Annotated in this window: 101 protein-coding genes, 1 tRNA gene and 1 pseudogene (1 of these 103 only partly in view); 64 read left to right on the top strand and 39 right to left on the bottom strand. The window is 64.1% G+C overall.

Annotated elements, in window-relative coordinates:
• Positions 1 to 8: 8 nt before the first annotated feature.
• Entirely contained in the window at positions 9 to 917 is a 909-nt protein-coding gene (locus D7S89_RS10815) for a transcriptional regulator GcvA (protein ID WP_121277651.1), read from the bottom strand.
• A gap of 104 nt (positions 918 to 1021) precedes the next feature.
• Between D7S89_RS10815 and D7S89_RS10810 the strand changes: the two genes are divergently transcribed.
• From D7S89_RS10810 to D7S89_RS10785, 6 genes are all read left to right on the top strand, one after another.
• On the top strand, positions 1022 to 1348 hold the full coding sequence (locus D7S89_RS10810) for a DUF2917 domain-containing protein (protein ID WP_121277926.1): 327 nt from the start codon (positions 1022 to 1024) through the stop codon (positions 1346 to 1348).
• 132 nt (positions 1349 to 1480) lie between these two features.
• Positions 1481 to 2260 carry a lipoyl(octanoyl) transferase LipB gene (gene lipB, locus D7S89_RS10805; RefSeq protein WP_121277650.1) on the top strand — a complete coding sequence of 260 codons (780 nt, stop codon included), beginning with the start codon at positions 1481 to 1483 and terminating at the stop codon, positions 2258 to 2260.
• Complete coding sequence (gene lipA / locus D7S89_RS10800; RefSeq protein WP_121277649.1) at positions 2257 to 3243, top strand: lipoyl synthase; 987 nt, start codon at positions 2257 to 2259, stop codon at positions 3241 to 3243. The genes lipB and lipA overlap by 4 nt, the downstream gene beginning before the upstream one ends.
• A 358-nt stretch (positions 3244 to 3601) precedes the next feature.
• Positions 3602 to 4891, top strand: a complete 1290-nt coding sequence (locus tag D7S89_RS10795) for a dicarboxylate/amino acid:cation symporter (RefSeq protein ID WP_121277648.1) — start codon at positions 3602 to 3604, stop codon at positions 4889 to 4891.
• Positions 4888 to 6852, top strand: a complete 1965-nt coding sequence (locus tag D7S89_RS10790; protein WP_121277647.1) for a sensor histidine kinase — start codon at positions 4888 to 4890, stop codon at positions 6850 to 6852. The genes D7S89_RS10795 and D7S89_RS10790 overlap by 4 nt, the downstream gene beginning before the upstream one ends.
• Positions 6853 to 6891: 39 nt before the next feature.
• Positions 6892 to 8301: a sigma-54-dependent transcriptional regulator gene (locus D7S89_RS10785; RefSeq protein WP_183085150.1), complete on the top strand. Its 1410-nt coding sequence runs from the start codon at positions 6892 to 6894 to the stop codon at positions 8299 to 8301.
• A gap of 15 nt (positions 8302 to 8316) precedes the next feature.
• Here D7S89_RS10785 and D7S89_RS10780 read toward each other — a convergent pair whose 3' ends face one another.
• Entirely contained in the window at positions 8317 to 8844 is a 528-nt protein-coding gene (locus tag D7S89_RS10780) for a peroxiredoxin family protein (protein ID WP_121277646.1), read from the bottom strand.
• A gap of 187 nt (positions 8845 to 9031) precedes the next feature.
• Between D7S89_RS10780 and D7S89_RS10775 the strand changes: the two genes are divergently transcribed.
• A complete protein-coding gene (locus tag D7S89_RS10775; RefSeq protein WP_245982797.1) occupies positions 9032 to 9610 on the top strand; it encodes a hypothetical protein in 579 nt (192 codons plus the stop codon).
• 334 nt (positions 9611 to 9944) lie between these two features.
• Here D7S89_RS10775 and D7S89_RS10770 read toward each other — a convergent pair whose 3' ends face one another.
• On the bottom strand, positions 9945 to 11564 hold the full coding sequence (locus D7S89_RS10770; RefSeq protein WP_121277645.1) for a YifB family Mg chelatase-like AAA ATPase: 1620 nt from the start codon (positions 11562 to 11564) through the stop codon (positions 9945 to 9947).
• 115 nt (positions 11565 to 11679) lie between these two features.
• Entirely contained in the window at positions 11680 to 11934 is a 255-nt protein-coding gene (locus D7S89_RS10765) for an accessory factor UbiK family protein (protein ID WP_121277644.1), read from the bottom strand.
• A gap of 399 nt (positions 11935 to 12333) precedes the next feature.
• Between D7S89_RS10765 and D7S89_RS10760 the strand changes: the two genes are divergently transcribed.
• The 7 genes from D7S89_RS10760 (at position 12334) to ptsP (D7S89_RS10730) (ending at position 19865) form a co-directional block, all read left to right on the top strand.
• Positions 12334 to 12672, top strand: coding sequence for a P-II family nitrogen regulator (locus D7S89_RS10760; RefSeq protein WP_115532609.1), 339 nt, complete (start codon positions 12334 to 12336; stop codon positions 12670 to 12672).
• A 56-nt stretch (positions 12673 to 12728) separates the two neighbouring features.
• Positions 12729 to 14180 (top strand): ammonium transporter, encoded by a 1452-nt coding sequence (locus D7S89_RS10755; RefSeq protein ID WP_121277643.1) that lies wholly within the window; start codon positions 12729 to 12731, stop codon positions 14178 to 14180.
• Positions 14181 to 14441: 261 nt separating this feature from the next.
• Positions 14442 to 15731 (top strand): glutamate--cysteine ligase, encoded by a 1290-nt coding sequence (gshA, locus tag D7S89_RS10750; protein ID WP_121277642.1) that lies wholly within the window; start codon positions 14442 to 14444, stop codon positions 15729 to 15731.
• A 51-nt stretch (positions 15732 to 15782) separates the two neighbouring features.
• Positions 15783 to 16736 (top strand): glutathione synthase, encoded by a 954-nt coding sequence (gshB, locus tag D7S89_RS10745; protein ID WP_121277641.1) that lies wholly within the window; start codon positions 15783 to 15785, stop codon positions 16734 to 16736.
• A 318-nt stretch (positions 16737 to 17054) separates the two neighbouring features.
• Positions 17055 to 17552: a PTS sugar transporter subunit IIA gene (locus D7S89_RS10740; protein WP_121277640.1), complete on the top strand. Its 498-nt coding sequence runs from the start codon at positions 17055 to 17057 to the stop codon at positions 17550 to 17552.
• 45 nt (positions 17553 to 17597) lie between these two features.
• On the top strand, positions 17598 to 17867 hold the full coding sequence (locus D7S89_RS10735) for an HPr family phosphocarrier protein (protein WP_121277639.1): 270 nt from the start codon (positions 17598 to 17600) through the stop codon (positions 17865 to 17867).
• 240 nt (positions 17868 to 18107) lie between these two features.
• The gene (ptsP, locus tag D7S89_RS10730) at positions 18108 to 19865 is read left to right on the top strand and encodes a phosphoenolpyruvate--protein phosphotransferase (RefSeq protein ID WP_121277923.1); all 1758 of its coding nucleotides are present in this window, start codon (positions 18108 to 18110) and stop codon (positions 19863 to 19865) included.
• Positions 19866 to 19895: 30 nt separating this feature from the next.
• Here ptsP (D7S89_RS10730) and D7S89_RS10725 read toward each other — a convergent pair whose 3' ends face one another.
• The 3 genes from D7S89_RS10725 to gpmA all read right to left on the bottom strand — a co-directional run bounded on the left by D7S89_RS10725 (position 19896) and on the right by gpmA (position 23262).
• Positions 19896 to 20648 carry a HesA/MoeB/ThiF family protein gene (locus D7S89_RS10725; protein WP_121277638.1) on the bottom strand — a complete coding sequence of 251 codons (753 nt, stop codon included), beginning with the start codon at positions 20646 to 20648 and terminating at the stop codon, positions 19896 to 19898.
• A gap of 114 nt (positions 20649 to 20762) precedes the next feature.
• Positions 20763 to 22310, bottom strand: a complete 1548-nt coding sequence (locus tag D7S89_RS10720; protein ID WP_121277637.1) for a S41 family peptidase — start codon at positions 22308 to 22310, stop codon at positions 20763 to 20765.
• 205 nt (positions 22311 to 22515) lie between these two features.
• Positions 22516 to 23262 carry a 2,3-diphosphoglycerate-dependent phosphoglycerate mutase gene (gene gpmA, locus D7S89_RS10715; protein ID WP_121277922.1) on the bottom strand — a complete coding sequence of 249 codons (747 nt, stop codon included), beginning with the start codon at positions 23260 to 23262 and terminating at the stop codon, positions 22516 to 22518.
• Positions 23263 to 23405: 143 nt separating this feature from the next.
• Between gpmA and D7S89_RS10710 the strand changes: the two genes are divergently transcribed.
• The 5 genes from D7S89_RS10710 to D7S89_RS10690 all read left to right on the top strand — a co-directional run bounded on the left by D7S89_RS10710 (position 23406) and on the right by D7S89_RS10690 (position 26445).
• A complete protein-coding gene (locus D7S89_RS10710) occupies positions 23406 to 23816 on the top strand; it encodes a rhodanese-like domain-containing protein (protein ID WP_121277921.1) in 411 nt (136 codons plus the stop codon).
• 13 nt (positions 23817 to 23829) lie between these two features.
• A complete protein-coding gene (gene grxC / locus D7S89_RS10705; protein ID WP_121277636.1) occupies positions 23830 to 24093 on the top strand; it encodes a glutaredoxin 3 in 264 nt (87 codons plus the stop codon).
• Between the two features lie 134 nt (positions 24094 to 24227).
• Positions 24228 to 24707 (top strand): protein-export chaperone SecB, encoded by a 480-nt coding sequence (gene secB / locus D7S89_RS10700; protein ID WP_121277920.1) that lies wholly within the window; start codon positions 24228 to 24230, stop codon positions 24705 to 24707.
• Between the two features lie 21 nt (positions 24708 to 24728).
• Entirely contained in the window at positions 24729 to 25730 is a 1002-nt protein-coding gene (locus D7S89_RS10695; protein ID WP_121277635.1) for an NAD(P)H-dependent glycerol-3-phosphate dehydrogenase, read from the top strand.
• 157 nt (positions 25731 to 25887) lie between these two features.
• Entirely contained in the window at positions 25888 to 26445 is a 558-nt protein-coding gene (locus tag D7S89_RS10690) for an O-acetyl-ADP-ribose deacetylase (RefSeq protein ID WP_121277919.1), read from the top strand.
• On the opposite strand, the gene trmL is transcribed toward D7S89_RS10690, so the two are convergent.
• Both trmL and D7S89_RS10680 read right to left on the bottom strand, forming a co-directional pair.
• On the bottom strand, positions 26418 to 26888 hold the full coding sequence (trmL, locus tag D7S89_RS10685) for a tRNA (uridine(34)/cytosine(34)/5-carboxymethylaminomethyluridine(34)-2'-O)-methyltransferase TrmL (protein WP_121277634.1): 471 nt from the start codon (positions 26886 to 26888) through the stop codon (positions 26418 to 26420). The two genes, D7S89_RS10690 and trmL, sit on opposite strands and share 28 nt — an antisense overlap.
• A gap of 16 nt (positions 26889 to 26904) precedes the next feature.
• Complete coding sequence (locus D7S89_RS10680; RefSeq protein ID WP_121277633.1) at positions 26905 to 27729, bottom strand: ComF family protein; 825 nt, start codon at positions 27727 to 27729, stop codon at positions 26905 to 26907.
• Positions 27730 to 27798: 69 nt separating this feature from the next.
• Between D7S89_RS10680 and D7S89_RS10675 the strand changes: the two genes are divergently transcribed.
• From D7S89_RS10675 to D7S89_RS10645, 8 genes and pseudogenes are all read left to right on the top strand, one after another.
• Entirely contained in the window at positions 27799 to 28788 is a 990-nt protein-coding gene (locus tag D7S89_RS10675; RefSeq protein ID WP_121277632.1) for a methyltransferase domain-containing protein, read from the top strand.
• Positions 28789 to 29070: 282 nt separating this feature from the next.
• Positions 29071 to 29547, top strand: coding sequence for a DUF2244 domain-containing protein (locus tag D7S89_RS10670; protein WP_121277918.1), 477 nt, complete (start codon positions 29071 to 29073; stop codon positions 29545 to 29547).
• Between the two features lie 41 nt (positions 29548 to 29588).
• Positions 29589 to 30920 (top strand): annotated as a pseudogene (gene coxB / locus D7S89_RS10665) (cytochrome c oxidase subunit II); the annotation flags it as partial.
• A gap of 76 nt (positions 30921 to 30996) precedes the next feature.
• Positions 30997 to 32610, top strand: coding sequence for a cytochrome c oxidase subunit I (gene ctaD / locus D7S89_RS10660; protein WP_121277630.1), 1614 nt, complete (start codon positions 30997 to 30999; stop codon positions 32608 to 32610).
• A gap of 114 nt (positions 32611 to 32724) precedes the next feature.
• Positions 32725 to 32859: a cytochrome oxidase small assembly protein gene (locus D7S89_RS27635; RefSeq protein ID WP_220702136.1), complete on the top strand. Its 135-nt coding sequence runs from the start codon at positions 32725 to 32727 to the stop codon at positions 32857 to 32859.
• A 30-nt stretch (positions 32860 to 32889) separates the two neighbouring features.
• Positions 32890 to 33489, top strand: coding sequence for a cytochrome c oxidase assembly protein (locus D7S89_RS10655; RefSeq protein WP_121277629.1), 600 nt, complete (start codon positions 32890 to 32892; stop codon positions 33487 to 33489).
• A 29-nt stretch (positions 33490 to 33518) separates the two neighbouring features.
• Positions 33519 to 33719 (top strand): DUF2970 domain-containing protein, encoded by a 201-nt coding sequence (locus D7S89_RS10650; RefSeq protein WP_121277917.1) that lies wholly within the window; start codon positions 33519 to 33521, stop codon positions 33717 to 33719.
• Positions 33720 to 33798: 79 nt separating this feature from the next.
• A complete protein-coding gene (locus D7S89_RS10645; protein WP_121277628.1) occupies positions 33799 to 34656 on the top strand; it encodes a cytochrome c oxidase subunit 3 in 858 nt (285 codons plus the stop codon).
• A gap of 208 nt (positions 34657 to 34864) precedes the next feature.
• Here D7S89_RS10645 and D7S89_RS10640 read toward each other — a convergent pair whose 3' ends face one another.
• Positions 34865 to 35074 carry a twin transmembrane helix small protein gene (locus tag D7S89_RS10640; RefSeq protein WP_121277627.1) on the bottom strand — a complete coding sequence of 70 codons (210 nt, stop codon included), beginning with the start codon at positions 35072 to 35074 and terminating at the stop codon, positions 34865 to 34867.
• A gap of 87 nt (positions 35075 to 35161) precedes the next feature.
• Between D7S89_RS10640 and D7S89_RS10635 the strand changes: the two genes are divergently transcribed.
• The 6 genes from D7S89_RS10635 to D7S89_RS10610 all read left to right on the top strand — a co-directional run bounded on the left by D7S89_RS10635 (position 35162) and on the right by D7S89_RS10610 (position 40185).
• Positions 35162 to 35866, top strand: a complete 705-nt coding sequence (locus D7S89_RS10635; protein ID WP_121277626.1) for an SURF1 family protein — start codon at positions 35162 to 35164, stop codon at positions 35864 to 35866.
• A gap of 14 nt (positions 35867 to 35880) precedes the next feature.
• Positions 35881 to 36528, top strand: coding sequence for an SCO family protein (locus D7S89_RS10630; protein WP_425470773.1), 648 nt, complete (start codon positions 35881 to 35883; stop codon positions 36526 to 36528).
• Between the two features lie 32 nt (positions 36529 to 36560).
• The gene (locus D7S89_RS10625) at positions 36561 to 37670 is read left to right on the top strand and encodes a COX15/CtaA family protein (protein ID WP_121277624.1); all 1110 of its coding nucleotides are present in this window, start codon (positions 36561 to 36563) and stop codon (positions 37668 to 37670) included.
• A 5-nt stretch (positions 37671 to 37675) separates the two neighbouring features.
• Positions 37676 to 38581 (top strand): heme o synthase, encoded by a 906-nt coding sequence (gene cyoE, locus D7S89_RS10620; protein ID WP_121277623.1) that lies wholly within the window; start codon positions 37676 to 37678, stop codon positions 38579 to 38581.
• A 10-nt stretch (positions 38582 to 38591) separates the two neighbouring features.
• Entirely contained in the window at positions 38592 to 39194 is a 603-nt protein-coding gene (locus D7S89_RS10615) for an SCO family protein (protein WP_121277622.1), read from the top strand.
• 163 nt (positions 39195 to 39357) lie between these two features.
• Positions 39358 to 40185, top strand: coding sequence for a MetQ/NlpA family ABC transporter substrate-binding protein (locus tag D7S89_RS10610; protein WP_121277621.1), 828 nt, complete (start codon positions 39358 to 39360; stop codon positions 40183 to 40185).
• A 101-nt stretch (positions 40186 to 40286) separates the two neighbouring features.
• On the opposite strand, the gene D7S89_RS10605 is transcribed toward D7S89_RS10610, so the two are convergent.
• Entirely contained in the window at positions 40287 to 41213 is a 927-nt protein-coding gene (locus D7S89_RS10605; protein ID WP_121277620.1) for a bifunctional helix-turn-helix transcriptional regulator/GNAT family N-acetyltransferase, read from the bottom strand.
• A 438-nt stretch (positions 41214 to 41651) separates the two neighbouring features.
• On the opposite strand from D7S89_RS10605, the gene nagA reads away from it, so the two are divergent.
• The 4 genes from nagA to nagE all read left to right on the top strand — a co-directional run bounded on the left by nagA (position 41652) and on the right by nagE (position 48209).
• A complete protein-coding gene (gene nagA / locus D7S89_RS10600; RefSeq protein ID WP_121277619.1) occupies positions 41652 to 42755 on the top strand; it encodes an N-acetylglucosamine-6-phosphate deacetylase in 1104 nt (367 codons plus the stop codon).
• On the top strand, positions 42739 to 43755 hold the full coding sequence (locus D7S89_RS10595; RefSeq protein WP_183085147.1) for an SIS domain-containing protein: 1017 nt from the start codon (positions 42739 to 42741) through the stop codon (positions 43753 to 43755). The genes nagA and D7S89_RS10595 overlap by 17 nt, the downstream gene beginning before the upstream one ends.
• Positions 43756 to 43767: 12 nt before the next feature.
• Complete coding sequence (gene ptsP / locus D7S89_RS10590; protein WP_121277617.1) at positions 43768 to 46356, top strand: phosphoenolpyruvate--protein phosphotransferase; 2589 nt, start codon at positions 43768 to 43770, stop codon at positions 46354 to 46356.
• A gap of 92 nt (positions 46357 to 46448) precedes the next feature.
• Positions 46449 to 48209 carry an N-acetylglucosamine-specific PTS transporter subunit IIBC gene (gene nagE, locus D7S89_RS10585; RefSeq protein ID WP_121277616.1) on the top strand — a complete coding sequence of 587 codons (1761 nt, stop codon included), beginning with the start codon at positions 46449 to 46451 and terminating at the stop codon, positions 48207 to 48209.
• Between the two features lie 188 nt (positions 48210 to 48397).
• On the opposite strand, the gene rpoH is transcribed toward nagE, so the two are convergent.
• Positions 48398 to 49333 (bottom strand): RNA polymerase sigma factor RpoH, encoded by a 936-nt coding sequence (rpoH, locus tag D7S89_RS10580; protein ID WP_121277615.1) that lies wholly within the window; start codon positions 49331 to 49333, stop codon positions 48398 to 48400.
• A 366-nt stretch (positions 49334 to 49699) separates the two neighbouring features.
• On the opposite strand from rpoH, the gene D7S89_RS10575 reads away from it, so the two are divergent.
• Both D7S89_RS10575 and D7S89_RS10570 read left to right on the top strand, forming a co-directional pair.
• Positions 49700 to 50266 carry an acyloxyacyl hydrolase gene (locus D7S89_RS10575; RefSeq protein ID WP_121277614.1) on the top strand — a complete coding sequence of 189 codons (567 nt, stop codon included), beginning with the start codon at positions 49700 to 49702 and terminating at the stop codon, positions 50264 to 50266.
• A gap of 42 nt (positions 50267 to 50308) precedes the next feature.
• A complete protein-coding gene (locus D7S89_RS10570) occupies positions 50309 to 50692 on the top strand; it encodes a nuclear transport factor 2 family protein (protein WP_121277613.1) in 384 nt (127 codons plus the stop codon).
• A gap of 91 nt (positions 50693 to 50783) precedes the next feature.
• On the opposite strand, the gene leuA is transcribed toward D7S89_RS10570, so the two are convergent.
• Positions 50784 to 52439 (bottom strand): 2-isopropylmalate synthase, encoded by a 1656-nt coding sequence (leuA, locus tag D7S89_RS10565; protein WP_121277612.1) that lies wholly within the window; start codon positions 52437 to 52439, stop codon positions 50784 to 50786.
• Between the two features lie 347 nt (positions 52440 to 52786).
• On the bottom strand, positions 52787 to 53767 hold the full coding sequence (gene ybiB / locus D7S89_RS10555; protein WP_121277611.1) for a DNA-binding protein YbiB: 981 nt from the start codon (positions 53765 to 53767) through the stop codon (positions 52787 to 52789).
• 277 nt (positions 53768 to 54044) lie between these two features.
• Between ybiB and D7S89_RS10550 the strand changes: the two genes are divergently transcribed.
• Complete coding sequence (locus D7S89_RS10550) at positions 54045 to 54743, top strand: fumarylacetoacetate hydrolase family protein (RefSeq protein WP_121277610.1); 699 nt, start codon at positions 54045 to 54047, stop codon at positions 54741 to 54743.
• A gap of 22 nt (positions 54744 to 54765) precedes the next feature.
• Entirely contained in the window at positions 54766 to 55410 is a 645-nt protein-coding gene (gene maiA / locus D7S89_RS10545; RefSeq protein WP_121277609.1) for a maleylacetoacetate isomerase, read from the top strand.
• Between the two features lie 56 nt (positions 55411 to 55466).
• Here maiA and ftsY read toward each other — a convergent pair whose 3' ends face one another.
• The gene (gene ftsY / locus D7S89_RS10540) at positions 55467 to 56696 is read right to left on the bottom strand and encodes a signal recognition particle-docking protein FtsY (RefSeq protein WP_121277916.1); all 1230 of its coding nucleotides are present in this window, start codon (positions 56694 to 56696) and stop codon (positions 55467 to 55469) included.
• Between the two features lie 261 nt (positions 56697 to 56957).
• Here ftsY and rsmD point away from each other — a divergent pair, with 261 nt between their 5' ends.
• The 3 genes from rsmD to D7S89_RS10525 all read left to right on the top strand — a co-directional run bounded on the left by rsmD (position 56958) and on the right by D7S89_RS10525 (position 59133).
• Positions 56958 to 57572, top strand: a complete 615-nt coding sequence (gene rsmD, locus D7S89_RS10535; RefSeq protein ID WP_121277608.1) for a 16S rRNA (guanine(966)-N(2))-methyltransferase RsmD — start codon at positions 56958 to 56960, stop codon at positions 57570 to 57572.
• A 66-nt stretch (positions 57573 to 57638) separates the two neighbouring features.
• Positions 57639 to 58145, top strand: a complete 507-nt coding sequence (coaD, locus tag D7S89_RS10530; RefSeq protein ID WP_121277915.1) for a pantetheine-phosphate adenylyltransferase — start codon at positions 57639 to 57641, stop codon at positions 58143 to 58145.
• Between the two features lie 703 nt (positions 58146 to 58848).
• Positions 58849 to 59133, top strand: a complete 285-nt coding sequence (locus tag D7S89_RS10525) for a YfhL family 4Fe-4S dicluster ferredoxin (RefSeq protein WP_121277607.1) — start codon at positions 58849 to 58851, stop codon at positions 59131 to 59133.
• A gap of 47 nt (positions 59134 to 59180) precedes the next feature.
• On the opposite strand, the gene pth is transcribed toward D7S89_RS10525, so the two are convergent.
• The 7 genes from pth to D7S89_RS10490 form a co-directional block, all read right to left on the bottom strand.
• Complete coding sequence (pth, locus tag D7S89_RS10520; protein WP_121277606.1) at positions 59181 to 59783, bottom strand: aminoacyl-tRNA hydrolase; 603 nt, start codon at positions 59781 to 59783, stop codon at positions 59181 to 59183.
• A gap of 110 nt (positions 59784 to 59893) precedes the next feature.
• Positions 59894 to 60502, bottom strand: coding sequence for a 50S ribosomal protein L25/general stress protein Ctc (locus D7S89_RS10515; RefSeq protein WP_121277605.1), 609 nt, complete (start codon positions 60500 to 60502; stop codon positions 59894 to 59896).
• 177 nt (positions 60503 to 60679) lie between these two features.
• Positions 60680 to 61636 (bottom strand): ribose-phosphate pyrophosphokinase, encoded by a 957-nt coding sequence (locus D7S89_RS10510; RefSeq protein WP_121277914.1) that lies wholly within the window; start codon positions 61634 to 61636, stop codon positions 60680 to 60682.
• A 39-nt stretch (positions 61637 to 61675) separates the two neighbouring features.
• Positions 61676 to 61752 (bottom strand) — tRNA-Gln (locus D7S89_RS10505).
• 53 nt (positions 61753 to 61805) lie between these two features.
• The gene (ispE, locus tag D7S89_RS10500) at positions 61806 to 62687 is read right to left on the bottom strand and encodes a 4-(cytidine 5'-diphospho)-2-C-methyl-D-erythritol kinase (protein ID WP_121277604.1); all 882 of its coding nucleotides are present in this window, start codon (positions 62685 to 62687) and stop codon (positions 61806 to 61808) included.
• A gap of 29 nt (positions 62688 to 62716) precedes the next feature.
• Positions 62717 to 63343, bottom strand: coding sequence for a lipoprotein insertase outer membrane protein LolB (lolB, locus tag D7S89_RS10495; RefSeq protein ID WP_121277603.1), 627 nt, complete (start codon positions 63341 to 63343; stop codon positions 62717 to 62719).
• Complete coding sequence (locus D7S89_RS10490; RefSeq protein ID WP_121277602.1) at positions 63343 to 65178, bottom strand: tetratricopeptide repeat protein; 1836 nt, start codon at positions 65176 to 65178, stop codon at positions 63343 to 63345. The genes lolB and D7S89_RS10490 overlap by 1 nt, the downstream gene beginning before the upstream one ends.
• Before the next feature lie 97 nt (positions 65179 to 65275).
• Between D7S89_RS10490 and mutM the strand changes: the two genes are divergently transcribed.
• A complete protein-coding gene (gene mutM, locus D7S89_RS10485) occupies positions 65276 to 66103 on the top strand; it encodes a bifunctional DNA-formamidopyrimidine glycosylase/DNA-(apurinic or apyrimidinic site) lyase (RefSeq protein ID WP_121277601.1) in 828 nt (275 codons plus the stop codon).
• Positions 66104 to 66124: 21 nt separating this feature from the next.
• A complete protein-coding gene (mutY, locus tag D7S89_RS10480) occupies positions 66125 to 67231 on the top strand; it encodes an A/G-specific adenine glycosylase (protein ID WP_121277600.1) in 1107 nt (368 codons plus the stop codon).
• A 15-nt stretch (positions 67232 to 67246) separates the two neighbouring features.
• On the opposite strand, the gene D7S89_RS10475 is transcribed toward mutY, so the two are convergent.
• The 11 genes from D7S89_RS10475 to kdsD form a co-directional block, all read right to left on the bottom strand.
• Positions 67247 to 67882, bottom strand: a complete 636-nt coding sequence (locus D7S89_RS10475; protein WP_121277599.1) for an LON peptidase substrate-binding domain-containing protein — start codon at positions 67880 to 67882, stop codon at positions 67247 to 67249.
• 43 nt (positions 67883 to 67925) lie between these two features.
• Complete coding sequence (gene rapZ, locus D7S89_RS10470; RefSeq protein ID WP_121277598.1) at positions 67926 to 68834, bottom strand: RNase adapter RapZ; 909 nt, start codon at positions 68832 to 68834, stop codon at positions 67926 to 67928.
• A gap of 92 nt (positions 68835 to 68926) precedes the next feature.
• On the bottom strand, positions 68927 to 69895 hold the full coding sequence (gene hprK / locus D7S89_RS10465; protein ID WP_121277597.1) for an HPr(Ser) kinase/phosphatase: 969 nt from the start codon (positions 69893 to 69895) through the stop codon (positions 68927 to 68929).
• A gap of 113 nt (positions 69896 to 70008) precedes the next feature.
• Positions 70009 to 70464 (bottom strand): PTS IIA-like nitrogen regulatory protein PtsN, encoded by a 456-nt coding sequence (ptsN, locus tag D7S89_RS10460; protein ID WP_121277596.1) that lies wholly within the window; start codon positions 70462 to 70464, stop codon positions 70009 to 70011.
• Positions 70465 to 70764: 300 nt separating this feature from the next.
• On the bottom strand, positions 70765 to 71127 hold the full coding sequence (gene hpf, locus D7S89_RS10455; RefSeq protein WP_121277595.1) for a ribosome hibernation-promoting factor, HPF/YfiA family: 363 nt from the start codon (positions 71125 to 71127) through the stop codon (positions 70765 to 70767).
• A gap of 172 nt (positions 71128 to 71299) precedes the next feature.
• On the bottom strand, positions 71300 to 72805 hold the full coding sequence (locus tag D7S89_RS10450) for an RNA polymerase factor sigma-54 (protein WP_121277594.1): 1506 nt from the start codon (positions 72803 to 72805) through the stop codon (positions 71300 to 71302).
• A 167-nt stretch (positions 72806 to 72972) separates the two neighbouring features.
• Entirely contained in the window at positions 72973 to 73722 is a 750-nt protein-coding gene (lptB, locus tag D7S89_RS10445) for an LPS export ABC transporter ATP-binding protein (RefSeq protein WP_121277913.1), read from the bottom strand.
• A gap of 53 nt (positions 73723 to 73775) precedes the next feature.
• Complete coding sequence (gene lptA, locus D7S89_RS10440; protein ID WP_121277593.1) at positions 73776 to 74429, bottom strand: lipopolysaccharide transport periplasmic protein LptA; 654 nt, start codon at positions 74427 to 74429, stop codon at positions 73776 to 73778.
• Between the two features lie 29 nt (positions 74430 to 74458).
• Entirely contained in the window at positions 74459 to 75058 is a 600-nt protein-coding gene (gene lptC, locus D7S89_RS10435; RefSeq protein ID WP_121277912.1) for an LPS export ABC transporter periplasmic protein LptC, read from the bottom strand.
• Positions 75055 to 75606: a KdsC family phosphatase gene (locus D7S89_RS10430; protein WP_121277592.1), complete on the bottom strand. Its 552-nt coding sequence runs from the start codon at positions 75604 to 75606 to the stop codon at positions 75055 to 75057. Before D7S89_RS10430 ends, lptC begins: the two co-directional genes overlap by 4 nt.
• Positions 75606 to 76589 carry an arabinose 5-phosphate isomerase KdsD gene (gene kdsD, locus D7S89_RS10425; RefSeq protein WP_121277591.1) on the bottom strand — a complete coding sequence of 328 codons (984 nt, stop codon included), beginning with the start codon at positions 76587 to 76589 and terminating at the stop codon, positions 75606 to 75608. The genes D7S89_RS10430 and kdsD overlap by 1 nt, the downstream gene beginning before the upstream one ends.
• A 138-nt stretch (positions 76590 to 76727) precedes the next feature.
• Between kdsD and D7S89_RS10420 the strand changes: the two genes are divergently transcribed.
• The 5 genes from D7S89_RS10420 (at position 76728) to purU (ending at position 81867) form a co-directional block, all read left to right on the top strand.
• A complete protein-coding gene (locus D7S89_RS10420) occupies positions 76728 to 78731 on the top strand; it encodes a monovalent cation:proton antiporter family protein (protein WP_121277911.1) in 2004 nt (667 codons plus the stop codon).
• A gap of 97 nt (positions 78732 to 78828) precedes the next feature.
• Positions 78829 to 79395, top strand: a complete 567-nt coding sequence (locus tag D7S89_RS10415) for an adenine phosphoribosyltransferase (protein WP_121277590.1) — start codon at positions 78829 to 78831, stop codon at positions 79393 to 79395.
• An 89-nt stretch (positions 79396 to 79484) separates the two neighbouring features.
• Positions 79485 to 80099 (top strand): LysE family translocator, encoded by a 615-nt coding sequence (locus D7S89_RS10410; protein WP_121277910.1) that lies wholly within the window; start codon positions 79485 to 79487, stop codon positions 80097 to 80099.
• 13 nt (positions 80100 to 80112) lie between these two features.
• Positions 80113 to 80964: an NUDIX hydrolase gene (locus D7S89_RS10405; protein WP_121277589.1), complete on the top strand. Its 852-nt coding sequence runs from the start codon at positions 80113 to 80115 to the stop codon at positions 80962 to 80964.
• A gap of 33 nt (positions 80965 to 80997) precedes the next feature.
• The gene (gene purU, locus D7S89_RS10400; protein WP_121277588.1) at positions 80998 to 81867 is read left to right on the top strand and encodes a formyltetrahydrofolate deformylase; all 870 of its coding nucleotides are present in this window, start codon (positions 80998 to 81000) and stop codon (positions 81865 to 81867) included.
• A 98-nt stretch (positions 81868 to 81965) separates the two neighbouring features.
• On the opposite strand, the gene D7S89_RS10395 is transcribed toward purU, so the two are convergent.
• Entirely contained in the window at positions 81966 to 83051 is a 1086-nt protein-coding gene (locus tag D7S89_RS10395) for an AI-2E family transporter (RefSeq protein ID WP_121277587.1), read from the bottom strand.
• 67 nt (positions 83052 to 83118) lie between these two features.
• Complete coding sequence (uvrA, locus tag D7S89_RS10390) at positions 83119 to 85980, bottom strand: excinuclease ABC subunit UvrA (protein ID WP_121277586.1); 2862 nt, start codon at positions 85978 to 85980, stop codon at positions 83119 to 83121.
• 126 nt (positions 85981 to 86106) lie between these two features.
• Here uvrA and D7S89_RS10385 point away from each other — a divergent pair, with 126 nt between their 5' ends.
• From D7S89_RS10385 to D7S89_RS28270, 8 genes are all read left to right on the top strand, one after another.
• A complete protein-coding gene (locus tag D7S89_RS10385) occupies positions 86107 to 87309 on the top strand; it encodes an MFS transporter (RefSeq protein ID WP_121277585.1) in 1203 nt (400 codons plus the stop codon).
• Positions 87310 to 87356: 47 nt separating this feature from the next.
• Positions 87357 to 87893, top strand: coding sequence for a single-stranded DNA-binding protein (locus D7S89_RS10380; protein WP_121277584.1), 537 nt, complete (start codon positions 87357 to 87359; stop codon positions 87891 to 87893).
• A gap of 765 nt (positions 87894 to 88658) precedes the next feature.
• On the top strand, positions 88659 to 89156 hold the full coding sequence (locus D7S89_RS10375) for a hypothetical protein (RefSeq protein WP_147426629.1): 498 nt from the start codon (positions 88659 to 88661) through the stop codon (positions 89154 to 89156).
• Positions 89157 to 90306: 1150 nt separating this feature from the next.
• Positions 90307 to 102174, top strand: a complete 11868-nt coding sequence (locus tag D7S89_RS10370) for a calcium-binding protein (protein WP_147426628.1) — start codon at positions 90307 to 90309, stop codon at positions 102172 to 102174.
• Positions 102175 to 102338: 164 nt separating this feature from the next.
• Entirely contained in the window at positions 102339 to 103559 is a 1221-nt protein-coding gene (locus D7S89_RS10365; protein ID WP_121277581.1) for a glycosyltransferase family 4 protein, read from the top strand.
• Between the two features lie 22 nt (positions 103560 to 103581).
• Positions 103582 to 105276, top strand: a complete 1695-nt coding sequence (locus D7S89_RS10360) for an outer membrane protein assembly factor BamB family protein (RefSeq protein WP_183085146.1) — start codon at positions 103582 to 103584, stop codon at positions 105274 to 105276.
• 179 nt (positions 105277 to 105455) lie between these two features.
• A complete protein-coding gene (locus D7S89_RS10355; protein ID WP_147426627.1) occupies positions 105456 to 106400 on the top strand; it encodes a hypothetical protein in 945 nt (314 codons plus the stop codon).
• A gap of 530 nt (positions 106401 to 106930) precedes the next feature.
• The gene (locus tag D7S89_RS28270) at positions 106931 to 107341 is read left to right on the top strand and encodes a lytic transglycosylase domain-containing protein (RefSeq protein ID WP_425470771.1); all 411 of its coding nucleotides are present in this window, start codon (positions 106931 to 106933) and stop codon (positions 107339 to 107341) included.
• A 71-nt stretch (positions 107342 to 107412) separates the two neighbouring features.
• Here D7S89_RS28270 and D7S89_RS10345 read toward each other — a convergent pair whose 3' ends face one another.
• From D7S89_RS10345 to D7S89_RS10335, 3 genes are read right to left on the bottom strand one after another with little or no spacing between them, the layout of a single operon-like run.
• Entirely contained in the window at positions 107413 to 107739 is a 327-nt protein-coding gene (locus D7S89_RS10345) for a DUF1634 domain-containing protein (RefSeq protein ID WP_183085145.1), read from the bottom strand.
• Positions 107736 to 108593: a sulfite exporter TauE/SafE family protein gene (locus D7S89_RS10340; RefSeq protein ID WP_121277576.1), complete on the bottom strand. Its 858-nt coding sequence runs from the start codon at positions 108591 to 108593 to the stop codon at positions 107736 to 107738. Before D7S89_RS10340 ends, D7S89_RS10345 begins: the two co-directional genes overlap by 4 nt.
• Positions 108594 to 108612: 19 nt before the next feature.
• Positions 108613 to 109359 carry a GntR family transcriptional regulator gene (locus tag D7S89_RS10335; RefSeq protein WP_121277575.1) on the bottom strand — a complete coding sequence of 249 codons (747 nt, stop codon included), beginning with the start codon at positions 109357 to 109359 and terminating at the stop codon, positions 108613 to 108615.
• A 291-nt stretch (positions 109360 to 109650) separates the two neighbouring features.
• Here D7S89_RS10335 and D7S89_RS10330 point away from each other — a divergent pair, with 291 nt between their 5' ends.
• The 3 genes from D7S89_RS10330 (at position 109651) to D7S89_RS10320 (ending at position 111746) form a co-directional block, all read left to right on the top strand.
• On the top strand, positions 109651 to 110043 hold the full coding sequence (locus D7S89_RS10330) for a surface-adhesin E family protein (RefSeq protein ID WP_121277574.1): 393 nt from the start codon (positions 109651 to 109653) through the stop codon (positions 110041 to 110043).
• 136 nt (positions 110044 to 110179) lie between these two features.
• On the top strand, positions 110180 to 110614 hold the full coding sequence (locus D7S89_RS10325) for a CHRD domain-containing protein (protein WP_121277573.1): 435 nt from the start codon (positions 110180 to 110182) through the stop codon (positions 110612 to 110614).
• A gap of 172 nt (positions 110615 to 110786) precedes the next feature.
• On the top strand, positions 110787 to 111746 hold the full coding sequence (locus tag D7S89_RS10320) for an alpha/beta hydrolase (protein ID WP_121277572.1): 960 nt from the start codon (positions 110787 to 110789) through the stop codon (positions 111744 to 111746).
• Here the strand turns inward: D7S89_RS10320 and D7S89_RS10315 are convergent.
• Positions 111716 to 112555, bottom strand: coding sequence for an EcsC family protein (locus tag D7S89_RS10315; RefSeq protein WP_121277571.1), 840 nt, complete (start codon positions 112553 to 112555; stop codon positions 111716 to 111718). The genes D7S89_RS10320 and D7S89_RS10315 overlap by 31 nt on opposite strands.
• Before the next feature lie 141 nt (positions 112556 to 112696).
• Here D7S89_RS10315 and D7S89_RS10310 point away from each other — a divergent pair, with 141 nt between their 5' ends.
• The gene (locus tag D7S89_RS10310; protein ID WP_121277570.1) at positions 112697 to 114292 is read left to right on the top strand and encodes an MFS transporter; all 1596 of its coding nucleotides are present in this window, start codon (positions 112697 to 112699) and stop codon (positions 114290 to 114292) included.
• Between the two features lie 12 nt (positions 114293 to 114304).
• A protein-coding gene (locus D7S89_RS10305; RefSeq protein WP_121277569.1) for a MarR family winged helix-turn-helix transcriptional regulator crosses the window boundary here: on the top strand, positions 114305 to 114316 show its beginning. It continues 459 nt past the right edge of the window; the window shows 12 of its 471 coding nt (coding positions 1-12); the start codon lies at positions 114305 to 114307; the stop codon falls past the right edge of the window.

The following is a 114316-nucleotide window of genomic DNA, read 5'->3' as shown; positions in this document are numbered from 1 at the left end:
ACCTGCGCTCAAGCGCCGGCATAACGGGCGCGAAACGCCTCCACCTCTTCCCAGAGCCAATCGCGGAACGCTTGCACGCGCGGGCTTGCCAATAGCGGCGGCGGACACACGAAGTAATAGCTCCACGGGCTGGGTCCGTCGATCGCGAACAGCCGCACGAGTCCGCCCGTTTCAATCGCCTCCATCGCAATCGAGCGGCGCACGAGCGCGACGCCCTGACCGTCGATCGCGGCCTGCAACAAATTCGACGAATCCTGATAGAGCACGCCACGTCGCGGTTCCACGACGTCGGGCACGCCTGCCGCGTCGAACCATGTGCGCCAGAGCCCGTCGTCCGAGCGCAGCAGGTTCAGGTGCGCGAGCTCGGCCGGGGTGCGCGGCAGCTGTCCGCCGTTCAGGTTCGGCGAGCACACGGGGAAGTAGACCTCTTCGAGCAGCAGCTCGCTGTGCAGATCGGCGTACCGGCCGGAACCGAAGCGGATCGCCACGTCCACGTCGTCGCGTGCGAAATCGGCTAGGGCGTTGGTCGAGACGAGCTCGAGATCGATCTCGGGATGGCGTTCGATGAAGCGGCCGATGCGCGGCGTGATCCAACGCGCCGACAGCGCCGACACCGACGACACGACCAGCCGCCGCTCGCGATGGCCCAAGCGCACTTCGCGGGTGGCGTCGGCCAGCACCATCAACGCCGCACGCACGTCCTTCGCGTAGCGTCTGCCCGCATCGGTGAGCCGCACGCGCTTGCCGTCGCGCGCGAACAGGGCGACCCCGAGTTCGCGCTCGAGCGCGCGCATCTGGTGGCTCACGGCGCCGTGCGTGACGAACAGCTCGTCTCCGGCTCGCGAAAAGCTCTCGTGACGGGCCGCGGCCTCGAAGGTCTTCAACGCATTGAGCGCCGGCAGTTGTCTCAGATCCATATTAGTGAATTTATCTCACATAGGCGTGAGAATTGATCGTTTTACGCTGATCCTTGCGGTGATTACGATTCTAGCCATCGATAGATACTTTGGTGGAGCCGATCATGCGAGAAATTTCCTCAAGCATCACGTTCGAAGTCGAACCTAACGAAACCGTGCCGATGATGATTGCGCACAGCACGCGCTTGCGCGTCAGCGGCGCTTGCGTGTGGGTCACGCGCAGCAACGACATCGAGGACTACCTGCTGGCCGATGGCGAGTCGCTGGTCCTGCGGCGCGGCGAGCGGCTGTGGCTCAGCGTTTGCAGCTCAAAGCCGGCCCAGGTCGCGTTTAGTGCTCCTTTGGCTCGCAGTGCTGTCGCGCGCGACTGGTTTGCGACGCAGATCGAGCGTCTCGCCGCGCAGTGGCGCGGAGGGTGGCGCACAGTATGAGCATGGAGGCCGGGCGCGGCGCGGTACGGCTCGCTCGGCCGCGAAAGCGCGTGGCTTATATGCCGTGAGGTGTTTTGCCGCGCGTGACCCGCTCGGGCGCGGTGCGCCCGATTCCGGTAAACTGCCGCGATCATGTGTGCTGAGCCGGTTTCCGAATCCGTTTCCTCGCCGCCCGTCCCGTCGGTCGTTGCGCAAGCCAGCACCCCGCCTCACGCGAGCGCGCCGGCCCCCCAGTGCCCGCCGCTGAACGTGATCTGGCGCGGTGTGCAGTCGTACGAAGAAAGCTTCGCCGCCATGCGCGCGTTCACCGATGCACGCACGAGCGAGACGCCTGATGAGCTGTGGCTCGTCGAACACCCCCCCGTTTTCACGCTGGGCCAGGCTGGCGATCCCGCCCATCTGCTGGCGGCCGATCCGTCCATTCCGCTCGTCAAGGTCGACCGCGGCGGGCAGATCACCTATCACGGCCCGGGCCAGATCGTCGGCTACCTGCTGCTCGACTTGCGCCGCCGCCGCCTGATGGTGCGCGAGCTCGTCACGCTGATCGAGGACGCCGTGATCGATACCCTCGCGGCGTATAATCTCGCGAGCGTGCGTCGGGCCGGCGCGCCCGGCATCTATGTGGGGCCAGGGCCGCATGCCGGCCTGCACGAGGGCGCGAAGATCGCGGCGCTGGGCCTCAGAATCCGCAACGGATGCAGCTATCACGGCGTCAGCCTGAACGTGAACATGGACCTGCGGCCGTTTCTCGCGATCAACCCGTGCGGCTATGCCGGGCTCGAAACGGTCGATATGGCGACGCTCGGCGTCGCTTGCGGCTGGGACGACGTGGCCCGTACGCTGGCGGCGCGCCTTGCCGCCAACCTCGACGACGCCTTCGCGCATCGCACATCGACTGGATCTACCGAATGACTGACGTTACCGCCCAACCGAACGACGCCTCCACCGCGCCGGCTTACGACGCCACCGCCAAGCAAAAGGCGCAAGCCAAGACGGCGCGTATTCCGATCAAGATCGTGCCGATCGAGAAGCTCAAGAAGCCCGAGTGGATTCGCGTGAAGGCGGCCACGGGCAGTTCGCGTTTCTCCGAGATCAAGCAGATCCTGCGCGAGCACAACCTGCACACGGTGTGCGAAGAGGCGAGCTGCCCCAACATCGGCGAATGTTTCGGCAAGGGCACGGCGACGTTCATGATCATGGGCGACAAGTGCACGCGGCGCTGTCCGTTCTGCGACGTGGGCCACGGCCGCCCCGATCCGCTCGATGTCGACGAGCCGCTGAACCTCGCCCGGACGATTGCCGCGCTCAAGCTCAAGTACGTCGTGATCACGAGTGTCGATCGCGACGACCTGCGCGACGGCGGCGCGAATCACTTCGTCGAGTGCATCCGCAACGTGCGCGAGCTCTCGCCCGAGACTCGCATCGAAATCCTCACGCCGGACTTCCGCGGTCGTCTCGATCGCGCGCTGTCGATCCTGAACGCCGCGCCGCCCGACGTGATGAACCACAATCTCGAGACGGTGCCGCGCCTGTACAAGGAAGCGCGCCCCGGCTCCGACTACGCGCATTCGCTGAAGCTGTTGAAGGATTTCAAGGCGCTGCACCCGGACGTGGCGACGAAGTCGGGCCTGATGGTGGGCCTGGGCGAGACGGAAGAGGAAATCCTGCAGGTCATGCGCGATCTGCGTGCGCATGACGTCGACATGCTGACGATCGGCCAGTATCTGCAGCCGTCCGATCACCACCTGCCGGTGCGTGCCTACGTCCACCCCGACACGTTCAAGATGTACGAAGAGGAAGCCTACAAGATGGGCTTCACGCATGCGGCGGTCGGCGCGATGGTGCGTTCGAGCTATCACGCCGACTTGCAGGCGCACGGCGCGGGCGTCGTCTGAGGCGGGCGGCGTTTGCCGCCGCTGCTCGATCCGCAGTCCGACCGTTTAGCGCCAGTGCCTCGTCGCTGAAGCCAAGCCATTGGGCGGCCCAGCCGGACATCCGGTTGCGCCGCCCAAGTCGTTTCTATGGCGCTCGAGTCCTCAGGCATGCTGATCGGATCCGTGCCGTGTTCCGGATCCTCGGACGCATCTGCTGGCCAGATTCCGGGAGCCTGGAATCGCATCGTTCGTTATCCGAAATTTTTCTTTAAGAATCAACGCAAAAGAAGTTTCGTTGCGTTGGCATCGACCTTGCAAGCGATGGGCCTGCGGCCGCGATGGCCAGCTCGCTCGACCTATCAAAGCAAGGAGACACCCGATGCGCCCCCCGAAGAAACCCTTCTACCGAATTCTCTACGTGCAGGTGATCGCGGCGATCGTCGCCGGCGTCGTGCTCGGCCACTACGCAAGCGCGCTCGCCATCGACATGAAGCCACTCGGCGACGCGTTCATCAAGCTCGTGAAGATGGTGATCGGACCGATCATCTTCTGTACCGTCGTCTCCGGCATCGCCGGCATGCAGGACATGAAGAAGGTGGGCCGCGTCGGTGGCAAGGCGCTGCTGTACTTCGAGGTGGTATCGACGTTCGCGCTCGTGCTCGGCCTCATCGCCACGCACGTACTCAAGCCTGGTGCAGGTTTCAACGTCGACGTAGCGACGCTCGACGGCAAGTCCGTCGCGGCCTATGCCGCGAAGGCGCACGGCCAGAGCACCGTCGATTTCCTGATGCATATCATCCCGAACACGATCGTCGATGCGTTCGGCCAGGGTGAGATTTTGCAGATCCTGCTGGTCGCGTTGCTGTTCGGCAGCGTGCTCGCGACGATCGGCGAGCGCGGCAAGCCCGTCACGGATTTCGTCGAAAGCATCTCGCACGTGCTGTTCGGCATCGTGCGCATCGTCACGAAGCTGGCACCGATCGGCGCGTTCGGCGCGATGGCCTTCACGATCGGCAAGTACGGCGTGAGTTCGCTGTTGCCTTTGATGAAGCTGATCGGCACGTTCTATCTGACCTCGATCGTGTTCGTGCTCGTCGTGCTCGGCACGGTCGCGCGCGCGGTGGGCTTCAGCATCGTGCGTTTCGTCGCCTACATCAAGGAAGAGATGCTGATCGTGCTCGGCACGAGCTCGTCCGAAGCCGCGCTGCCGCAGCTGATGGCCAAGCTCGAGAAGCTCGGCTGCTCGCGCTCGGTCGTGGGGCTCGTCGTGCCGACCGGCTACTCGTTCAATCTCGACGGCACGAACATCTACATGACGATGGCCGTGCTGTTCATTGCGCAAGCGACCAACACCGACCTCACGCTGACGCAGCAACTGACGCTGATCGCGGTGGCGATGCTCACGTCCAAGGGCGCGAGCGGCGTGACGGGCGCGGGCTTCATCACGCTGGCGGCCACGTTGGCCGTCGTGCCGACCATTCCCCTTTCGGGCATGGTGCTGATCCTCGGTATCGACCGCTTCATGAGCGAATGCCGCGCGCTGACGAACATCGTCGGCAACGGCGTGGCGACGGTGGTCGTCTCCGCCTGGGAAAAGGAACTCGATCGCACCAAGCTGGCCAGCATGCTCGGCCGTAACGTGAAGGTCACCGAGACGGCCGGCGTTTGAGCCCACTCGGCCCGGCGGAGACGGGCGCGGGCTATGCCACAATAGCCGCCTGTCATCGCCCGGAATCCGCCACTGTGACGCGCCGCCTCATCGTCGTCCTCGCGCTCGCCGCCACGCTCGCGGCGGCTTGCGCGCTGACCTGGCGCATCGCCTGGCAGCACGGCATCGGCACGCTGCGCCAGCAAGCCGCCGTGCGTGCCGATCGCACCGCGAGCGCGCTCAAGAGCACGCTCGATCGCTACGAGTCGCTGTCCTATCTGCTGGCCACGCACCCGTTCGTCACCGATGCGCTCGAGCACCCGGCGCCCGAGTCGCTCGCGCGCGCGAACCGCTATCTCGAAGATGCGAACCGCCACACGCACGCGACCGTCACGTATGTGATTCGCGCGGACGGGCTCTGCATCGCTGCCAGCAACTGGGATCGTGGCGACAGCTTCGTCGGCTCGGCCTATCGCTTCCGTCCGTATTTCATGGACGCGATGAAAGGCGAGGTCGGACGCTTCTTCGGCATCGGTACCGTGTCCCACGTGCCCGGCTATTTCATCTCCGAGCCCGTTTATCGCGACGGCAAGATCATCGGCGCCGCTGTCGTGAAGCTCAATCTCGAGTGGTTTCCTGGCATCGATGCGAGCGAGCCGCTACTCGTGGCGGACGAGCATGGCGTGGTGTTTCTCTCGTCGGTGCCGCAGTGGAAGTACCGGACAGTGCGACCGCTGTCGCAAGCGGTGGCGACCTCGATCGACGAGACATGGCAGTACGCACGCCAGCCGATTACGCTGCTGCCGATGACGACCTTGCGCTCGCTGGGCGCCGATGCGCAGATCGTGCGTCTTGGCGACGGCCGGCTCGGGCCGTATTACCTGGCGATGCGGCGTTCGCTCAGCGTGCCGGCCTGGCAGCAGATCACGATGGCGCCGATCACGTCCGTGTTCGAAGACGCGCGTAATGCCACGGCTGCGGTTGGTTTCGGCTTTGTCTCCGTCTGCCTGCTGGTGTTCTACTGGCGCACGCGACGCGCACGGTTACGTGAAATGATCAGAGGACGGGAGCTGCTGCAGCGCGCTTATGCGGAGCTCAATCTGCGCGTCGAAGAGCGCACGGCCGACTTGTCCGAGGCCAATGCGCGGCTGCAGACCGAAGTGAGCGAGCGCACGCGTGCCGAGAGCGAGTTGCGCGCGGCGCATGACGAGCTCGTTCAGACGAGCAAGCTCGCGGCGTTGGGGCAGATGGCCGCGGGCATCACGCACGAGCTCAATCAGCCGCTGGCGGCCCTGCGCGCGTTTTCGGACAATACGCGCGTGTTGCTCGAGCGCGGTGATCAATCCTCTGCCCGCGAGAATCTCGAAGCGATTGCGGCATTGACCGAGCGCATGGGCAAGATCACGAATCAGCTCAAGCTGTTCGTCGGCCGCGCTCAGCCGCGCAACGCGCGTGCGGGTGTACCGCGCGCGTTGCGCAACGTGCTGAACGTGCTCCAAAAGCGCCTGCAAACGGTCGCGGTCGAGGTGTCGCTACTCGATGCCGACGCCGGCGTTGGCGCGGTTCGCGTGCCACTCGATCTGAGCGCCGATCTTCCCGGGCTGACGGTCTATTGCGATGACTTGCGCCTCGAGCAGGTCCTCATCAACCTGATCGGCAACGCGCTCGATGCAGTCGCGATGGTGCCCGAGCCGCGCATCGCGATCGATGTGGAGGTGGCCGATGCTTCGCTCGTCGTGACCGTGCACGACAACGGTCTCGGCATCTCCGCCGAGGCGTTGCCGCGGCTTTTCGAGCCGTTCTTCACGACGAAGGAGATGGGGCAGGGGCTCGGCCTTGGCCTCGCGATCGCGTCTTCGATCACGCGCGATTGCGGTGGCTCCCTGAGCGCGCGCAATGGCCCGCAAGGCGGCGCGGCGTTCGTGCTGACGCTGCGGCGCGTGCGTGTACCGGCGATGCAGCTCGGCACGCCGTCGGCCTAGGTCCCGCGTGCCCATCCATACTCGACTTGACGACGCGCCATGACGGCGACTGCAACGATGGCAGAGACAGACAACGCGGAAGTGATTTTCATCGAAGACGACGAGCTCGTGCGACGTGCTAGCGTGCAGAGTCTGCAGCTCGCGGGCTTTCATGTGGCCGGCTACGCTTCGGTCGAAGCGGCGCGCGCGGTGCTGGTGGGCGAGGGCGCGGGCGGCGACGCCTTTGCCGGCGTCATCGTCAGCGACATCCGGCTGCCCGGCGCGAGCGGTCTCGATTTGCTGGCCGAGTGTCGCGAGCGGGCCCCCGAGACGCCCGTGATTCTCGTGACCGGGCACGGCGATATTTCGATGGCCGTCCAGGCGATGCGCGACGGCGCTTACGACTTCGTCGAAAAACCGTTCGCGGCCGAGCGGCTGATCGAAACGGTGCGCCGCGCGCTCGAACGGCGGCGCCTCGAGCGCGAGAACGTCGCGCTGCGGCGAGAACTCGCGCAACGCGATGCACTCGTGCCCGGCATCATCGGCCGCAGCATGGCGATGGATGAGGTACGGCGTCTCATCGTGAACGTCGCGCCGACCGACGCGCCGGTGCTCATCAACGGCGACACGGGCGCCGGCAAGGAGCTCATCGCGCGCAGCCTGCACGAGTTGTCGCCGCGTCGCGCGAAGCCGTTCGTCGCCGTCAATTGCGGTGCGCTGCCCGAGTCGATGTTCGAGTCCGAGATGTTCGGCTACGAGCCCGGCGCGTTTACGGGCGCGGCGAAACGTCGCATCGGCAAGCTCGAGCATGCATCGGGCGGCACGCTGTTTCTCGACGAGATCGAAAGCATGCCGCCTGCGTTGCAGGTCAAGCTGCTGCGGGTGCTGCAGGACGGTGTGCTCGAGCGGCTCGGTTCGAACCAGCCGATTCACGTCGACTGCCGCCTGGTCGCCGCCGCGAAGGGCGATATGTCCGAGCATGTGGCGGCGGGCACGTTCCGGCGCGACCTGCTCTACCGGCTCAATGTCGTGACGATTGCGTTGCCGCCGCTTGCCGAACGCCGCGAGGACATCGTGCCGCTGTTCGAGCACTTCGTCCTCGATGCGGCCGTGCGCTACGGCCGGCCCGCGCCGATGCCGACCGAGCGTCAGCGCGTAGCGCTGATGGAGCGCGACTGGCCTGGCAACGTGCGCGAGCTGCGCAACGCGGCCGACCGTTTCGTGCTCGGCATTGCCGATGCCGGCGGCGCGGCCGGCGCCAATGCGACCGCGGGCGAGGCCGGGGCGCGGTCGCTGAAAGAGCGCGTCGAGCAATTCGAGCGGGCGGCGATCGCGCAGGCGCTAGAGGCGGCTGGTGGGGCAGTGGCGACGGCGGCTGACCGGCTCCAGATCGGCAAGGCGACGCTTTACGAGAAGATCAAACGATACGGCCTCGCCGAACGTGGCGAGGCCGGTAAAGAAGTGGGGTAGTGCGCGGAGCCGGCGTTATGCGCCGAGCGCCTTTTGCAGCAGCTGGTCGAGCTCGGCGAACTGCGGCTCGCCGACATAGCGCTTGAGGATGGTGCCGTTCTTGTCGACGACGATTGTCGTCGGCGTCAGCTGGACGTTGCCGAATTGCTTGGCGGCGCTGCCGTCGTCGAGCGCGACCTTGAACGGCAGCTGGCGCGTTTGCGCGTAGTTGGTCACATACATCGGCGCGTCGTAGTTCATCGCGACGGCGACGAACTCGAGCCCGTGGCTCTTGAAGCGGTTGTACGTGTCGACCATCTGCGGCATTTCCTTCATGCAGGTCTCGCAGCTCGTCGCCCAGAAGTTGACGAGGTAGACTTTGCCCTTGAGCTCCGAGGTCGACACCTTTTGCCCCGACAGCAACGTGAACGTGGCATCGGGCACATGCTGCGCGCTGCCGAACGTGAAGTAGCCGGCGACGGCGATGGCAACCGCAGCGACGGCGATCGCCACATAACGCAGCGGGCTCGCTCGGCGGGCGGGGGAGGTAGAAGTCTGGCTCATGGGGCGGATCTCGCAGGCTCATTGGCGCAAAGAGGGCGCCGCCATTTTACCGTCAATCGCCGAAGCAAGCAGGCGATCGTCGTGCGCTCGCTGACGGATAATCGCGCATTAGCCGCCACGCGGCCCGGCTGCAGCAAGGTTGTATATCGGCGCGGCTTCGGGCCCTATTTTGTTCAACTATCTCATTATGTTCGGAATCGCTTTTCGCCGACGCTCCTCGCCGGTCTCGCTGCGCGGGGTCGGCCGCTTCGCGCGTGTCGTTTCGCTTGCGGCGGCGCTTGCTGCTTGTTCGCCGGCTTACAACTGGCGCACGGTCACCAATGCGGCCGATGGCTACTCGATCGATCTGCCGGCCAAGCCGACCGTCGACGAGCGGCCCGTCGACATCGCAGGCAGGCCGATGACGATGAAGGTGCAGGCGGCACACGCGCAAGGCGCGGTATTCGCTGTCGGCGTGATCGTGCTGCCGGGCGACGATGCGCAGTTGCGCCGCACGGTGGCCGATTACGTGCGCACGAGCCTCGCGCGCAATCTCGGCGTGGCAGCCGAGGGACGCGCCGTGCAGGTGCCGCTGGCTGCCGGCGGAAATGTCGAGGGTGTGGCGCTGGAGCTCAGCGGGGCAGCCGGTGCGGGCCACGAGCACAAGACGCTGCGAGCCTGGATCGTCGCGCGCGGCAATCACGTCTACGAGGCGACCCTCGTTGCCGGAGAGCAGCCTGCCCAGGAGCAGGTCGACCAATTTTTTCAGTCTTTCAAACTTTTTTAAGGGGCGATGGAGCAGCTGAAAACGGGCCTATGACCCCGTTTTGTACTGAAGGTTCCATCGCAACAAATCGAGCTAATCCCCGGATTTCTTGTAGGTTTTTAGTCTATCCACAGCTGCTGTGGATAACTTTGTTGAAAAGTGGCCGTCGTTTCCTCCAGAGGCCCGCGCGACGGGCATTTCGTTACGTTGCCGCGAAACTTGGCAAGGGAAAAAATCGTTAAAAATCAATGGGCTGAAAGTCGATGCTACGGCAGTGCCTTTAAACACCTGTCCAATGGCATAGATCTCGTCAGTGTGCATAAGTCAAGTCTTGACAGGTGTTTTCGTCTTAGGGTTACGTAAAAACCCTTCTGTACTGAATCGCTTCGGCCACATGGGCGGCATCGGGCACGTCGGGGCCGGCAAGGTCGGCGATCGTCCGGGCTACCTTGAGCACGCGGTAGTAAGCACGCGCCGACCAGCCGAAGCGGTCGCTCGCTTCGCGTAGCAGCAGCTCAGCTTCCGGTCCTAGCGGACACATGTCGTCGATTTCGCGGCCGGTCAGTTCCCTATTCATCTTCCGCTGACGCACGAGTTGGCGCTCGCGTGCCCTCGCGACGCGCAACGCGATCGCCGCACTGGGCTCGGCGGGCTCCGACGCGCGTGCCGATAGCTCCGCTGGCGTGAGCGCCGGCAACTCGATCTGGATATCGATGCGATCGAGTAGCGGCCCCGACAGCTTGCGCAGGTAACGCGCCGCGACTTCGGGCGTGCAGCGGCAGCGGCCGGCAGGATCGCCGCGCCAGCCGCACGGGCACGGGTTCATCGCGGCCACGAGTTGGCAGGCGGCCGGGAAGTCCGCTTGCAGTGCCGCGCGCGAGATGGTGATGCGGCCCGCCTCGAGCGGCTCGCGCAAGGTTTCGAGCACGTGGCGGTCGAATTCGGGCAGTTCGTCGAGAAACAGCACGCCCAGATGCGCAAGCGTGATTTCGCCGGGTTGTGGTGGATTGCGGCCTCCCACGAGCGCGGCCGCGCTCGACGAGTGGTGCGGCGCACGAAACGGGCGCCGCCGCCACTGACCGGGCGAAAAGCCGACCCGGCTGGCCGACAGCAGGGCCGCCGAAGTCAGCGCATCTTCGTCGCTCATCGGCGGCAGCAGGCCCGGCAGGCGCGCGGCCAACATGGACTTGCCTGCGCCGGGCGGGCCCACCATCAGCATGTGATGTCCGCCAGCGGCGGCCACTTCGAGCGCTCGCCGTGCGCCACGCTGGCCGATGACGTCCGCCATGTCGGGATGCTCGGCCGGGACGACCTGCTCGAGGCTCGGTGCGGTAATGGGCCGCAGCCGACATTCGGGCGTACCGGCCAGGTGCGCGCATAGGGACGGCAGATCGGCGGCGCCATAGACGCACACACCCGGCACGAGTGCGGCTTCGCCGGCACTTGCGAGCGGCAGATACAACTCCGGTGTGCGAGTTCGCATGAGTTCAGTGGTCGACTCTCGCACCTCGGCGCTCGCATCGCGCTTGAACTCGGTGTCGTCGGCCGAGTCAGCCGCTCTGGCCGGCACGCGCAAACGGCCACGGGCCATGCCGCAAGCCATCGCGAATGCGCCGCGCATGGGCCGCAGCGCACCCGTCAGCGAGAGTTCGCCGGCAAATTCGCGCTCGCCGAGCGAGGCAGCCGGAAGCTGTCCACTCGCGGCGAGGATGCCGAGCGCAATGGGCAAATCGAAGCGCCCCGATTCCTTCGGCAGATCGGCGGGGGCGAGGTTGACGGTGATGCGGCGGACGGGAAAGTCGAAACCGCAGTTCTGGAGGGCGGCGCGCACGCGTTCGCGGCTTTCGCGGACTTCGAGATCGGGCAGTCCGACGATCGAAAACGACGGCAGCCCGTTGGCGAGGTGGACTTCGACTGTGACTTCGGGCGCGCGGCCAGCAGCCGGCGCGCGCGAGCGCACCACGGCAAGCGACATGTGTTCTCCTGAGCGGGGCGGCGCTCGATGCGCTGCCGATTTCTGCTTCGGTAGGGACGGCTCGCTTGCCGGGTGGCGGATTAGCTGGCTTATCCAGGCGGCACTCAGGCAGCGCTCACGGCTCCTGCGATTGCGCGAGCTTCTGCTCGAGTTCGGCCACGCGTCGCTCGAGCTCCTCCAGGCGCGTGCGCGTGCGCATCAGCACCTGCGTCTGCGTGTCGAACTCTTCGCGCGTGACGAGATCGAGTTTCGAAAAACCTTGAGAGAGCATCGCCTTGACGTTGCGCTCGACATCCTTCGCGGGCGAGTGCTTGAGCAGGTCGCTCATGCGCGCCTGAAAGTCCTGAAAGAGATCGTTTGGTTGCTTCATGGTGGTTCCCTGGCGCTGCACAAAAAATGTGCAGCCGTTCGTATGAGTAGCGTCTATAACGCACCGATGAGCGAACTTGGTGCGCCCGCTGGACGGGGCGCGGGCATCCGAACGCCATTGGTGCGTGCCGGCATGAGCCGGGCGTGCGAACACTCTAGCAACGATCGAGGTGCCACGCCAGCGCGGCAGGCTCATGTCGACCGTTCGGACAAGGCGCAGGCACGGCCCGGCCATGGCATCGGACCCGCTTGAAACGGACTGATGGCACGCTAGTTGCTAGTTCCAACCGCACGCGTCGGCGGCGACCACGGGGGCGTCGGCGGACCGGCACATGGCGCGGTGAATCACCCGCGCCCGGCGCATGGCAACAAGGTATTCGCAACGAACAAGAGGATTTTCATGAAGCTCATTACCGCAATCATCAAGCCGTTCAAGCTCGATGAGGCGCGCGAAGCCTTGTCGGCGATCGGCGTCTCGGGGATCACCGTGACGGAAGTGAAAGGGTTCGGACGTCAGAAGGGGCATACCGAGCTGTACCGGGGCGCCGAGTACGTCGTCGACTTCCTGCCGAAGGTGAAGATCGAGGCCGCCGTGTCGGACGACATCGTCGAACAGGCGATCGAAGCGATCGAGCGGGCTGCGCGCACGGGCAAGATCGGCGACGGCAAGATCTTCGTCACGCCGATCGAACAAGTGATTCGGATCCGCACTGGGGAGACGGGCGCGGAAGCGCTGTAACGCCGTAACGCCGTAACGCTGTAAATCGAATAGATAGCGACAAGAGGAAACCGAACATGCGCAAAATCTTGATGTCCCTGGCGATGGCCGCCTCGCTGCTGGCGGGCGGTATCGGCGCCGCCCTCGCGGACGACGCGTCCGCGCCCGCCGCGGCCTCCGCTCCCGCCGCCGCCTCGGCCCAGGCATCGGCGACAGCGCCCGCTTCTGCGCCCGAAGCTTCTGCCGCGGCAGCTGCTTCCGCCGCCGCTGCGCCCGCCGCGCCGACCGCCCCGTATTCGGTCGACTCATCGAAGATCAATGCCGGCGACACAGCCTGGATGCTGACCTCGACGGCGCTCGTGCTGTTCATGACGATCCCGGGCCTCGCGCTGTTCTACGGCGGCATGGTGCGCAAGAAGAACGTGCTGGCCACCGTGATGCAGAGCTTCGCGATCACCTGCGTCGTGACGGTGCTGTGGACCGTCATCGGCTACAGCCTCGCATTCACGCCCGGCAACAGCTTCATCGGCGGCTTCTCGCGCGTGCTGCTGGCCGGCATGAACTACATCAAGGGCGACAAGGCGACGACACTGACCGTCAGCCATCTCGCGCCGACGATCCCGGAGACCGTCTATTTCGTCTATCAGATGACGTTCGCGATCATTACGCCGGCCCTGATCACGGGCGCATTCGCCGACCGCATGAAGTTCTCGGCGATGCTCGTCTTCATGACGCTGTGGTCGATCATCGTCTACGCGCCGATCGCGCACATGGTGTGGGAGCCGACGGGTTGGCTCAGCAGCGCCGGCATTCTCGACTTCGCGGGCGGCACGGTCGTGCACATCAACGCCGGTGTCGCGGGTCTCGTGTGCTGTCTCGTGCTCGGCAAGCGCGTCGGTTATGGCCGCGAAGCGATGGCGCCGCACAATCTCGTGCTGACGCTGATGGGCGCGGCGATGCTGTGGGTGGGCTGGTTCGGCTTCAATGCAGGGTCGGCGGTGGCCGCGGACGGCCGTGCCGGCTTCGCGATGCTGACGACGCAAGTGGCAACCGCCTGCGCCGCGCTCGGCTGGATGTTCGTGGAATGGCTGACGAAGGGCAAGCCTTCGGCGCTCGGCATCGCGTCGGGAGCCGTGGCTGGCCTGGTGGCGATTACGCCGGCTTCGGGCTTCGTCGGTGTGGGCGGATCGCTCGCGATCGGCTTCATTGCCGGCGTCGTCTGCTTCTGGTCGGCGACCTGGCTCAAGACCAAGCTCGGCTACGACGACTCGCTCGACTGCTTCGGCGTGCACGGCGTGGGCGGCATCGTGGGCGCGCTGCTGACCGGTATCTTCGCGGTCAAGGACATCGGTGGCGCCGACGGCAGCCTGATCCTGCAAGCGAAGGGCGTCCTGACGACGCTCGTCTACAGCGGCGTGATCAGCTTCGTGCTGCTCAAGGCAATCGATCTCGTGATGGGCCTGCGCGTGCCCGAAGAAGCCGAACGCGAAGGTCTGGACGTCGTGCTGCACGGCGAGCACGTGGAATGAGGCGAGGCGGCCTGGCGCCGCTTCGCGACCTCTTTATCGAGTGCAGGGACTTTGGCCCGCCACCTAGTGGCGGGTTTTTTCTTTTGGGGGAGACCCTGCGCGCGGTCTCACCTCACCTATATGCCGTTCGACCCTGCCATCAATCGGGTCAATAGAGAAAGTCGATGCGGGGCCTTCTTGCGAATGGCAAAACCATCCCCAAATCGGCAAAGCAATTAATTGCTCTACAATCTTTTTCTCTCCTGTTCTCGCGAGTGATCAATGGTTCCGCACCTAGTTACGGCATTAAATGGTCCGCTGCTCGACCTCGAGCGGAAGATCCTCGATGCCACGCCCGCGATCGAACGCTGGTTCCGGCTCGAATGGCAGGAGCACACGCCGCCGTTCTACTGTTCGGTCGACTTGCGCAATGCGGGCTTCAAGCTCGCGCCCGTCGACACGAATCTGTTTCCCGGGGCGTTCAACATCCTGCCCAACGAAGTGCTGCCGCTTGCCGTGCAGGCCGCCATGGCGGCGATCGAAAAGATCTGCCCCGACGCCAAGAATCTGCTCGTGATCCCCGAGCGGCATACGCGCAATGCGTTCTATCTCGAGAACGTCGCGCGCCTGTCGACGATCATGCGCCAGGCGGGCCTGAACGTGCGCTTCGGCACGCTCGACGAAAACATCGCGGGCCCCGTCACGATCGCCCTCGCGGACGGCCAGAAGATCGTGCTCGAGCCGCTCGAGCGCACGCCGCGCCGGCTCGGTCTGAAGAATTTCGACCCGTGCTCGATCCTGCTGAACAACGATCTGTCGGCCGGCATCCCGCCCGTGCTCGAGAATCTGCACGAACAATATCTGCTGCCGCCGCTGCACGCGGGCTGGGCGGTGCGCCGCAAGTCGACGCACTTTGCCTGCTATGACGACATCGCCAAGAAGTTCGCGAAGATGGTCGAGATCGACCCGTGGATGGTCAATCCGTATTTCGCGCACGTCGAGGGCGTCGACTTCGAGGCACGCACCGGCGAAGAGGCGCTGGCCGATGCGATCGATGCCGTCCTCAAGAAGATCGCGCGCAAGTATCGCGAGTACGGCATCAGCGAGAAACCCTATGTCGTCATCAAGTCGGATGCGGGCACGGATGGCCGCGGCGTGATGACCGTCCACGACGCGACCGAAGTGGCCAATCTGACCAAGGGCGAGCGCGCGCTGATGGCGACGACCAAGGGCGGCTTGCAGGTGCACGACGTCATCGTGCAGGAAGGCGTCTACACGTTCGAGCGCATCGGTGAGGAAGTGGCCGAGCCCGTCGTCTACATGATCGATCGCTATGTCGTCGGCGGTTTTTATCGCGTGCACGGCAGCCGCGAGCGAGACCAGAACCTCAATGCGCCCGGCATGCACTTCGTGCCGCTCGGCTTCGAGCATACGGCGCTGCCCGACGCGCACGCGAAGCCCGGCGCGGCGCCGCCGAACCGCTTCTACATGTATGGTGTCGTCGCGCGGCTCGGCTTGCTCGCGGCATCGGTCGAGCTCGAAAAGACCGATCCGGAAGCGATCCAGGTCTGACACCCGCCCTTTGATGAACGAAACGGCCCGCTTCGGGGCAGCAGAGACTTCATGGACATTCTTTTCATCGCCGACCCGCTCTCGCACTTCAAGATCTACAAGGATTCCACCTACGCCATGATGGCCGAGGCGGCGCGGCGCGGGCACACGCTGTACGTCTGCGAGCCCAAGGATCTTGCCTGGGCGGGCGACGTCGATGCGACCGTGCGGCGTGTGACCATCATCGGCGACGAGGCCGATCTCCATCGTCATCCGTGGCACGAAAGCGGTCCGCGCGAGCATCGTTCGCTGACCTCGTTCGGCGCGGTGCTGATGCGCAAGGATCCGCCGTTCGACATGGAGTACGTCACGTCGACCTGGCTGCTCGAGCTCGCGCAACGTGCCGGCGCACGCGTGTTCAACAAGCCGCAGACGATTCGCGACCATTCGGAGAAGCTCGCGATCGGCGAGTTTGCGCAGTTCGTCGCGCCGACCCTCGTGACGCGCGACTCCGCCCGGCTGCGCGCATTCCACGCCGAGCATGGCGACGTGATCCTCAAGCCGCTCGACGGTATGGGGGGCATGGGCGTGTTCCGCGTGACGCGCGACGGCATGAACCTGGGCTCGATCATCGAGATGCTGAGCCACGACGGCGCGCGCTCGGTCATGGCGCAGAAGTTCATCCCCGAGATATCGGCTGGCGACAAGCGCATCCTGCTGATTGGCGGCGTGCCCGTGCCGTATGCGCTCGCGCGCATTCCCCAAGGCGGCGAAGTGCGCGGCAATCTGGCGGCCGGCGGCGTTGGCGTTGCGCAGCCGCTCAGCGCGCGCGATCGCGAGATCGCCGAAACACTCGCGCCTGTGCTGGCCTCGCGCGGGTTGCTGCTGGTCGGCCTCGACGTGATCGGCGACTGGCTCACCGAAGTGAACGTGACGAGCCCCACGTGCTTTCGCGAAATCATGGATCAGACCGGCTTCGACGTCGCGGCCATGTTCGTCGACGCGCTCGAGCGCGCGGCGAGCTGAGCTCAGTGCGAGCCGGACGGCGGCAGTCGCGCGCCGCGCCGGCTGGCCGCTCGCAACACGGGCGTGAAAAACGCGCGAAAATGGCCTGCTACAATTCCGATCTCACAAAAAAGGCTTCGGCGGCGCGCGGCGGCAGTGCTCATCGGCACAGCGGCGTTCACCCGAGCCAGGTGGGGCCAGTACACGGCCCCGGCCGCATCGACCGCGCCCCACGTCGATGCGGCATGCCCACAGGCTATGAGGGGCTTGCCGTGAGCCGGACGCACAGCGGCCGCCCGGTGAACCGGTCCTCGAGCCGCTTATCGTTGCAAGGCTGACATGGCAGGCATTTTGATCATCGCGCATGCGCCACTGGCCACCGCGCTTCGGGAGTGCGTCGCGCATGTCTATGGCGCACTCCCGGCACGCATCGGCGCCATCGACGTGTTGCCCGACAGCGATCCCGTCCAGGTGGTCGCGCTGGCCCATACGGAAATCGACCGCTTGCGCGAAGAGAACGGCGCGCTCGTGCTGACGGACATGTACGGCGCAACGCCGGCGAACATTGCGAGCCGGCTCGCGGCGATACCAGACGTGCGCGTCCTCGCGGGCGTCAATCTGCCGATGCTGATGCGTTCCGTCTGCTATCGGGCGACGCCGCTCGATACGCTCGTCGACAAGGCGCTGGCCGGTGCGAGCAAGGGCATCCATGCGATAGCGCCCGGCGAGTGCGTGCCGCCGGGCATGCCCGTCACGGCGGCGGGGGCGGCTGCGCCAGCCGTCGCGTCACCTGCCGCAGGGTGCGCGAGTTCAAGTCCGAGCGTCGCAAAGCCGTAATACCCTTCTTCCGTCTCTCTTTTTCCTGGCCGATCGGAACATCAGATGCTTCAACAAGAAACGACCATCGTGAACAAACTGGGGCTGCACGCACGTGCGTCGGCCAAGCTCACGCAGCTCGCGGGCAACTACCAGTCGGAAATCTGGATGACCCGCAATAGCCGGCGCATCAACGCGAAGAGCATCATGGGCGTGATGATGCTGGCGGCGGGCATCGGCAGCACGGTCATGATCGAGACCGAGGGGCCCGACGAGCAGGAAGCGATGCAGGCACTGCTGCAGCTGATCGCCGACAAGTTCGGCGAAGGGCAGTAACCCGGCCGACCGGCATCGGCGCTCATGCGCCGGCTTGGAAATCGAAGCCGCGGCATGCCGCGGCTTTTCTTTCCGGGTGTCGCTGAGCCGGGGGCCAGCGGGTTTGATGCCGCCGCGCAGCATGCGTTTGTTGCGCCGCACGCAGCCAGCTGCCACAGACGGAATTTATAATCGTCGCCTAGGGTCACACGCCCATTGCAGCGGTATTGCCCGCGGCATCACACATTCGAGGAGGTGCGCGTGTCGTTCTCGCTGCATGGAATTCCAGTGTCACGCGGCATCGCCATCGGGCGTGCCTATCTGATCGCGCCCGCCGCACTCGATGTTGACCACTACCTCGTCGAGCCGCATCAGATCGAAGGCGAGCTGGAGCGGTTCCGTGCTGCCCTGAAAGCGGTGCAGACGGAGCTCGAACGCCTCAACGAAGATCTGGCCGCCGACGCGCCAAGCGAGGTCGGTGCCTTCATCCATGTCCACACGATGATCCTGAACGACGCGATGCTCGTTCAGGAGACGATGGATCTCGTGCGCACGCGCCGCTACAACGTCGAGTGGGCGCTGACCGAGCAGCTCGAGCGGCTGTCGCGTCACTTCGACGACATCGAGGACGAATACCTGCGCGAGCGCAAGGCCGATATCCAGCAGGTCGTCGAGCGGATTCTGAAGGCGCTGGCCGGCGCGCCGTGTGCGGCCTCACTCGTCGGCGATGCCGCAACCGGGCAGGCGAGCGAAGAGATGATCGTCGTCGCGCACGACATCTCGCCTGCCGACATGCTGCAGTTCAAGACGCAAACGTTCCAAGGGTTCGTCACCGACCTCGGCGGGCGCACGTCGCATACGGCGATCGTCGCGCGCAGCCTCGGCATTCCGGCCGCGGTCGGCGTGCAGCACGCGAGCGCGCTGATTCGCCAGGACGACTTGATCATCGTCGATGGCGACCACGGCATCGTGATCGTCGATCCGGCACCGATCGTCCTCGAGGAATACACGTATCGGCAAAGCGAAAAGCTGCTCGAGCAGAAGAAGCTGCAGCGCTTGAAGTTCTCGCCGACGCAAACGCTGTGCGGCCACAAGATCGCGCTGTGCGCGAACATCGAGCTCCCCGAAGATGCACGTGCGGCGGTCGACGCCGGCGCGGTCGGCGTGGGGCTGTTCCGCACCGAGTTCCTGTTCATGAATCAGAAGGGCGGGCTGCCCGAAGAGGAAGAGCAGTTCGCCGCGTATCGGCAGGCGGTCGAGCTGATGGGTGGTTTGCCCGTGACGATCCGCACGATCGACGTCGGGGCCGACAAGCCGCTCGATGCGATGAGCGGCGACGGCTACGAAACTGCGCCGAACCCGGCGCTCGGCCTGCGCGCGATTCGCTGGAGCTTGTCCGAACCGCAGATGTTCCTGACGCAGCTGCGCGCGATCCTGCGCGCATCGGCCTATGGGCAGGTGCGCATTCTCGTGCCGATGCTGGCGCACGCGCAGGAGATCGACCAGACGCTCGACCTGATCCACGAGGCCAAGCGTCAGCTCGACGAAGCGGGCCTGACGTACGATCCGGGTGTTCGCATCGGCGCGATGATCGAGATTCCGGCGGCGGCCATTGCGTTGCCGCTGTTCCTCAAGCGGCTCGACTTCCTCTCGATCGGCACCAACGACCTGATCCAGTACACGCTGGCCATCGATCGCGCCGACAACTCGGTCGCCCATCTGTACGACCCGCTGCATCCGGCCGTGCTGCATCTGATCGCCTTCACGTTGCGCGAGGCGAAGCGGGTGGGTGTGCCGGTGTCGATTTGCGGCGAGATGGCCGGCGATCCGCAGCTCACGCGGTTGTTGCTCGGCATGGGGCTCACCGAGTTCTCGATGCACCCGAGTCAGCTGCTCGAGGTGAAGCAGGAGATTTTGCGCGCCGACCTGCGCGCGTTAGAGAAGCCGGTGGCCGATGTGCTCGCCGCGTTCGAGCCCGGCGAGCTGCAAGCGGCGCTCAAGCGCGTCGCCGAAGTTTAAGTCACGCGTCTGTCGTAACGGGGCGGGCGGTCAATGATGCTCGCCGCACACGGGGCAGTCGGGCTGCCTCGCGATGGTCATCGTGTTCCACTCCATGCGCAGCGAGTCGAGCATCATCAAGCGACCGGTCAGCGTTTCGCCGATGCCGGCGATGACGCGCAGCGCCTCGGCTGCCTGCATCGCGCCGATGATGCCGACCGTCGGTGCGAAGACGCCCATCGTCGCGCAGGCGACTTCCTCGAACGGCTGGTCCTCGGGAAACACGCACGCGTAGCACGGCGATTCGGGCCGGCGGAAATCGAAGGTGCTGATCTGACCGTCGAAGCGCAGCGCCGCACCCGACACGAGCGGCACGCCATGCGCGACGCACGCACGGTTGATCGCGTGGCGCGTGGCGAAATTGTCGGTGCAGTCGAGCACGACGGTCGCGCCCGGCACGGCTGCATCGAGCCATGCGTCGTCGACGCGGACATCGACCGCTTGCACGACGACGTCGGGATTCAGACGCGCAATCGCCTCGCGCCCCGACTCCACCTTCTTGTGCCCCACCGATGCCGTCACGTGCAGAATCTGCCGCTGCAGGTTCGTCAGGTCGACGGTGTCGGCATCGACGAGCGTGAGCGTGCCCACGCCCGCTGCGGCCAGATAGATCGCGGCCGGCGAGCCAAGGCCGCCAGCACCGACGACGATCGCATGCGCATCGAGAAAGCGCTGCTGCGCCTCGATGCCGAGCTCATCGACGAGGATATGGCGGGAATAGCGAAGGAGTTGATCGTCGTTCATGGCGCGGGAGCCGTGGTGTGGATGCCGGCCCTGGGCGCGCCACGGAGGCGGGGCCTTCGCTGCGCCCCGCGGCCGGCAGGCTGAGCGAAGCGAAGGCGTCTTGATGGGTACGGCTTACTTGCGGGGCGCGGAGGCTGCTGCCGGCGTAACGGCACCCGGCTTCACGGCGATCGGTGCCGAAGCCGAACGCGGCGGCTTGTTCTCGGCGAGCTTGCGTTCGGCGATCGACTTCGATTCCAGCACAGGCTTGCCTTGCAGCTTGTTCAGCGCCTGCTGCAGCATGAAGTCGTCAGCCGAGCCGAATTCGACGGGCTTGCGATCGCGATCCTTCGCGCGCTGCTCGGGCGTCTTCTTGTCGTTCTGCTCTTCGAGCAGTTGCAACTGCTTCAGACGATCCTGCTCGCGCTGCTCCTGTTCCTTCTTCTCGTTCGGATCCTGCGTGTTGGCCAGGTGATTCGTGTAATCGACCTCACGCGTGACGAGCGCGTCGTCGGGATCGCCGTCCGCGAATTGATCGACCGGAAGGTCGGGGCGAATGCCCTTGTTCTGGATCGAGCGGCCGGTCGGCGTGTAGTAGTAGGCCGTCGTGAGCCGCAGCGCCGTGTCGGACGTCAGCGGACGCACCGTCTGCACCGAGCCCTTGCCGAACGTCGTCTTGCCGACGATCAGCGCGCGATGCTGATCCTGCAGCGCGCCGGCCACGATTTCGGAGGCCGATGCCGAATACGCATTCGTGAGCACGACCATCGGCACCGTCTTGAAGACGGCCGGCAGCTCCTTGAGCGGATCGGTGTCGAACGACGGCAGGCGGTAGTTATCGTAGGTGTCGCGATAGACCTGCTTCGAATCGGCGATCTGGCCGTTCGTGGAGACGACGACCGAATCGGGCGGCAGGAACGCGCCGGCCACGCCGACCGCGCTTTGCAGCAGGCCGCCGCCGTTGTTGCGCAGATCGAGCACGAGGCCCTTCAGATTCGGCTGCTCGCGCGCGATGTCCTGCAGCTTTGCGGCCAGATCGGGGACGGTGCGCTCCTGGAAGCTCGTGATGCGCACGTACGCGTAGCCCGGCGTGACGACCTTCGACTTCACGCTCTGCACGCGGATGATCGCGCGCGTGACCGTGATCGGGAACGTGCGGTCGTCGCTCTTGCGGAATACCGTCAGCGTGACCTTCGTGCCCGGTTCGCCGCGCATCTGCTTGACGGCCTGGTCGAGCGTCATGCCGCGCACGGGCTTGTCGTTGATGCGCGTGATGAGGTCGCCGGGACGGATGCCAGCGTGGAACGCCGGCGTGTCCTCGATCGGCGAGATCACCTTGATGAGACCGTCTTCCTGCGAGATCTCGATCCCGAGGCCGGCAAAGCGGCCCTTGGTCTGTTCCTGCAGCTCTTGATAATCGGTCTTGTCGAGATACGACGAGTGCGGATCGAGGCTCGCCACCATGCCCTTGATCGCTTCCGTCAGCAGTTTTTTGTCGTCGACCGGCACGACGTAGTCATGCTTGATCTGGCCGAAGACTTCCGCGAAAAGCCGCAGCTGATCGAGCGGAAGCGGCGCAGTGACGGCTTGCTGCTGCGCGGCAAACGAAAATTGCAGCGTCGCGAAGACGCCGGTGGCGAGGCCAGCGGCGATCAAGCCGATGTTCTTGAGTTTCGTGCGCATAGAGTCTGGTGCGGTCGGAAGGCGGATGGAAGCGCTCGATGGCGAATGACGTTCAAGTATAACTGCTCGACTCGCGGGCTGCGGCTTGCCGCCCGCATCCACGTTCGACAGCGAACGCCCGAGCGCGGTTCGTTGCTGCCGGCGGGCATCGGGCGCCGGCGCGCGCGTGGCAAGCGCGCGCACGCCAGGGCCGCGGACAGGGGCGTCAGCCTGCCTTGCCTTGCTTGGCGACGGCCGCCTGAGCGTTGGCGATCGCCTCGGGGTCGCCCAGATAGTAGTGGCGGATCGGCTTCAGGTTTTCGTCGAGTTCGTAGACGAGCGGCACGCCGTTCGGGATGTTCAGGCCGACGATGTCGGCGTCCGAAATCCCGTCGAGGTACTTGATCAGCGCGCGCAGCGAATTGCCGTGCGCGGCGATCAGCACCTGCTTGCCTGCCTTCATGGCCGGCGCGATCGATTCGTTCCAGATCGGCAGAACACGCGCGACGGTGTCCTTCAGGCATTCGGTCAGCGGCAGCGCTTCGCGCGGCACCTTCGCATAGCGCGGATCGCCGAACGGCGCGCGCGGATCGGTCTCTTCGAGCGCGGGCGGCGGCGTGTCGTAGCTGCGGCGCCAGACCAGCACCTGGTCGTCACCGTACTTGGCGGCCGTCTCGCCCTTGTTCAGGCCCGCGAGCGCGCCGTAATGGCGCTCGTTCAGGCGCCACGAGTGCACGACGGGGATGTACATGAGGTCCATCTGGTCCTGCACGTGCCACAGCGTGCGGATCGCGCGCTTGAGCACCGACGTGTAGGCGATGTCGAACGTGTAGCCGGCCTCCTTTAGCAGCAGCCCGGCCTGCTGGGCTTCACGGGCGCCTTGTTCGGTGAGGTCGACGTCGACCCAGCCGGTAAATCGGTTTTCCTTGTTCCACGTCGATTCGCCGTGGCGGATGAGGACGAGCTTGTACATGAATGAGTATCGGTCGGTAGTGAGGAAGCGCGTGATTGCGAGGCGGCGCGTGCTTTGCACCGGCGTCCGCCAACGTGTCAAAGGGATATTTTATAATGGTCGGATTGCCCTCTTCGTTTTCTTCCTTTTTCGACGGATTGTCCGTGACGTTCTTCACCGATTACACGAACCTAGTGCTCATCGTGGCCCTCCTCATCTCGGGAGGGTTGCTCCTGTGGCCGGCCATCAACGGCCGTGGCCGCGGCGGTCTGTCCGCCGCCGAAGCGACGCAGCTCATCAACCGGCGCAATGCGGTCGTCGTCGACTTGCGCCCCGCGGGCGAATACGCGAGCGGCCACCTGCCGGCGGCCCGCCAAGTCGAGTTCGCGGAGCTTCAAGCGAAAATCGGCCAGATAGCCAAGAATAAGGCTACGCCGGTACTGCTCGTCTGCCAGACGGGATTGCAGTCGAACAAAGCGTCGCGCATCGTCGCGCAAGCGGGCTATACCGAAGTCCACGTGCTGCAGGGCGGCTTGAACGCCTGGCAGCAGGCCGGCATGCCGGTCGTCAAATAAAGGAGTCGCGAGCGTGAGTTCGATCGTCATGTATAGCACGCAGGTCTGCCCGTATTGCATCAGCGCGGAGCGCCTGCTCCGATCCCGCGGTGTCGAGCACATCGAAAAGATCCTCATCGACAAGGAGCCTGCGCGCAAGCAGGAGATGATGGATCGCACCGGCCGCCGTACCGTGCCGCAGGTGTTCATCGGCGAGACGCACGTCGGCGGTTACGACGATCTGGCCAAGCTCGATCGCGAGGGCGGCCTCGTGCCTTTGCTGGCAAGCGTCGCATAACGCGTACGAACATCGTCTGTCACGCGCGCGGCCGTCGCATCGTTCGTGCCCCATTCGCGCGTCATTCGCGCCATTAACCAGCAGCGGTCGGCTCTAAAATGCCGGCCGCGACGAATTTTTCCACCGGAGCCATCATGTCGGACCAGAACAATCAGCCGTTCTTCAACATCCAGCGCGTCTACCTGAAGGACTTGTCGCTCGAGCAGCCGAATTCGCCGGCGATCTTCCTCGAGCAGGAGATGCCGTCGGTTGAAGTCGAAGTCGACGTGAAGGCCGAACGTCTTGCCGAAAACATCTTCGAGATCGTGGTTCGTGGCACGGTCACGGCCAAGGTGACGGAAAAGGTCGCCTTCCTGATCGAAGCGAAACAAGCGGGCATCTTCGACATCCGCAACATTCCGGCCGAGCAGATCGATCCGCTCGTCGGCATCGCGTGCCCGACGATCCTGTTCCCGTATCTGCGCTCGAACATCGCCGACGCGATCACGCGCGCGGGCTTCCCGCCGATCCACCTCGCCGAAATCAATTTCCAGGCGCTCTATGAGCAACGCCTCGCGCAATTGAACGCGGCGCAGCAGGAAGGCGCGCCCGGCAACGGCGCAACGCAACACTAAGCATTGCGAGCGGCGCCGGCTATGAAGGTCGCTGTTCTCGGGGCCGGTGCTTGGGGCACCGCACTCGCGGGCCATTTGGCCGCGCGTCACGATACCGTGCTGTGGGCGCGCGATCCGGCACTCGTTGCCGAGCTCGGCGCCCGCCACGAAAATACCCACTACCTGGAAGGGGTCGCGCTGCCGGCCGCGCTTCGCTATGAAGCCGATCTCGCAACTGCGCTCGCGCATTGCGCCGGTATGGATGCGCTGTGCGTCGTCGCCACGCCGGTGGCCGGCTTGCGCACGCTCTTTCGCGCGATGCGCGATGACGCGCGCTGCGTGCCCGCGCACATCGCGTGGGTCTGCAAAGGGTTCGAAGCCGACACGCAGCAGCTACCGCACCAGGTCGTCGCTGCCGAACTCGCCGGACATGCGAGCAACGGCGTGCTGTCGGGGCCGAGCTTCGCACGTGAGGTCGCGCTCGGCCTGCCTGCTGCCTTGACGATCGCGAGCCGTTCGGCCGACTGCCGCGAACGCACGCTGGCCGCGTTCCATCACGGCGCGATGCGCATCTATACGGGCGACGACGTCGTCGGTGTCGAAGTGGGCGGTGCGGTGAAGAACGTGCTGGCGATTGCCACCGGCATCGCCGACGGGCTTTCGCTCGGCATGAACGCGCGCGCTGCGCTGGTTACGCGTGGTCTCGCCGAGATGGCGCGGCTCGGCGTCGCGCTGGGCGGCCAGCCCGAAACGTTCACGGGCCTCACGGGGCTCGGGGACCTGATTCTGACCGCGACGGGCGATCTATCGCGCAATCGCACGGTGGGCTTGCAGCTTGCGCAAGGGCGCGCGCTCGACGAGATTCTCGCCGCGCTCGGTCACGTCGCAGAAGGCGTGCGTTGCGCGCGCGCTGTGCTGGCGATTGCCGAGGCGCAAGGCGTCGAGATGCCGATCACCGCCGCGGTCTGCGCGGTGTTGTTCGACGGCGTGGCGCCGCGCGATGCCGTCGACGCGCTGCTGCGCCGCGACGCGCGCGCCGAGTAACGCCTTCCTCGTTCACTCTGCCGGTGTCGGGGCTCGCCCGACCGTCTGAATCGTCTGAATTCGCTCTCATGCGGGCGAACGTACTACGCTGTTTGGCAAGGAGCGCGGCTTGGCGCCCGCTCCGCTCCCTATCCGTATGGACGAAGGAGGGCCGACGATGCTCACGGTAAGTGGATGCACGCTCGAGGCGTGTGTGGCCGATATCACCACGTTGGCTGTCGATGCGATCGTCAACGCGGCCAATTCATCATTGCTCGGCGGGGGCGGCGTCGACGGCGCGATTCATCGCGCAGCGGGGCCTGAACTGCTGCGCGAATGCGAAACGCTCGGTGGCTGTCGCACCGGCGATGCCAAACTCACGGCCGGTTATCGTTTGCCTGCCAAGCACGTGATTCACGCAGTCGGGCCGGTATGGCACGGAGGCGCGAGCGGTGAGCCTGAGCTGCTGGCGTCATGCTATCGGCGCGCGCTCGGACTCGCGCACGAAGCGCGCTGCACGAGCATCGCCTTTCCCGCGATCAGTTGTGGCGTCTACCGATTCCCGGCCGATGAGGCCGTTCGTATTGCCGTCGATACCGTCATCGATACGCTGTCGCGCCTGGGCGGGTTCGACCGCGTGGTGTTCGCGTGCTTCGACGAGCCCATGTTCGCGCGCTATCGCGCCGAGCTCGCGCGCCGGCCTTCAGTTCACGTCCCGCCTTCGAAGCCGGCCTGACGCCACGCTTCGAACACGACGACTGCCACCGTATTCGACAGATTGAGACTGCGATTGCCAGGCCGCATCGGCAGGCGCACACGCTGCTCGTTCGGAAAGCGCGCCAGCACCTCGGCCGACAGGCCGCGCGTTTCCGAGCCGAACACGAACCAGTCGCCGGGCAAAAAGCTGTGCTCGTGAAAGCGTCCCGAGCCGCGTGTCGTGAAGGCGAACATGCGGGCGGGGTCGGGTGTTTCGGACGCGATGAACGCGTCCCAGTTGCGATGCACGCGCATCTGCGCGTACTCGTGATAGTCGAGACCCGCGCGACGCATCCTCGCGTCGTCGAGCGGAAAGCCGAGCGGCTCGATCAGATGCAGATGCGCGCCGGTATTGGCGCACAGCCTGATGACGTTGCCGGTGTTCGGCGGAATTTCGGGTTCGACGAGAACGACGTTGAACATAGTAGAGGATACGGAATCAGTCTTTCGGAGTACGTAGCGCCACGAACACGGTGACGGCGCGTGCCCCGGCCGTCTTCAGTGCGTGCGCTGCTGCTTGGAGCGTCGCGCCCGAGGTCATCACGTCGTCGACGAGCGCAACGTGCATGCCGCGCACGCGCCGGGTGACCTGGAAGGCCGCTGCCACATTGTGCTGCCGTGCCTCCCGGTCGAGCCGCGATTGCGGTGCCGTCTCGGTCGTGCGCCGCATCAGCATCACGTCGGCCGGGATCGCAAGCGCGCGTGCAAGCGGCTTGGCGATCTCCCAGGCCTGGTTGAAGCCGCGCTCGGCGAGGCGCTTGCCGGCGAGCGGTACCGGCGCGACGACATCGGGCCAGTCCGTGTGCTCGAGGTGATCAAGGGCCAATCGGGCAAGCCTTTGACCGAACTCCCGCGCGACGGCCAGCCGTGCGTGAAACTTCAGACCCAGTGCGAGCCGCTCGAGCGGGGCACGATAGTCGGCAAGCGCGAGCACCCTGTCGAACGACGGTGGCGTGCTCGCGCACACGCCGCAGCGATAGCGCGTCACGCCGCGTCCGCGCGAACGCGAGGCCGACAGCGGCAGCGCGCACGACGTACAGCGCAGGCGGGGCTCGTTCCAGTATGTCGAGTCGCACGCGTGGCAAATCGGCCATTGCGACATATTGACGCATGACATGCCGCACAGCGCGCACTGCCGGGGCAGCGCGAGGGCCGTCAGGCGTGCCACGAGTTGCACGGCACGCGCTCGGCCGACCCGAGCGTTCGCGAGGAGCCCGATGCGCTCACGCACCACGGGCGCAAACGGGCGGCGTGCGTGAGTCATGCGCGTGTTCCTCGCTGGACGGATCGGAGCGAGCGAGTATACTTCGGGCTCTTCGCCAGTTCGACCACCATGCCCCCAACTCCCGCAAAATCAAGCCGTCCGGCCTACAACTCACGGCTTTTGCGGCAGATTTTCGATCGCCGCGCAGCCAAGTTCGGTGAGGTGGCCTTCCTGCCGCGCGAGATCGCGCAGCGGATGCGGGAGCGGCTCGACTATATCAAGGTGAAGCCGGCGCGCGTGCTCGACGTGGGCTGCGGCAGCGGCGAGGATCTGCCGGCGCTGCGCGAACGATTTCCCGAGGCGCCGGTATTCGGCGCCGATCTGTCGCATGCGATGCTGAGGCACGCGCTGCCGCGTGCGAGCAGCGACACGAGCTGGCGGCGTCTGCTGCCGGCAACGCTCGGGCGTGCGCTCGGCGCGCATGGCCCGCGCATCGCGCAAGCCGATTTCTCCGCGCTGCCGTTTGCGGCCGATGCCTTCGAATTGCTCTGGTCCAATCTCGCGCTGCACTGGCATCCGCGGCCCGACCTCGTGTTGCCCGAATGGCAGCGCGTGTTGAAAGTCGGCGGCTTGCTGATGTTCAGCACGCTCGGCCCCGACACGCTGAGCGAGCTGCGCGGCGCCTATGCCGAGGTGGAAGCGGCGCACGGCCTGGCGACCCGGCCGCACGTGATCGACTTCGTCGATATGCATGATCTCGGCGACATGCTCGTCGAGAGCGGCTTCGAGATCCCCGTGATGGATCAGGAGAAAATCACCATCACGTACACGTCGCCCGAGTCGCTGCTGGCCGATGTGCGTCGTTGGGGAGCGTACCCGTTCGTCCGCGATGCGGCCGGCGCCGGCGCAATGGGCGCGACGCCCGGCTCGTCCACTGCCCGACGCCTGCACCAGGCACTGCTGGCGGCGCTCGAAGCGCGCCGGCGCGCGGACGGCACGCTCGCGCTGACGTTCGAGGTGATTTACGGCCACGCATGGAAGGCGGTGCCACGTATGACGGCCGAAGGCCACGGCATCGTGCGCGTAGAGGACATCGTAAGGAAGCGGCCACCCCGTTAGCCGGCGTGCGATCTGCGGGCAAGCGGACGGGGAGTCGCGGGTTGCAAGAGGGGTAAAGATCGTATCCGTTATGGCCGAAATTAGCGTCGGAGAGCGTGCGAAAAAAGCATGCGAAAGGGGCGCAGAGGCTTGTCGTGCCTGGGTTACAGGCCGATAGCCGTTTGCTTGTGGATGCCACTGAACGCGCCTATAATGCGCCAGTTTGTCGTCCGCAGACCCCACAATGCGGCGCGACAGGCCCCGAAAAGCGTGTGCTCGAAACGGTACGCGCAGGAGGCGGCGATGGAAGCGACAACCCTGCTGACGGATGCGGAGCCGGTCCTGATGGACTGGTTGATGAAACGTAATTGCTCGGTATCGCCGCGGCAATTCGTCTGTTTCTATGCGTCGCTGGCGCTGTTTTCGTTGGCGATTGCGTTGTTGCTGGTCGTGCGGGGAGCATGGCCGGTATTGCCGTTCACCGGCATCGAGTTGCTGGTGGTCGGTATCGCGTTTGTGATTCATGCACGTCATGCGGTCGATTACGAGCGTATTCGGCTGTTTCCGAACCGGCTCGTGATCGAACGGGTGAGCGCAGAACGGTTGACGCAGTTCGAATTCAATCCGCGTTGGGTGCGGGTCGAATGGGGGACGTCGCTGCGCGACCCGGTGAAGCTCGTGTCGCGTGGAGAGACAGTCGCCGTCGGGCAGCATCTCGCACAATATCGGCGCGCGCAGTTCGCGAACGAGTTGCGCATGTGGCTGCGGCGGTGCGGTTAGCAAGCGGCGAAGCGTGCCATCGAGCGGGGGCGAGGGTTTGAATGGAAATTTTGGGTAAGGATGCTATGAAAACAATCAAGCGAGCCCTCATGGGCGTGCTGGCGTGCAGCGGGCTGCTCGGCGCCCACGCCGCCTTGGCAGTAGGCGATAGCCCGGGCGGCCCCGCCGTCAACGAGATCAATCTGCAGCCGCCCGTGACGAAAATCGCTGAGGAGCTCTATCACCTCCACACGATGATGCTGATCCTGTGTACGGTGATCTTCGTCGGCGTGTTCGGCGTGATGTTCTATTCGATGTTTGCGCACCGCAAGTCGAAGGGGCACAAGGCTGCGAATTTCCACGAAAGCACCACGGTCGAAATCATCTGGACGATCGTGCCGTTCATCATCGTCGTGCTGATGGCGCTGCCCGCCACCAAGACGGTCGTCGCGATGAAGGACACGAGCAATGCCGACCTGACGGTTAAAGTCACCGGTTACCAGTGGAAGTGGGGCTACGACTACGTGAAGGGGCCGGGCGAAGGCATCAGCTTCCTGTCCACGCTGACCACGCCGCGTAGCGAAGTGAACGGCCAGCAGCCGATCACCGATACCTATCTGCAAGAGGTCGACAACCCGCTCGTCGTGCCGGTCGGCAAGAAGGTCCGCATCATCACCACGGCTGCCGACGTCGTCCACTCGTGGTACGTGCCCGCGTTCGGCGTGAAGCAGGATGCGATTCCGGGCTTCGTGCGCGATACGTGGTTCAAGGCCGAGAAGGTCGGGACGTACCGCGGCTTCTGTACCGAGCTGTGCGGCAAGGAGCACGCGTACATGCCGGTCGTCGTGACCGTCGTGTCGGACGACGACTACGCGAAGTGGGTCGACGAACAAAAGAAGAAGATGGCCGCGGGCGCCGATGACCCGAACAAGACGTACACGCTGGCCGAGCTCACTCAGCGCGGCGAGCAAGTCTACAAGGCCAACTGCGCGGTCTGCCACCAGCCGAGCGGCAAGGGTGCGGGCGCATTCCCGGCGCTCGACGGCAGCAAGGTCGCCAACGGCCCGCTCGCTGGCCACGTGAGCATCGTGCTCAAGGGCAAGAACGCGATGCCGTCGTGGGCACCGACGCTGAACGACGTCGAGATCGCATCGGTGATCACCTATGAGCGCAATGCATGGGGCAACCACACGGGCGACATGCTGCAACCGAAGCAAGTCGCGGATGCACGCAACGGCAAGCTGCCTGAAGGCGGCGACCATCTGAGTGGCGGCGCAGCGCCGGCGAGCGGCGCGCAAGCAAGCAGCGCGCCGACGGCGTTCAACGCGTCGCCCGCCCACTCGAACAAACCGGAAGCGGTGGCGGGTGCAGCGGCGAAAGACGCCGCGCAAGCCCACGCCGCGCCGGCGGCTTGACGTGTCGCTGTGCTTGTCACAGTCGGTGCCGCACTAATTGCTCTAGGAGATTCTCATGTCTAGCATCGGACACGATGTAGCCGCGGGTCACGGCCACGCGCACGATGACCATGCGCATGCGACGCCGCACGGTTGGCGTCGGTGGCTGTTCGCCACCAACCACAAGGACATCGGAACGATGTACTTGTTGTTCTCGTTCATGATGTTCCTGTCCGGCGGGGTGATGGCGCTGATGATTCGCGCCGAGCTGTTCTCGCCCGGCCTGCAGATCATGCGTCCCGAGTTCTTCAACCAGTTGACGACCATGCACGGTCTCATCATGGTGTTCGGCGCGATCATGCCGGCGTTCGTCGGCTTCGCGAACTGGCAGATTCCGCTGCAGATCGGCGCGGCCGACATGGCCTTCGCGCGGATGAACAACTTCAGCTTCTGGCTGCTGCCGGTGGCGGCGGTGCTGCTGGTCGGCTCGTTCTTCGCGCCGGGTGGCGCGACGGCCGCGGGTTGGACGCTCTACGCGCCGCTGTCGACGCAGATGGGCCCGGGCATGGACTTCGCGATCTTCGCGGTGCACATCATGGGCGCGTCGTCGATCATGGGTTCGATCAACATCATCGTGACGATCCTGAACATGCGCGCGCCGGGCATGACGCTGATGAAGATGCCGATGTTCGTGTGGACGTGGCTCATCACGGCTTACCTGCTGATCGCGGTGATGCCGGTGCTCGCGGGCGCGATCACGATGGTGCTGTTCGATCGTCACTTCGGTACGTCGTTCTTCAACGCGGCGGGCGGCGGCGACCCGGTGATGTACCAGCACATCTTCTGGTTCTTCGGTCACCCCGAGGTCTACATCATGATCTTGCCGGCGTTCGGGATCGTCTCGCAGGTGATTCCGGCGTTCTCGCGCAAGCCGCTGTTCGGTTATAGCTCGATGGTGTACGCGACGTCGTCGATCGCGATCCTCTCGTTCATGGTCTGGGCGCACCACATGTTCGCGACGGGCATGCCGGTCACGGGCCAGCTGTTCTTCATGTACGCGACGATGCTGATCGCCGTGCCGACGGGCGTGAAGGTGTTCAACTGGCTCGCGACGATGTGGCGCGGCTCGATGACGTTCGAGACGCCGATGCTGTTCGCGATCGGCTTCCTGTTCGTGTTCACGATGGGCGGCTTCACGGGCCTCATGCTCGCGATGGCGCCGCTCGACATCCAGTATCACGGCACCTATTTCGTGGTGGCGCACTTCCACTACGTGCTCGTAGCCGGTTCGCTGTTCGCGCTGTTCTCGGGCTGGTACTACTGGTCGCCGAAGTGGACGGGCTGGATGTACAACGAGACGCGCGGCAAGATCCACTTCTGGGCGTCGATGATCTTCTTCAACGTGACGTTCTTCCCGATGCACTTCGTCGGCCTCGCAGGCATGCCGCGTCGCTACGCCGACTACCCGGCGCAGTTCACGGACTGGAACCAGGTCGCGACGATCGGCGCGTTCGGTTTCGGTCTGGCGCAGGTCTACTTCCTGTTCGCGGTCGTGCTGCCCGCTTACCGTGGCGGCGGCGAACTCGAGAAGGCGGCCGAGAAGCCGTGGGATGGCGCAACGGGTCTCGAATGGACGGTGCCGAGCCCCGCTCCGTTCCACACGTTCGAAAACCCGCCGACGGTCGAATGAACGAGCTGACCCGGGTTGTGCCGACGTCGCGCTTCACGCGCACGGCGGCCGCCCGGGCGGCATGAAGCGAGGCGAGGGCATAGGCTGCTCGCCTCGCGCACAAGAAATCTCAGCATGAACCGGAATCCACAAAAAAGACGTACGCCCGAGCAGATTCGCGCCGGCAATCTGCGCATGGCGCTGATTCTGATCGGTATCGTCGTCGTCTTTTTTATGGGTGCCGTCGTAAAGCAGTTGCTGCTGCGTTGAGCAGCATTCGGAATTGACGAGGAAAGCTCGATGTCGACGCGTTCGCCGCGCGAAGCGGATCGCTCCTTCAACCGTTCGATGCTCGTGAAGCTGGTCGTGATGGCCGTGGTGATGTTCGGCTTCGGCTTCGCGCTCGTGCCGCTTTACCGTGCGATTTGCGAGGTCACCGGGGCCAACAGCCTCACCAAGCGCGACGCGACGGTCAAACAGGCCAAGAACACGCAGGTGGACCTGACGCGCACGATCTCGATCGAATTCGACGCGAATGGGCGCGGCCCGCTGGTATTCAAGCCGGAGAGCGCGAGCCTCGACGTGCATCCGGGCGAGGTGACGGTCGTCAAATATCGGGTGACGAACGAGCAGAACCGCCAGGTGCAGGCGCAGGCGATTCCGAGCTATGCGCCGGGGCTGGCGACCGAATATTTCGAGAAGATCGAGTGCTTTTGCTTCAGGCAGCAGACGCTTGCGGCGCACGAGACGCGCGAGATGCCGGTCGTGTTCTACGTCGATCCGAAGCTGCCCAAGGACGTGAAGACGATTACGCTGTCGTACACGTTCTTCGAATTGAATGCGCCCGCGCCGAACGCGGGCACGACGAGCGCCGCGCTTGCGTCGGCGAGCGGCACGTGACAGGAGAAGTGCGCATGGACGGAGGCAGCATGGCCGCAGGCGATGGCAAGAGCAGTTTCGCAAAGACGATGAAGGCGGTGCTGTGGTCGTTCTTCGGTGTGCGCAAGCGCCGCGATCTCGAGGCCGACGCGGCGCAGCTCAATCCGCTACACGTGATTGCGGCGGCGTTGCTGGCGGTGGCGATTTTCATCGGGGTGCTGATCGCGGTCGTGCACGTCGTCACGCGCTGAGCGCGAAGAGAAAAGTGAAGCGGCGCGGTATCGACGCGTTGCTCAGGTGAACTACTGGACTGAAGTGGAGAATTCAACAATGAGCGGTCAAAACGAGAGCCCGTATTACTTCGTGCCGAATCCGTCGCGGCACCCGGTCACTGCGGCCGTTGGCCTGCTGGTCATGCTCGGATCGTTTGCGCTATGGCTGAACGATACGCCGTGGGCCCCGTTCACGATGCTCGCGGGTCTGCTGTGGCTCCTCTTCGTGCTGTACCACTGGTTCGGCGATGCGATCGGCGAGTCCGAAAGCGGCATGTACGGCAAGCGCGTCGACACGTCGTACCGCTGGAGCATGAGCTGGTTCATCTTCTCCGAAGTGATGTTCTTCGGCGCGTTCTTCGGTGCACTGTTCTATGCACGCGAAATCGCCATGCATCAGCTCGGCAGCCTCGACTACAAGCTCATTTGGCCCGACTTCTCGGCCGTGTGGCCCAACGAAGGCCCCGCCGCGCTGGCTGGCCACTTCAAGGCGATGGTGCCGTGGCCCGTGCCGACCATCAACACGGCGCTGCTGCTGAGCTCGGGCGCCACGCTGACGGTGTCGCACCACGCGCTGCGTGAAAACCACCGCACCAAGGCCATCGCCTGGCTGGCCGCGACGCTGCTGTTCGGCATTTGCTTCCTGTTCCTGCAAGCGTTCGAGTACATCCATGCCTACAACGAACTGAACCTCACGCTGTCTTCCGGCGTGTACGGCTCGACGTTCTTCCTGCTGACGGGCTTCCACGGTTTCCACGTGTTCCTCGGCGGCACGATGCTGGCTGTGGTGCTCGTGCGCCTGATCCGCGGTCACTTCACGGCCGATCACCACTTCGCATTCGAAGGCGCCGCGTGGTACTGGCACTTTGTCGACGTCGTCTGGCTCGGCCTTTACATCGTCGTCTACTGGCTGTAATGGATGGGCGGCTCGTGCCCTGTCTCAGGGGCGAGCCGAATGCGCAGGACATGAAGCCTTGCGCGCGATACCGTTAGGGCGCAGTGATGGCGTTAGGGCGCCGCCTTCGAGTCGATCGGGGCGGCGTTTGTCTTTTGTGGCGAAGAGATGCGACGTTTGGCCGCGGCCGCGTCGAACGATTCTGGCGCGGTTCGGCGAGCCAGGCCGCTCAGCGGCCGAGCGGCACGTGGCTGTAATCGATCCAGCCGAGCCAATGCGCGAGCAGGATGAACAGGAACAGCGAGATCGACAGGCCGACGCGCGTGGCCAGCGACCACACCATCCGTTTGGTCTTGCCGCGGTCGTGCATCATGAAATACAGCGCCGACACCATGCTGGCGATGATGAGGATGAAAGCGAGAGCTACGAGGATGTGCATGGAACTCACTGAAATTCGGGAGCATGAAGCGATGATTGCAATTATCGCACCCGTGTCCGCGACTCGCGCAGTCCGAGGAGCGAGCGTATGAAAATTCGCCTCGTTCCCGCGCTGCTGATCCTGTTCGTGATGGCCGTCACGATCCGGCTCGGTTTCTGGCAGCGTGATCGCGCTCATCAAAAGGAAGCGCTGCAAGCGCAGATCGAGCGCTATGAGCATGCGCCGTCGCAGACGGTGACGGCCGCACCGGTCAGCCTGGGCTCGATCGAATACCATCGCGTGCGGGCGCACGGCCGCTTCATGCCGGAGCAAGTCGTGTATCTGGACAACCGTCCGTATCAGGATCAGCCCGGCTTCTATGTCGTGATGCCGTTCAAGCTGGACGACGGCGGCTACGTGCTCGTCAATCGCGGCTGGCTGCCGCGCAACGTAGACGAGCGCACTGCGATCGCGCCGTATGCCACGCCGGCCGGCGACGTCACGATCGAAGGCATCGCCCGGGCCGATGCATCGCGGGCCTATGAAATCGGTACTGGCGGCTCGGCGCCGCATCAGCGGATCCGGCAGAACCTCGACGTCGGCGCGTACGCGACCGAACTGGGCCTGCCGCTGCAGCCGTTCGTGATCCAACAGACGAGCGACGACGGCGACAAGCTCGTGCGCGACTGGCCCGCGCCGACGATGGGTGTCGAGCGCAACTACGGCTACATGCTGCAATGGTGGGGCATGGCGGCCGCGGCGCTCGGGTTTGGTCTCTATGCGGCTCGCCGTGCCGCCAAGAAAACGGCGTAAAGAGGTTTGACACTGTGACTGTGACGAAGCCAACTTCCCCATCTCCCGAGTCCGGCGCGGCTCCTGCGACGCCTTCGCGCGGCTCCTGGCAGCGTGGCCGCTGGGTCGTGCTGCTCGTCGCGCTCCTCTGCGCGGCGCCGGTCGTCGCCTCGTATCTCGCGTATTACGTGTTCAAACCGGCAGGCGGCAAGACCAACTATGGCGCGCTGATCGATCCGCAGCGGCCGATTCCTGAAACGTTGCTCGTGACGGACGAAGCGGGGCACCCCATGCGTCTCGCGTCGCTACGCGGGCGCTGGCTCATGATCGCCGTCGATCGCAGCGCGTGCGACGAGGCTTGCGCGACCAAGCTCTACTTCATGCGTCAGGTGCGCGTGACGCAAGCGGGCGAGCGCGAGCGCCTCGTCACGGTCTGGCTGCGCACGGACTCCAACGCTGTGCCCGACGTGATCAAGCGCGCCTATCCGGACACGCGGATGCTGGCCGCCGATCCGGCTGCGCTCGCGGCATGGCTGCCGGGTGAGTCCGGCACGCAGGACACCGATCACATCTATCTCGTCGACCCGAACGGCAACCTGATGATGCGTTTTCCGAAGAACCCGAATCCGAGCAAGATCAAAGGCGACGTGACGAAGCTGCTCAAGTGGTCGAGCATCGGGTAACGGCCCAAGCGGGCACGATAAGGATTCCGAAGATGTTTCTCGTACAACTGGGTTTGACCGGGCTTTTCATCGCGTTGGTGCCGCTCAGCTATGTCTGGGTGAAGGCCAGCGACGACAAGTTCCGCAAGCTCGTCTGGGTGACGACGTTCCTCACGCTCGACCTCGTGATGTTCGGCGGCTTCACGCGGCTCACCGATTCGGGCCTTGGGTGTCCCGACTGGCCCGGATGCTACGGCACAGCGTCGCCGTTCATCGCGCATGCGCAGATTGCAGCCGCGCACGCGGCATTGCCGAGCGGGCCCGTCAGCATGCAGAAGGCGTGGATCGAGATGATTCACCGCTATTTCGCGATGGCGATCGGCGTGCTGATCATCGCGCAGACACTGATCGCATGGGTGGCGCGCGTCAAGCGTCGGCCGCTTCACGTCTCGCCGTGGTGGCCGACGGCGCTGCTGCTGCTGATCGGCGTGCAAGGCGCCTTCGGCGCGTGGACGGTGACGATGAAGCTGCAACCCGTCATCGTCACGACGCATCTGCTGCTCGGACTCGCGTTGCTCGGCACGCTCGGCTGGCTCGCGGCGCGCGTCACGCCGGTTCCCGCGTGGGAGCCGGAGGTCGCGCGCTGGCGCGTCGCCGCGCTGGTCGGCCTCGCGCTGCTGGTCTTGCAGATTGCGCTGGGTGGCTGGGTCAGCACGAACTACGCGGTGCTGGCCTGTACCGACTTCCCGACGTGCAACGGCCAATGGGTGCCGCCGATGGACTTCGCGCACGGCTTTCACCTGTGGCGTGCGCTGGGCATGACGAGCGACGGCGACGCCATCGCGCAGGATGCGCTGGTGGCCATTCATTGGACGCATCGCACGTTCGCGGTCGTCGTGATCGCTTATCTGGTTATGCTGGCCCTGAAATTGCGGCGCTTCGAGTCGTTGAAGCGGCCCGCGAACGGCGTGCTGGCCGTGGTGGCCTTGCAGTTTGCGACTGGTCTGTCGAACATCGTCCTGCAATGGCCGCTGCCGGTCGCGGTCGCGCATAACGGCGGCGCCGCCATCCTGCTGTTGCTGCTCGTTGTGCTAAACTTTCGAACCGCTTCCAGCCGTCCCGGTCGTGCCGCCATTCCGACGCACGACGCCGCTCCCGCGTGATCTACATGGACAGCACAACACTCCCCCGTCATCCCGGTTCCCGCATTTCTCAATACCTCGCGCTGACCAAGCCGCGAGTGACTCAGCTCGCCGTCTTTTGCGCGGTGATCGGCATGTTCCTGTCGACGCCTGGCATGGTGCCGTGGAAGGTGCTGATCGGCGGCACAGTCGGCATCTGGTTGCTCGCGGGCGCCGCGTTTGCGATCAACTGTCTCGTCGAGCAGAAGATCGATGCGATGATGCGCCGCACCGCATGGCGCCCATCGGCGCGCGGCGAAATCACGGCCACTCAGATCCTGCTGTTTTCCGCGGTGCTGGGCGGTCTCGGCATGTGGACGCTCTACACGTTCACCAATGCGCTGACGATGTGGCTCACGCTCGCCACGTTCGTCGGCTATGCCATCATCTATACGCTGCTGCTCAAGCCTGCCACGCCCCAGAACATCGTGATCGGCGGTGCGTCGGGCGCGATGCCGCCGGCGCTCGGCTGGGCCGCCGTGACGGGGGCCGTGCCCGGAGATGCATGGATCCTCGTATTGATCATCTTCGTGTGGACGCCGCCGCATTTTTGGGCGCTCGCGCTCTATCGCCGCAAAGACTACGAGAATGCGGGTCTGCCGATGCTGCCCAACACGCACGGCGAGCAGTTCACGCGGCTGCATATCCTGCTCTACACCGTGATCCTGTTCGTGGTCACGTTGATGCCGTTCATCTCGCGCATGAGCGGCATCGTCTATCTCGTGTCGGCCGTGCTGCTCGGTGCGGTGTTCCTCGGCTATGCGTGGAAGATCTACCGCGAATACTCCGACGAGCTGGCCCGCAAGACCTTCCGTTATTCCATCGTCTATCTGTCGCTGCTGTTCGCCGCGCTGCTCGTCGACCACTACGCGCGCGCGCTGATCGGCGCATGACCTCCTCGCCATGCTGATGAATTCCCTCGTGCGCCGGGTCCTGGCCGCGTGCGCCTTCGGCGCCGCGTTGCTGCTTGTGGGCTGCGGCAAGGATGCACCTGCATTCCAGAACCTCGATATCACCGGCAACGCGCAGTTCGGCACCGACTTCGCGCTGCCCGATACGGCCGGCAAGGTGCGCACACTTGCCGACTACAAGGGCAAGGCCGTCGTGCTGTTCTTCGGCTATACGCATTGCCCCGACGTGTGTCCGACGACGATGGCCGAGCTCACGCAGGCCCTTCAGCAGCTGGGCCCCGATGCGAAGCGCGTGCAGGTGCTGTTCGTGACGGTCGATCCCGCACGCGATACGCCCAATGTGCTCGCGCAATACGTCGCAGCCTTCAATCCGACGTTCGTCGGCTTGCACCCCAGCGACACGCAGCTTGCCAAAGTCGCCAAGGATTTCCGCGTCTACTACGCGAAGGTGCCGGGCAAGACGCCCGACAGCTACACGATGGATCACACGGCGGCGAGCTACGTGTTCGATCCTTCGGGCAAGCTGCGCCTGTTCGCACGCGACGGGCAGGGCGCTTCGCCGTGGGTACACGACTTGAAGCTGCTGCTCGATTAGTTCGCATAACGAACTTCCACGCTGCGCGCTTGCCTCGCGTAGTCGGGCTGGCCAGGTGCCGGGCCGGATCGCATATCGATATGCGATCAACGTATTTCCCATTGCGCGAACGCTGTGACACCATGAGGCCGTCACATCTCTAACCAATAAAGAGCGATTCGTCATGCACCACACCGCTTTCTCTCGCACGCTTCTCAAAGCACTCCTCGCCGCCGCCACGGGTACCGCACTGATCGCCAGCACGGGCGCACACGCTGACGACAAGGCCATCAAGGTCGGCACGATCAGCGGCCCCGACGCGCAGATCTGGTCGGTCGTGACGAAGGTCGCCAAGCGCGATCAAGGCCTGACCGTGAAGGTCGTCGAATTCAACGACTACGTGCAGCCCAACGCGGCACTCGATGCGGGCGACCTCGAGGCGAACAGCTTCCAGCACCAGCCCTATCTCGACAGCCAGATCAAGCAACGCGGCTACAAGATCGTGAACGTCGGCCTCACGTACATTTCGCCGCTCGGTGTCTATTCGAAGAAGCTCAAGTCGCTGAAGGACCTGCCGCAAGGCGCGAAGGTGGCGGTGCCGAACGATCCGTCGAATGAGAACCGCGCACTGTTGCTGCTGCAGGCCCAAGGCGTGATCAAACTGAAGGCCGGTGCCGGCGCAAGCGGCAACAACGCCACGCCGCTCGACATCGCCGAGAACACGAAGAAGATCAAGCTCGTCGAGCTCGATGCCGCGCAACTGCCGCGTTCGCTGGCCGATGTCGATGCCGCCGCGATCAACACGAACTATGCGTTGGCCGGGGGCCTGCAGCCGACGAAGGATGCGATCGCGCTCGAAGACGTGCACAGCCCGTACGCGAACCTGATCGCCGTGCGTGCACAGGACAAGGACAAGCCGTGGGTGAAGAAGCTCGTGGCGGCCTATCAGTCGGAAGACGTGCGCGCCTTCATCAAGACGCAGTTCAAGGGCGCGGTCGTGCCGTCGTTCTAAGCGTCAGCGACGAGCACGGGCAGTCCCGCTCGATCGAAAGGCAAAGCGCCGCGGGCCCCTCGAGGGCTCGCGGCGTTTGTCATTGGGGCCCGCACTTTGGTTTAGAGCCGGCGTTCCCACGTTTGCGCGACGAGGTTGCGGCCGAAGCGCCGCTCGGGCTCTGATGCCACGCACGTGAATCCCGCACGTTCGAACAACCGCCGTCCGCCGTTGAGCAAGCCGTGCGTGGCGAACGTCACGGTCTCATAGCCGGCACGCTCGGCAAAGCGCATGCCTTCTTCGATGAGGCGCGTCCCGATGCCCAGGCGCCGTACCTCGGGCTCGACGAACAACAAGCGCAACTGCGCCGCCCTTTCCGAGATCGGCGTCACGAAGGCGGCGCCGACGGCCGCGTGGTCCTGCTCGGCAACCCAGCACATCGCGCGTTCGCGATCGCGCTGGCGCGCAAAGTCGGCCATCTCCTGCACGACGAATGCCTCGAAGCCCACATCGGCGCCGTATTCGGCCGAAAAGAGCAGGACCTGGCGCTGCACGAGCCAGCCGAAATCGCCTGGCTTGGGGGCGCGCAGCGTCAACGCCAGATGACGCGGCGTGTCGTTGAGCAGCCGCTCGATCATGTGCATCGCCTGGATCAGCAGTTCCTGTCCGGCTGCGCTGAGCCGGTTCAGGACCGCACACACTTCGTCGATCGCCGCGATCTCGAGCGGCGCGTAGACCGTTCGGCCTTCTTCCGTCATCTCGAGTAACGACTGGCGCGCGTCGATGTCGGATTGACGTCGCGTGATCAGCTGGCGCCGTTCGAAGCTCGTGAGCAGACGGCTCAGATAGCCGCTGTCGAGGCCGAGCATGCGGGCGAGCTCGGTGGCGGTCGCGGCGTTGCCGAGCGCGAGCTCGCGCAGCACGCGCACCTCGGTCAGCGAGAACGGGCTCTTTTGAAGGCGCTCGTGCAGCACGCCGATGTGCTGGGTATAAAAGCGGTTGAAATGGCGGACGGCTTCCGCGCGCCGTAGCAGGATAGTGTCAGTCAACGAGAACTTTCTCCGTTTGTACTCGTGCAATGGTCTGAACTATATGGGATCGGCGTGAACAAACAAGCCGAAGTCAGCTAGACGAGTGGTCCTAAACAGGTATCTATCTCGCACATGGCATGCAAACCGATCATATGAATCGCCTGCTTGTCAGCGCGCGTCCCATGCTCAATGCGGGTAAATCCCGATCCGCTCGGAGCCCGGAGGGCAGCGCTCGGAAGGGAGCTGAAGCCTTATGCTGCAAGGCTTCCAGGCTGAATGCCGAGGCTGTCATGCTCGACGTTAACTGGTCCTATTCTGGTTATATAATGGGCTCCGCCTCTGAAGCCCATCCCTCGACAACGCAGCCATCCCGGCCGCGCGGGAATCGCGGCCGGCCTTGCTTCTTGCGTGCCCTCGCGCCAGCAAGCAGCGCGTATTACCGAGACTGAATACCCCATGCTCAACGGAAACATTTTGACGCCGGACGGGTGGATTCACGGCACCCTCGAATACGAAAACGGACGCATCACGTCGCTCGACGGCGTGCGCGCCGATCCGTTCACGAACGGCGATCCCTACGTCCTGCCGGGCTTCATCGACCTGCACGTGCACGGTGGCGGCGGCGCCGACGTGATGGAGGGCGGCGGCGCCATCGAGGCTATCGCGCGCACGCATGCGCGTCACGGCACGACGAGCTTGCTCGCGACGACGATGACGGCGCCGCGTGACGAACTGATGGCGGTCGTCGCGGGCCTCGGCGATGTGGCCCGGCGCCGCACGCCAGGGGGCTCGCGCGTGCTGGGCGTCCATCTCGAAGGACCCTACATCAACCCCGGCAAGCTCGGCGCGCAGCCCGACGCGGCCGTGTGCGCCGTGCTCGACGAGGTGCTGAAGTACCTGTCGATCGCGCCGATCCGCGTCGTCACGCTGGCGCCAGAGATCGCAGGCCATATGGAGATCATCTCGGAGATGGCGGCGCGGGGTGTGCGCGTGCAGCTCGGTCACTCGCTCGCGACCTACGATGATGCCGTGGCGGCGCTCAAGCATGGCGCATGCGGCTTCACGCATTTGTTCAATGCGATGTCGCCGATGCATCACCGCAATCCGGGGCTCGTCGGCGCGGCATTGGCGCATGCCGAATTCGCCGAGATCATTCCCGACCTGCTGCACGTCCATCCGGGCGCGATCCGCGCCGCGCTGCGCGCCATTCCGCGGCTCTACGTGGTGACCGACAGCACGTCTGCGACGGGCATGCCCGACGGCGAATACCGGCTGGGCAGCCAGCATGTCACCAAGTGTCTCGGCGGTGTGCGCCTCGCGGACGGGACGCTGGCCGGCAGCACGTTGACGATGGACGACGCGCTGCGCAACCTCGTTTCGCTGGGCCTGCCGCTCGCCGATGTGTCGAACCGCATGTCCCGTTACGCCGCCGACTACCTCGGCATCGAAGACCGCGGCCGCATCGCGCGTGGCGCATGGGCCGACCTCGTGGTCTTCGAACGCGATCTCACGCTTGCTGCGACCTACGTCGAAGGGGAACCGATTGTCGAATATGCTTGAGGAGGCGCTCGCCGCGAGTGCCGCCGTTGCCGCGCAATGCGCCGATACCTCGCGTATCGAAGCGCTGGCCGCCGTCCTTGCCGAGAAGCCCTGCCACGTCGCCCTCACCGTAGCGCGCGGCAGTTCCGATCACGCAGCCAGCTATTTCGCGAGCCTCGCGATGAGCCGCGTCGGCATCCCCGTGGCATCGCTGCCGATGTCGATCGCGACGTTGCAGGCCGCGCCGTTGCGCGTGGCTGGCGAGCTCGCTATCGCCTTCTCGCAATCAGGAAGAAGTCCTGATCTTGTCGAGACGATGAGGGCTTTGCGTGCCGCGGGCGCGCTAACCGTATCGGCCGTCAATGCGCCGGCGTCCCCGCTCGCGGACGCGTGCGAATGGCAACTGCCGCTGCTGGCGGGCCCCGAGCATTCGGTGGCCGCGACCAAGAGCTACATCGCGATGCTTTCGCTGGCCGCGCAGCTCGTCGCCTTCTGGCAGCGCGACCCGTTGCTGCTCGATGCGCTGCGCGCCTTGCCCGACACGCTGGGCCACGCCGCGCGGCTCGACTGGTCGCCGGCCGTCGACGCGCTGTGCGAAGTCGAGCGCATGATCGTCATCGGCCGCGGCATGGGCCTTGCCATTGCGCAAGAAGCCGCGCTGAAGCTGAAGGAGACCTCGGGTATCCAGGCCGAAGCGTTCTCGAGCGCCGAGGTGCGGCACGGTCCGATGGAGCTCATCGAGCGTGACTACCCGTTGCTCGTGTTTGCGCCGCGCGGCCCCGAACAGGCGGGTCTGATCCGGCTCGCCACGGATATGCGCGAGCGCGGTGCGCGCGTACTGCTGGCGGCACCGGACGACGTCGAGGGCGCGACGCTGCCGCTGGCGGCGAGCCGCCACGTGGCGCTCGATCCGATTGCGGCCATCCAGTCGTTCTACGTGATGGCGGCCCAGCTGGCCGCTGCGCGCGGACGCAATCCCGATACCCCCCGACATCTGAACAAGATCACCGAAACTCACTGAGCGAGAACGCGGATGGAACGTGCTGAGGAGTCCAGATTAATGAGTCAGTCACAAGGCAAGATCGTCTTGCTCGCCCCGCTGACCGGCCCTGTGGTGCCGCTCGCGGAGGTGCCGGACCCGGTGTTCGCGGGCGGCATGTTCGGTGACGGCATCGGTATCGATCCGCTCGAAGGGCGCTTGAGCGCGCCGTGCGCGGGCATCGTCACGCATCTGGCCCGAACGGGCCATGCGGTGACGTTGCAGACGCCGGAAGGCGTCGAGCTCCTGCTGCATATCGGTATCGATACGGTCGAGCTCGAAGGGCGTGGCTTTACTGCCAAGGTCGCCCAGGGGGCTCACGTGCGCGCGGGCGAACTCCTGATCGAGTTCGATCAGGATTACGTGGCACGCCATGCGCCGAGTCTCGTATCGGTGGTCGCGATCGCGAACGGCGATGCGTTCGAAGTCATCGAGCGTGCGCCGGGCGGGCTCGTGAAGGCAGGCGAGACGCCGTTGCTCGCGTTGCGCCGGAAAGGCGTAGCACAGGGCGGCGAACCCGCTCCTGTCGATGGGGTTGCCGTGACCGAAGCGCATCGCGACATCGTGTTGTCGCAGGCGGGCGGGCTCCATGCGCGGCCTGCCGCGCGCGCACGCGACGCAGTGCGCGGGCTCGACGCGCGCGTGTACGTGCATTACGACGGGCGTCAGGCGAACGTCGAGAGCGTCGTCGCGCTGATGGGGCTTGGCGCGGGCGAGGGTGCCGCGGTCCGCGTGCACGGGGCGGGTCCCGATGCGGCGCGAGCGGTTGACGCCGTGGCGCGCGAGCTGTTGCGCGAGGTGCATGGCGAGCTCGAGGAGACGCCGGCCCGGATGCGCTCGCCGGCACCGCGTCAGCCCGAGACAACGACCGGTATGCCGCTCGATCCGAACACGCTCGCCGGCGTGTGCGCGGCCCCCGGCATCGCCGTCGGTACGCTGACGCGTTGGGATGACGCGGAATTCGATCCGCCCGAAATCGCGACCGGCACACCTGCGGCCGAGAGTCGCCTGCTCGATCGCGCACTGGCTGCTGTCGATGCCGAACTGAACACGACGGTACGCGATGCATCACAGCGTGGCGCCGTCGGCGAGGCCGGCATCTTCGCCGTGCACCGTGTGCTGCTCGAGGATCCCACGCTGGTCGATGCGGCTCGCGACCTCATCAGCCTCGGCAAGAGCGCGGGCTTCGCATGGCGCTCGGCCATTCGCGAACAAATCGCAGTCCTGACCAACGTCGAAGACCTGCTGTTGGCCGAGCGCGCAGCCGATCTGCGCGACATCGAAAAGCGCGTGTTGCGCGCGCTCGGCTACGCGAATCACGTCGCGCGCACCTTGCCGCAGGAGGCGGTGCTTGCCGCCGTCGAGTTCACGCCGTCCGATCTGGCGTCGCTGGATCGCGAGCGTGTGGCGGCGCTCGTGATGGCCGGCGGTGGCGCCACGTCGCATGCGGCGATCATCGCACGGCAGTTCGGCATTCCCGCGCTCGTCGCCGTCGGCGATGCGCTGCTTGCAATTGCCGACGGTACGCAGGTGGTCGTCGATGCAAGCGCGGGCCGTCTCGAGTACGCGCCGACCGCACTCGAGCTCGAGCGTGCGCAGCTCGAGCGCCAACGGCTGGCGGGCGTGCGCGAGGCCAACCGCCGCACGTCGCAGCAAGCCGCGACGACGAGCGACGGCCGTCGAATCGAGGTTGCCGCCAATATCGCGACGCTCGACGACGCGCGCGCGGCGGTGGAGAACGGTGCCGATGCCGTGGGCCTGCTGCGCACCGAGCTGTTGTTCATCCATCGCGAAGCGGCGCCGAGCGTCGATGAGCATCGGGACAGCTATCAGGCCGTCGTCGACGCGTTGGGCGGCCGCACCGCCATCATTCGCACGCTCGACGTCGGCGCCGACAAGGAAGTGCCGTATCTGACGCTGCCGCCCGAGGTGAATCCGGCGTTGGGCTTGCGCGGCATCCGGCTCGCCCAGCTGCGCCCCGAGCTGCTCGACGATCAATTGCGCGGCTTGCTGGCCGTCCAGCCGCACGGCGCCGTGCGCATCCTGCTGCCGATGGTCACCGACGCGAACGAGCTCGTGCGGCTGCGCAAGCGAATCGACGATTTCGCCCATGCAGCAGGTCGCAAGGAGCCGATCGAAGTGGGGGTGATGATCGAGGTGCCGTCCGCTGCGCTGCTGGCCGATCAGCTTGCGCGACAGGCCGACTTCCTCTCGATCGGGACGAACGACCTGACGCAATACACGCTGGCGATGGACCGCTGTCAGCCCGACCTCGCCGCGCAGGCCGACGGCCTGCATCCGGCCGTGCTGCGCCTCATCGACGCCACGACGCAAGGCGCGGCAAAGCACGGCAAGTGGGTGGGCGTCTGCGGCGCACTCGCGGGCGACCCGGTCGCCGTGCCGCTATTGATCGGTCTTGGCGTGACCGAGCTTTCGGTGGACCCGGTCGCAGTACCGGGCATCAAGGCGCGTGTGCGCCGCCTCGATTACCCGTTGTGCCGGCAGCGAGCCCAGGACGTTCTGTCGCTCGATTCGGCACAGGCGGTAAGAGCAGCAAGCCGCGAAATCTGGCCGCTCGATTGAGTGGCAAAAGAGTGGCAAAACTGGCCGCTCGATTGAGCGCCTACGTGGAAAGTGCGCGGTAAAACAACGACGAGACATCACTGGAGGACTTCATGGACGCAAATCCATTCTTGAAGGTGCAGCGCCTGGGGCGGGCGCTGATGCTGCCGATTGCGGTGCTGCCGGTCGCCGGCATCCTGCTGCGGCTCGGGCAGGCCGACGTACTCAACATCAAGATGATCGCCGACGCGGGCGGCACGATCTTCGATAACCTGCCGCTGCTCTTTGCCATCGGCGTGGCGGTCGGCTTCGCGAAGGACAACAACGGCGTGGCCGCGCTGGCCGGTGCGATCGGCTACCTGATCGAGATCGCGGTCATGAAGGACATCAACGACAAGCTCAATATGGGCGTGTTGTCGGGGATCGTCGCCGGCGTGGTGGCCGGTTTGCTCTATAACCGCTACAAGGACATCAAGCTGCCCGACTATCTCGCGTTCTTCGGCGGCAAACGCTTTGTGCCGATCGCGACCGGGCTGGCGTGCGTGGTGCTCGGCATCGTGTTCGGCTACGTCTGGCAGCCGGTGCAGGCCGCGATCGATGCGGCTGGCCATTGGCTCACGACGGCCGGCGCCATCGGTGTGTTCGTCTATGGCACGCTCAATCGTCTGCTGCTCGTCACAGGCTTGCACCACATCATCAATTCGCTTGCGTGGTTCGTGTTCGGCACGTTCACGCCCGCGCACGGTGCGGCAGTCACGGGCGACCTGCATCGCTTCTTTGCCGGTGACCCCACCGCGGGGGGCTTCATGACGGGTTTCTTCCCGATCATGATGTTCGGTCTGCCGGCCGCTTGCCTGGCGATGCTGCACGAGGCGCCGAAGGAGCGCCGCGCGATGGTGGGCGGCCTGCTGTTCTCGATGGCGCTCACGTCGTTCCTGACCGGCGTGACCGAGCCCGTCGAGTTCAGCTTCATGTTTCTCGCGCCGGTGCTGTATGTGATCCACTCGCTGCTCACGGGACTCTCGCTCGCGATCTGCCAGGCGCTCGGCGTCAAGTTGGGTTTCACGTTCTCGGCCGGTGCGATCGACTACGTGCTCAACTACGGGCTGTCGACCAAGGGCTGGCTCGCGATTCCGATCGGGCTTGCCTATGCAGCGGTCTACTACGGCCTGTTCCGCTTCTTCATCCGCAAGTTCAACATGGCGACGCCGGGACGCGAGCCTATCGTCGAGGCTCAGCTCGACTCGTTCGCCGCCGGCGGCTATGTGGCGCCGACGGCTTCTGCGGCGGTGCCGCGTGCGACGCGCTATATCGCTGCGCTGGGTGGCGCGACGAACCTGACGCTCGTCGATGCCTGCACGACGCGTCTGCGTCTGTCGGTCGTCGATGCGGAGAAGGTTTCGGAAGAGGCTTTGAAAACGATCGGTGCGCGCGGTGTGCTCAAGCGTGGCGCGGGCAACGTGCAGGTCGTGATCGGGCCCGAGGCCGACCTGATCGCAGACGAAATTCGCGCGGCGCTGGGCAGTGGTGGCGCGGTGGCAGGCATGCAGGCGGTGTCGAACGCGCCGGCCGGAGCACATGCCGCGGCGTCGCAAGGACAGAGCGGTCCGCTCGATCCCGATCCGGCGCGCTGGCTCGCGGTGTTCGGCGGGGCGACGAATGTGGCGGCGCTCGATGCAGTGGCAGCCACGCGCCTGCGCGTGGTCGTGCGCGATCCGTCTGCCGTCGACCGTCAGCGTCTTGCGGTACTCGACGTGGCGTGGGTATCGGCCGATACGTTCCACATCGTCTGCGGCGCGGCGGCACAGCGTTACGCACAGCAGATGTCGGCTCGCCTGACGGCTGCCGGTGGCCCGGCTCCGCAACCGATTTGACCCTCGGACTGCGCTGCTGAGCGAGCGTCCGCTTTTCGGCGAACACGCGCGGTGCTGCGGCGCCGCTTCGTGACGACCTGCTTCTCAAAAAAAAATCCCGCCGCGGTAAGGGCGGCGGGATTTTGTGTGGCGAACTTCAGCGGTGCCCGAACGGTCTGGCCGGTCTGGCAACCTGCTGCCAGATCGCCTTACGCGTATGCAGCGAGTGCGGTGCGCATCTTCTTCATGGCGCTCGCTTCGATCTGGCGAATCCGCTCGGCCGATACGCCGAATTCGTCGGCCAGCTCATGCAGCGTCGAGCCGCCCGAGCCGTCGTCGGCCACGTTGAGCCAGCGTGCTTCGATGATGCGGCGGCTGCGTGCGTCGAGCGAGTCGAGCGCTTGGGCGATGCCGTCCGTTTGCAGTTGGTCGCGCTGGCGTGCAGCGAGCACGGCCGTCGGCTCGCTGTGCGGATCGGCCAGATAGGCGATCGGCGCATACGATTCCTCACCGTCCTCGACGTGCCCTTCGAGCGCAATGTCGCCGCCCGACAGCCGCGTCTCCATCTCCGTCACTTCTTCGCGCTTGACGTTGAGTTCCTTGGCGAGACCGTCGATTTCCTCAGGCGTGAACGACTGAAGCCCCTGCTTGTGGCTGCGCAGATTGAAGAACAGCTTGCGCTGCGCCTTCGTCGTGGCCACCTTGACCATGCGCCAGTTGCGCAGGATGTGCTCGTGGATCTCCGCCTTGATCCAGTGCATCGCGTACGACACGAGGCGCACGTTCTGCTCGGGATCGAAGCGCTTGACGGCCTTCATGAGCCCGATGTTGCCTTCCTGGATCAGGTCGGCGTGCGGCAGGCCGTAGCCGAGGTAGTTACGGGCGATCGACACGACGAGCCGCAGGTGCGACAGCACGAGACGGCGCGCCGACTCGAGGTTGTTGTGCTCGCGGTATTCGGTGGCGAATTGCCGCTCCTCGTCGGCCGTCAGCATCGGGATGCGGTTGACTGCCTGGATGTAGGCGTCGATGTTGCCCAGCTGGCCAGGCAGCATCGAGAATGACGCGAGCGTCAGAGCACCTGCCGGAGCGGCCTTGGCAGGCGCCGGGCTCAGGGTGTTCGGAAGGGTCATTGCGTTGCTCACGTAGGAAGCTCCTTGGGATCAAGTATCCACTCGGTCCTAAAACGGTTTCACGGCATATTAGCACTCCGTGCGATCGAGTGCTAAGTGTTGGAGCCGCGCATGGATACGAAGTTCCATAATGCTATCGAAAATTCTATCTGATAGAAAATTGACCCATATCGAGGGAGGGAGATAGGGGAAGCGGTTGGGGTGCTCAGTGCGAGAAAGCCAAAATTCGTCTAACTTTTCTGGACCAAAAGAAATGTTCTGCGGGAAACGGAGCCATCGCCCGTTTTTTCTTAACGTAAGATTACTCGGCCCCAGTTCGAGATGCCTGGGAAGGCAGCAGTAGGCGAAGCATTCAACGTAGACGTTGGGAGTATCGCGATGAACAAGAAAAGCTGGACTCGGCGCTCTGCTCGCATCACACAGGCCGCCCTGGTGCTAGTGCTGGGCGGTCTCACATCAACCGCTGACGCGGATACCGTCGGCGTGCAAATCGCGGGCGGCATCGGGCGGCACCACGTCCGTGCGGTCGATCTGGGGCTCGTCTGGGATCCAGGGTGCAACTTTTGGGGGATCGGCGGCTGGCACTTCTCGCTTCTTGGCGAGGCGCACGTTGCCTACTGGCACACGAACGAGGACGCCGTCCACAACGACGTCTATGCATTCGGTGCGCAGCCGATGCTGCGCTTCATCAAGGATGAGGGCGCGATTCGCCCATACGTCGAAGCCGGGGCCGGCGTGCGCGTGCTGTCGCACCCGACCATCACGGACCACTACACGTTGTCGACCGCGTTCCAGTTTACGGAGCTCGTCGGCGTCGGCGCGCAGTTCGGCAGTCATCAGCAATACCAGGCCGGCTTCCGGTTTCAACATGTCTCGAATGCCGGTATCAAAGAACCGAATCCTGGTATAAATTTCAGCCAGCTATACCTGCAATACAACTTCTGACGCGGGTGCCCGTGCGGCACCGTAACGCATGGGAGCTGAGCAATGGCGGCAAAGATGATCGAGGCGATTCGCGTGCTCGAGCGCGACCGGTTCCGCGCAATGGTCGACGGCGATGTCCCGCTACTCAACCAGTTGTTGTCGGATAACGTGAGCTTCGTTCATACCAACGGCAAGCGAGAGACGAAGCAGCAGTTCATCGACGCCATCATGGGCGGGCATCGCCGCTATCGACAGATCGAAATCCAATCGCAGGAAGTACTGCCCGTGGGCAGCGAAACGTGCGTCGTGACAGGGCGCGCGCTGATCGAAATGGAAGCGAACAGCGGCGCCCTGTTGTACCCGATCGCCTATACGGCGATCCAGGCGCAGGAAGGCGGGCAGTGGCGGCTCGTGGCCTGGCATGCGACGCGCTGCGCGCTCGAGTAAAGCACGCGGCACTTGCCTCACAAATGCGGTCTTGTGGACCGCTTTGTTTTTGGGGGAAGGGGTAATCGTTCTTTAGGTCTTCTTTAGGTCTTTACGCGGCGGCCCGGCGTTCGCCGCAATCGAGATCGAGCCGGTTCACGGCGGCAACGAGCGCATCGGCGGCGGCCGTCGCCAGATCCTCATGCAGGCCGGCGCCATAGCGCAACGGTTGTCCCGCGACACGACAGCCGATGAATGCAGCGGTGCGTCCATCGGCGGCGCGCACCGTTTCATACGCACACACCTCGAGCACTTCGCCGGTTGCCGCGGCGAAAGCCTGGGCGAGAGTATCGGTACACGCTTGCACGTCGGCCGCCGTCGCGCCGGGCACGATGCGCGCGATTTCACGATGCCGCCAATGCACACTCGTCGCGTCGACGCGTGCGGCCGGCCCGGGCACGTTCAGATATTCGCGCGCGAACAGATCGCAGATTTCGTCGCTTGTTACTTCGGACCCCGAATCGTCCGCCCTGCGTTGGATGGCATGGCTGAATTCGATCTGCACGCGGCGCGGCGGTGCGAAGCCGAGGCCGCGTTCGAGTAGGTACGTCGCCCCGCCTTTGCCCGATTGGCTGTTGACGCGGATCACGGCGTCGTAGCTGCGACCGAGATCGGCCGGATCGATCGGCAGATAGGGCACTTCCCACCGTGCGTGACGCGCCTGCTGCGCGAAGCCCTTGCGGATCGCGTCCTGATGCGAGCCCGAAAACGCGGTGAAGACCAGGTCGCCCGCATACGGGTGACGCGGATGCACGGCGATCGCGTTGCAGCGTTCGACGACACGGCGCACGCCATCGATGTCGGAGAAGTCGAGCCGCGGGTCGATGCCCTGCGTGTACAGATTCAGCGCGAGCGTGACGAGATCGACGTTGCCGGTGCGTTCGCCGTTGCCGAACAGGCACCCTTCGATGCGGTCGGCGCCGGCAAGCAGCGCAAGCTCGGCCGCGGCGACGGCGGTGCCGCGATCGTTGTGCGGATGTACGGACAGCACGATGCTGTCGCGATAGGCGAGGTTGCGGTCCATCCATTCGATCTGATCGGCGAACACGTTGGGCGTCGCGGCTTCGACGGTGGCCGGCAGATTCACGATCATCTTGTGCTCGCGGGTGGGACGCCACAGTTGCGTGACCGCGTCGCAGACTTCGCGCGCGAACGACAGCTCGGTCATGCTGAACGTCTCGGGCGAGTATTGGAACGTCCAGTGTGTCTCGGGGCGGCGCTGCGCGTGCTCCTTGATGAGCCGCGTGCCTTCGGTCGCGAGCGCCTTGACCTCGTCTTTCGATGCGTTGAACACGATGCGCCGGAACGACGGGCAGATCGCGTTGTAGAGATGCACGATCGCGCGCGGCACGCCGTCGAGCGCTTCGAAAGTGCGCGCGATCAGGTCTTCGCGCGATTGGACGAGCACTTCGATCGTCACGTCGTCGGGAATGCGCTTTTCCTCGATCAGCATGCGAACGAAATCGAAATCGGTTTGCGAGGCGGAGGGGAAGCCGACTTCGATTTCCTTGAAGCCGATCGCGACCAGCATCTCGAAGAACTCGAGCTTCTGCGCGGCACTCATCGGCTCGATAAGTGCCTGATTGCCGTCGCGCAGATCGGTGCTCATCCAGATCGGCGCTTGCGCGATCGTTCGGTTGGGCCAGTTGCGCCCGGCAATGTGCACGGGCGGGAACGGCTGGTACTTCTCAGCAGGGTTGTCGAGCATGGCGAACCTTGTTCGTCGGGTCGTCTGCGAAAGGCAACAGGGTCGAGCGGCTGGCTGAACCTGCCTGGGCGCGTGCAAGGCGCCGGCGCTTTCGCGATCCGTCCGAGCGGTACTCGGCCGAATGCTGACGACTACGGTTGGTAGAAGGAACTGCGGTTGGGATGAAACGGGAGCAGCGTGTGGCTTGCTGCGAACTGCGGGAGGAGACCGCGTAGACGGCGCGCGGCGCTACGTCTGGCTTACGCTAGTCGTAGCGATAGCGGCCGCGCTAGGCGGCCGGAGGTAATTCGGAGGGTGTTCGGAAAGGAACGCATGAGGTGCAATGTATGACAGGGCGCAAGGCGCTGTCAACCGGGCCGAGCGCGAACGATGCCGACGATCAAGTCGACCTGACGCGCCAACGTCGGCGGCACCGGTGCGTCGCCGCGCAGCGCGGCTTCGGTCCAGGCGGCCGTCGTCGCGGCATCGCGCGCTTCGGGCAGATCGACTGGCTCGGCGTCGGGCGACGAGCGCTCGGGTGCGGCGAGCGTCTCGCTGAGGCCGTCGTGCAGCCAGTCGACTTGCACTTGCCGGCGCGTATCGGCAACGGCTTCGCCCTCAGTGCCGCGCGCCAGCAGCGCACCGCCCTCGGCAGCCTCGGGATGGCCCAAAAACAGCGCGGCAAGGCTCTCGCGATACTCGGGGTGGGTGTAGTTGACGAGTCTCAGCCCGGGCGCTGCGAACGGCTGCAGGAGCTTCACGAGCGTATGCGTCGAATTGCGCACGCCCATGATGCGGCGTAGCGACAGCAGACGCGCAAGCTTCGGCGCCAGCGTATCGACCGGCGCGAACGCGAGCCGGCGCATGGCAAGGCTCGCTTCGATGTCGGCATGCGACGTGGCCGGTTCGATGCCGAGCTGCTTGAAGATCTCGGCGCTCGTCACGCGGCCCGGGTCCTCGGTGACGCCGTGCACGAGCGTCGGCACCCCAACACGCGCCAGCAGCAGCGCGAGCAGCGGCACGAGGTTCGCTTGCTTGCGCGCGCCGTTGTAGCTCGGAATCGACACGGGCCGGCAGGCTTGCGCATCGACGCGGACGCGTTGCAGCGACGCATGCGCGGCCGCCAGCATCGCGGCGAGCTCGTCGGCGCTCTCGCCTTTCAAGCGATAGGCAAGCAGCACGGCACCCAGTTCGAGGTCCGACACGCGGCCGTCGAGCATCGCTTCGTAGAGCGCATAGGTGTCTTGCGCGGATAGTGCGCGCGCGCCGTTCGGGCCGCGCCCGATCTCCTTGATGAAGCGGGCGCACGGAAAGGGCGCGGCAAGCGCGGGGGCGGCGGATTCAGTCATCGAGCACGGGAAGGCGCGTGGACTGCCGCCCTCGAAGAATCAGAAAGTCTATTCAGTACCGCATTCGTCGCGAGATGGCAAGCCGGCTGCTTCAACGCATCATCGAACCGTTACGGATGCACCGTCGGAGCGCGGTCGGAATTGCCGCGCGCATAGGTGCGGTGCAGCCACGGCGAACCGGTGCGCTATCGCGCAGCGTCGTCGCCGGCGCGTTACACTCGTCGCTCACTCGGCGTTGCTCGACGCGCGCCGTGCAATGAAGCCAGAGGAGAGCGGGATGGACTACGTGTTTGCCCCGGCACCGGTCGTCGCGGTGCCGGTTGCCGAAACCGACCAACGATATTGCGTGCACCGGATTTACTGCGTGGGTCGCAATTACGAAGCGCATGCGCGCGAGATGGGCCACGATCCCGATCGCGAGCCGCCGTTCTTCTTCACGAAGCCGGCCGACGCGGTACTGTATGTCGCACCTGGCACGACGGGCGAGTTTCCCTATCCCTCGCGTTCGAGCAACGTCCACTTCGAAATGGAACTCGTCGTGGCGATCGGCAAGGGCGGCCGTGACATCCCGGCGCAGCACGCGCGCGACCACATCTACGGCTACGCGCTCGGTCTCGACATGACGCGCCGCGATTTGCAGGCCGAAGCGAAAAAGCTCGGGCGCCCGTGGGACGTCGCCAAGGGCTTCGATCTTTCGGCGCCGCTCGGTCCCATTCATCGCGCGTCGACGGTGGGGCACGTCGAGCGCGGAGCGATCTGGCTCGACGTGAACGGTGCGAACAAGCAGCGCGCCGACGTCGCGCAGATGATCTGGTCGATCGACGAGACCATCGCGTATCTGTCGACCCTTTACGAACTGCAGCCGGGCGATCTGATCTTTACGGGAACGCCCGAAGGCGTCGGGGCGGTCGCAAAGGGTGACCTGATGACGGGCGGCGTCGACGGGCTGGGTCAATTCAGCGTGCGCGTCGCGTGATCGTTTGGTCAGGAGTCCTTTCATGAAGCTATACAGCTATTTCCGCAGCTCAGCCTCGTTTCGCGTACGCATCGCGCTGAACCTGAAGAATCTCTCATACGACTACCTGTCCGTTCACCTGCTGCGCTCGGGCGGCGAGCAGCTTCAGCCGGAGTATCGCAAGCTCAATCCCGACGCGCTGGTGCCGACGCTCGTCGACGGCGACGCCACGCTGCAGCAGTCGCTGGCGATCATCGAATATCTCGAGGAGACGCATCCGGCGCTGCCCGTGTTGCCGCGCAACCCTGTCGATCGCGCGTACGTTCGAGCCATCGCGTTGCAGATCGCGTGCGAGATCCATCCACTGAACAACCTGAGGATCCTCAAGTACCTCAAACATGAACTCGATGTCAGCGAGGAAGCGAAGAACGCGTGGTATCACCATTGGATCGAGCAGGGCTTCGACACGCTCGAAACGCGGCTCGCCAACGATAGCCGTACCGGCCAGTTCGCGTTTGGCGATACGCCGACGCTCGCCGATATCTGCATCGTGCCGCAGGTGTTCAACGCGCAGCGCTTCAACGTCGATACGCAGCGCTATCCGACGATCCAGCGGATTTACGATCACGCGATGCAGCTCGATGCGTTCGCGCGCGCGGCGCCGGGGCAGCAGCCCGATGCCGAGTAAGCAGTAAGGGAGGGCGCGAGGGCCGGCACATGGGCGGCCCTCGGCATTCAGGCGGGTCAGCCGAGCAGCGCGTCGGCGAATTCGGTCGCGTTGAACGGCTGAAGGTCTTCCACCTTCTCGCCGATGCCGATGAAGTAGACCGGCACGGGCCGTTGGCGCGCGATAGCCGCAAGGATGCCGCCTTTGGCGGTACCGTCGAGCTTGGTCACGATGAGGCCCGTGAGCCCCAGCGCATCGTCGAATGCCTTGACCTGCGCGAGCGCGTTTTGCCCCGTGTTGGCATCGATGACGAGCAGCACCTCGTGCGGCGCGCCGTCGAACGCCTTGCCGATCACGCGCTTGACCTTGCGCAGCTCTTCCATCAGGTGCAGCTGCGTGGGCAGCCGTCCGGCCGTATCGGCCATCACCACATCGATCCTGCGCGCGCACGCGGCGCTGACCGCGTCGAAGATGACGGCTGCCGGATCGCCGCTTTCCTGCGCGACGACGGTCACGTTGTTGCGCTCGCCCCAGATGGCGAGCTGTTCGCGCGCCGCCGCACGGAACGTATCGCCGGCGGCGAGCAGCACCGATTGCTCGAAGCTCTGCAGATGCTTGGCGAGCTTGCCGATGCTGGTCGTCTTGCCGGCGCCGTTCACGCCCGCGATCATCATGACCATCGGCTGTGCGCGGCCCAGCACCAGCGATCTTTCGAGCGGCGTGAGCAAGTCGACGATCAGCGTGCGCAGTGCCGTCTTCACTTGCTGCGGATCGGTCAAGCGCTCAGTGCGGACCTTTTCGCGTAGCGCGCCGAGCAGGTACTCGGTCGCTTCGACACCGGCATCGGACATCAGCAGCGCCGTTTCGAGCTCTTCGTACAGATCTTCGTCGATCTTCGTACCGACGAAGATGCCGGCAATGCCCGCACTCGTCTTGGACAGTCCCGACTTCAGGCGCGTGAGCCACGATTGCTTGGCGGCGGGCTCGGGTGCGGGCGGCGGAATGATCTCGACGACTTCCTCGACGTCGGGCGTGGCCGCGGCGCCAGCAGACAGCGTCACATCGTTCGTCACCATCGCGGTGACGATAGGCGCGATCGACGCGTTCACGTCGGTCGCCGCAGGTGTGGGCGCAGCGACGGGAGCCGCAGGCTGTGGTGCCGGCGCGCTCTGAACCGTCGATGGGGCCAGCGGCGCCTGCGCGGGCTCGTTCGGCGCCTGCGTGGGTTGCTCGGCGGCCGCGTCGCTCGCGTTGGGGGCGGCATCGGGCGTCTTGGAGCCCTTGAATCGTTTGAAGAAACTGAACATGAGTCTGACGTGATCGGTGCGCGGCGAAACCGGCGCGGGTTCGCGCATGCGCGGGTGCGAGGATGAACACTCGACCCGCATGGATGAGTGCGGCAAAGCGTTGCAAGCCCGCCATTTTATCAGGGGTGCCCGGCGGGCGAGAGCGAAGCGGCACGATGCGGCGTGCGCTGTGGTAACGTTGGTCGTCCGACCTCGCGCGCAGCGCTTCTCGTTGTGCCCTCGTTGCCGCGAGAATCTCCCGTTTTCGATTCGATTTTCCGCATGTCCCGTTCCTCTTCCGTTTCGCACGCGCGCAGCGCATCGGCCGCTCGCGCGAGGCCGCACACGATCCGCATCATCGGCGGCGAGTGGAAACGCACGCCATTGCCCGTGCTCGATCTCGAAGGTCTGCGGCCGACACCCGACCGTGTGCGCGAGACACTGTTCAACTGGCTCGGGCAACGGCTCGATGGCCAGCGTTGCCTCGATCTGTTCGCGGGCAGCGGCGCGCTCGGCTTCGAAGCGGCCTCGCGCGGCGCGGCGCGCGTGGTGATGGTCGAGCGCAACGCGCGTGCCGCGCGGCAGCTGCGCGAGAATCAGGCACGCCTGGCCGCGCGCGCGATCGAAATTGCCGAAGCCGATGCGCTGCGCTTAGCCGAGAACCTCGCACCGGGTTCGTTCGACGTCGTCTTTCTCGATCCGCCGTTCGGCGATGGCGTGCTGGCGCGCGCGCTCGAACTGACGCTGCGGCTGGTTGCGCCGGGCGGGTTCTTGTATGTCGAATCGGGCGAGGCGCTCGAAGACGATGCGCCTCTATTGGCGGGTTGGGTGATTGCACGCCGGGGCAAGGCCGGCGCGGTCCATTACCATTTGCTGCAACGCGAAAATGATGAATAATGCGCAGCCGGCGGTGCCTTTTCTGCGCGTGCCCGCGTTCCAAATGAATAATGACAGGAGATGCTCATGGTAGTCGCCGTGTACCCGGGTACGTTCGACCCCCTCACGCGCGGTCACGAAGACCTCGTTCGGCGCGCGTCGAGCATTTTCGATACCTTGGTTGTCGGCGTTGCCGACAGCCGCAACAAGAAGCCATTCTTTTCGCTGCAGGAGCGGCTCGACATTGCGCAGGAAGTGCTCGGCCACTATCCGAACGTGCAGGTCATGAGCTTCCAGGGGCTCTTGAAGGATTTCGTGCGCGCGAACAACGCCCGCGTGATCGTGCGCGGCCTGCGTGCGGTGTCCGACTTCGAATATGAGTTTCAGATGGCAGGGATGAACCGCTATCTGCTGCCCGACGTCGAAACGATGTTCATGACGCCGTCCGATCAATACCAGTTCATTTCGGGCACGATCGTGCGCGAAATCGCGCAACTGGGCGGCGACGTGAGCAAGTTCGTGTTTCCTTCGGTCGAGAAGTGGCTGAAGGACAAAGTCGCCCAGATGGGGCAGGGCTCCGCAGCGCAGCCTTGATTGATTCGCTGATGACGCCGGACGGCAGGCCGGCGTCACGGCTCTTCGGGCGTGTCGTCACATCGTCTCGCACACAGTTACGACAGCAATCCCATCTGCATCCTTCGGGGTGCGCGGTTCCTCAAAGCGGACGCGGTAAAGGCGTCCGACCGCTCGCCGGGGCGGACGGAGCAGGGGGCATGCAGCGGCGACAGCAGGTGGGATTCTTTCCAGTTCATCGCCGAATGTGGCCTCGGCACTTTGCTCTACATCCCCAGTAGCGGCCGCTACGCACTCTCTGAATGCCTTCGACATTCCTTCGCAGCCACAATGGACAAATGCGTCTCTAACGGTTGCCGCTCTGCGTAATACGCCAGTCTGTTCGAAGACTTCAATCCGCGCACTGACCACGAACCGATCGCGGTGAGCAACGAGGTTGGCAACGGCTGCTGCGGCCCCGCCGACAGCTACCGCGCCGCAGATGACTCCTCCCGCTTGCAGGTCGTCCGTCGTCGAAGAGGCGGCCCGTGCACCAGGTAGGCGTAAAATACCCGGGCGGCGCTAGCCGCGAGTCTGTTGCGCACGCCTGACAGCGTCGGCAGTTCGACAAAACGCCGGCGCGATATCTAGGAGCACTTTTCTCGTGGTTTCGAGGCGAGTTGAGCGTCGTCGGAAGGCTTGGAAGCGCTAAGTTATTGTTTTTATTATTGTTATATTTGCAACCATGGCCTTGATGATTACCGACGAGTGCATCAATTGCGACGTCTGCGAGCCAGAGTGCCCGAACGACGCAATTTCGATGGGCCCGGAGATCTACGTGATCGATCCGGCCAAATGCACCGAGTGTGTCGGCCATTTCGATGAGCCGCAGTGCCAGCAGGTGTGTCCGGTCGAATGCATTCCACGCGACCCGCAGCATCTCGAGACGCCGGAAGGGCTGCTCGCCAAGTATCACGCGCTACAGGCCGCGAAAGCGGCAGCCGCGCAGCGCGCCGGCGACAACAGTTAAGGTCCGGGCTCAGCCGCCGTCGGCCGAGCCTGTCCTGAGCCGCTTCCTCACGCGTTCCGATGCAACAGCATCATCGCGCGCTCGAGTTCCCCCTTGACCACATGCGGCATGACGACGAGCGAGCGCTCGATGGCCGCGTCGATGACATCCTGCTCCTCTTTGCGCGGCGGCTTCAGCACGAAGTTCGCGACGTCGGGCTTGGCACCCGCACGCGCCGATTCGGGAATCAGGTCGCGGGGATGACCGATGCCGATGCGCAGCCGCCAATACTGCTGCGACGACAGGTGCGCCGAAATGTCCTTGAGCCCATTGTGACCGCCGCTGCCGCCGCCGAGCTTGAGCTTGACGGCGCCGGGGGGCAGATCGAGCTCGTCATGCGCGACGAGAATCTGATCAGGCAGGATCTTGAAGAAATGGGCGAGTGCGACGACCGACTGGCCTGAGCGGTTCATGTACGTCTGCGGCTCGAGCAGATGCACTTCCTCGCCATGCAGGCGAGCCTTGGCATAAAAGCCATGGAAGCGCCGCTCGTCGCGAAGCTGTGCGCCGGCTTCGCGCGCGAGCTGGTCGACGAGCCAAAAGCCTGCGTTATGACGTGTCGCGGTGTACTCGGCGCCCGGATTACCGAGCCCGACGATCAGCTTGATCATGGTTCTTCCAAGAGCCGAAAAGCCGAAAAAAAACCCGCCGGGCAGTTGCTCGGCGGGTTACGTCGTCCGTCTTCAACGAAACGGATCGAGAGGATATCGCTAGGAAATCCTTATGCTGCGGGCGTTTCGCCTTCAGCGGCTTCGCTCGACACTGCGCCAGCCGGCACCGTTGCCGATGCGATGACCGGGTTTTCGCTCTCGACGTGCGCCACGAGCGACACGCCCTTGGGCAGCGTGATGTCCTTGGCGTGCAGCGATTGACCGGCTTCGATCTTCGCGAGGTCGAGCTCGACGAATTCGGGCAGGTCAGCCGGCAGGCACTCGATCTCGACTTCGGTCACGACGTGCGAGATCACTGCGCTGTGCAGCTTCACAGCCGGATTCGTTTCCTGGTTCATGAAGTGCACGGGAATCTTCGTGTGCAGCTTCTTCTTCGGGTCGACGCGCTGGAAGTCCACGTGCAGCACGAGCTGACGGAACGGGTGGTATTGCACGTCGCGCAGGAGCACCGGCTGCGACTTGCCGCCGATCTCGAGGTCGAGGATCGACGAGTGGAACACTTCCTTCTTCAGGGCGTGCCACAGCGCGTTGTGATCGAGTTCGATCATTTGGGGTTCAGCACCAGCGCCGTACACGATAGCCGGGGTCTTGCCGGCAATGCGCAGGCGGCGGCTCGCACCCGTACCTTGCAGGCTACGCTCGAAAGCGACTACTTTCATATTCAATCTCCATGGACTGCCCGCGACCAGGCAGTAAAACGGAGCCTTGTTTCGTTGCATCAATGCTGACGCAGCGTTCGTAGGCTCCTAACAAAACGGCGCGTTTCGTGAAAAACGCGCCCTACAAGCGAAAGGCGCCGCAATGTGCAGCGCCTTCCGTCAATCTTGATGCTTGGCTCAGCTTTCCGCGAACAGCGACATCACCGAGTCGCCGCGGCGAATGCGCGAGAACGTCTCGGCAAGCAGGCCCGCGCACGACAGCGAACGAACCTTCGCGCACGAGCGCGCTTCGTCGTTGAGCGGAATCGTGTCGGTCACGACGAGTTCGTCGAGCGCCGAACCGGCAACGCGCTCGCCCGCGCCACCCGAGAGAACCGGGTGCGTCGCGTAGGCGACGACTTGCTTGGCGCCACGTTCCTTCAACACTTGCGCAGCCTTGCACAGCGTGCCGGCCGTATCGACCATGTCGTCCATGATCACGCAGGTGCGGCCTTCGACTTCACCGATGATGTTCATCACTTCAGCGACGTTCGCCTTCGGACGGCGCTTGTCGATGATCGCCAGATCGCAGTTGAGCTGCTTGGCGAGGGCACGCGCACGCACGACACCGCCGACATCGGGAGACACGACGAGCAGGTTCTCGTAGTTCTGCTTGCGCAGATCGCCGAGCAGCACGGGCGTCGCGTAGATGTTGTCGACGGGGATATCGAAGAAGCCTTGAATCTGGTCGGCGTGCAGATCCATCGTGATGATCCGCTCGACACCGGCGATTTCCAGCATGTTGGCCACGACCTTCGCCGAGATTGCCACACGCGCCGAGCGCGGACGACGATCTTGACGGGCATAACCGAAGTAGGGGATGGCTGCAGTGATCCGGCCGGCCGACGCTCGTTTGAGCGCATCGACCATGATCATGAGTTCCATCAGGTTGTCGTTGGTCGGCGCGCACGTGGACTGGAGGACGAAGACGTCCTTGCCGCGCACGTTTTCCTGAATCTCGACCTGGATCTCGCCGTCGGAGAAACGGCTGACCATTGCTTTACCGAGGGGGATACCGAGGATCTTGACGACTTCCTGAGCAAGCGCCGGATTAGCGTTGCCAGTAAACACCATCAGGCCGTCATGGCTGCTCATCATGCACCTGCTGCGGGAGGCGGGGACTGCGGGAATTTTTGGCAGGGGAGGAAGGACTCGAACCCTCGAATGCCGGAATCAAAATCCGGTGCCTTAACCAACTTGGCGACTCCCCTACACTAACTTTGAGCTTCATCGGGCGTGCGGGACATTCCCGATGAGGCGAAACCTATGCCGCGAAAGCGAAGAGTGGATGCGTATCCAGACTCGGCGCTACTGCGCTCTTCCAGCCGGCAGGCAGTTTGGCTTGCGCCGCTTCCGCTTCACCGATGGTCGAGAACGCTGCAAAAACGCTTGATCCCGATCCGGTCATCCGCGCGGGTGCGATGTTTTCAAACCACTTCAGCACCTGCGCAACTTCCGCGTATTTTCCCACGACAACGGGCTGCATGTCATTCCGGCCAAAACTTTCAGGCCATCTTGCGTCGCAGCTTTGTTGTGCAAGAAAGTCCGTAATTGTGACGGGCTTTGAATCTCTTGTCAACAACTTATCGGAAAAAATCTCGACCGTCGGGACGTGAGCTTCTGGTGTCACCACCAAAAAGCAGCGCGGCGGCAATTGTACAGCCTCCAGCGCTTCTCCGACACCCTGTGCGAACGCATTTTTCCCAAAAATGAAGAAAGGGACGTCGGCGCCGAGCTGCAAGCCCAGCGCCTGCAACGTTTCGCGCGGCAAACCGAGCTTCCAGAGCCGGTTCAGCGCAAGCAGCGTCGTCGCCGCGTCGGAGCTGCCGCCGCCCAGGCCCGCGCCCATCGGCAGGCGTTTGTCGATCTCGATGTCGACCCCGCACTTCGTGCCCGTGTGCGCCTTCAACAGCGACGCGGCGCGTACGACGAGGTCGCTTTGCTCAGCCACGCCCGGGACGTCGGTCTTGCGGCGGATCTGGCCGTCCTCGCGCAGCGCGAAGTGCAGCGTGTCGCCCCAATCGAGCAATTGGAAGACCGACTGCAACATGTGATAGCCGTCGGACCGGCGGCCCGTGATGTGCAGGAACAGATTGAGTTTCGCGGGTGCTGGGCACGCGCGCAGGGAGTCGTGTGTTTCGATCATGCTTGAAGTGACAGTGACGCAGCGCGCGCCTAGCGATCCAGGACGAGCTTGATGTCGAGCGGCGGCTGGTATCGCGTGAGGTTCACGCGTTTGACGCCCGTGCCCGGCGCATCCGCGTAGGCCAGGTATTGAATCGTCCAGCCATCCTGATCGATTTCTTTCAGCTGTGTGTCCTGCTGTGGGTCGACGATCGTTTTCGCGTGCGAGGTCGGCGCCGGCGACGGCTTCAACCAGTAACGCAGCCCTTCGACGGGCAGCGCGAACCCGAGCGTGCTTTGCATCAGCGAACTCACGTTGTCGGCCGTGACCGGCTGGCGGTTAGGCAGCTCGAGCGTGGCGGCGGACGGTGAAGACGTGACGATCGCGAGCGTCTGGCCGAGCGGATTGAGCAGCTGCAGCGTGACGGTGTCGCCTTGCTCCTGCCAATCGAAGTTGCCGTACGCGTTGCGTGTCTGGCCGTTCTGGTCCACGTAGCGCACCGCGAAGCGGCCGTGATAGGCGCGGCTGGTCTGCGTGGCGAGTGCCGTGGCGGCATTCGAGGTGGACGGCCCGTGCGTCGGTACCGACGAACAGCCTGCGAGTGTGGCGGCCAGCAGCGCCGCCGCCAGAGACGCTGTGCGCACGCGGCGCACAGCGGGCAAAGACAGAATGTGCATCAGAGATCGTTGCCGTTGACTTGGAAGCGCTTGAGCGTTTTCACGAGCGTGTCGTTATGCGGCTCGAGCTTGTGCGCGTCGCGCCACGCGGCGAGCGCATGCGCCTGATCCCCGCTCTTCCACAGCACTTCACCGAGATGCGCGCCGATTTCCGCGTTCGGTTGCAGATCGTACGCGCGCCGCAGCAGCTTCGCCGCGTCGCTCGTGTTGCCTTGCCGATACTTGACCCAGCCCAGGCTGTCCATGATGAACGCGTCGTTCGGTGCGAGCGACGAAGCCTTCTCGATCAGCTTCTCCGCTTCGTCGAGATGCTGATTGCGATCGGCGAGCGAATAGCCGAGCGCGTTGTAGGCCTGCGGGTTGTCGGGTTGCTGCTTGATGAGCTCGCGCAGCTTGTCCTCCATCACGTCGTAGTGGCCGTTCTTCTCGGCGGCCATCGCGTAGTCGTAGAGGATCTCGGGATCGTTCCCGAACGACTGCGCCGCTTGCGCGAGACGCTTTTCGGCCTCGGGGTAGCGCTGCGCGTCGAACAGGATCGCCGCATCGGTGCGTGCGATCAGCGCCTGTTCGCGCGGGTCCGACGTGTCCAGGCCCGACAGCAGATTGCGCGCGTCGTCGGTCTTGCCGTCCTTGGCGAGCAACTGGGCGCGGGTCACGCGCGCAGCCACGTACTGCGCGCTCGACGGCGTTACGCGATCGAGCCACTTCGCCGCTTGCGCGTCGTTCTTCTGCTCGAGCGCCAGCTGCGCGAGATAGATGTAGGCCTGGCCCGCATCGGCACCGGGCGTCTTTTCGGTGAGGTCGGCGTATTGCGTCAGATACTTCTGCGCGGCGTCGTACTGCTTTTCCTGGACCTTAAGCAGACCGAGCGCCATCAGCGGCATCGGGTCGTGCGCGTCCATCGCGCGCATCGCCTCGAACTGCCTTTGCGCATCGTCGAGCCGATCGCTCGACAGATACAGCTGCGCCAGCGCGAGTCGCGCATCGCGCGACTTCGGGTTCTGCTTCACGTACGACTCGAACGAGGCAATGCCTTCGTCCCGCTCGGTCGGCCCCATCTGCGCGAGCGCGAGCGCGGCCGGCAAGTAGTCGGGCTTGATCTTCAGCGCGCGCTCGAGCGAGGTCTTCGCGCCGGCATGATCGTCGACGAGCAATTGCTGACGGCCGAGCGCAAGCAGTGCCTCGGGGCGATCGAGATCGTTCTTGAGCAGATCTTGCAGCACATGCAGGCCGCCTGCGTGGTTCGGGCCGCGCGAGAGCAGCACTTGCAACGAGAGCAGCGAGGCGCCGCGGTTCTCCGTCGGCACCTTCGCGAGTTCGCGCGCAAGCAGCGGCTCGGCTTCTTCAGGCTTGCCGGACAGCACGAGCAGCGAGGCATCGAGCTGCGCGGCGCGCTCGGAATCGGGGGCGTATTGCTGCCACAGTTGCGCGGCCGTCAGCGCATCGGACGGGCTCTGCGCCGCAATCGCGATCTCGGCGGCGCGCTGCGCCATACGCGGATCACGCGTGTCGCGCGCGAGTGCGAGGTAGGTCTGATACGCCGGCGCGGGCTGATCGCGCTGAAGCGCGACTTCGGCCGCGAGCACCTGGAAGACGATCTGACTCGTCAGCGGGACATTCGGCAGGTCCTTTTGCTCTTGCGGCAACGTGGGCGCAAACAGATCGTTGGCGCTCGAGTTGTCGTCTGACGAGGAGGGGTCCTGCGCGTGGGCAGGAAAGGCGGCAAGCGTCCACACGCAAAGCGCGGCGGCGGCGATACGGCCGATCGGTGCCATGCGCCTTGCGGCGCGTGCGTCGCCCGGGCGCTTCGAGAGCTGCTTCAAGGACAAAATCATGGAAATCCGTTCGAGGTTTCGGTCGATTGTAACGCGCTCGCTACAATACACGCAGATTCGACCACGCAAGTTACACACCCATTTTGAACCGTTAGACATGCCTGAGCTGCCAGAAGTTGAAGTTACCCGGCGCGGTATCGAGCCGTATGTGCGCGGGCGCCGCGTCGAGCGCGTCGACGTGCGCACGCCGGCGCTGCGCTGGCCCGTGCCGGCCGACCTCGCGCGCACGCTCGCACGGCAGGAGGTGCTGGCCGTCGAGCGGCGCGGCAAATATCTGCTGTTCGAGGTGGCGGCCGGGTGGTTCATCGTGCATCTGGGCATGACCGGGACGTTGCGCGTGATGCGCCAGGCCGAGCTCACGGCGCCGGCCAAGCACGATCACATCGACTGGATCTTCGACGAATTCGTTCTGCGCTACCGCGATCCGCGCCGGTTCGGGGCGGTGCTGTGGCATCCGCGCGAGGCCGGCGACATCCATGCGCATCCGCTGCTTGCCGGGCTGGGCGTCGAGCCGTTCGGCGACGAATTTTCGGGCGAGCTCATCTATCGGCGCACGCGCGGGCGCAAGGTGTCGATCAAGCAGGCGCTGCTGGCGGGCAATATCGTCGTCGGCGTCGGCAACATCTATGCATCCGAGAGCCTCTTTCGCGCCGGCATCCGGCCGACGACCGCGGCGGGGCGCCTGTCTCTGCCCCGCTGCGAACGACTTGCGCAAGCCGTGCGCGCGACGCTGGCGGCCGCGATCGAGCGCGGTGGCAGCACGCTGCGCGATTTCGTCGGCAGTGACGGCTCGAGCGGCTATTTCCAACTCGAGTGCTTCGTCTACGATCGCGCGGGCGCGCCGTGCCGCGTGTGCGGCACGCCGATCCGGCAAATCGTGCAAGGCCAGCGCTCGACCTATTTCTGCGCGCACTGTCAGCGCTGATCGTTTCGCTTATCCCCTTTCATGTCCGCTCTTTCGACTTCGCCGGGTACGCCCGGCTCGCCGCTGCAGGCCGCGTTCGCCGAGCGGCTCATCGCCTGGCAGCGTCAGCACGGCCGCCATGATCTGCCCTGGCAGAACACGCGCGATCCCTACCGCATCTGGCTGTCCGAGATCATGCTGCAGCAAACGCAAGTCTCGACCGTCATTCCCTATTACGCGAAGTTTCTCGCGCGTTTTCCCGATGTCGGCGCGCTCGCCGCAGCACCGATCGACGATGTGATGGCGTTGTGGGCCGGACTCGGCTACTACTCGCGCGCGCGCAATCTGCATCGTTGCGCGCAGGCTGTCGTCGAGCAGCACGGCGGTGCATTTCCGGCATCGGCCGACGAGCTGGCCGAACTGCCCGGTATCGGCCGGTCGACGGCGGCGGCGATCGCCTCGTTCGCATTCGGTGCGCGCGCGACGATTCTCGATGGCAACGTCAAGCGCGTGCTCGCGCGCGTATTCGGCATCGAAGGATTTCCCGGCGAAAAGCGCGTCGAGAACGCGATGTGGGTGCTCGCCGAAACGCTGTTGCCGACCGAGGCCACCGACGCGGACGTCAGTGCCTACACGCAAGGTCTCATGGATCTGGGCGCCACGCTCTGCGTGCGGGGCAAGCCCGAATGCGCGCGTTGCCCGTTTGCCGGCGATTGCGTCGCCCACGCAACGGGCCGGCAACGCGAGTTGCCGGGTGCGCGCCCGAAGAAGGCGGTGCCGACGCGTCGCACGTGGATGCTCGTATTGCGCGACGGCGCATCGGTGCTGCTCGAGCGTCGACCGCCATCGGGCATCTGGGGCGGACTCTGGAGCTTGCCCGAAGCCGCCGACGAAGCGGCGCTCGCGACGCGCGCCAGACAATGGGGGGCGACGGCCGAGCCCGAGCGGCTCGCACCGCTCACTCATACGTTCACGCACTTCAAGCTCGACATCGAGCCGCGCGTCGTCGAATTCGGGGGCGGTGCGGTGGCAGCCTGCGATGCGCGCGATGAAGAGACGGCCTGGGTGCCGCTTGGCGAGATCGAGGCGTACGGGGTGCCCGCGCCGGTGCGCAAGTTGCTCGACGCGCTCAAGGGTTCGTTGCTGTAGCGCGTGCTCGCGACGTCAAAGCAACTGATGCTGCTGCATGTAGTGATGCACGGCGTCGATGCGCACGCCCGCATCGGCCAGCTCCATCAGCTTTTGCCGTGTGCGTAGCGGAATCTGCAGCACCTCGGACAGACGGTTCGACACCCACGTCGGATCGTCGAAGCGAAACGGCTCGGCGAACGGCAGGCTCGCCGCATCGCGCTCGCGAATCGTTTCGATGATGCGTTCGAGTACTTCGGCGCACGCCCCGAATTTGGCGAGCGCGTCGGTGCCTTCGAGCGGGATGTCGTCGGGCACGGGCTCGGCCATGCCGACGAGCAGGCCGCCCGGCTCCGTACGGTGCGACAGCAGCCTGAATCGCCGCGTGCCGCGGGCGCAGACGCGCAGCATGCCGTAGGCGTCGACGTCGCATTCCTCGATCTGCGCCAGGCAGCCCACGCTTTCCGGCACGGCCGGCTCGTCAGGCTGTGCGACTTCCGCGCCGCTCTTGAGCAGACACACGCCGAACGGCGTGTTCTCGCGCAGACAGGCGCGCGCCATGTCGAGGTAGCGCGCTTCGAAGATCTTCAGGGGCAACAGGCCATCGGGGAACAGCACCGCGTGCAGTGGGAAGAGCGGCAGATCGGCGTAGACGGCAGGGGTAGAGGACATGGCGCAACGCTTGAAATGTGCCGCGCATGCATGTGCGGCGGGATTAAGCCACTGACGCTACCAGTCGTGAGGAATCGTCGATTTCGATCGGCGCGTCCCGGTGCCGCACGATAACTGTCGCTTCGCGCGCGAGACGCGCGGCAAGCGTCTCGGCGATGAAGACCGAGCGGTGCTGCCCGCCCGTGCATCCGATCGCAACCGTCAGGTAGCTGCGGTTGTCGTCGCGGAACCGCGGCAGCCACTTCAGCACGAACGAATAAATGTCGTCGATCATTTCATGCACGACCGGCAACGCATCGAGAAATTCGATGACGGGCAGGTCGCGCCCGGTCAGCGGACGCAGGCGATGGTCGTAGTACGGATTCGGCAACGCGCGCACGTCGAATACGAAGTCGGCGTCGAGCGGCAGGCCGCGTTTGAAGCCGAACGATTCGAACATCAGCATCAGCCCTTCGCGCTCTTCTTCGATGAAGCGACGCACCCAGGCGCGCAGCACGTTTGCGCGCAGGTTGCTCGTGTCGATCTGGTGACCGAACTCGGCCAGCGGGGCGACGAGTTCGCGCTCGCGCTCGATCGCTTCTTCAAGCGACGCGAGCAGGCCCACATCGGCATCGTGCACCGGCGAGCCCGACAGTGGATGGCGGCGGCGCGTTTCGGAAAAGCGCTGGATCAGCGATTGCGTGCTCGCGTTGAGGAACAGCACGCGGACGTTATGTTCGCTCGTCAGGTCGTGGATGATGCTGGGCATTTCGTCGAGCGAGGCGCTCGAGCGCGCGTCGATGGCGACCGCGAGGCGTTCGTGACCCTCTTCGCCGCGCGACAGATATTGGGCGAGCGCAGGCAGAAACCGCGGCGGCAGATTGTCGACGCAGTAGTAGCCTGCGTCGGCGAGCGCGTTCAACGCAACAGACTTGCCGGAGCCGGAAATGCCGGTGATCAGAACAATGCGCATGGAGAAAGACCCGTTCGTTTCATCATAGCACTTGGCCTCAGGCGCCGTTCGCGCCAGAGAAGCGCGCGGTGCGCGACGCGCCACCGCATACGTTACATCAGCTTGCCCGGCAATTGGCTATCGGGATCCTGCATCGCGAGCCGCTGGCGGTCCATGAAGTCGCGCAGCGTGTCGATGCCGCGCAACTGCAGGATCGTGTTGCGCACGGCGGCTTCGACGAGCACGGCCAGGTTGCGGCCCGCCGCCACTTGGATCGTCACCTTGCTGATCGGCAGGCCCAGCACGTCGACGGTCTGGCTCTCGAGCGGCAGCCGCTGGAACTCGCCGTCAGGGCGGCGCACCAGTTGCACGATGAGCTTGAGCTTCATCTTGCGGCGCACGGCCGTCTCACCGAAGATCGTCTTGATGTCGAGCAGGCCCAGGCCGCGCACTTCGAGCAGGTTTTGCAGCAGTGGCGGGCAGCGTCCTTCGACGAAATCGGGGCCAAGTCGCACGAAATCGACGGCATCGTCGGCAACGAGTCCGTGCCCGCGGCTGATGAGCTCGAGGCCGAGCTCGCTCTTGCCGAGACCGGAGTCGCCGGTCAGCAGCACGCCCATGCCGAGGATGTCGAGGAACACGCCGTGCAGCGTCGCGCGCGGCGCGAGGATGCGCGACATGTAGAGCCGCAGATTGTCGATGACGCTGGCTGCCGACATCGGCGTCGTGAACAGCGGCGTCGACGAGCGCGTACAGCGCAGCACGAGCTCGGGCGGCGCCGCGACGCCGCCCGCGACGACGAGAAACGGCGGCTCGAGCGCGATCAGCTCGGCCATGTGGCGCGAGCGGTCTCCGTCGGTCTGACGCTGGTAGTAGTTGACTTCGGCGTCGCCGAGCACCTGGATCCGGTTCGGGTGAATGAGGTTCAGGTGGCCGACGAGGTCGGCGCTCGACGTGGCATTGGCGACCGTTTCGGCCGAAAACCCGCGTTCCCAGCCTTCATGCCCCGTCAGCCAGCTCAGCTTGAGCGCGGCGGCGTTGTCGTCGAAGATGCTTTGGGCGTTGATGCTGGACGTATCCATGAATCCGTGGCTCCTGGTTGACCGTGCCTCGCGCGCGCAAGACGCGCGCGTCACCGGGCCGCGTTCGGCATGCGCGCGGCGCCGGGCGCCTCACATGGCAAGACGCGGCAGTCTCAAGCGTGCCACTGGGTCAGCAATTGATGCAACTCTTCGCGGCTCGGTTCGGTGTGGAGACGTTCGCGCGCGTCGCGATCGGACAGCAATTGCGCGATCTCCGAAAGAATTTCGAGGTGCTGCTGGGTTGCCTGTTCCGGCACCAGCAGGAAGATCAGCAGCGAGACGGGCTTGCCGTCCGGCGATTCGAACGCAATTGGCTGATCGAGGCGCACGAATGCGGCCAGCGGCTGCTTGAGCCCTTTGATCCGGCCGTGCGGAATCGCGACGCCTTCGCCGAGCCCGGTCGAGCCGAGACGTTCGCGCGCGAACAGGTTGTCAGTGACTGTGCTACGGGCGATTCCGTTCTGATTTTCGAAAATCAGGCCTGCTTGCTCGAACACGCGCTTCTTGCTGGTGACGGAAAGGCCGACTACGACGTTCTCGAGAGGAAGGAATTTGGCTAAACGATTCATGTTGGCAGGCTAACGCGTCGCCTGGGCGCTCCCCGTGGCAACTGGCTGGTTGTCCATTCTCGGCCGTGCTCGCCGGATCGGTGAATCCGGGCCGTCTGGCGTTCGGCCGGCTGCCCCTTCAATAACCGGCACATTATAGAACAGGCCAAGCATGATGGTGCGCCGCGCCAATGTGCAAATACGGATTGTTGTGTGTCGTTGTGTACGCAAGCAAGGCGTTTGCACTGCGACGTCTCATAAAAAACCGCCCGGATGGCCGGGCGGTTTTGCGGGGTGACGGCGCGAAGCGCGCCGGTCGTCTCAAGCTTCTTGCTGCGGCAGTTCGCCCAGCGGGACCTCGTGATGTTTGATCGCCTCGTGCTGATGTTCTTGAATGCGGCTCTTGTGGCGCACTACTTGTCGATCGAGACGGTCGACCATGAGGTCGATCGCGGCGTAGAGGTCGCCGTTGGCACTTTCGATGAAGATGTCTTTGCCCTTTAGGTGAAGATTGATTTCAACCTTTTGACGCTTATCCTTTTCCTTCTGATTGTCGACCGAGAGGACCACATTGCCGTCGATCACCTGGTCGAAGTGTCTTAGCACTTTGTCGAGCTTGGTGATCACGTATTCTCGCAACGCTGGCGTGACTTCGAGATGGTGTCCACTGATCTTCAGATTCATAGTGCTCTCCAAACGAATGGCCGCCTGACACCATTCGGTGCGGCTATGCCGGTCGGGAGCGGCCCGCTCGGATCAATCACCCCGCGTGACTGACGAGCGGCGGGTCGTATCGGCCGGCCATAGCGTGAACAGCGTCGCGGCCGGAAAATGCTCCCCGCAAAAATGCGGTGAGCTACAAAGACTTACGCAAATTCACTGCGGGGATCTTGAGGGCTTCGCGGTACTTCGCGACTGTCCGGCGTGCGACCACGAATCCTTGTTCCGCCAGCAGTTCGGCTATGCGGCTGTCTGAAAGAGGCGTCTTTGAGTCTTCTGCTCCTATCAGTTGCTTGATGAGCGCGCGAATAGCCGTTGACGAGGCCGCGCCACCCGTATCGGTCGACACGTGCGAACCAAAGAAGTACTTGAATTCAAGCGTTCCATACGGAGTGAGCATGTACTTGCCGGTCGTCACGCGCGAAACCGTCGATTCGTGCAAGCCCAGCGTATCAGCAATTTCTCGCAAAACCAAGGGGCGCATGGCGATTTCGCCGTGAGCGAAGAAGTTCTTTTGACGCTCGACAATCGCCTGCGCGACACGCAGGATCGTCTCGAAGCGCTGCTGAATGTTCTTGATGAGCCAGCGCGCCTCCTGCAATTGCTGACGCAAGGAGCCGCTGCCCGGATCGCCGCGGTTGTTGCGCAGGATGTTCGCGTACAGATGGTTGATCCGCAGGCGCGGCACCACCTCGGGATTCAGTTCGGCGTGCCATCCCTGCGCCGTTTTCCTGACGATGATGTCGGGCACGACATAGTCCGCTTCCGCCTTGCCGTAGGCCGCGCCCGGGAACGGTTCGAGCGAGCGGATCAGCGCATGTGCATCGCGTAGCGCGTCGTCGCTGGCCTTTAGCTGTTTGCGCAGACGCGTGAAGTCGCGCGCCGCGAGCAACTCGAGATGATGCGCGACGATTTCGAGCGCGAGCTTGCGCGTGGGCGAATCGTCGAGCCGCACCAATTGCAGCCGCAGGCACTCCGCAGCCGAACGCGCGCCGACGCCCGCCGGATCGAAGCTGTGCAGCAGCGCAAGCGCCGCGTTGAGTTCGTCGAGGTCGACTTCGAGTTCTTCGGGCAGGTCGGCGAGCACTTCGTCGAGTGACGCAGTGAGATAGCCGTCGTCGTCGAGCGATTCGATCAGGAACGTGATCAGTGCGCGATCGCGCGGGCTTGCCTGCGTCACGCGCAACTGGGCCGCCAGATGGTCGCGCAGTGTCGTGGTGGATTCGTGGATTTGCAGCGGTGGCAGATCGTCATCGTCCGACGCGCCCGACGAGCGGCCGTAATCGTCGAGATTCCACTGCGAGGCATCGCCGCTGTCTGCGCTGCTGATACCGTTGTATTCGTCGCTGCCTGAATTGTCGCTACTATCCGTGCGCTCGGACGATTGCGCGCTCGGCGCGCCGCTCATGGGCTCGGGCACGGTGGGGCTCGGCGTTTGTGCGATGACCGAGCCGTCGGCCGCCACGCGCAGCGGGCTCGCGATCCATTCGTCTTCGCTTTCGAGCAGCGGATTTTGCGAGACGGCCATCGCGACTTCCTGCTGAAGTTCGAGCGTAGACAACTGCAGCAGCCGGATCGACTGCTGTAGTTGCGGTGTCAGCGCAAGGTGCTGCGATAGGCGGAGTTGGAGGCTGGCTTTCATGGCAAGTGTCTTTCATTGTAGAGACTTTGCCACGTAGGCGAAACCTCGTGGAGAGCCGTGAGGTTTCGTTAGGCGGCCGAGGAGGGCCGGGAGAATAGGGAAAGTGCGCGCGAACTGCGCGCGAATTGCGTAAAAATTGCTGATCAGGCGTTTAGACGCGCCGTGCGTCACATGCGGAAATGCTCGCCGAGATAGACGCGGCGCACGCTTTCGTTCTCGATGATTTCGCTCGGCGCACCGGCCGCCAGCACGCTGCCGTCGCTGATGATGTAGGCGTGATCGCAGATGCCGAGCGTTTCACGCACGTTGTGATCGGTGATCAGTACGCCGATGTTGCGCTGCTTGAGGAATTTGACGATCTTCTGAATTTCGAGCACGGCGATCGGGTCTACACCGGCAAACGGCTCGTCGAGCAGGATGAAGCTCGGATTCGTTGCGAGTGCGCGCGCGATTTCCACGCGTCGGCGTTCGCCGCCCGACAGCGAGAGCGCCGGGTTTTCGCGCAAATGTCCGATCTGAAGCTCGTCGAGCAGCGCCTCGGTGCGCGCTTCGATAGCCGATTTCGACAAGCGCTTGCCGTCTTCGTCGTGTTGCAGTTCGAGCACGGCACGAATGTTTTCTTCCACCGTCAGCTTGCGAAACACCGAGGCTTCCTGCGGCAGATACGACAGGCCAAGCGACGCGCGCCGGTGGATCGGCAGCAGGCTGATCGACTTGCCGTCGAGCACGATCTCGCCCGCATCGAGCGGCACCAGGCCGACGATCATGTAGAACGAAGTGGTCTTGCCTGCCCCGTTGGGGCCGAGCAGACCCACGACCTCGCCGCTCTTCACGTCGAGCGAGACGTCCTTGACGACCGTGCGCGAGCCATAGCGCTTCTTGAGGTTGCGTACGACGAGCGAGCTGGCGGTTTGCACGCTCTTGCGATTGACGTCGGCCTCGTCGGCCGGCGCGGTGCTGGACAGGGTATTCACGGCTGAACCGTTCCTTCGATCTGGGGGGCGGGTGCGAGCGTCGCCGGGCCGCCGCTCAGCGGGGCGGGTCCGCCGCTGCGCGGGGCCAGCATGGCGCGCACGCGGCCGCCGGGATTGCCGGGCCCTGCAACATCCTTGCCGGCTCGCGCCGTATAGAAGTCTTTCTCGCCATCGTAGGTGATGACGCTGCCGTGCACTTGATCCATCAACGTCGAGAGGCCTTGCAGGCGGCGCACCGTCGAGTTCGTCGTCAGCGTCGTCAGGTCCTGCTTGCCGTCGTAGTCGATCCGCTCGGCGTTGCCTTCGATGTATTCGTCGATGCCATCGCGCTTCTGGCGGAAGTAGGCGAGGCCGTGATTGTCCATCGTGCCGGTCGCATATTGGTAGCCTTGCGGATCCTGCCGCACTTCGACGTGATCGGCCTTGATGACGATCGTGCCCTTCGTCGCCACGACATGCCCTGTGAACACGTTGACCTGCTTCAGGTCATCGTACGTCATGTTGTCCGCTTCGACGTTCAGCGGTTTGTCGCGGTCGGCGCGCTCGGCATGCGCGAGCGGCGCGACGAGCGCGGCCACGCCGGCCAACAGCGCAGTCGTCAGACAGGCGCGCATGTGCTTGGGCCCGAAGGAAAGGAACGATACGTTCATGCAGTCACGCTACGAATGGATGGCCCGGGTTACTTTTGCGAGCTGCCGCCAGTGTCGGATGTCGCGATCGCGCCGCGCACATTGCCGAACAGCTGGATGACCCGGGTGACGTTGTTGTAGTTCATGGCGCTTGCCGTCATCACCGACAGGCCGCGCCGCAGTTTAACCGGCTTTTCGGTCAGGATGACGTCGTCGTTGACGAGCACGCGAAAGTGCGACGAGTCGGCTTGCATTTCAGGGTCGCCGTAGCCCGGCGCCCGCAGAATGCGTGCATTGTCGTACAAGTCGACGATCGAGGCGTCGGCGTTGACCTTGCCGCGCTCGCCCGTGGCCGTGACGATCGGCTTGCCGGGCTGGAATGCGCGGATGGCCGGATGCGTGAGGTCGCTGTTTTCGTCGTCCTCGTAATGCACGAGCTTGCTCGCCGTCAGACGGTACTGCGTCATGCCCGAGTTGTCGAGCTCGGAGACGGACAAGTTGTCGGAGAAATAATCGGGCGTATGCGTCTTCGGACGCTCGAGGTCGCGGTCGTCGGGCGGCCGCGTGGCCTGCAGCAGCCAGTAGGTGACGCCGGCGAGGGCTGCCATCGCGAGCAGCGAGAGCAACGAAGCGACGCGGGAAGCGTTCATGTGCCGTGCGCTCCGCTGCATGCGGCCGCAAGCAGGGCCTCATAGCGGTGCTGGGCGCGCAGCACCGCATCGCAGACTTCGCGGACGGCGCCCTGTCCGCCGCGCGCTTCCGACACCCAATGCGCCCGCGCGATGACTTCGGGGTGCGCGTTGGCCGGTGCCGCGGCGAACCCGCAGCGCATCATCACGGCCAGATCAGGCCAGTCGTCGCCCATGTAGCCGCACGCGTCGGCCGCAAGGCCCGTCGCGGTGAGCAGAGTGGCCAGCGCGTCGACCTTGTTCGCGACACCCTGATAAATGTGAGGAATCCGCAATTCCTGTGCGCGCGCCTCGACGATGCCCGAACGGCGGCCCGTGATCAGCGCGGTCTCGACACCGGCTTCGCGCAGCAGCTTCAAACCGTGGCCGTCCAAGGAATTGAACGACTTCATGCGGTCGCCTTCGGCCGTGAACAGCAGGCTGCCGTCGGTCAATACGCCGTCGACATCGAAGATCATCAGCTTCACGCGGCTCGCGCGTTCGGAGGCGGTCAAGGGAGCGGCAGCCATCAGATCACCTTCTTCGAGAACAGGTCGTGCATGTTCAGGGCTCCGATCAATTTGCCGGCCTCGTCGATGACGAGCATCTGATTGATGCGGTAGCGCTCCATCAGTTCGACGGCCTCGACGGCCAAATGATCGGGGGCGATCGTGCGCGGCGCGCGCGTCATCACGTCAGCGATCGGCAGATCGCGGAAGTCGCCCGTGCGTTCGAGCACGCGGCGCAAGTCGCCGTCGGTGAAGATGCCTTCGACGCGATCGTCAAACCCGACGATCGCCGTCATGCCCATGCGCTTGGCCGTCAGCTGGAACAGTGCGTCGCGCACGGTGGCGCTCGACGGCACCTTCGGCAGTTGCTCGCCCGTGCGCATCACGTCGCGCACGTAGGTCAGCAGACGCCGGCCCAGCGCGCCGCCCGGGTGCGAGCGTGCGAAATCGTCTGCGCCGAAGCCGCGCGCATCGAGCACCGCCACGGCGAGCGCATCGCCGAGCGCGAGCGCGGCCGTCGTGCTGGCCGTCGGCGCGAGATTGAGCGGGCAGGCTTCCTTCGCGACGCTGGAATTCAGGTGCACGTCGGCCAGCTTGGCGAGCGTCGATTCGGGGCGCCCCGTCATCGCGATCAGCTTCGTGCCGAGCCGCTTCACGATCGGCAGGATCGCGACGAGCTCTTCCGATTCGCCCGAATTGGACAGCGCGACGAACACATCGTCAGCTGTGACCATGCCGAGGTCGCCGTGGCTCGCTTCGGCCGGGTGCACGAAGAACGCGGGCGTGCCGGTGCTGGCCAGCGTGGCTGCGAGCTTGCGCGCCACGTGGCCCGATTTGCCGATGCCCGACACGACGACGCGGCCGCGGCAACTTAAAAGGAAATCGACGGCGCTCACGAAGCTACCGTCGATCTGGTCGCGAAGGCCGCGCACTGCGTCGGCTTCGATATCGAGCACATCCCGGGCGAGCGCCAACGCCCGGTCACCATTGATTTTCGCTATCATGCCCGGAAGTATACCAAAGGCGTTGTTCGCCGCGCCCGGCTGCCCTCCAGCCGCACGGCCGGTTTCCGGCCCTTCTTGCCCACGATGCGCGACCTGCCTGGGCGGCGCATCCCGCTGACGAACGAGGACGCTTCGCACGTGATATCTCCGCTCGAGATGACGCTCTTTCTGCTGCTCGCGTCAGTGGCAGGCGTCGTGCTGTTTCGCTTTCTGAATATGCCGCCGATGCTCGGCTATCTGACCGTCGGCATCATCGTCGGCCCGCATGCGCTAGGCATCGCGCCCAACACCGAGCGCGCCCAGAATCTCGCCGAATTCGGCGTCGTGTTCCTGATGTTCTCGATCGGCCTCGAGTTTTCGCTCGCGAAGCTGCGTGCCATGAAGACGCTCGTGTTCGGGCTCGGGCTGCTGCAGGTGATCGGCACGGTGGCGAGCGCCGTCCTCGTCGGGTTCGTCCTGCAGCGCTGGGCGCACGTGAGCTGGCAAGGATGCGTCGCGCTCGGCGGCGCGCTCGCGATGTCCTCGACCGCGATCGTGAGCAAGATGCTGGCCGAGCGGCTCGAGATCGAAACGGAACATGGCCGCAACATTTTCGGTGTGCTGCTGTTTCAAGACCTGGCGGTGGTGCCGCTGTTGATCGTGATCGCCGCGCTCGGCGGCAATACGGACGATCTGCCGATGACGCTCGGCGTGGCGTCGCTGAAGATCGTCGTTGCGCTGACGCTGCTGCTGTTCGTCGGGCAGCGCTTCATGACGCGCTGGTTCAACGTCGTCGCGCGGCGGCGCTCGCAAGAGCTGTTCGTGCTGAACCTGCTGCTCGTGACGCTCGGCGCCGCCTTCATCACCGACCGGTTCGGGCTCTCGCTCGCGCTCGGTGCCTTCATTGCCGGCATGCTGATCGCCGAGACGCCGTATCGCCATCAGGTGGAAGAGGACATCAAGCCGTTTCGCGATGTGCTGCTCGGGCTGTTCTTCGTCACGACGGGCATGCTGCTCGATCCGCGCGTGCTGATTGCGCATCCGCTGCTCGTGCTCACGTTCCTGCTCGGGCCCGTGCTGCTCAAGATCGTCATGATCACGGGCCTCGCGCGCGGGTTCGGGGCGACGCCCGGCGTGGCGATGCGTACCGGGCTTGGCCTGGCGCAGGCCGGCGAGTTCGGCTTCGTGCTGCTCAATCTGATTCTCGACAAGCATCTCGTCGATGCCACATTGCTGCAGGCGATTCTCGCCTCGATGTTGCTGTCGATGCTCGCGGCGCCGTTGTTGATCCAGAATGCCGACCGCATCGTGCTGCGCTTGTCGTCGACCGAGTGGATGCTGCAGTCCCTGCAAATGACGCGTATTGCGACGCAGAGCCTGCGTCAGAGTGCGCACGTGATCATCTGCGGTTATGGCCGCGCGGGGCAGAACCTGGCTCGCATGCTCGAGCACGAAGGGCTCTCGTACGTCGCGCTCGACCTCGACCCCGATCGCGTGAGCGCTGCCGCGGCGGCCGGCGAATCGGTCGTGTTCGGCGATGCGGCGCGGCGCGAATCGCTCGTGGCGGCCGGCCTCCATCGCGCGCGAGCCGTCGCGATCACGTATGCGAACACGCCGTCGGCGCTGCGCGTGCTGCACAACGTGCACGAACTCGAGCCGGCGTTGCCCGTGATCGTGCGGACGGTCGACGATGCCGATCTCGAGAAGCTGCTCGCGGCCGGGGCCACCGAGGTGATCCCGGAGATCGTCGAGGGCAGCCTCATGCTCGCGTCGCACACCCTCGTGCTGATGGGGGTGCCGATGCGGCGCGTCGTGCGGCGTGTCGAGGAGATGCGCGATGCGCGCTACAGTTTGTTGCGCGGATACTTCCGCGGGTCCGACGATCTCAGCGACGACGACGGGCACGAGCAGGTGCGGCTACAATCGGTGCCGGTCGACGACAACGCCGAAGCGGTCGGACGTACGCTCGAAGAGCTGGGCCTCACGACGCTGGGCGTCGAGGTCACGGCGATCCGGCGGCACGGCATTCGCGGCATGCAGCCGGTGCCCGAGACCAAGCTGCGCGCGGCCGACATCGTCGTGCTGCGCGGCTTGCCCGAGGCGCTGGCCGTGGCGGAAGAGCGTCTGCTGCGCAGCCGGCGTGCCGGCATGTCCGCCGCCTGAGTGGCCGGCGCGACGGCGTCGTCCACCATCATTGATTGATCGATTTGGCCCGCCGCGCGAGCGCGGAGCGAGGCCGCTGCCCCTTCGGAGAGTTTTCATGTCCAATGCGCCCGCGGATGCGCCGCACGATGCCCCCGCGTTCATCAAGAGCCAGATCCGTACGATTCCCGACTGGCCGATGCCCGGCGTCCAGTTTCGCGACATTACACCGCTGCTGCAGCGGCCCAAGACGTTGCGCGTGCTCATCGACCTGTTCATCGAACGCTATGTCGAAGCCAAGCTCGACTACGTCGCCGGGCTCGACGCGCGCGGCTTCATCATCGCGCCGATCGTCGCCTACGAGCTGAACCTCGGCTTCATTCCGATCCGCAAGATCGGCAAGCTGCCGTATCGGACGGTGTCCGAATCGTATTCGCTCGAGTACGGCACGGCTACCGTCGAGATTCACGAGGATGCGTGTCAGCCCGGCGAGCGCGTCGTCATCGTCGACGATCTGATTGCGACGGGCGGCACGATGATGGCCGGTAAAAAGCTGCTCGAGCGGCTCGGCGCCGTCGTCGTCGAAGGCGCGGCGATCGTCGACCTGCCGGATCTCGGCGGCTCGAAGCTGCTGCGTGAAAGCGGCCTGCCGCTCTATACGATCACCGACTTCCCCGGTCATTGATTACGGCGCGTGAGCGCTTTGCGCCGCGCGCACATTCGCGCCGCGGCCAGGGCGGCGGCGCTTTCGCTTTTTCGTCAGGAATGCTTGTCATGTCGAATCTCGCGCTGTTTCTCGCCTCGTCGGTGGCGGTCACCGTCGCCCCGGGCCCCGATAACCTGCAGGTGCTCGCGCGCGGCATTTCGCAAGGCCGCGCCGCCGGTCTTGTCGCGGCGCTCGGCTTCGCGGCCGGCGTCACCTTCCATACGACGCTCGCCGCGCTCGGCGTCGCGGCGCTCCTGCGTTCGTCGCCGCTCGCGTTCGAGATCGTCAAGCTCGCCGGCGCGGCCTATCTCGTGTGGATCGGCATCAAGGCGCTCACGAGCCGCGGGCTCGCCAATGCACATGAGAGTGCACCGCAGCCGCTCGCGCAGGTGTTCCGGCAAAGCGTGATCGGCAACATGCTCAATCCGAAGGTCACGCTGTTCTTCATCGTGTTTCTGCCGCAGTTCGTCGATCGGACGAGCGCGCAAAGCGTGGCCGTGCAGATGCTCGTCCTCGGTCTGGTGTTCATGCTGCAGACCGTTGCCGTGTTCTCGACGTTCGGGCTGTGCGCGGGCACGATCGGCGCATGGCTCAAGCGCCGTCCGCGCGCCGGCGTATGGCTCGACCGGCTCGCCGGCGTGACGTTCATCGCGCTCGGCCTGCGCGTTGCATTGCGCGACTGATCAAGGAGTGTCGATGAGCTTGCCTTGTATCGAGCACGCGCGCCGCTTCGATGCGCGCGTGCATCGCCCGTTCTGGATGGCCGGCCGGCAGGTCGGCTGGATTCGGGAGTCGGATCTGCCGCTGCTGGCGCGCTGGCCCGACGTGTTCGCGATCGAGCCAGCGCGCGTCGCGCTCGTGCCGCATGTCGACGAAAACGTCGACCGCCGCTCGGCCGCGCTCGGTATCGTGATCGGTGCGCTTGCCGCCGACGGCCGTATTCCGGGCTGGCGCGACGAAACCTATGCGATCCGCAACGCGTTCGACGACGCGCCGCTTGCCTATATCGAACGCGCGGCCTCGCGCTTCTTCGGCACGATGACGTACGCGGTGCATCTGAACGGCATCGTAGAATACGGCGACCGTGCGCCGATGCTCTGGATCGCACGACGTAGCGACACGAAGGCGACCGATCCCGGCATGCTCGACAACGTGGTGGCCGGCGGCATCGCCTGGGGCCACGGCCTCGAAGCGACGATCGCGAAGGAGTGCTGGGAAGAGGCGGGCATGAGCGCCGAGCTGGCCGCGCGTGCCGTGCGCGGACGCACCGTGCACGTGTTGCAGTCACTGCCCGAGGGCACGCAGGCCGAACAGGTCTTCGTCTACGACTTGCCGCTGCCGGCCGATTTCGCTCCACATAATCAGGATGGCGAAGTAAGTGAGCATCGGCTCGCGCGCGTCGACGAGGTGGCCCGCTGGATCGAGGACGGCGCGATGACCGTCGACGCGAGCCTCGCCACGCTCGACTGTCTGCTGCGGCACCGGTGGATCGACGGCGACGCTTGCGTCGGTATCGAGGCGCTGTTCGCGCCGCCCCCGGAATGCTGACCGCCATTGCATAACCAAAGGAGTTCTCAGGTCATGTCGACCGAACACAGCTTCATTCTGAAATTGTCGTGCCCTGACCGGCCCGGCATCGTTCACGCGGTCTCCGGCTTTCTGTTCGAGCGCGGCAGCAATATTCTCGACTCCGCGCAGTTCGGCGACAGCCACACTGGCGAGTTCTTCATGCGTGTGCACTTTCAGCAAGTCGGCGGCGACCCGGGGCTCGACGCGCTGCGCGCTGCGTTTGCACCGCTCGCTGAGCAGTTCGCGATGCACTGGGAAGTGCATGATGCAGCGGTCAAGCCGCGCGTCGTCATCATGGTGTCGAAGATCGGCCACTGTCTGAACGACCTGCTGTTCCGCTATCGCACGGGGCAACTGCCGATCGAGATCCCCGCGATCATCTCGAACCATCAAGAGTTCTATCAGCTCGCCGCGAGCTACAACATTCCGTTCCATCATTTCCCCTTGATGGAATCGACGGCCGGTGCGAAGGCGGCGCAAGAGGCGCGCGTGTATGAGGTGATCGAGCAGCACCAGGCCGATCTCGTCGTGCTGGCGCGCTACATGCAGATTCTCTCGCCCGAGCTGTGCGGGAAGTTGGCGGGGCGCGCGATCAACATCCATCACTCGTTCCTGCCGAGCTTCAAGGGTGCGAAGCCGTACTATCAGGCGTTCGACCGCGGCGTGAAGCTGATCGGCGCGACGGCGCACTATGTGACGACCGATCTCGACGAAGGCCCGATCATCGAGCAGGAAGTCGAGCGCGTCGATCACAGCATGACGCCCGATCAGCTGACGGCGATCGGCCGCGACGTGGAGTGCGTAGCGCTGGCACGTGCGGTCAAGTGGCACGCCGAGCATCGCATCGTGCTGAATGGCACGAAGACGGTGGTGTTCCGGTGATCCGCTGATGTTCTGCTGATCGAGGCAGACGTTGCGCAAGAAAAAAGCGGCCGACAGGGGCCGCTTTTTTTATCTGCTCTTGCGTCGAGTCTTCTGCATCAAACCAGCCGCAAGTAGATAAGCTCGCGCTTGATATACGCGTAGAAGATCGGTGCGGCGATGAGGCCCGGTACGCCGAATGCCGCTTCCATCAGGAGCATCGCGAGCAGCAGTTCCCATGCGCGCGCTTCGATCTGTCCTCCGACGATGCGCGCGTTCAGGAAGTACTCGAGCTTGTGGATGAGCACGAGGAACACGAGCGAGGACACCGCCGTCGACAGGCTCACCGACAACGAAACCGCCACGATCAGCGTGTTCGAGATCAGGTTGCCGATGACGGGCAGCAAGCCGGCGATGAAGGTGACGAGCACGAGCGTCTTCGACAGCGGCAGCCGCTGGTGGAACACGGGCAGGGCGATGAGCAGATAGAGCGCCGTGAACACGGCGTTGATCGTCGAGATCTTGATCTGCGCGAACACGATGCGGCGGAATGCATCGGCAAAGCGCGTGATGCGCGCCACGAAGGCCGTCGAGAGCGGCAGGCGTTGCGCGTGGCGCTCGCCCGTGACCGCGATCATCGCACCGATGATCATGCCGAACAGCACATGCCCGGAGGCGCGCGCGACATTCTTGCCGCTTTGCTGCAGCTGCGCCATATGCGAATTGACGAGCATGCCGGCCTTTTGCTTCATTTGCGTGACGTCGCCGGGCAGCATGGCCGAGAGCCATTCGGGCGTGCGCGAGCGCGCCTGATCGACGATCTGCATCACCTGGCCCAGCAGGCTTTCGAGGTTCGGCACGGCGTGCTCGAAGTGCTCGATCAGGCCGATCGCCAGCCCGGCCAGGCCGCCGACGATGGCGGTCGCCATGACCACCACGGCTACCCAGCGTGCCCGCTGGCTCGACATGTGCCGCTCGATGGGCGGCGCGATCGTATGCACGAGCTGATAGACGAGCATGCCCGCGAGCAGCGCGCCGAGCAGCTTCAGGTGCAGCACGGCCCACATCCCCGCGAGCGCGGCCGCGTAGCTGCCCAGTTCGACCGCCGAGAGCCTGGGCAGGCTCATGTCGCTTGTGAGCCGTACCGGACGCGGGGCGAGATCCCGTACGTGCGGGTCCTCGGGTGCTTCGTTGCGCTTAGCCATGACGCATTTTGTCTCCAACTTGTGTCGGCGGCTTCACTGGTCCACGTAAGCCGCCGGTATTGCCGCGTCAGCCGCGCTTGAGCAGCGGCGCCAGGTATTTCCCGGTGAAGCTTGCTTTCGACTTCGCGATTTGCTCGGGCGGGCCTTGCGCGATGATCTGCCCACCGCCCGCACCGCCTTCGGGGCCAAGATCGACGACCCAGTCGGCGGTTTTGATCACATCGAGATTATGCTCGATGATGATCACCGTATTGCCATGATCGCGCAGCCGGTGAATCACTTCGAGCAGCAGCGCGATGTCGTGAAAGTGCAGGCCCGTCGTCGGCTCGTCGAGAATGTAGAGCGTGCGGCCCGTATCGCGCTTGGACAGCTCGAGCGAGAGCTTCACGCGCTGCGCTTCGCCGCCAGAGAGCGTCGTCGCCGACTGGCCCAGACGGATGTAGCCGAGCCCCACGTCGAGTAGCGTCTTGAGCTTGCGCGCGATGACGGGCACCGCGCCGAAGAACTCGTACGCATGCTCGACCGTCATGTCGAGCACATCGCTGATGTTCTTGCCCTTGTACTGCACGTCGAGCGTCTCGCGGTTGTAGCGCTTGCCGTGACAGACGTCGCACGGCACATAGACGTCGGGCAGGAAGTGCATCTCGACCTTGAGTACGCCGTCGCCTTGGCACGCCTCGCAGCGGCCGCCCTTCACGTTGAACGAGAAGCGGCCCGGATCGTAGCCGCGCTCCTTGGCGGCCGGCACACCGGCGAACAGTTCGCGGATCGGCGTGAACACGCCCGTGTAGGTGGCCGGATTCGAGCGCGGCGTGCGACCGATCGGTGATTGATCGACGTTGATGACCTTGTCGAAGTGCTCGAGCCCTTCGATCGATTCGTAGGGCGCGGGCTCCGTCGCCGAGCCGTACAGATGCTGCGAGACGGCGTGATACAGCGTGTCGTTGATCAGCGTCGATTTGCCCGAGCCCGACACGCCCGTCACGCAGGTGAGCAGGCCCACGGGCAGTTCGAGCGTCACGTGCTTGAGGTTGTTGCCGTGCGCTTCGACGATGCGCAGAAGCCGCTCGTCGGGCTCCTTGCGCTCGTCGGGGAATTCGATGCGGCGTGCGCCGGACAGGTACTGGCCCGTGGTCGACGCAGCATCTGCCTCGATCTGCTTGGGGGTGCCCTCGGCGATCACCATCCCGCCGTGCTCGCCGGCGCCCGGCCCCATGTCGACGATGTAATCGGCCATGCGGATCATGTCTTCGTCGTGCTCGACGACGATGACGGAATTGCCGAGATCGCGCAGATGCTTGAGCGTCGCGATGAGGCGGTCGTTGTCGCGCTGGTGCAGACCGATCGACGGCTCGTCGAGGACGTACATCACGCCGGTCAGGCCCGAGCCGATCTGCGAGGCGAGCCGGATGCGCTGCGCTTCGCCGCCCGAGAGGGTATCGGCGCTGCGTTCGAGCGACAGGTAGTCGAGGCCGACGTTATTGAGGAACATCAGCCGCGCGACGATCTCCTTGACGACTTTGTCGCCGATCTCGCGCTTGGCGCCTTCGAGCTTGAGCGTCTGGAAGTAGCCGAGCGCATCGCGCAGCGGCCAGCCGCTCACTTCATAGATCGCGCGCGCATCGCCGTCGACGCCGAGCCGCACGAAGCGCGCCTCGCGACGCAGCCGCGAGCCGTCGCACGACGGGCAGGCACGATTGTTCTGATACTTCGCGAGCTCCTCGCGCACGGCTGCCGAATCGGTTTCGCGGTAGCGCCGCTCGAGGTTCGGGATGATGCCTTCGAAGACGTGCTCGCGCACCGTCGTGCGGCCCCGTTCGTTGATGTACGAGAACGGGATCGTCTCCTTGCCGGAGCCGAACAGGATCAGCTTGCGGATCTTCTCGGGCAGTTCCTCGAACGGCGTATCGAGGTCGAACTCGTAGTACGCCGCGAGGCTCTGCAGCATCTGGAAGTAGAACTGGTTGCGCCGGTCCCAGCCTTTGACGGCCCCCGCGGCCAGCGAAATCGACGGATGCGCGACGACGCGCTTCGGATCGAAGAACGTAATCTGGCCGAGCCCGTCGCAATCGGGGCACGCGCCCATCGGATTGTTGAACGAGAACAGGCGCGGCTCGAGTTCGGGCAGCGAGTAGGAGCAGATCGGGCATGCGAACTTCGAGCTGAACAGGTGCTCACGATCGGTGTCCATCTCGAGCGCGACCGCGCGGCCGTCGGCCAGGCGCAGCGCCGTTTCGAACGATTCGGCGAGCCGCTGCTTCATGTCGGCGCGCACCTTGAGCCGGTCGACGACCACATCGATCGAATGCTTGTCGTTCTTCTTGAGCTTGGGCAGCGAGTCGATGTCGTAGATCTTGGCGACGCCCTCGTTCGCCGCGCCCCCGCCCGAGCGGATCCGGAAGCGGATGAAGCCTTGCGCCTGCATCTGCTCGAACAGCTCGACGTGCTCGCCCTTGCGGTTCGCGACGACAGGCGCGAGGATCATGAGCTTCGTATCCTCGGGCAGCGCGAGCGCCGCATCGACCATCTGCGACACGCTCTGCGCTTCGAGCGCGATCTCGTGGTCGGGGCAATAAGGCGTGCCTACGCGTGCGTACAGCAGGCGCAGGTAGTCGTGAATCTCGGTGACCGTGCCGACCGTCGAGCGCGGGTTGTGCGAAGTCGCCTTCTGCTCGATCGAGATTGCTGGTGACAGACCCTCGATGAGGTCGACGTCGGGCTTCTCCATCAGCTGCAGGAACTGGCGCGCGTAGGCCGAGAGCGACTCGACGTAACGACGCTGCCCTTCCGCGTACAGCGTATCGAACGCGAGGGACGACTTGCCCGAGCCCGACAGGCCCGTGATCACGATCAGCTGATGGCGTGGCAGGTCGAGATTGACGTTTTTCAGGTTGTGGGTACGAGCCCCACGGATACGAATCTGTTCCATGAACCTGGGGGGGCGAAGGGGGCCAAACCTGCTACTATAGCGACTTTTCCAGACCGCCGTTACGGCGTCCTTACAGCGCGCGACAGGCGTGAGCGACGTCGCTACGACTTCCTTCGCTCGCTTCCGATGTCCAATCCTTCCGCCACTTCTTCACGCATGAGCGCGCCGGAGCTGCGCGCGACCGTGTCGCTTGCCGGCATCTTCGCGCTGCGCATGCTTGGGCTGTTCATGATCATGCCGGTCTTCTCGGTGTACGCGAAGACGATCCCGGGCGGCGACAACGTGCTGCTCGTCGGCATTGCGCTCGGCGCCTACGGTGTGACGCAGTCGATGCTGTACATCTTCTACGGCTGGGCCTCCGACAAGCTCGGGCGCAAGCCGGTCATCGCCACGGGCCTCTTGATCTTCGCGCTCGGCAGCTTCGTGGCCGCATTCGCGCACGACATGACGTGGATCATCGTGGGGCGCGTCATTCAAGGCATGGGCGCGGTTTCGTCGGCTGTCATCGCATTCATCGCCGACCTGACGGCCGAAGAGCATCGCACCAAGGCGATGGCGATGGTGGGCGGCAGCATCGGCATCTCGTTCGCGGTGGCGATCGTCGGTGCGCCGATCTTGTTTCAATGGGTCGGCATGAATGGCTTGTTTGCCGTGGTGGGTATGCTGTCGTTGGTCGCGATCGGCGTCGTGCTGTGGGTGGTGCCCGATGCGCCGCGGCCCGTGCATGTGCGGGCGCCATTTGCCGAGGTGCTGCACAACGTCGAGTTGCTGCGCCTGAATTTCGGCGTGCTCGTCTTGCATGCGACGCAAACGGCGCTGTTTCTCATCGTGCCGCGCATTCTCGAGGCTGGCGGGCTGCCCGTCGCTTCGCACTGGAAGGTGTATCTGCCCGTGATGGGGCTGTCGTTCGTCATGATGGTGCCCGCGATCATCGCCGCCGAAAAGCGCGGCAAGATGAAGCCGGTGCTGCTCGGCGCGATCGGCGCTATCCTGATCGGCCAATTGTTGCTCGGCGCCGCGCCGCATACGATTCTGACGGTCGCGGCGATTTTGTTTATTTACTTCCTTGGCTTCAACATTCTCGAGGCGTCGCAGCCGTCGTTGGTGTCGAAGCTGGCGCCAGGCACGCGAAAGGGCGCTGCGGCGGGTGTCTACAACACGACGCAGTCGATCGGGCTGGCGCTCGGCGGCGTGGCGGGCGGCTGGCTCATGAAGAGCGTCGGCCAGAACGCGGTGTTCTTTGCGTGCTCGGGGCTCGTGTTGGGCTGGCTTATAATCGCCGCCAATATGAAGCCGCTGCGTGCCGCACGGGATCAGAGTAAGCGCTAGCCCAACGCGGGTCGGCAGCAAGGCAACTGGATTATTTGGAGAAACACATGGCATCCGTCAATAAGGTCATTCTCGTCGGCAATCTCGGCGCAGATCCCGAAATTCGTTACCTGCCGAGCGGGGACGCGATCGCGAACATCCGCCTCGCCACGACGGACCGCTACAAGGACAAAGCCTCGGGCGAGTTCAAGGAAGCGACGGAATGGCACCGCGTCGCGTTCTTCGGCCGCTTGGCCGAAATCGTCGGCGAATATCTGAAGAAAGGCTCGTCGGTGTACATCGAAGGCCGCCTGCGCACGCGCAAGTGGCAAGGGCAGGACGGTCAGGATCGCTACTCGACCGAAATCGTCGCCGAGCAAATGCAAATGCTGGGCGGTCGTAGCGGTGCGGGCGGTGGCGGCGGTGGTGGCTTTGGCGGTGACGACGCTGGCTACAGCCGTGAGCCGATGGAGCGTAGCGGCGGCGGTGGCCGTTCGAGCGGCGGCGGCGCGCGCGGTGGTGCGGGTGGCGGCGGTGGTGGTGGCCGACCGAGTGCTCCGGCCGGCGGCGGCCTCGATGAGATGGATGACGATATTCCGTTCTAAGGAGCATACCCACGAGGGGGAGGACGATTCCTTCGCTAACTCTTGGATGGGTAACGGAAAAATGGCTGTTTGGGGCGCCTCCTTGGGGGCGCCTTTTTTATGGCGTGGACTCGGCTTGGAGGCTTTCACTGTAGATTCTTTGATAAACCAAGAAACATTTCAGCAACATCCAGGCCCCTATGTAGCAGCTAAGAGCCGCCCCGAAAAAAACGGGTGCGTGCCCTCGCGGTTGATGTATTGCACACGGAACTTACCTGCCGCCTCAAGTCTCCCCGGTTTCCTTCTTGTTGATGTTCGGAGCGTGCTCAAAGAGCACTAACGGATAAGGCACGGGCCGAGCAATCGAACGAACGACGACTCCGAGGTTTTTGCAGGGCCAACCAATTGGTTAGACAAAAGCCTCGTCAGCATTTAACATTGCCGGTAAAATTTTGTAATAGAAGAAAGGCAATCCAGTCAAATTATGACGTTCATATTGCATGAGTCTTTCGCTGCGATCGGGGGCGGCGCGAAAGGGACCACCGGCGGATGACGTCCTCAACCTCCGTTCGTGGCTAGTGACGGGCTGTCGCCACAGCCATGCCCTTGTTTCACTCGGGTTGCGCGCTGCGCACCTGGCGCACCTATTCCGGCTATTGAAGCCGGCTCGTTGACGACTCGTTCCGCTTTCGAATGACATCACTAAGGCTTAGTGGCGTGACCAGAGGACTGTTCCTTCTGGCTTCCGTGATCTCGGCTTGCGCTTTGGTCGAGACGAGATACCACGTGCTTCAGTTCGCGATGCATCTATTGATTGATCTCGTTCTTGCGCTGGTAGGGCTCGGCTGCAGCATGCGCGCTTGGTCTTCGGGAAAGCGACGTCAGTCAATGCACTACGGATTAGGCGTTTTCGTGATTGTCGGCAGTCTGGCGCTCCACCTGGCAGAGCGGCAATACCATATCGGCGCACTGATTGCGCTCAAGCTCGAGGCGTCCAAGTACGAATCTTGCAAGAGTCGAGGCGCATCCATCGTCTCCGGCAAGATCTTGAGCGTTTGCTCTCTGGACGCGCAATGGAATGAAGCGCTATTCACCGAGGCAGTGATTTACGACTCCAGTGACGAGCTGGCAAATAAAGATCGGCACTATAGCGCAAGATGGCGCGCGGCTGCGCTATCGCTAGAACCGCAAGCCCCATTTTCGCAATACAGTTTTGAAGCATATCCGCTAGGACGCCACTACTACCTTGTAACGTTCAACTACGATACAAGCTCAATTCTATAAATAAAATATGGATAATATATTCTACGTCAAAGACGGTGCGGGTCACCCTGTTCAGGCGAAATTCCTTGAGCAAAACGGAAGCTACGCCCTTGATCCGAACAGTTACAGTGCGGCGACGGCCAATATATTTCAAATGGTAAATGGCGCACTCGTGCCGGTGTCGAATGCCAATCCAAATGGGTATCTTATCGTTCCAGTCGACTATTCCATCGACAATGCAAAGTCGTTCGCATCATTCATCGCCAGTGTTCGGGCCGCAGGGAATTCGACTACCGCCTATCTGGACATGGCCAACGCGTTCAGGGCATTCGGCACGCAAGACCTGCAAAGAACCTACCCGGGATCAGATCGATCGAAGACTTGCTTTGTCGACGCGTTTCGAGATGTTGCCTCTTTTCATCTTGGTCTGGTCTCCGAGTTATCTGGAATAGGGTTATATAACGCAGAATATTATGGCGGGTTGTATAACCAATTAATGAGGCAAGTTAACCCAAATGTCAGTGCATTAGGGTTGATGGGTAACAATCCCAGGAACGTTAGATCAATGGTGGCAGGGGGTGTGTTTGCTCACACGATCGACGGCTCTCCGGTTACCAAGGGATTAGCTTCAGGTTTCGCTGGTCCCAATACGTATATGCTGGATAAGGGAACTGGAAAAGCCTACGCATATCCGCCCACTGCAGACTCGAGACCGGGCGACCTCATGGTCGTTGATGGAATAGATGGTGTCCTTCTCGCGGTTTTTGCTCCGGGTTCGATCGTATCCGAATCAGCGAAGGCCGACGGATCCATTGTTTTCATGCTTGCCGGCAACAGGACGGTCACGCTTAATCAGGATAACTCCGTAACCCTCATTGACGAAAATGGGCGCGTCAGCACATATCCGACCGGCACGTTCGTCAACATTCGAGCCGGAGGCCCCTCAATTGTTCAGCCCCCCGGCATTGGGCCCGCGCAACTCATTTTCAGGCCCAATCATGACGACAAGTCTTCAGACCTAAGAAGCTACACGAATACGAACACGTCTGTCGTAGCTTCAAATGCATTCCCGAACACGACCGCTGGCGGTGACAGCGACGCGCAATCGGAGGCGCTGGCAAACGGCGTTGCGCAAGACAGGCTGCGCAAGGCGCTGGACACCTACTTCGGCATGGTAGTGGGAACGACGCCGCTGTATGTTTCACAGCACGATCGGATGGTCACGGCGTGGAATTCGTCCCTCGAGGTGACCGTCGACGACCAAGGCACCACGGCCACGCGGACGGAGCCTAACGGCTATACCATCGTCGACGTACTAACCGTCGATTTGGTACCGATATCGAAGTCGGTATTTGACGCGAGCGGCCGCCTGATCTCCGAAATTGACTATGACGCGAGCGGCAATCCCGAGACCACGTACTCGTATACATACGGTGCAAACGGCAAGCTCACCGGCGTTGATGTCCGAGACGGCCACGGGACTTTGATCTCGTCCACTACGGTCGCGCCGGACGGCAGCGCTCAGCAGACGACATACGACAATCCTGCTGACCCGAAGCAAACCACGGTTACCTCCACGAAGCCGGACGGTACGGTGACTGGTGTCGTTCAGACTACCGCCGGTAGCACGCCCGGCAGCTACGTCACGACCACGACCGACGGCTCTGGGCGCCCACAATCCTCCGTGACGTCGACTGTCAGCAACGGCACCAGGACGACGACCGAGACCGATTACGGCCCCGGCGGCAATATCACGCGTAGCGTCACGACGTCCGGCCCTGCCAACGGCCAGGGCGGCACGATCACGACCATCGACGTCTACGACAGCGACGGGTCCCACCTATCGCATACCGTCATTTCTGCCGACGGCACGACGGTCGAAACGATCTACAACAACCCGGGCGACAACAAGCAGACGACTGTCGTCACGACGACCCCCGACGGTCATCAGACCACCACGTCGACAACCGGAACTTCAGGCGGCAGTACTCACACCAGCTACGACAATCCGGCCAATCCGAAGCAAACAACCGTCACTACGACCAACGCTAGTGGTACGGTGACCGGTATCGTTCAGACTACCACCGGCAGCACGCCGGGCAGCTCCGTGACCACATCGACCGATGGCTCGGGCCATACGTTGTCGACCACGACGACGACCGTCAACAGCGGTACGCGAACGACGTCTGAAACGGACTACGGCCCTGGCGGCAACGTCACTCGCGACGTCACGACGTTCAGTCCCGTCAATGGCACGGGCGGCACGACCACGACGATCGATGTCTACGGCGACGACGGTTCTCACCTGTCGCATACCGTCGTCACCGCCGACGGCACGACGATCGAGACGACCTACAACAACCCGAACGACAGCAAGCAGACCACCGTCGTCACGACTGCACCCGACGGCCATCAGATCAGCACGTCGACAACCGTGCCTTCCGGCGACGGCGGCTATACGACTACGACGACTGCAGGTGGTACGACAACGGTCAACACGACTACTGCAAGTGGCGCTCTTCAATCGAGCACGGTCACGTCTTCCAATGGTTCGACCTCGCAGACTACCTATACGACGCCGGGCAGCACCAGCTCAGCGACGGTCGTCACGACCGATTCGAACGGCCATGTGACGAGTACGTCGACTTCCAGTGGGCAGGTCACCAGCAACGATGTTCGTGACGCGAACGGAAATGTGATTTCGTCTACCACGATTACGAAGGATGGCAGTACCCAGCAAACGACGTACAACAATCCGACCGATCCCAAGCAAACGACGGTTGTCACAACCAAGCCAGATGGGACGGTGAACGGGATCGTCCAGACTGTCGCCGGCAGTACGCCTGGCAGCTATGTCACGACTTCGACGGACGGCGCGGGTCACTTTGTGTCGACCTCGACGACAACCGTCATCGACGGTACCCGGACAACGTCCGAAACCGATTACGGCTCAAACGGCAACATTAGCCGCAGCGTCACGACATCGGGCTCCGTAACCGGCACGGGCGGTACGACCACAACCATCGATGTATATGGCAGCGACGGATCTCATCTGTCGCATACCGTCATCAACCCAGACGGCTCGACCGTCGAAACCACCTACAACAACCCGGGCGACAGCAAACAGACGACGATCGTGACGACCGCGCCGGACGGTCATCAGACGAGCACATCGACAACGGTGCCTTCGGGCAGCGGAGGCTATGTCACTACGACTTCCGCGGGCGGTACGACCACGGTCATTACGATCACTGCAAGCGGCGCTCTTCAGTCGAGCACGGTCACGCATCCCGACAACTCCAGCACGCGGACGACCTACACGACGCCCGGCAACACCAACTCCTACACCGTTGTTACGTCCGGTCCCGGCGGCCACACGACGAGCACATCGACGACGTCCCCAGGCCCGCTGCCCAATAGCTCGGAAACAGTGACCTGGGACGGTGCCGGCAATCCGCAATCGGGAAGCGACACGCTCACGAGCCTGGACCCGGCTGGCATCAAAACGACGACGACCACGACTTATTTCGACGGCAACGGCAACGAAACGGGCCGCACCGTCACGACCAGTTGGAGCAACGGCTCGCATCCGACCACAACGATGACCTACGACGGCCATCACAATCCGCTGTCGCAGGTCGTCACCTTTCCGAATGGATCGCGTCGGGAAACAACGTACAACAGCCCGACGGATCAGAACCTCGTAACGATCATTACCGTGGCGCCTGACGGTACGGTGCTCAGCACGGTGACGACCACTTGGTCCAATCTAGGCAACTACATCACGACGACCAACCAGGGCGGAACTTTAACGACCACGACATCCGCTCCTTCGGGGTTGAGCACCCTGAATAGCCTTGGCAATCAAGCTAGCGGCACGCTGGCCAGTTTGGCTAGTGGCGGTGGTGGCGGTGGCGGTGGCGGTGGCGGTGGCGGTGGTGGTGGTGGTGGCTTCGGCGGTGGCGGCTTCGGCGGTGGTGGCTTCGGCGGTGGTGGCTTCGGCGGTGGTGGCTTCGGCGGCGGTGGCCACGGCGGCGGTGGCCACGGTGGCGGTGGCCACGGCGGCGGTGGCTCGCACGGGGGCGGCGGTGGTGGCTCCGGCTGGCCCGGCCCCTCCGGCGGAAACTCGATGTCGGCTCTCTCCAGCCTCGGAAGTGCTGCCTCGAGCTTCGGAGGCTTTTCCAATGCTTTGTGGGGAGGTTCATCCCCCTACAGCATGTCTACACTATGGGGTCCTAACTATGTCCCGCCGCTTTCCGATCCGTTCGGATTCGGCGGCGGCCTGGGCGGACTTGCGGGCTCGACTTACCAGCCTAACGGTAACTACGGATTTACCAATTCTGGCGTTGCGAACGCCTTTGCAAACGGCAACTATTACGGTGGCTCACTTGCCGCCCTTGGATCAATGTTCCCCTCGATGGGCAACCAGGCATCCAAGCTCTCGCCCAACCTACCGGCGAATGTTGGCAACGGGCACTTCGGCTTCTCGTACAACGGGAACGGCTTCGTCATGTCGACGACGGATCCGGTGACAGGTCACCCCGAGTCGTTCGGGTTCGACTCCAACGGCAATCTCGTCAGCGGAGGCGGGGGCGCGCTCGCCGCGCTCGAGGCTGCCGACCCTGGCGGCGAAGCGCTCGACAGCGCGCTCGGCGACAGCTCCGTCGGCCTGCAAGAGTGCGGTCAAGCGTACGCGGATGCGCTCGCGGCGGCGCTGGGCCAGGGCGAAGGCGGCGCCGGTGAAGGTGGCGCGGGGGGGGGAGGTGGCGAAGGTGGTGGCGGCGAGGGCGGTGGCGAAGGAGGCGGCGGTGGAGAAGGCGAAGGCGGTGGCGACCCCATCGTGATCGACTTGCAACATAAAGGCATCACCACCGTCGCAGCGCAAAGCAGCAACGTCTATTTCGATCTGAACGGCGATGGCTACAAGCACAACGTTGGTTGGATCGGCAATCAGGACGCCTTCCTGTTCATTGACCCGACGGGCTCGGGCCAACTGACGAACGGTAAGCAGTTGAACCTGATGAACTACGTGCCTGGCGCGAAGTCGGAACTGGCCGCGCTGGCTTCTTTCGATGCCAAGCATGCCGGTGTCTTGAACGCGTCGAATGCCGTCTGGAACGATCTCTTCGTTTGGGAGGACGCCAACGGAGATGGCGTAGTCGATCCGGGTGAAATCAAGACGCTCGCTCAAGCAGGCATTACGTCGATCTCGCTCGCCGAAACCGGTAAGACCAGCACGCAAAACGGAGCCACGATCACTGGTGGCTTCAGCATGACGCTTGCCGACGGCTCGAATGTGCAGGCTGACGAAGTCACGCTACCGGTCACGAACAAGGTCCAGGTACAGGGCGCGGACGGCACGACACAAGTCGTCACTCAGCCTGCCAATGCTCCGGCAAGAACGGTGATTTCCGGGGATGGCCTGCTGCTTGGCAATATCGGCAACAGCATGATCAAGGCCGGCGATGGCAACGACATCATCCTGACCGGCGACGGAAAGGATGTCGTCCAAGCGGGCAACGGTAACGACGTGATCTATGCGGGCAATGGAAACGACATCATCACGGCCGGTAACGGCAACGACGTCATCTATACGGGAACCGGCAACGATCTCGTGATGGTCGGTAACGGTGCCGACGCCATCTTGCTCGGTGGCGGCAACGATATCGTCATCGCCGGCAACGGCAACGATGTCATTTACGGTGGCAACGGGAGCGACGTCATCCGCGTCGGAAATGGCAACGATACCGTCGTAGCCGGACAAGGCGCGAGCCAAATCATTGCGGGTAACGGGAACGACCTGCTGCAAGGCGGGGCGGGTCTCACCCGTATCGTCGCCGGCAGCGGTAACGATACGCTCGTGGCGGGAACTGGCCTCGCTACGCTCGTCGGGGGCAGCGGCAACGATACGTTCGTCGTCAACAACGCGGGCGATGTCGTAATTGCTCAACATGGCGCTCACACGAACACCGTACTCAGTTCGGTGAGCCTTGGCTCGCCCGCCAATGTCCAAAACCTCACCGGCATTGGCAACGCGAACATCGTCCTGACTGGCGGCACCGGCGACCAGACCATCACCGGCAATGCCGGCAACGACACGCTGATCGCCGGCAACGGGAACGACACGCTAGCCGCGGGCGCAGGCGTCGCGGTGATGATTGGCGGGGCCGGCAACGACACGTTTGTGGTGAACAATGCCGCCGATATCGTGAACGCCCACGCGGGCAGCCAGACGAACACGGTGCTGAGCTCGGTCAGCTACGCTGGTCCGGCCAATGTGCAAAACCTGACCGGCGTCGGCAACGCCAATATCACCCTGACGGGAAACAATCAGGCGCAGACGATCACCGGCAACGCCGGCAACGACATCCTCATTGCCGGCACAGGCAACGATACGCTCGTCGCGGGCTCCGGCATCGACACGATGATCGGCGGCAGCGGCAACGAAACGTTCGTCGTCAATAACTCGGCCGATACCGTTAGCGCACAAGCCGGCAGCAATACGAATACGGTGCTGAGCTCGGTCAGCTATGCCGGCCCGGCCAACGTGCAGAACCTGACCGGTACCGGTAACGCCAATATCACCCTGACGGGGGGCTCGACCGCGGAGACGATCATGGCCAATGCCGGAGACGATACGCTCGCCGCCGGTACTGCCGTCGATACCCTGGTCGGCGGCGCAGGCAACGACACGTTTGTCGTCAACAACGCGGCCGACGTGGTGAAAGCGCAAGCAGGCAGCAACACGAATACCGTGTTGACCTCGGTCAGCTACACCGGCCCGGCCAACGTGCAGAACCTGACCGGTAGTGGTTCAGCCAATCTCACGCTGACCGGCGCGGCAATGACGTCTCAGACGATCACGGCCAACGCGGGCAACGACACGCTCGTCGCCGGTGCGTCTATCGATACGCTGGCCGGTGGTGCCGGGAACGACACGTTCATCGTGAATAACGCAGCCGACGTCGTGACAGCCCAAGCGGGCAGCAACACGAATACGGTGTTGAGCTCGGTGAGTTACACGGGCCCGGCCAACGTGCAGAACCTGACCGGCACCGGCAATGCCAACCTCACCCTGACAGGCAATGGCCAAGCTCAGGTGATCACGGGCAACGCGGGCAATGACATGCTGATCGCAGGCACGGGCAACAACACGCTCGTCGCGGGCACCGGCATCGACACGATGATCGGCGGCACCGGGAACGACACGTTCGTCGTGAATAACGCAGCGGACGTCGTCGCGGCGCAGGCCGGCAGTAACAGCAACACGGTCCTGACGTCGGTCAGCTACACGGGTCCGGTGAACGTGCAGAACCTGACTGGCACGGGCAGCGCCAATCTCACGCTCAGGGGCAGCACCGGCAAGCAGACGATCACCGGCAACGCCGGCTACGATACGCTGATCGCGGGCACGGGCGACGATACGCTCGTCGCGGGCACCGGCATCGCGTCGATGGTGGGCGGCGCGGGCAACGACACGTTCGTCGTGAACAACACGGCAGACACCGTCTCGGCACAGGCGGGCGGCAACACGAATACGGTGCTGACCTCGGTCAGCTACACCGGTCCGGCCAATGTGCAGAACCTGGCCGGCATCGGCAACGCCAATATCACGCTGACGGGGAACAACCAGGCTCAAACGATTACCGGCAACGCCGGCACGGACATCCTCGTTGCAGGCACCGGCAACGATACGCTCGTCGCCGGCTCCGGCATCGACGCAATGTACGGTGGCACCGGCAACGACACGTTCGTCGTCAACAACTCGGCAGACACCGTTTCGGCACGCGCCGGCAGCAACACGAACACCGTGCTGACCTCCGTCAGCTACACCGGCCCGGCCAATGTGCAGAAGCTGATCGGCACCGGCTCAGCCAATCTCACGCTGACCGGCGCGGCAACGACGTCTCAGACGATCACGGCCAACGCCGGCAACGACACACTCGTCGCCGGCACCGCCGTCGATACGCTGATCGGCGGCACCGGCAATGACACGTTCATTGTGGACAACATCGCGGATGTCGTCGTCACCCAAGCCGGCAGCAACAGCAACACGGTGCTGACCTCGGTCAATTTCACGAGCCCGGCCAACGTACAAAACCTGACCGGCACGGGCAGCGGCAACCTCACGCTCAAGGGCGGTGCAGGTGATGAGACGATCGCGGCCAACAGCGGCCGCGATACGTTGATCGCCGGTAGCGGCAACGACACGCTGGTCGCGAGCGACGGTACCGCGGTGATGATCGGCGGTTCGGGCAACGATACGTTCGTCGTCAACAATCGGGCTGACGTCGTGATGGCCCAGGCGGGCAGTCACGTCAATACCGTGCTCACGTCGGTGACGCTGACAGGCCCGGACAACGTCCAAAACGTCATTGGAACCGGCAACGCGAATATCACCCTGACCGGCAATGCCACGACCTCGGAGACGATCACGGCCAACTCCGGAAACAGCCAGCTAATCGCGGGCTCGGCCATCGACACGCTGATCGGTGGCACCGGCAACGACACATTTGTCGTCAACAACACGGCCGACGTCGTCGTGGAGCGCGCCGACAATAAGGGCAATCTCCTGCAGACGTCGGTGAACTTCACCGCCTCGGCCAACATCAAGGTCATGGCGGCGACGGGCAGTGCGAATCTTGTGTTGACCGCGAACGCTCAAGATATGACGCTGATGTCGAACACCGGAACCGACACGCTGATCGGCGGTGCAGGCAACGATACATTTGTCGTCAACAACACGGCGGATGTGGTGGTTGCGCAAGCCGGGGCTGAGTCCAACACGGTGCAGACTTCCGTGAACTACACGGCCCCCGCAAACGTGAAGCAACTAGTAGGTATCGGATCGTCGAACATTACTTTGCGAGCGGGCGCCGGCGATGTCACGATCATCGCCAACCAAGGCTCCGATTGGCTCTGGGCCGGTTCGGGTAACGACACGCTGCAGTCGGCCGTTGGTGCTGTCGACATGCTGATGGGCGGAGCGGGCAACGATACCTTCATCGTCAACAACAAGGCAGACAGCGTCTCTGCGCAGGCCGGATCGATCAACACGATCCTCACGTCCGTCGATTACACGGCCTCGAACAACGTACAGACGATGACGGCGACGGCGGCAGGCCTCACGCTCACGGGTGGGGCGACCGCTGCTACGCTCAACGCCTACACAACCGGCGGCCAGCTCGTTGCCGGTAGTGCCGTCGACACGCTCGTTGGCGGCACATCGGGGTTCACTCGATTCACCGTCAACAACAGCGCGGATGTCGTCGTCGCCAGCGCAGGCGCAGCCAACGAAGTCGACACGTCAGTCAGCTATACGGCGGGCGCCAACATCCAGACGATGATCGGCACCGGCAGCGGCATCACGTTGACCGGTACCACCGGTGATCAATACCTGCAGGCTCGCCAGGGAAGCGAAACGCTGATCGCCGGCAGCGGCAACGACACGCTGGTCGGAGGCGCGACGATGATCGGCGGGACCGGCAATGACACGTTCGTCGTGTTGGGTGCGGGCAGCACCGTCGTTGCGAAGGCCGGAGGCATCAATACGGTCGACACGGCGATCAGCCTCGTCGGGCCGGACAACGTGCAAAACCTTGTCGCGCTGAACCAGAACATTACGTTGACCGGCGGCAACGGCCCGCAGACGCTCGTGGCCAAGGGGCAGGATACGCTCGTAGCCGGTGCGGGGATCGATACGCTGGTCGGCAGCAGCGCCGGCGGCGATACATTCGTCGTCAACAATGAGGCCGACGTCATCATCGTGCAAGGGCCACCGACGAAACAGGATCTGATCGAGACGTCGGTGAGCTATACGGGCGCAGCGAACGTCAGGCAAGTCCTGGCGACCGGCAACGCGAACCTCACGCTTACGGCGGGCAGCGTCGGCGATCAGTGGCTGACCGGCAACGCGGGTAATGACACCCTCGTAGCCGGCACGGGTAACGACACGCTGCAGTCGGGAGCCCGCGCTACGACGCTCATCGGCGGTTCGGGCAACGACACGTTCCTCGTGTCGCATACGAGTGATGTCGTCATCGCCCAAGCCGGCGGCAACGTGAACACGATCGATGCGCAAGCGGACTACACAACCGGTGCCAATGTCCAGTACCTGAACGGTGTCGGAGCAACGGCCATCAAGCTGACCGGCAGCACGGGTAACCAGACCATCACCGCCAATAGCGGGAACGACACGCTGCAGGCTGGCAGCGGAAACGACACGCTGGTGGCGGGGATGGCCGCCGACACGATGATCGGTGGAGCGGGTAACGACACGTTCGTCGTCAACAACACCGGCGATGTCGTGATCGCACAGGCCGGCAGCAACACGAACACGGTGCTGAGTTCGGTCAGCTATACCGGCCCGGCCAACGTGGAGAACCTGACGGGTACGGGTAGCGCGAACATCTCGCTCACCGGCAGCGTCGGCAATCAAACGATCACAGGCAATGGCGGCCATGACACGTTGATCGCGGGCGCAGGCAACGACACGCTCGTGGCTGGCACCGGCGTCGACGCCATGATCGGCGGTGCGGGTGACGACACGTTCATCGTCAACAATGCAGCTGACGTCGTGACAGCGCGAGCAGGCAGCAACACGAACACGGTGTTGACCTCGGTCAGCTACACCGGTCCGGCCAATGTGCAGAAGCTGACCGGCACTGGCTCGGCTAATCTCACGCTGACCGGCGCGGCGACGATGTCTCAGACGATTACCGCCAACGCTGGCAACGACACGCTCGTGGCCGGTGCGTCTGTCGATACGCTGGTCGGTGGCGCCGGGAGCGACACGTTCATCGTGAACAGCGCGGCCGACGTCGTGACGGCACAAGCGGGCGGCAACACGAATACGGTGTTGAGCTCGGTCAGCTACACCGGCCCGGCCAACGTGAAAAACCTGACCGGCACCGGCAATGCCAACCTCACGCTGACGGGCAACGGCCAAGCTCAGGTGATCACGGGAAATGCGGGCAACGACATGCTGATCGCCGGCACGGGCAACAACACGCTCGTCGCCGGCTCCGGCATCGATACGATGATCGGTGGCAGCGGCAACGACACGTTCGTCGTGAACAACGTGGCCGATGTGGTCTCGGCGCAAGCGGGCGGCAACACGAATACGGTGTTGAGCTCGGTCAGCTACACGGGTCCGGCCAATGTGCAGAACCTGACTGGCACGGGCAGCGCCAATCTCACGCTCAGGGGCGGCGCCGGCAACCAGACGATCACCGGCAACGCCGGCAACGATACGCTGATCGCGGGCACGGGCGACGATACGCTCGTCGCGGGCACCGGCATCGCCTCGATGGTGGGCGGCGCGGGCAACGACACATTCGTCGTGAACAACGCGTCCGATGTCGTCTCGGCACACGCGGGTGGCAACACGAATACGGTGCTGAGTTCGGTCAGCTACACCGGTCCGGCCAATGTGCAGAACCTGACCGGCATCGGCAATGCCAACATCACGCTGACCGGTAACGCAACGGCATCGCAGACCCTCACGGCGAACGCCGGTGACGATACGCTCATTGCGGGTAGCGCCATCGATACGCTCGTCGGGGGAGCGGGTAACGACACATTCGTCCTCAACAACGCGGCCGATGTCGTGGTCACCCAAGCGGGCAGCAAATCGAACAGGGTGCTGACATCCGTGAGCTACACGGCGGGGTCCAATCTTCATAACCTCACGGGTACCGGCAACGCCAACCTCGTCCTGACCGGCGCGGGACAGAACCAGATCATCGTGGGCAACTCGGGCAACGACGTGCTCGTCGCCGGAGCCGGAAACAACACGCTCGTGTCCGGCAGCGGCGTCTCGACCTTGGTCGGTGGCGCGGGTGCCACGACGTTCGTCGTGAACAACGCGAATGACGTGGTGATCGAGCAGCCTGGCAACGTCGACGATATCGAGTACACGTCCGTTAGCCTGACGGCGCTGGCTGGCGTCCGCCGCCTGTACGGAACGGGCTACGCGAACTTGCAACTGCGTGGCAATAGTCTCGATGACGTAATCACCGCCAATAACGCCTTCGACACACTGATCGCCGGCAGCGGCAACGATACGCTCGTCTCCAGCGATGGCCACGAGAATACGCTGATCGGCGGCAGCGGCAATGACACGTTCGTCGTGTTTCAAGGTGGAGACGTCGTACAAGCGCAAGCCGGCGGCTATAACAAGCTCGTCACATCGGTCGGCTTCACTGCCGGGGCCAACATCAACCAGATGACGGCGATCGGCAAAAATGCGGTATGGCTGACAGGTAATGGCACGACGACCACGCTACTGATCGCGAACGACGTCAATACGTCGATGTCCGATGTCGCCATGACCAGCGGAACTGCGGCGTCGAAGGTGGCGGTCACGATGGTCGGGGGCTTGGGATCGAACACCTTCAACGTGACGAATGCAAGCGACCTCGTGATCGCGAATGCCAACGCACTTTCGAACACCGTTCAAACGTACCTGAGCAACTACGTGTCGTCCGATAACATCACGACCCTGACCGGTGAGTTGGCAGGGCCACAGGTGTTGACTGCCAACAACGGCAACGAAACGCTCAATACGAGCAACACCGGAAACGACACCGTCATCGCGGGACACGGCAGCGACGTTGTCAATCTCGGGGCATGGCAAGGCTTCCACGACACGGTCGTCATCGATGCAACGGCTGGCGATGCGTCGAACGTCGCATCGACTACGGTCGCCATCCCTGCCGGCAATTGGTACGCCACGACCAACGACATATCGTTCTCGAACGCCGCAAGCGATCAGCTCTGGTTCTCGAAATCCGGCAACGATCTGCTCGTCAACGTCATCGGGACGCACGAGCAGGTTGACGTCCAGAACTGGTTCAACGGCGCGCAGAAATCCTTCAAGTCGATTGAAGCAGCGGACGGCAAGGCGTTGATGGCTTCGCAGGTCAACGCGCTAGTTAACGCGATGGCGGCCTTCGCGCCACCGCCAGCCGGCTCGACCAAACTATCACCTGCAACGGAGAACCAACTAGCCCCAGCCCTGGCGGCAAACTGGCATTGATGAAGTCCTGACGGAACCGCGATCGCCGCGCACGCACAGCTACATCACTTTGCGTGTGCGGCGACGCCACTGGAATAGATCAAGCGAGTCGCCCTAGCGCCTCAACGCATGGCTCCACCGCTCGATGATTACCGAGGCTACGGCTCCGCGCACAGAAAACCAGCATGAAGATTCTTTTTGTACATCAGAACGCGCCGGGGCAGTACCTGCATCTCGCCCGGCACTTCGCGTCGATACCGGGCAATGAAGTCGCTTTCATTTCGCAGCGGGCCGACTTTTCCATGGCAGGCATTCGCCACGTCACGTATCAGCCGCGACGCTCGATCACGCGTCAGATCCATCACTATCTGGGCGACGTGGAAGCCGCGATCCTGAACGCCCAGGAAGTCGCACGCGTGGCCTTGGACTTGCGGCAGTCCGGCTTCGTCCCCGACCTGATGCTCGGTCACAACGGATGGGGCGAGATCTGGTATCTGAAGGACGTCTTCCCCCACGCTCCGCTGATCGGATACTTCGAATTCTTCTATCGCGCGCATGGCGCCGATGTGGGCTTCGCCCCTGACGATCCGCCGCTTTTCGATACGGCGTTACGCGTGCGGACGAAGAACCTCGGCAATCTGCTCGGGCTCGATGCAGTCGACTGGGGGCAGACACCTACCCAGTGGCAGCGATCGCTCTACCCGGCAACCCACCAGCCGATCATCAGCGTGGTGCACGAGGGAATCGACACGCGATTGGTCACCCCTGATTCGGCCGCGCAATTCACTGATCCAACAACGGGTCGAACCTTCCATGCCGGGGACGAAATCGTGACGTACGTCGCGCGCCATCTCGAGCCGCACCGAGGATTCGACACGTTCATGCGAAGCCTTCCCCGGATTCTGTCCGAGCGCCCGAACGCCCAGGTGCTGATCGTCGGGGCCGACGGCGTCAGCTACGGACCGCGTCTGGCCGAGGGGGAGTCGCACAAGAAACGCATGCTGGAAGAAGTCGGAGCATCGCTCGACTTGCCGCGCGTGCATTTTCTCGATCGCGTGCCTCACTCGCAATTTCAGAAGGTCTTGCAGGTTTCGCGCGTTCACATCTACCTCACCTATCCGTTCGTGCTTTCCTGGTCGATGCTCGAAGCGATGGCCGCCGGATGTCTGGTCGTCGGCTCGCGTACACCGCCTGTCGAAGAGGTGATCTCCGATGGCGTGAACGGCTTGCTCGTCGACTTCTTTTCGCCCGAAGAAGTCGCTTCACGTGCAATCGACGCTTTGAAGGATGCGCGTCTTCACGACGGACTGCGGGCCGCCGCCCGCGAGACCGTCAAGACGAAATACGACTTGCACCGCGTTTGCCTGCCGGCTCAGATCGGCCTTATCGAGCATGTTTTACGCTAGTGAGGCTCAGAAGGGAAACACGATGACGGAAGCGTCGAACACCCTGCTCGGCGTCCCGGCTCACGCCGATGCGCTCGCAGCTATTCGTGTATCGAGCGAATGGGAAACGTTACGGCGTCAGATTTACACAAGAGCCATTCACTTCACGACGGATCTCAGGTTCGATTTTCGTGAGCTGTTGAGCGACGCCCGCTACATGCAGATGGCCGGGCGCCTGATGTGGGAAGCCATCAAGCGTTTCGAGCCGCAAGTGCTGATCGGCCCCGGCCTCGGGGCGGCGCCGCTGCTCTGTTCCACGGCGATGGCGGCACTCGCAGATGGGTGTGTGCTGCAAACATTGATGGTGCGGGACAACCGAAAGGGGCACAACAGAAAGCGGTGGGTGGAAGGACGGCGTCAGCCGGACGGCAGCCGCGCCGTGATCGTCGACGACTACATGGAGTCGGGCTCGGCTGTTCAACTGATCGATACGGCGCTTGCCGCTGACGGTCACGTACTGGACATCCGGGCAGCCGGTGTGCTGTTCGATATGTGGCAACCACTCGGCTCCCGGCAATTGTCCGTCAGTCGCTTCCCTGTCATGGCGCTGTTCAAGCGACACGACATCGGTCTGTCGCGCGATTGTTTCGACGCGCGGCCCCCGACGATGAAGGGTGACTACCCGCCTTTCGTCGAGGCACCGCTTTGGCATCGTTTGGACCTCAATAGCAACGCAGAGTACCTTTACAAAAGTACGCCTGCCATTGCCGGGGGCGCGGTATTCGTTGCCGACGATTCGAGCCGCGTGTGGTGCCACGACGCCGGAACCGGCGATATCGTCTGGCGCTATGACAGTGTCCAGCGCCCGCTGAAAGGCATTGTCCAGCGCCTTCAGTACGCGCACGGAAGTCTCGTGGTGGGGTGCTACGACGGCACGGTCACCCGACTCGATGCTGCAGATGGACGCGTACGATGGCGTTGGCGCCAAGGCTCAAGCATTCACGCGACGCCCACGCTCGACCTCGGGCACAAGCGTCTGTTCGTCAACACCGAGCAATGGAACGGCGGCAAGCCATGCGGACATCTCCAAGCGCTCGATTGGGAAACCGGGCGTCTGCTTTGGGTGTACCGCCATGACTATTGGCCGCCGGCTACCGTCGCGCACGATCCCGCGCACAACGCCCTGATTGCCGCTTGCAACGACGGAACAGTGTGCTGCGTCGATGCAACCATGGGCACGCTGCGGTGGAAGGTGCCAAGCTCGGGCCTCGTGCGCGGGCAGCCGGCAGTTGCGCGTGGACGAGCCTACTGGGCGACGGAAGACGGCACGTTGGTCTGCGTCGACGTCCTCACGGGGGAAGCGGTTTGGCACCGGCAGTATGGCAACCCGCTCGCGCATCAATTTCTGCTGGTCAAGGCTGAATGCGTCTACGTGCTGGACGGACGTTGGCACCTTATGGCATTCGATCTCGCCACCGGCGAACTGCGATGGCTGAGCCGTCTGAGGGCGCCAGGTTGCGGCTGCCCGGTGGAGTACGGACGCTATCTGGTCGTCTTGTCACAGGGCGGGGAAATCGCGGTGTTCGACGCGGAAAGGGAGATCAAGGTCTGGGAGGGCTTGATTGGCGGGCAATACCGACAACCTCCGGCACTTTCGAATGACTTGTTTGCCGCCGCCAGCAACGACGAAGGCTTGAAGGTCTTCAGGGTTTCGCCTTTTTATCAACATTCAAGATGAAGAATTCGATGCAGCAAAACGTTGCCCCGACCGTCCCCGGCGACGAAGCGTCCGGCGCCGTAGAGTCGACACCGACACGCTATACCGTGCTGACGCAAGTCAAGTCGAATCGCGTCGTCTATTTCACGGATGATCCGGAATACGTCCCTCCGGCTCAGGAAGACTGGCATTTCGCAAGCATGTATGTCGGCGCTCTACCCGAAACGATGACGCTTCGAAATTGCTGGGGCTGGCGCTTCGACGGAAATCGCTTTACCGAAGCGCCCGCGGACGTTCGCGCGCCTCATGCGGTCCGTCTTTTGGAACACAATCGTCGCGCGCTGATGCGGGTTCTGGTCGACAAGGTGAACGAGCTGCGCAAGCCCTATGTCTCGGAAGCGCTGCTCGGTGATGAACTACGCAGGCTCAAACTGGAAGACGCACGCGCCTACCTGAATGCGAGTGGACCTGCAGGATCTGCGCAGGATCGTACCTACTCCGCTCTGCAAGCCGTCGCCGTGTCGCGCAATGCATCCCTGAAGGATACGGCTGAGCTCATCTGCAAGCGTGCCGAGCAAACGAACGAGGTGCTGATCGCGACCGAGCGTGTTCGCGAGCGTTTTGCCTTGCTGATCGCGCAGGCGAAATCGGATGGCGACCTCCTGTGGTTGCGGGCGGTCCTGGTTCAGGAGGTCTATCCAGAACTCGCGCGCCAGTTCCGATTCGTGCCCGACAACACGGAGCCAAGCGATCCGACGGCGCGTCTGTCCGAACATCATCTGGTTCACGAGATCGCACGGCTCAAAGCTCAGCTACGGGAGGAAATCAACCGGCAACGTACGGAGATCGACGCCGGCTATCTCGCCCACACGGAAGTGCTGAAATTCAAGGCGCAAATCGCGCACTGGGTGCTGGCCCCGTCAGGCGAGGCTCCAGCCGGTGTCGACCTCCTCGAGGATCAGGCCCGGCACAGCGGCTTGACGCTCGAGGCGGCGGCAAAACGTGTCTTGGCGGAACTCGCCAGGTCGGGGGCCGTACTTTCGAGCACCGAGCGCTTGAAGGATCAGATGCTTTCCCGCATCGACAAAGTCCAGACGCTCGAGGACGTGCGGCAGCTAGACGCCGAGTTGCAGCGCAGAGGATGAGTCGCGCGATATGCGGCCCGACGTTTCATCGGCGAAATGAGGCATATCCTCGCGCTGGCACTCCCATTGACGAGATGGAGCGGGAGCGCAAGCCGCAGGCGCATCAAGATCGGCTCCCGGGCTCGACGCTACCGCGTCACCCGCACTCGACGGACTGCGTGCTCGTCTTGAATCGAATGACGAATTGAGAAGCGGCCGAAGGGGGCCCGGTATAATGCGACCCTTTCCAGAGTGATCCCGCCCTGATGAGTCGATTCTTCTGCATCTTGCTCGTATCGCTCGGCGTTCTTGCGCCGGCTGTTGCACAGGAATCCGCTCCAACGCGCGCGGCAGTGCCTACGAGCGAGACTAACGTCTCGGCAGCATCACTTGCATTGCCAACTTCGCAGGCCGCCAGCGCGATAGCTGCATCGCACGCATCGACGACCTCTGCGGCGACACCAGACGCCGCGTCGGCCGCGTCTTCCGCATCCGCCGTACTCACCGACGGATCATCGAACCCTCCCGGCCAGATCCACCGCATCACCGACATGCTCACGCACAAGTTCGGTCTCGCGCGCGAGAAGGCCGAGCAAATCACCTCGGCCGTCATGACGTCGGCGTCGAAGTACTCGCTGCCACCCGCACTCGTGCTCGCAATCATTTCGATCGAGTCGCGCTTCAAGGAAAAGGCGCATGGCTCGCATGGCGCGACCGGGCTCATGCAAGTGGTGCCGGCTGCGCATCGCCGGCTCGTCAAGAACATCGACCTGACCGAGCCGAACGCCAACATCGAAGCCGGCTCGGCCATCCTGCACGGCTACCTCGAATCCGCGCGCGGTGATGTATCTGCGGCATTGAAGAGCTACGGCGGTTCCGCGGCCTATGCACGCAAAGTCAACTTGCGCACGAAGGACTTCGAAGTCGACATGCCAGCCAGCGACGCGAGCGGCGCGCATTGAGTGCGGAGTCTTTGGTGTTGCGCTGAGGGGCAACGCTTACGTCGTTGGCCGACAGCAAGGCATGGCGCAACTCACGCTGCGCCGATCATCGATCCGACGACCACGATCATCAACACCAGTCCGGTAATCGCGCTGAAACGATAGTCGCGTTGATGCAGGAAAACGCTCAGCATCAATATCAGGCGCATGACCGGGAGGAGGATGAAGAGCGCAACACCTGCAGTCATGACATGGGCGCCGATGACCGCCGTCATGGCGCGCCAGTTGCGAGCCCAGGGGCCGAGCAGCGCCATCGCGAGGCCCGCGGCGACCGTACTGGCGGCGAGCCACGTGCCGTAGTGTAGAAGCCCGGCCAGCCGCCGTTCGAGCCCTGACGCCTTGGCTGCGAGGGGGCTCATGCGGAAGCTCCGAAAAGGCGGACACCCCATGCTTCGAGAAGCATTTGTACCACGAGGACTGCGAGCACGACGACGAAAAGCACACGCAGTTTGTCGCTCGCTACCCGCATGAGGACGCGGGCCCCGATTATCGCGCCCACGACCGATCCCAGCGCCACGGGCGCAGCGATGGCGGTCACGATTTCACCGCGCGCGAAGTAGGCGCCGGCGCTGGCTGCCGCAGTCACACCGATCATGAAATTCGACGTTGCTGAGGAAACCTTGATCGGCAGGCGCAGTGCCGTATCCATTGCCGGGATCTTGAGGACGCCGCTACCGATGCCGAGTAACGCCGAAATCAGTCCGGCGCAGTACATCAAGGACATGCCGAGCCCGATGCGATGCACGCGATATTCGATCTCGCGTCCGAGCGCATGATCCGGGTAGCGAGAATCCAGGCATAACCAGGCACTCCGCGGATCGATGCTCGCGGTGGCGGCGACAGGATCGGAACGCCTCGCCAGCATCTGCTGTGCCGACAGCATGAGGATCACGGCAAAAATGAAGTAGAGCACGGGTACCGGAATGAGACCGCTCATCATCACGCCGGATAATGCACCCAGCGTCGTGGCGGTTTCCAGAACAATCGCAAGCCGGACGTTGGTCAATCGACCACGAAGAAACGGTGCGGCACTGCCACAGGAACATGCGATCACCGAAACGATGCTGGCACCCACTGCGATATGAATGTCGAGGTGACCGAACACGGTCAGGATGGGCACGATGAAAATACCGCTCGCCATGCCGAGCATTCCGCCTAGCGCGCTAGCCCCTAACGACACGGCAAACAGCCAGAGTATGTAACCTGTATCCATTGAAGAAGCCCAACCCGCGCTACCGGCCATGCGGCTTGCGCCGGGTGAGATGGGTGACGAACTGGATCTGGTCGCCGCGGTAGTGCAGTTTTTCGTAATCGACAGGACGGCCCCGCTCGCTGTAAGACGTGCGTTCGATGAGAAAAATCGGGCTACCCACCTTGATCTCAAGGGCTCGTGCGACAGTCTTATTCGCAGCGATCGCTTCGAGTTTGTACTCGGCCTCCCTGAGTGGCACATCGTACTTTTGTTCGAGCAACGAAAAGATCGGCTCGACCTCCAGATCATTCTCGAGGATCTTCTCGCCGATGTCCTTCGGCAGCCATGTCTCGTCGAACGATAGCGGTGTCCCGTCAGCGATGCGTATGCGCTGAATGTGGACCACCGACGCACCAGCCTCGAGCGAGAGCTTGTGAGCGACGAGATCGCTCGCGTCTTCAATTCGCTTGCCGACCAGCCGCGCTGTCGGATGGCGGCCGTGCAAACGCATGTCCTCGACAAAGCCGCTCAGTTCAGTGAGTTCTTGCGTAAGGCGTGGTTGAGATACGAATGTGCCCTTGCCGCGGCGGATTTCGATCAACCCTCGGGCGATCAAATTCTGTACGGCCTTCTGAAGGGTTGTCCGACTGATCCCAAAGGTTGCCAGCAAGCTGGCTTCATTGGGCAGTTGCGCTCCCGGAGGGTAAGTCCCGTCGGCAATACTGGCCGTCAGGGCGGCTTCCACCTGCGCGTAAAGGGGAAGTTGGCTGTCATGATTCGCACTCATGCAGACATCATGACGTCATGATGTCTGTGGTGTCAAGTGGCGGCAACGCTCCCGCTGATCGTGCTGCTGATGTCCTGGTATCGCCGCGCTTCGCCGTTCGTTCATTTGGCTTACTTGGCAATGATGCCCAGAAGATCGTGAACAGGTTCTACAAATCTCGACGCAATTCCCTAGGCTTGATCACGGGCTGCTCTGATAGAATTCCGAGCACGCTGCGGGAAAAATAACAAAAACAACAAGATAAAAAGTACATCGACGTGGTTGGGCCATTTCGAATATTAGGAACCAGAAATGAAATTGCTCCGTCGATTGCTGATCGTTACCTTGCCGTTCACCGCGATGGCCTATGCACAGGCCACTCAATGGACCAACCTGGCTGCCGAGAGCGATCTCGCGTATGCCGTGGACGTCGACAGCATTACTACGGACTCCGAAGGCTACGTCGAATATCTGGCCAAGACGACCTGGAAGACGCCGGCCACGCTGCCCGGTGCGACCGCTCCCGTTGCCGTCTCGCTGACGCGCTACCAAATGGACTGCAGAAAAAAGCGCTGGCGCATCGTCGACACGCACTACCTCGCGCCCGAAGGTGCGGCTGCCGGCTCGCTGCGTGCGAACGATTCGAGGTGGACGGCGATCGGCCCGGGCACCGTCGTCGATGCGATGTTCCGCAAAGTCTGCTAATCGCACCTCGTTATTTTCCCAACCCCTGAGTCGGCATCTCGCACGCGTGGCTCCACGACTTGCTCTATAGTGTTTCGGTCGCTAATGGGGCGCGCATCGAGAGCGCGTCGGCGGCGCCTACCCACAGGAGAACAAGATGCGTGCAATTCGAAAGCTGAATGTGGCGGTACTGATGTTGGCGATGGCGGCGGGCGTGGCAGTGGCCAAGCCGGTGACCTATTCTGCACAGCTCACGTCGTCGGCCGAAGTGCCGCCGAACACGTCGCACGCGACGGGCAACGTCGATGCAACGTTCGATACCGATTCGAAGATGCTGATGTGGACCATCACCTACGACAAGCTGAGCGGACCGGCGACGATGGCGCATTTTCATGGCCCGGCACCCGTCGGCGTGAATGCGAAGCCTGTGATCACGATCGACGCCAACGAGCTTGGGAGCCCGATCAAGGGCATGGCCACGCTGACCGATCAGCAAGTCGCGGATCTGAGCAGCGGCAAGTGGTACTTCAATGTGCATACGGCGAAGAATCCCACGGGTGAGATTCGCGGCCAGCTGATGCCGAAGAACTGATCGCCTCGCATGCAGTAGTGGCGCAGGCTTTGCAGTGCCGTGCCGAGCACCCATCGCGCAAGCACGGCACGCGAGGCCGCTCCTCTTCGTTGCGCATCGTGCCGATCGAGGGGCGCCAGCATCCGCTTAGCGGGAGCGGCAACGAACGTTTCGGTTTCGGGAGGGCAGGGCGATGAGTTGGCAAAGCACCGTCGTTTGCTGGTTCCTCAAGCGGCAGTTTCGTCCCGAGACGCGCAAGCCTTACGTGAACGTCGAACGTGCGCGTGCGCATGCGGCGGCGCGCGTATGGTCGCCGAAGGTGCCCTCCGGCTGGCAACTCGTCGAGCGCTATGAGGACGGTGATGCGCCGCTGCGTGGCGAATGGCTCGAGCGCCGCGCCGACGCGGTGCCTGGCACGCCCATACGTACGCTGCTGTACTGCCACGGCGGCGGCTACTACTTCTGTTCGCCAGGCTCGCATCGCTCGCTCACGTTCGGGCTCGCCGCGCGGACCGGCGCACGCACCTTCTCGCTCGATTACCGGCTCGCACCCGAGCACCCGTTTCCGGCCGCGCTCGACGATGCGCTCGCGGCCTATCGCCAGTTGCTTGCGGACGGCACGCCGCCCGAGTCGCTGGTCGTGGCGGGTGATTCGGCCGGTGGTGGGCTTGCCCTCGCGCTGCTCGTCGCGCTGCGCGATGCGGGCGAGCCGCTGCCTGCGGCCGCCGTGCTGTTTTCTCCGTGGACGGATCTGGCCGCGACGGGCGCCACGCTCATCACGAACGACGGCGTCGATCCGATGTTCTGCGGCGCGTCGATCGGCCGGGCCGCCAAGCTCTATGTCGGCGACAGCGATCCGCGCCATCCTCACCTGTCGCCGCTCTATGCGGACCTTTCGGGTTTGCCACCGCTGCTGATCCTCGCCGCAAGCACCGAAGTCCTGCTCGACGACGCTCGACGGGTAGCCGAAAAGGCCCGCGCGGCCGAGGTCGACGTCGAGTTCGAAGCGTGGCCGAAGGTGCCGCACGCCTGGCCGCTGTTCGCGCCGTTCGTCCCCGAGGCGTGCCGTGCGCTGGACCGCGCCAGCATGTTCGTCGAACAGCACGCGCAGGCGCGCGTCATTCAACCATTAGGGGCGGGCTCGATCGTTTGATACGCCGCGCGCACCGCGTCGGTGCCGTAGCGGCGCTCGAGCCGGCGCACGGTGAAGTGGCCGTGCGCGGTGTGCTGGAAGTGATCGATGAAGACCGTGTTCGCGAGCGCACCCAGCACTGCGCCGATGGCCGGGATCGACTTGGCCGCCACCTGTTCGCTGACCTGCACCGAAAAGCGCGCGGCAATTGCATTGAGCAGGCGCATCAACGCGGGCGAAGCGTGCGACATGAGGCCCTTCGCCGCCAGGTCCGAGGATGCCTTCGACACCGACTGCGCGAGCGCGGCCCGCACCACGAAGTAGCCGAAATCGGCTTCTTCGTCGCGGCTGGCGCTGCCTCCGCCCAGGCCGAATACAGACAGGCATTGCAGCCGCGTCTCGATGCTGCCCAGGTTCTCCCCCTCGCTGCGCGCGATGTCGAGAATCGAGCGGAACATCAGCGTCGTCGTCAGCGGCAGCTCGGCGGGCAGGGCGATCAGGCCGAACGCGCCTCCGGCCGCACCCGTCGTCGCGACGGCAAGCTTATGCAGACGGTCGCGCGCGCCGGTCGACGCGACGCCGTTCGTTCCGCGCGTGCCGAGCGTACTCGAGGCCACCTGCAGACATTTCTCGAGCGCGCGCCGTGTCGCGTCGGTGACCGCCTCTTGTGCGCTAGCCGGCAACCGCGCAATGAGTCGCTCGATCGGCGTGCCGACTGCGGCGGCAAGCTTCATGGCGAGCGGTTCGGTCTCGAGCGCGCGCTTGGCTTGGCCGAGCGCGGCGAGATCGTCCGCCTCCAGCGACGAAACGGGAAACGGAATGGGCTCCATGCGGGCAATGTTCCTCCATCGGTCGGCGGGCGTGGCCGAGACGCGGGCGGGTAGCGGACAACGCCGCCGCCGAGTAGGCCATGCTGTATGCATGCTATCATCTCAAGTTATTTGACGACTCAACGATTGAGCGAGCAAAAAATGGCCGTCCATACCGCTGCCCACCATTCGCGAGGGCAGGTTCTGCCTTTCCGGGAATCGCTGCTCGCGATGCTCGGCCTCTCGTTCGTCACGATGCTCGTTGCGCTCGATCAGACTGTCGTCGGCACGGCGCTGCCGACCATCGTCGCCGAACTGCGCGGCTTCGAGCTCTATGCCTGGGTCGCTACATCCTATCTGCTCACGTCGATCATCACCGTGCCGATCTTCGGCCGGCTCGGTGACTATTTCGGCCGCAAGCCGTTCGTGATCGTGTCGATCGCGCTGTTCACGGGCGCCTCGGTACTGTGCGGCGCCGCCAACAGCATGCTGTTCCTCGTGCTCGCGCGTGGCTTGCAAGGGATCGGTGGCGGCATGCTGGTCGGCACGGCGTTCGCGTCGATTCCCGATCTGTTCCCCGACTCGGTCGTGCGACTGCGCTGGCAAGTGATGATGAGCACGGCGTTCGGCATCGCCAATGCGGTGGGGCCGTCGTTGGGCGGTTTCCTCACGCAGTATTACGGCTGGCGTTCCGTGTTCTACGTGAACTTGCCGGTGGGGCTGCTCTCGCTCGTGTTCGTGTTTCGCTATCTGCCGCATATCCGCCACATCGAGCTGCGCGGCGCCATGCGGCTCGACTGGCCCGGTGCGCTGTTGATCGCGCTGACGCTCGGGTCGTTGCAGCTGTTCGTCGAATGGGTCGCGCAGCACGGCTTCGCGCCGCGTGTCATCGCGCTGCTCGCGGTGAGCGCCGTCTCGGCGTTCGCGCTCGTCAAATGGGAGCACCGCTGCGCACAGCCGATCCTGCCACTCGACATGTTTCGCAACCGTAGTCTCGCCGCGCTGTTCCGGCTGTCGGTGCTCGGTGGCTTCGCGATGTTTTCGCTCATCTTCTACGCGCCGCTGCTGCTGCAAGGCGGCTTCGGACTTGCGCCGAAGGATGCGGGTCTCGTCGTGACGCCGCTCGTCGTGTTCATTACGATCGGCAGCATCGTCAACGGACGTCTCATTACGCGCATTCCGAATCCGAACGCGATGATGTTCGTGGGCTTCGGGCTGTTGGCAACGTCGTGCCTCGGCATCATCTTGTCAACGCGATTGACACCGCACGCCATGCTGATGGGATTCATGATGTTCGGCGGGCTCGGCCTGGGGTTCGTGCTGCCGAACCTGACCGTGTTCGCCCAGCAGACGGCCGGGCGCGAGCATCTGGGCATCGCGACCGCGTTGCTGCAATCGCTACGGATGATCGGCGGCATGTTCGGCGCGGCGATGACGGGTACGCTCGTCACGCGCATGTACGCGAGCGGCGTGCGCCATGCGCTCGATGCCGACGGCGCGTTGCAATGGCTGGCGCAGATGCGCGATCCGCAGATCCTCGTCAACCGGGAGGCGCAGCGCACGCTGATCGATCAGCTCGTGCACGCGGGCCATAACGGCGCACTGCTGCTCGAAACGGCGCGCGAGACGCTCGTCGGCTCGATCCATGCCGGTATTGCCGTGGCGATGGTCGTCGCCGTCGTGTCGATCTGGCAATGTCGGCGTGTGCCACCTATCAAAATCAAGCGGGCGGCCGAGCCGGCGGTCTCTGCGGAGTAACCGGGAGAGATCATGGAAGAGCAA

The sequence above is a fragment of the Trinickia fusca genome (assembly GCF_003628145.1).
Classification (GTDB): Bacteria; Pseudomonadota; Gammaproteobacteria; order Burkholderiales; family Burkholderiaceae; genus Trinickia; species Trinickia fusca.
The sequence above is the reverse complement of the archived record's forward strand: the minus strand, read 5'-3'. Positions and strand labels throughout refer to the sequence as shown.

What these genes read in the sequence shown, in the direction of transcription:
- D7S89_RS10510 (WP_121277914.1), bottom strand. Translation starts at nt 61,636, where the DNA reads ATGAGCAGCCATGACGGCCTGATGGTGTTTACTGGCAACGCTAATCCG.
- D7S89_RS10550 (WP_121277610.1), top strand. Translation starts at nt 54,045, where the DNA reads ATGGACTACGTGTTTGCCCCGGCACCGGTCGTCGCGGTGCCGGTTGCC.
- gshA (WP_121277642.1), top strand. Translation starts at nt 14,442, where the DNA reads ATGGTTCCGCACCTAGTTACGGCATTAAATGGTCCGCTGCTCGACCTC.
- D7S89_RS10690 (WP_121277919.1), top strand. Translation starts at nt 25,888, where the DNA reads ATGCTCACGGTAAGTGGATGCACGCTCGAGGCGTGTGTGGCCGATATC.
- rsmD (WP_121277608.1), top strand. Translation starts at nt 56,958, where the DNA reads ATGTCCCGTTCCTCTTCCGTTTCGCACGCGCGCAGCGCATCGGCCGCT.
- mutM (WP_121277601.1), top strand. Translation starts at nt 65,276, where the DNA reads ATGCCTGAGCTGCCAGAAGTTGAAGTTACCCGGCGCGGTATCGAGCCG.
- D7S89_RS10525 (WP_121277607.1), top strand. Translation starts at nt 58,849, where the DNA reads ATGGCCTTGATGATTACCGACGAGTGCATCAATTGCGACGTCTGCGAG.
- trmL (WP_121277634.1), bottom strand. Translation starts at nt 26,888, where the DNA reads ATGTTCAACGTCGTTCTCGTCGAACCCGAAATTCCGCCGAACACCGGC.
- D7S89_RS10785 (WP_183085150.1), top strand. Translation starts at nt 6,892, where the DNA reads ATGACGGCGACTGCAACGATGGCAGAGACAGACAACGCGGAAGTGATT.
- maiA (WP_121277609.1), top strand. Translation starts at nt 54,766, where the DNA reads ATGAAGCTATACAGCTATTTCCGCAGCTCAGCCTCGTTTCGCGTACGC.
- D7S89_RS10345 (WP_183085145.1), bottom strand. Translation starts at nt 107,739, where the DNA reads ATGAGCCCCCTCGCAGCCAAGGCGTCAGGGCTCGAACGGCGGCTGGCC.
- D7S89_RS10355 (WP_147426627.1), top strand. Translation starts at nt 105,456, where the DNA reads ATGTATGTCGGCGCTCTACCCGAAACGATGACGCTTCGAAATTGCTGG.
- D7S89_RS10645 (WP_121277628.1), top strand. Translation starts at nt 33,799, where the DNA reads ATGAGCGGTCAAAACGAGAGCCCGTATTACTTCGTGCCGAATCCGTCG.
- gshB (WP_121277641.1), top strand. Translation starts at nt 15,783, where the DNA reads ATGGACATTCTTTTCATCGCCGACCCGCTCTCGCACTTCAAGATCTAC.
- D7S89_RS10335 (WP_121277575.1), bottom strand. Translation starts at nt 109,359, where the DNA reads ATGAGTGCGAATCATGACAGCCAACTTCCCCTTTACGCGCAGGTGGAA.
- D7S89_RS10330 (WP_121277574.1), top strand. Translation starts at nt 109,651, where the DNA reads ATGAAATTGCTCCGTCGATTGCTGATCGTTACCTTGCCGTTCACCGCG.
- ctaD (WP_121277630.1), top strand. Translation starts at nt 30,997, where the DNA reads ATGTCTAGCATCGGACACGATGTAGCCGCGGGTCACGGCCACGCGCAC.
- lptC (WP_121277912.1), bottom strand. Translation starts at nt 75,058, where the DNA reads ATGAACGCTTCCCGCGTCGCTTCGTTGCTCTCGCTGCTCGCGATGGCA.
- D7S89_RS10625 (WP_121277624.1), top strand. Translation starts at nt 36,561, where the DNA reads ATGTTTCTCGTACAACTGGGTTTGACCGGGCTTTTCATCGCGTTGGTG.
- kdsD (WP_121277591.1), bottom strand. Translation starts at nt 76,589, where the DNA reads ATGATAGCGAAAATCAATGGTGACCGGGCGTTGGCGCTCGCCCGGGAT.
- D7S89_RS10725 (WP_121277638.1), bottom strand. Translation starts at nt 20,648, where the DNA reads ATGAACGACGATCAACTCCTTCGCTATTCCCGCCATATCCTCGTCGAT.
- D7S89_RS10515 (WP_121277605.1), bottom strand. Translation starts at nt 60,502, where the DNA reads ATGAAAGTAGTCGCTTTCGAGCGTAGCCTGCAAGGTACGGGTGCGAGC.
- D7S89_RS10365 (WP_121277581.1), top strand. Translation starts at nt 102,339, where the DNA reads ATGAAGATTCTTTTTGTACATCAGAACGCGCCGGGGCAGTACCTGCAT.
- D7S89_RS10775 (WP_245982797.1), top strand. Translation starts at nt 9,032, where the DNA reads ATGTTCGGAATCGCTTTTCGCCGACGCTCCTCGCCGGTCTCGCTGCGC.
- D7S89_RS10640 (WP_121277627.1), bottom strand. Translation starts at nt 35,074, where the DNA reads ATGCACATCCTCGTAGCTCTCGCTTTCATCCTCATCATCGCCAGCATG.
- D7S89_RS10635 (WP_121277626.1), top strand. Translation starts at nt 35,162, where the DNA reads ATGAAAATTCGCCTCGTTCCCGCGCTGCTGATCCTGTTCGTGATGGCC.
- lolB (WP_121277603.1), bottom strand. Translation starts at nt 63,343, where the DNA reads ATGCACATTCTGTCTTTGCCCGCTGTGCGCCGCGTGCGCACAGCGTCT.
- D7S89_RS10780 (WP_121277646.1), bottom strand. Translation starts at nt 8,844, where the DNA reads ATGAGCCAGACTTCTACCTCCCCCGCCCGCCGAGCGAGCCCGCTGCGT.
- D7S89_RS10655 (WP_121277629.1), top strand. Translation starts at nt 32,890, where the DNA reads ATGTCGACGCGTTCGCCGCGCGAAGCGGATCGCTCCTTCAACCGTTCG.
- D7S89_RS10325 (WP_121277573.1), top strand. Translation starts at nt 110,180, where the DNA reads ATGCGTGCAATTCGAAAGCTGAATGTGGCGGTACTGATGTTGGCGATG.
- D7S89_RS10695 (WP_121277635.1), top strand. Translation starts at nt 24,729, where the DNA reads ATGAAGGTCGCTGTTCTCGGGGCCGGTGCTTGGGGCACCGCACTCGCG.
- ptsP (WP_121277617.1), top strand. Translation starts at nt 43,768, where the DNA reads ATGGAACGTGCTGAGGAGTCCAGATTAATGAGTCAGTCACAAGGCAAG.
- hpf (WP_121277595.1), bottom strand. Translation starts at nt 71,127, where the DNA reads ATGAATCTGAAGATCAGTGGACACCATCTCGAAGTCACGCCAGCGTTG.
- hprK (WP_121277597.1), bottom strand. Translation starts at nt 69,895, where the DNA reads ATGGATACGTCCAGCATCAACGCCCAAAGCATCTTCGACGACAACGCC.
- D7S89_RS10765 (WP_121277644.1), bottom strand. Translation starts at nt 11,934, where the DNA reads ATGAAGCAACCAAACGATCTCTTTCAGGACTTTCAGGCGCGCATGAGC.
- D7S89_RS10570 (WP_121277613.1), top strand. Translation starts at nt 50,309, where the DNA reads ATGGCGGCAAAGATGATCGAGGCGATTCGCGTGCTCGAGCGCGACCGG.
- D7S89_RS10405 (WP_121277589.1), top strand. Translation starts at nt 80,113, where the DNA reads ATGAGCTTGCCTTGTATCGAGCACGCGCGCCGCTTCGATGCGCGCGTG.
- D7S89_RS10755 (WP_121277643.1), top strand. Translation starts at nt 12,729, where the DNA reads ATGCGCAAAATCTTGATGTCCCTGGCGATGGCCGCCTCGCTGCTGGCG.
- D7S89_RS10370 (WP_147426628.1), top strand. Translation starts at nt 90,307, where the DNA reads ATGGTAGTGGGAACGACGCCGCTGTATGTTTCACAGCACGATCGGATG.
- ispE (WP_121277604.1), bottom strand. Translation starts at nt 62,687, where the DNA reads ATGATCGAAACACACGACTCCCTGCGCGCGTGCCCAGCACCCGCGAAA.
- nagE (WP_121277616.1), top strand. Translation starts at nt 46,449, where the DNA reads ATGGACGCAAATCCATTCTTGAAGGTGCAGCGCCTGGGGCGGGCGCTG.
- D7S89_RS10310 (WP_121277570.1), top strand. Translation starts at nt 112,697, where the DNA reads ATGGCCGTCCATACCGCTGCCCACCATTCGCGAGGGCAGGTTCTGCCT.
- rapZ (WP_121277598.1), bottom strand. Translation starts at nt 68,834, where the DNA reads ATGCGCATTGTTCTGATCACCGGCATTTCCGGCTCCGGCAAGTCTGTT.
- D7S89_RS10735 (WP_121277639.1), top strand. Translation starts at nt 17,598, where the DNA reads ATGCTTCAACAAGAAACGACCATCGTGAACAAACTGGGGCTGCACGCA.
- ybiB (WP_121277611.1), bottom strand. Translation starts at nt 53,767, where the DNA reads ATGACTGAATCCGCCGCCCCCGCGCTTGCCGCGCCCTTTCCGTGCGCC.
- D7S89_RS28270 (WP_425470771.1), top strand. Translation starts at nt 106,931, where the DNA reads ATGCTCACGCACAAGTTCGGTCTCGCGCGCGAGAAGGCCGAGCAAATC.
- nagA (WP_121277619.1), top strand. Translation starts at nt 41,652, where the DNA reads ATGCTCAACGGAAACATTTTGACGCCGGACGGGTGGATTCACGGCACC.
- D7S89_RS10490 (WP_121277602.1), bottom strand. Translation starts at nt 65,178, where the DNA reads ATGATTTTGTCCTTGAAGCAGCTCTCGAAGCGCCCGGGCGACGCACGC.
- lipB (WP_121277650.1), top strand. Translation starts at nt 1,481, where the DNA reads ATGTGTGCTGAGCCGGTTTCCGAATCCGTTTCCTCGCCGCCCGTCCCG.
- D7S89_RS10770 (WP_121277645.1), bottom strand. Translation starts at nt 11,564, where the DNA reads ATGTCGCTTGCCGTGGTGCGCTCGCGCGCGCCGGCTGCTGGCCGCGCG.
- pth (WP_121277606.1), bottom strand. Translation starts at nt 59,783, where the DNA reads ATGATCAAGCTGATCGTCGGGCTCGGTAATCCGGGCGCCGAGTACACC.
- D7S89_RS10575 (WP_121277614.1), top strand. Translation starts at nt 49,700, where the DNA reads ATGAACAAGAAAAGCTGGACTCGGCGCTCTGCTCGCATCACACAGGCC.
- D7S89_RS10795 (WP_121277648.1), top strand. Translation starts at nt 3,602, where the DNA reads ATGCGCCCCCCGAAGAAACCCTTCTACCGAATTCTCTACGTGCAGGTG.
- D7S89_RS10670 (WP_121277918.1), top strand. Translation starts at nt 29,071, where the DNA reads ATGGAAGCGACAACCCTGCTGACGGATGCGGAGCCGGTCCTGATGGAC.
- leuA (WP_121277612.1), bottom strand. Translation starts at nt 52,439, where the DNA reads ATGCTCGACAACCCTGCTGAGAAGTACCAGCCGTTCCCGCCCGTGCAC.
- D7S89_RS27635 (WP_220702136.1), top strand. Translation starts at nt 32,725, where the DNA reads ATGAACCGGAATCCACAAAAAAGACGTACGCCCGAGCAGATTCGCGCC.
- D7S89_RS10675 (WP_121277632.1), top strand. Translation starts at nt 27,799, where the DNA reads ATGCCCCCAACTCCCGCAAAATCAAGCCGTCCGGCCTACAACTCACGG.
- gpmA (WP_121277922.1), bottom strand. Translation starts at nt 23,262, where the DNA reads ATGTACAAGCTCGTCCTCATCCGCCACGGCGAATCGACGTGGAACAAG.
- D7S89_RS10740 (WP_121277640.1), top strand. Translation starts at nt 17,055, where the DNA reads ATGGCAGGCATTTTGATCATCGCGCATGCGCCACTGGCCACCGCGCTT.
- D7S89_RS10680 (WP_121277633.1), bottom strand. Translation starts at nt 27,729, where the DNA reads ATGACTCACGCACGCCGCCCGTTTGCGCCCGTGGTGCGTGAGCGCATC.
- D7S89_RS10410 (WP_121277910.1), top strand. Translation starts at nt 79,485, where the DNA reads ATGTCGAATCTCGCGCTGTTTCTCGCCTCGTCGGTGGCGGTCACCGTC.
- D7S89_RS10815 (WP_121277651.1), bottom strand. Translation starts at nt 917, where the DNA reads ATGGATCTGAGACAACTGCCGGCGCTCAATGCGTTGAAGACCTTCGAG.
- D7S89_RS10380 (WP_121277584.1), top strand. Translation starts at nt 87,357, where the DNA reads ATGGCATCCGTCAATAAGGTCATTCTCGTCGGCAATCTCGGCGCAGAT.
- lipA (WP_121277649.1), top strand. Translation starts at nt 2,257, where the DNA reads ATGACTGACGTTACCGCCCAACCGAACGACGCCTCCACCGCGCCGGCT.
- mutY (WP_121277600.1), top strand. Translation starts at nt 66,125, where the DNA reads ATGTCCGCTCTTTCGACTTCGCCGGGTACGCCCGGCTCGCCGCTGCAG.
- ptsN (WP_121277596.1), bottom strand. Translation starts at nt 70,464, where the DNA reads ATGAATCGTTTAGCCAAATTCCTTCCTCTCGAGAACGTCGTAGTCGGC.
- D7S89_RS10610 (WP_121277621.1), top strand. Translation starts at nt 39,358, where the DNA reads ATGCACCACACCGCTTTCTCTCGCACGCTTCTCAAAGCACTCCTCGCC.
- uvrA (WP_121277586.1), bottom strand. Translation starts at nt 85,980, where the DNA reads ATGGAACAGATTCGTATCCGTGGGGCTCGTACCCACAACCTGAAAAAC.
- purU (WP_121277588.1), top strand. Translation starts at nt 80,998, where the DNA reads ATGTCGACCGAACACAGCTTCATTCTGAAATTGTCGTGCCCTGACCGG.
- D7S89_RS10760 (WP_115532609.1), top strand. Translation starts at nt 12,334, where the DNA reads ATGAAGCTCATTACCGCAATCATCAAGCCGTTCAAGCTCGATGAGGCG.
- D7S89_RS10385 (WP_121277585.1), top strand. Translation starts at nt 86,107, where the DNA reads ATGTCCAATCCTTCCGCCACTTCTTCACGCATGAGCGCGCCGGAGCTG.
- D7S89_RS10475 (WP_121277599.1), bottom strand. Translation starts at nt 67,882, where the DNA reads ATGTCCTCTACCCCTGCCGTCTACGCCGATCTGCCGCTCTTCCCACTG.
- D7S89_RS10360 (WP_183085146.1), top strand. Translation starts at nt 103,582, where the DNA reads ATGACGGAAGCGTCGAACACCCTGCTCGGCGTCCCGGCTCACGCCGAT.
- coaD (WP_121277915.1), top strand. Translation starts at nt 57,639, where the DNA reads ATGGTAGTCGCCGTGTACCCGGGTACGTTCGACCCCCTCACGCGCGGT.
- D7S89_RS10315 (WP_121277571.1), bottom strand. Translation starts at nt 112,555, where the DNA reads ATGGAGCCCATTCCGTTTCCCGTTTCGTCGCTGGAGGCGGACGATCTC.
- D7S89_RS10650 (WP_121277917.1), top strand. Translation starts at nt 33,519, where the DNA reads ATGGCCGCAGGCGATGGCAAGAGCAGTTTCGCAAAGACGATGAAGGCG.
- secB (WP_121277920.1), top strand. Translation starts at nt 24,228, where the DNA reads ATGTCGGACCAGAACAATCAGCCGTTCTTCAACATCCAGCGCGTCTAC.
- cyoE (WP_121277623.1), top strand. Translation starts at nt 37,676, where the DNA reads ATGGACAGCACAACACTCCCCCGTCATCCCGGTTCCCGCATTTCTCAA.
- D7S89_RS10430 (WP_121277592.1), bottom strand. Translation starts at nt 75,606, where the DNA reads ATGGCTGCCGCTCCCTTGACCGCCTCCGAACGCGCGAGCCGCGTGAAG.
- ftsY (WP_121277916.1), bottom strand. Translation starts at nt 56,696, where the DNA reads ATGTTCAGTTTCTTCAAACGATTCAAGGGCTCCAAGACGCCCGATGCC.
- D7S89_RS10415 (WP_121277590.1), top strand. Translation starts at nt 78,829, where the DNA reads ATGTCCAATGCGCCCGCGGATGCGCCGCACGATGCCCCCGCGTTCATC.
- D7S89_RS10810 (WP_121277926.1), top strand. Translation starts at nt 1,022, where the DNA reads ATGCGAGAAATTTCCTCAAGCATCACGTTCGAAGTCGAACCTAACGAA.
- D7S89_RS10395 (WP_121277587.1), bottom strand. Translation starts at nt 83,051, where the DNA reads ATGGCTAAGCGCAACGAAGCACCCGAGGACCCGCACGTACGGGATCTC.
- D7S89_RS10450 (WP_121277594.1), bottom strand. Translation starts at nt 72,805, where the DNA reads ATGAAAGCCAGCCTCCAACTCCGCCTATCGCAGCACCTTGCGCTGACA.
- D7S89_RS10320 (WP_121277572.1), top strand. Translation starts at nt 110,787, where the DNA reads ATGAGTTGGCAAAGCACCGTCGTTTGCTGGTTCCTCAAGCGGCAGTTT.
- lptA (WP_121277593.1), bottom strand. Translation starts at nt 74,429, where the DNA reads ATGAACGTATCGTTCCTTTCCTTCGGGCCCAAGCACATGCGCGCCTGT.
- D7S89_RS10340 (WP_121277576.1), bottom strand. Translation starts at nt 108,593, where the DNA reads ATGGATACAGGTTACATACTCTGGCTGTTTGCCGTGTCGTTAGGGGCT.
- D7S89_RS10720 (WP_121277637.1), bottom strand. Translation starts at nt 22,310, where the DNA reads ATGCGCACGAAACTCAAGAACATCGGCTTGATCGCCGCTGGCCTCGCC.
- D7S89_RS10615 (WP_121277622.1), top strand. Translation starts at nt 38,592, where the DNA reads ATGCTGATGAATTCCCTCGTGCGCCGGGTCCTGGCCGCGTGCGCCTTC.